Origin of the sequence: Halomonas sp. TP35 (assembly GCF_052375975.1) — a bacterium.
GTDB classification, from domain to species: domain Bacteria; phylum Pseudomonadota; class Gammaproteobacteria; order Pseudomonadales; family Halomonadaceae; genus Vreelandella; species Vreelandella citrativorans.
In genome coordinates this window covers 57,133-159,493 of the sequence record NZ_JBQSUZ010000008.1, presented here as the reverse complement: position 1 = coordinate 159,493, position 102,361 = coordinate 57,133, and the positions used below count along the sequence as shown (strand labels likewise).

Sequence of the window (102,361 nt, the reverse complement as noted above, 5' to 3'; positions counted from 1 at the left end):
AGCGTGCACCTTCATTTGGTTGAAAATGAAATGAGGACACGCCCTAAATACCTGCGACTTCTCACGACACCTATTTCTCATAAATACCGTCCGGCCAATGAGTCTTGTGCAAGCGTATGAAAAACACCGCCACCCGCGATAAGTTAATTGATACTGGTGCTGAGCTGATTACCCAACAAGGGTATAACGCAACGGGCATCAATGCCGTACTTAACGCCTGCGGCGTGCCCAAGGGGTCGTTTTACCATTACTTTTCCAGTAAGGAAGATTTTGGCCTGGCGGTGATTGAGCGGTTTGCCAACGACTATGATGCTAGTCTGGTCGCTCTGCTTGAAGATCCGATGACACCCCCTCTTTACCGCCTGAAGCGCTACTTTGCCGCCAGCCGCGCTTATATGAGCGAGCGCGACCATGCGGCCGGCTGCTTGATCGGCAATTTAGGACAGGAGATGGCGGGGCAGAGTGTTCGCTTTCGCGAGGCGCTTAATCACGCGTTCCTGCGTTGGGAAGCACGTTTTGCTCACTGCCTGCAGGCAGCCCAGGCCCAAGGGGCTCTCACTCAAGCACTGGACCCTCATCAGTTGGCAAGCTTTATTCTTTCCGGCTGGGAAGGGGCAATTTTGCGTGCCAAGACCCTGAAGTCGGATGCTCCCATGGAAGTGTTTGAAAAGCTGCTGTTCGAGCAGGTGCTGACGTCGCCAGTTGAATGAGCAACCCTTTAAGCCACCGGTTTATTCATATCGATTACTGAGCCAGGAGCCTGCCATGTTCCAAGGGTTTGAAAAGCATTTGCGTTACATAAAGGGTGTTGGTATTGCTTTTCGTATAGGAGGCCACGGTCCCGCGTTACTGCTGCTCCATGGCCACCCGCAAACCCATGTGATCTGGCATAAGGTGGCTGAAACGCTTGCCCAGCACTTCACCGTAATAGCCGCCGACCTGCGCGGCTACGGCGATAGCGGCAAACCCGACGATGACGCCGAGCATCTCAATTATTCAAAGCGCACCATGGCAGCTGATATGGCCGAGCTGATGAGTGATCTGGGGTTCGAGCGCTTCAAAGTGCTGGCGCATGATCGCGGTGCGCGGGTCGCCCACCGCTTGGGTGTTGACTACGCCTCACGCGTTGAGCGTATGGTGCTTCTCGATATTGCGCCGACCCTTGCCATGTACCGCGGCACCAACGAGGCCTTTGCGCGCAGCTATTGGCACTGGTTCTTTCTGATTCGCCCCCAGCCGCTGCCTGAAATGCTGATCAATAGCGCCCCGGCCCAGTACCTGAAAAGTGTGATGGGTGCGCGCAGTGCCGGGATGGCGCCGTTTACTCCGGAAGCGCTGAAGGAATACGAACGCTGCCTGGCACTGCCCGGCACCGCGACCGGCATTTGTGGCGACTACCGCGCCAGCGCCACGATCGACTTAGTCCACGATCAGGCCGATATCGACGCTGGTGTAAAACTTACCTGCCCGCTAAAAGTGATGTGGGGCGCTGAAGGCGCGATTGAAGCCTGCTTTGATGCACTAAGCGCATGGTGCAAGGTGGCGACTCAGGTGGAAGGCAAAGCGCTGCCCTGCGGCCACTATATTGCTGAAGAAATTCCAGAAATTGTTTTAAGAGAGGTTATGATATTTTTACTCAAATAAGTTACCAATGTTATATTAGGTGGTATTAAGTATATGGTGTTTGAAAGGCTTCCTTATTTTAAAAAACATCTTTAATTATTCTAAAAAATAATTAATAATAATTTTGCTAGAGGTGATTGGTATTAACAGCTTTTCACCCTGTGTGATTTTATTTGTCGTCACTAATAATAAATGAGGTCTCAGTGAGTTACTCTATATTGAAGAGCTATAACGATATTTCTGATTATATAAGTCAGGTTTCATTGATTGCAGATGAAAATAAAGAATCGTTTGGTTTTTTACCAAAAGCTACTTACGACCAAATGGCAGCAAAAAACCAACTATGGGTAGCAGTAAACGAGGAGGGTGAGCTTAAAGGATATCTTATGTTTGGCGGCACAATGCCTACCCTTAAAGTTTTTCAAATTTACGCATGTAATACCGTAAAGGGTCATGGGGTCGGAAAGAAGTTGATAGACTCTTTAAAGGAATATGGTAGTAAAGAGAATTATCATACTATTTCAGCTAAAGTTGCATCAGATTTATCGGCTAATTGTTTTTGGGATAGTGTTGGGTTTGTTATTCACAGACAAATTAACGGAAGTAAGGCAAAAAAAAGAATTATTAATATTAGAGGGTTTTCTCTAAAAGAAAACGATTTGTTTGGCGATGAGGCTAAAGAGGTTTTAACACCAGTTGTAAGCAGTCCTGTGTTGGCTAGGTCTATATATGCTTTGGATCTGAATTTGTTGTTCGATATTGTTCAGGCAAGAAAAGGGTTTGAAGATGTAGTTAAACTGATGAAGATTGGCTTTCAGGGGGCAGTTACTCTATGTGTTACGCCAGAGTTTAAAAATGAATTAAGGCGTCAATCGTTTAATTTTAAAGATGATGCTATTCTTAGGTTGGCAGAAGTATTTCCTGAGCTAAGAGTAGAGGAAGATGTGTCTGCTTTAATCGATTCGTTAAGAGATATGATATTTCCGTTCCGATCTTTAAAACGAAAAGGTTTTCATAATGACGAGTCAGATTTAAGGCATTTAGCCTACTGTATTTTTTTAAAGGTTGAAGGATTTGTTACTCGAGAAAAGGCACTTTTGAAAGCTTATGATAAAATTAAAGATGAATACGGTGTTGCAATTGTGTCTCCCTATGAGCTGACGATTGACGAAGAAGTTTTTAATAGCCCTTTAAATTCGGATTTTAGGTTTGAAGTGTCTAGTTGTAATTCTTGCGTTAGAAATTTTGTAAATAGTTTTTCTATTCCAGAAGGTGTGCTTAATATATTTTTTAAGGATATAAAGTTTGGGGAAAATGAAATTGTTTATGAAGCTAAACAAGATGGTTGCTTATTTGGAGTGTGCGTTTTTCAAAAGCCAGTAAAAAACTTAGGTATTGCGAATGCTTGCTTGTATATCGATGAGGGGGCTCCGCATGCTCTAGCTGCTATTGATCACTTTATTGAGAAGGCTCTAAGGTATAAAGCTGGATTTGCTTACCGATTAGATTTTTATATTGGCAAAGGTCAAGATGTAACAGAGCAGACATTACTCAAAAAAGGCTTTTTTAAGTCAGGTGAAAGGTTTGTTAAAGTAATTTTTGATTTTTTTGTAAAAAGTGAAAATTGGCCTTTCTTTGCTAAAGAATTCAAATCTCTTTGTGGTCTTTCATTTCCTAAAAGAATGCCTGCTAAGAAAGAGTTGTTAAATACAGGAGTTTGTTTTTCTGATAGTGAAGGGAATATTAATACATTGTCTTGGTTCGATTTTGAAACTATAATATCGCCAAGGTTTATACTGAATTCTACACGTGAGTGCACTCTTGTAGCTATTCGTGAAAATTATGCTAATGGCTTAATTGCAGGGTTAACTGATCAGTTGTCGCTTTTGCCTAGTTATGAGAAATTGCTTTTGTTAGAGAAGGCTTATTTTAGATCAAGTAATAAATCTACTTTTTTTCCTAGAGGTGGTATTGTAGCTTTTTATGTATCAGGTCAAAAAAGTGCACAAGAAATAATTGGTTTTGCACGTATCACATACTCAGCTTTAGTGACTGTTAATGAAGCTTTGTTAAAAGTCGATAGGCAAGGTGTTTTATCCCGTGAAGAATTGATCAGTATTGCTGATAGAAATGGTAGGCTTCATGTTTTTACCTTTGATAATTTTTTAGAGTTTGATCGCCGTGTACCATTTAAACGTGCTAAAAGCATTGGTTTGATTAGTAAGTCTAATTTAGTTTCTCCAGAAAGACTTGGTCCTAAAGGGCTAAGTGTTTTAGTTAAAGAGGCTTTTAATGAATGATGCAATAATTTCTATTAAGCCCAAGCACGTTGAAAATATTTTATCTGGTGAGAAGAAAGTGGAGCTTCGTACTAGAAAGATAAATTTACCTGTTGGGTCTAGGTTGTGGGTTTATACTACTCTTCCTGTTGGTAAGATTAATTTGCATGTAGAAATTTCATTTGTAGTTAGTCTTTCACCAAAAGAAATGTGGGATGAATACAAAGATCAAATATGTATCACAAAAAAAGAGTTTGATGATTATACACGAGGAAAATGCATTGTCTCTGCAATAGGGCTAAATAAAATTAATATATTGGATAGAGGTATTTGTTTGCAAAAGCTAAGGGAGTATGAGAAGGGGTTTCAGCCCCCGCAGTTTATCTCAATGTTATACCCTGAGAGAGCTTTGTATTCAGCTCTGTACAATTAGCTTTGTGAAAGCTGTTCTTTTAACGTTGCGAATGTTAATTGTTTAAGTTGTGAGTTTTTACTTTGAACGATTTATAGTTATTCGTTTTTATCCGGTTTATATAGTTAATAAAATTCGATACCTATTTATAACATTTCTAGCAGATGAAATCGTTGATTGGGTTTCTACACGAGACGAAGCGGGTCAAAAACTGGATAATGGGCGGCAATTCGCCGAGGGCTCTGTTTTCAACCGCCCAGGCACACTCATTGCTCTGGATGCCCGCTCATGGAAATCAAAGTCAACTATCTCGATAACCTCCGCCTGGAGGCCAAATTCGACGACTTCACCGTTATTTCAGACCAGCCGATTCGCTACAAGGGCGACGGCTCGGCGCCTGGCCCGTTTGACTACTTCCTGGCGTCATCTGCCATGTGCGCCGCCTACTTTGTGAAGGTGTACTGCAACGCGCGGGATATTCCCACCGAAAACATCCGCCTCTCGCAGAACAATATCGTTGATCCGGAAGACCGCTATAAGCAGATATTCAAGATACAGGTCGAGCTTCCCGAAGATATTTCCGAGAAGGATCGCCAGGGTATTCTGCGCTCGATTGATCGCTGCACGGTCAAGAAGGTTGTTCAAACCGGCCCTGAGTTTCAGATCGAAACCGTCGAGAATATCGATGAGGATTCCCAGGCGCTGTTGATGGGCGCCCCGCAAGGCAGCGAGCGCACCTATATCGAGGGAAAGGATTTACCCCTTGAAGATACCATCGCCAATATAAGCGCGCTGCTGGCTGATCTTGGCATGAAGATCGAGATCGCCTCTTGGCGTAATATCGTGCCTCATGTCTGGTCGCTGCATATTCGCGACGCGGCCTCGCCCATGTGCTTTACCAACGGCAAAGGTGCCACCAAAGAGAGCGCACTGTGCTCGGCGCTGGGCGAGTTTATTGAGCGCTTATCCTGCAACTTCTTCTACAACGATCAGTTCTTTGGTGAAGAGATCGCCAATAGCGAATTCGTACACTACCCCAATGAGAAGTGGTTCAAGCCAGGGCCTAACGATGAACTGCCCGCTGAAATTCTCGATGAGCACTGCTTGGCGATCTACAACCCGGAAGGCGAGCTTTGCGGCTCGAATCTGATTGATACCAACTCCGGCAATGAGGCGCGCGGCATTGTCTCGCTGCCCTTTGTTCGTCAGTCGGATGGCGAAACGATCTACTTCCCTTCCAACCTGATTGAAAACCTGTTCTTGAGCAACGGCATGAGCGCAGGCAACACGCTGGTGGAAGCTCAGGTGCAGTGCCTGTCGGAAATTTTCGAGCGGGCGGTCAAACGGGAAATTCTGGAGCAGGAAATGACCCTGCCAGATGTACCGCAAGATGTGCTGGCGAAGTACCCAAATATTGTCGAAGGCATTAAGGCGCTTGAGGCCCAGGGCTTCCCAGTGCTGGTAAAGGACGCCTCCATGGGCGGTCAGTTCCCGGTGATGTGTGTGACCTTGATGAACCCGCGCACCGGCGGTGTATTTGCCTCCTTCGGCGCCCACCCAAGCTTTGAAGTGGCGGTGGAGCGCAGCCTGACCGAGCTTTTACAGGGTCGCAGCTTTGAAGGCCTGAACGATCTGCCGCTGCCAACGTTCAACTCGCAGACCGTTTCCGAGCCCAACAACTTTGTTGAACACTTTATCGACTCCTTTGGTGTGGTTTCCTGGCGCTTCTTCAGTGCCAAGGCGGATTTCGAGTTCAGCGAGTGGGATTTCTCCGGCACCAACGAAGAAGAGGCCGAAACGCTATTTGGCATCTTCGAGGAGTTGGGGGCGGAGGTGTACATGGCGGTCCATGAGGATCTCGGTGCGCCGGTGTGTCGTATTCTGGTGCCGGGCTACTCTGAGGTGTATCCGATTGAAGACTTGATCTGGGATAACACCAACAAGGCACTCGATTACCGTGAGGATATCCTCAACCTGCACCAGCTAGAGGATGACCAGCTCACCGATTTGGTCGAGCGCCTCGAAGAGAGCCAGATGGATGATCACGCCGATATCACCACCCTGATCGGCATTGAGTTTGATGAAAACACGGTATGGGGCCAACTCACCATTCTGGAGCTTAAGCTTCTGATCTACTTGGCGCTTGGCCGTCATGAAGAAGCACTTGATTGTGTGCAGATGCTGCTGCAGTACAACGACAACACCGTTGAACGTGGTCTCTTCTACCAGGCGATGAACGCGACGCTGGAAATTGCCCTGGACGACGAGCTTGAAATCGACGACTACCTTCCTAACTTCCAGCGCATGTTTGGCGAAGAGACCATGGCGGCGGTTGTCGGCTCGGTGGAAGGCAGCGTGCGCTTTTACGGTCTGACGCCCACCAACATGCAGCTTGATGGTTTGGAGCGTCATCAACGTTTGATTGAAAGTTACAAGAAGCTTCACGCCGCGCGGGCGGCAAAAGCAGGCGCTTAATCGCCTCCCGTTTCACTTATTCAATGGAAATGCCATGACACCGATGGCATTCAGCACTCCCTTGATGGCCGCAGCGCTAACGTTCGTATGCACCTAAACAGCAAGCGGGAGAGCTACAGCACGTATTAAACGGGAGTGGTTTTAAAACGCTGTGGGGGTAGCTCACAGCGTTTTTGTAGCGTGCAATGAAGCGTCAAAGCGAGAGAAAAAACAGAATCAAAGGGGGCGAGAGCAGCGAAAGAATAAATCCGCTAACCACCGCGATGGGCACGCAGGCGACGCCGCCGTGCTGTTGAATCACAGGCAGGGTAAAGTCCATTGATGTGGCGCCGCCATAGCCAATGGCAAGGGCGGTGTGGCGGTGAATCACTAACGGAATCAAAATAAACGCCAGGAGTTCCCGGGAAAGGTCGTTAAAAAACGCCACGCCGCCCATTAGCGGCCCTAGCTGGTCGCCAATTAAAATGGCCGACAGTGAATACCAACCGAAGCCAGACGCCATGGCGAGTCCTTCATTCCAGCTAAGCGAGAGCAAGGGGGCGGCAGCCAATCCCGCCAGTAGCGAGCTAACGGCCAGCGTTACCGCAATAGCAAGCCCCAGCCGGTTGAGCAGAATTTGCTTAAGCGGCATGCCAGAGTTGCGTAGCTGACAGCCAATCAGTACTAACAACGCGTAAAGCACCCATTCAGCTAACAGCTCTGCGGCCGTAAAAAGCGTCTCGCCTAGCCTTGGGCCCAGCAGCAGGCCTGTTATAACGCCGACCGCCACTACGGCCAGCAAGAGTAACGAGCCTTGCATGGCGGCCAGCTTACTGGTCGGTGCGTTTTTAACCACAGGTGAATCCCCCGTTTGTAGTGCTACCCGGCGAGACAGCCACCATAAAGCGGCCAGGTTAAACGCCGTGGTAATGCTAAACAGCAGCAATGCATTACCCCCTAGCCGTGAAAGCTGGCTTGTTAGATTTTCAAGTCCTGCCAAGCCTACCCCCATGAAGAGCAAAATAAGATAAACCGAGCCGCTAACGGCACGGTTGATCAGTTGCTGGAGGTAAGGAGAGCGAATGCGTAATAAATAGCCCACTATCAGAGGCAGAAGAACAATCAATAATCCAGACAGCATGTAGGGTGTGGCGCCTTAAGGGTTGAATTGAGTAAGCCTGATGCGGGTTTGACGGCGACCCTCTTTTTGATACTCCGCCGAGACAATCAGGCCGGGCCAGTCTGGGTGAAAGTTGATTTCCAGATGGCGGTCAGGCTTTTCGATATCCGTCAAAATGACCTGCTGTACCTCAAACTCACCAGCGGGCACGTTGACCGTGTGCGTGCCTGGCGTAGCGTAGTACTGGAAGTGCTCATCGCGGCCGCGGTGGTCAACAAAATCGAGATCACACGGTGCGCTGCGCGTACACGTTTCATGGCCTGCCCGTCGAGAGAGATCAACCAGCGCGGCTTGACGATCAAGCGTCGCAATATCGTTATCGGTTAATCGATAGCTGTCGCCTACGCCAAGAAGCGAGTAGCTGCTGCTAAAAAGCAGTGAACGGACGGCGTCATCATCCGCTGAAAAGCGGCTGTACTCCTGGCCGCTGACAATAGCCAATGAAAAGCGCATATCGCTTAGCCAATGCTGGCCTTCCTGGCTGAGCGTATGGGTAATCGTTGCACTTGGCCAGTTGCGGGTTTCCAGCCGGTATTGCGCTTCAAACGGCGCTATTTTCGGTGCTATGTCCGGCGCTATGTCAGCAAACTTGCTGGCGGTTTCTTCACTCGCATTGGCCGGTAGAGAGCTGAGCGACAGACAGGCGGTGCCCAACAGTATACAAGCCGATACAGCATTTAAACGGGCGGGTCGCATCCTGATACTCCTTATGAGCAAGCGATCCTTGTTAGCAAGCGCTGTTTTCACATAAGCCCGATAAGCGGGGCTGTCTTGGGTTTAAAAGGCTGTTGGATTGACGAGTAAACAAAGGGTTCGTTCCAGCGGCTCTCTTTTTTACGAGGCCCGTTTTTACAAGGCCAGCTTTTACAAGATAAGTACCTCAAACCATATCAGCCAAGTGCTTCCATGGCTTGGCAAACAGTTTAAGCGCTTTGAGTGTGCATCTTAACATTTGATGCGCACGTGATGCTGGTGGTGTATCGCGATGAAAGAAGCGCCACCCGCTTCATGTAGACAGAGGCGCCCATGCTGGTTTTAACGGACTTAGTATCCTTGTGTGGGGTTAACCGTAGGCAGGTCTTCACCCGCTTCAAAGGCATGCAGGTAGGCAATGACCTGGTCAATCGCATCATTCACCGGAGTGGGCGCTGCCATGTGGGGCGTGACGACGACGCGGGGGTGCTGCCATAAGGAGCTTTTAGCGGGCAGCGGCTCTTCACAAAAAACATCTAACAACGCGCCGCGCAAGTGGCCTGACGTAGCGCTATCACCCAGCGCTTCAAGAAGCGCCTGTTCATCAATCAAGCTGCCTCGGCCTGGGTTGATCACGCTGGCGCCCTTGGGCAGTTTGGCGAGCCGTTCGGCGTTCAGAATACTCTGTGTGGCGGGGGTGTCGGGCAGGATAGTAACCACGCTTTGCACTTGGCCAAGAAGCTTGTCCAGTCCTTCATCACCATGTAGGCACTGTACACCTGTGATGGTTTTGGGTGAACGGCTCCAGCCCAGCACCGGAAATCCCGCTTGCTGCAAGGCGCTGGCAACATGCGCACCGATAGCGCCCAGGCCGAGCACACCTATTGGCCAATCAGCTTTGTCTGCCAAGCGTTGCGGCTGCCATTCAGCGTTGGCTTGCTGAACGGCGTAACGGTCCATACTGCGGTAAAAATGTAAGACGCCGTAAAGTACGTAGTCGGCCATTGGCTCGCTCATGCCCGCATCGCGCAACTTCACGATGGGAACATTGGCGGGCAGCCCTGGTGTGCCGAGTAAGTGATCTACTCCTGCGCCCAGGTTGATGATGCCTTTAAGCCGAGTCTGCTCTTTCAAGAGATACGCGGGGGCTTTCCATACCGCAAGATAGTCAGCATCTTGTCGTGCCTCTTCGGGAGCGTCGCTGGTCACGACCGTTGCGTTAGGAAGCGCTTCGGAAAGGGCGTCGCGCCATTGAGTGGCATCATCGGTGTGCACAACAATTTTCATTTCGGCTCCTGCGTGGTGAATGGGTGTCTCTCACTCTATTTATTTATCATGGGGAGGTTGTCTGCACGCTGCAAGCCGTAACATGCCACGGCGTTTGGCCTACATTGACCCACGCGTGGTTGAGAGCTACCTGGGTGGCCGTACATTGGAGCATTTTCGGCAATTGGTTGAGAATAAGCTTGAAAATTAACAGTTGATTGGCCTCAATGAGCGCGCCGTACTGAAGCTTTTACGTAGCCGGTTAAGAGAGCCGGCAACATGAGTTAAATAAAGGCTTTGACCCGCAACCACGGGGTGGTGCTAGTATCGGGCTAAGACGACATTGGCAAGCCTTCAATGGCGGTAGCCTGGTCGCCCTTGTGCCCCGTTGCTTGGCGTAAAAAACGCGCACCGGTTCTTGGTGATCTTTGATGGTGAGTTGCCCGATGACTCAGGTTTCCCTGCCCTTCACGCGTGAAGAGTATGCACAGCGCTTGTGGAAGGTGCGTGCTGAAATGGCCGGCCGCGGCATTGATGTATTGATCGTCAGTGATCCGTCGAATATGGCATGGCTGACCGGCTACGACGGCTGGTCATTCTACGTACACCAATGTGTACTGGTTGGCCTGGAAGGCGAGCCGGTATGGTTTGGGCGTCGTATGGACGCTAACGGCGCACTGCGCACCTGTTGGATTGACCCAGTCAATATTACTTATTACCCGGATTACTACGTTCAAAATCCGGATATGCACCCGATGGATTATCTGGCGCAGTCGATCTTGCCTGATCGCGGCTGGCATACCGGCGTAGTGGGTATGGAGATGGATAACTACTATTTCACCGCCAAAGCCTACCAGAGCCTGCTACGCGAGCTGCCCCACGCGCGCTTTATCGACGCCAATGCGCTGGTGAACTGGTGCCGGGCAATCAAGTCGCCTCAGGAAATCGCCTATATGCGCATTGCCGGCAAGATTGTTGAAGGCATGCACTCGCGCATTCTGGAAGTCATCGAGCCGGGGCTTCCCAAGAGCAAGCTGGTCTCGGAAATCTACCGGGTGGGGATAGAAGGCTTCTTCGATGAAAACGGGAAAGTGTATGGTGGCGATTACCCTGCCATTGTCCCCATGCTGCCAACCGGTAAAGATGCCGCTGCCCCGCATTTGACCTGGGACGATACGCCGTTTCGTGAAGGCGAGGGCACGTTCTTTGAGATTGCCGGGGTGTTCAAGCGCTATCACGCGCCCATGTCGCGTACCGTATTTCTGGGACGACCGCCGACCGACTTCATTCGTGCTGAATCGGCCCTTCTTGAAGGTATCGAAAACGGTTTGGAAGTTGCTAAGCCGGGAAATAGAACGGCGGATATTGCCATGGCGCTAGGTGCGGCGATGGATAAATACGGTTTTGACCGCGGTGGCGCACGCTGCGGTTACCCCATCGGTATTTCGTACCCGCCGGACTGGGGCGAACGCACCATGAGTCTGCGTCCCTCGGATGAGTCCATCCTGCAACCTGGTATGACCTTTCATTTTATGCCTGGACTTTGGGTGGACGATTGGGGGCTGGAAATTACCGAAAGTATCCTGATTACTGAAACAGGCTGCGAGACGCTGGCCAACTTCCCGCGGCAGTTATTTGTTAAATGATGATAAGTCGTTAAAGAATAAGCCGCTAAGTAACTGATTAAGGAGTCGTTATGACCCTGCGACCGAGCCCGATTTCCGCGACTGTCGACTTTGATGCTGACGGCGTGCAGCACGGTTTTTTAAAGCTGCCCATCTCCACCGATATCTCGGCTTGGGGGGCGGTAATGATCCCGATTACTGTGGTGAAAAATGGCGAAGGCCCCACGGCGCTATTAACCGGCGGCAACCATGGCGACGAATACGAAGGCATTACCTCGCTGCTCAAGCTAGCTAATGCGCTCACCGCAGAGGACGTCAGTGGGCGGGTAATTATCGTGCCGTGCATGAATACGCCCGCCGTTATGGCAGGCAAGCGGACATCGCCGATGGATAAGGGCAATCTTAACCGCAGCTTCCCCGGTGACCCCAACGGCAGCGTAACGCTGCAAATTGCCGACTACTTTACCCGCGTTTTGGTGCCCATGAGCGATGTGGTGCTGGACCTACACTCCGGTGGCCGCACGCTGGATATTCTGCCGTTCGGTGCTTCCCATGTGCTGGATGACAAAGCCCAGCAACAGGCCGCGCTGGAAGGCGCCAAAGCGTTTGGCGCGCCTTACGCCATGGTGATGTTTGAGCTGGATGCCGAAAAACTCTTCGATACTGCCTGCGAGCGCCAAGGCAAGGTGTTTGTGGCCACAGAGCTTGGCGGTGGTGGCACCTCCACGCCACAAAGTATGGCGATTACCGAGCGCGGCGTACGTAACTTTCTGATCCATTACGGCCTGCTAGAGGGTGAGGTGGATATGCCGCAAGGCGGCCAGGTCTATCTCGACATGCCTGACGCCAGCTGCTACGTACAGAGCCAGCACTCCGGCGTACTTGAGCTTTGCGTGGCGCTGGGCGATGCCGTGACCAAAGGGCAGGTGTTGGCTTACGTGTACGATATGACCCGTACCGGTAGCGAGCCGGTTGCTTACCGCGCCGAACGCGATGGCATTTTGATGGCCCGGCGCGCCCCGGCCCTGGTCAATATGGGGGACACCATTGCGGTGATTGCCGATGTTGTCGACCGCCTGGAGGCATAGCCCAAGGCATGATGAAACTCGACCGTTTTGATCTTAAAATTCTCGATATCCTCTCCCGTGATGGGCGGATCACCAAGTCCAAACTGGCCGAGGCGATTAACCTCTCGGTCAGCCCCTGCTGGGAGCGAGTCAAACGCCTGGAAAAAGCCGGGGTCATTCAGGGCTATACCGCGCGCATCAATGCCGATGTACTGGTGCCGCGCAACCCTGTGTGGGTGCAAATTGAGCTTAAAGCCCACAACGCCGAAAGCTTTGCGCGCTTTGAAGCTTTGGTCATGGATACGCCAGAGGTCACCGAATGTGTCGCTGTCGGCGGTGGGGTCGATTATCTGGTGAAGTTTGAAGCCTGCACGATTGATAGCTACCAGCGGCTCATGGATAAATGGCTGGTATCCGAAGCGGGCATTGAGCGTTACTTCACCTATATCGTGACCAAAACGGTTAAGCGTCAGCCAATGGGCATTGATGTTGACGACGTTCTTTAACGGCGTTTCTTGGTCCTCACGCGTTCCCTCCAAAAAAACACGCTGCTAAACGTCCATAGACAAAAAAAGTCGCACGATAAGCCCTGGTTTTCAAAAACACTTCGTGCGTCTTCTCCCTTACGCTAGGCACATCGAAAGGATCGACCAAAAGCCGGTCTTTTCAATCGTCAACGTGCAACGGTTTGTCGCCGGTTAATGGCTTCAACCAAGGGAGGTGCCCATGACCACACTATCGACCACGCTGGTGAAACGGCTAGAAGATCCGCGCCTGTTTCGCCAGTACGCTTATGTGAATGGCAAGTGGACGCATGGGGAAGGTGGCCGTGAAGAAGCGGTGTATGACCCGGCAACCAACGAAGCTATCGGGCATATTCCTCTGCTTGAAGCCGAGCAGATTACCGCGGCGGTGGATGCCGCTGAGTCGGCCTTTGTTCACTGGCGCGCACTGCGTGCCGACGAGCGCTGCGAGCGCCTGCTGGCTTGGTACGATTTGATTCAGGCCAACCGCGAAGACCTGGCGACCATCATGACGCTGGAGCAGGGCAAACCGCTGCCCGATGCACGGGGCGAAGTAGAGTACGGAGCAAGTTTCGTGCGCTGGTTTGCGGAAGAGGGTAAGCGCACTTACGGGGAAACGATTCCCAGCCATATCCCTAATGCCTCGCTGGGCACTATTAAAGAGCCTGTTGGCATTGCCGCGATGATTACGCCGTGGAATTTTCCGCTGGCAATGATTACCCGTAAAGCGGCGGCCGCGCTGGCTGCTGGCTGCCCGGTGATTGTGAAACCCGCCAATGAAACGCCTTTTTCAGCGCTGGCGCTGGCAGAATTAGCCGAGCGGGCAGGCATACCGGACGGTATCTTTAACGTGGTCTTGGGTGAGCCTGCCGAGGTTTCTAAGATACTGTGCAGCGAGCCACGCATCCGGGCGCTGTCATTTACCGGCTCCACCCGCGTTGGCCGCCTGTTAATGGAGCAAAGTGCTGGAACTGTTAAGCGCCTTTCACTGGAGCTGGGCGGTAATGCGCCGTTTATCGTCGGGCCGGATATGGACCCCAAAGAGGCGGCTTACGCGGCGGTGGACGCCAAGTTTCAAACGGCGGGGCAGGACTGTTTGGCGGCCAACCGGATTCTGGTGCACGAATCCATTCATGATGCCTTTGTTGAGCAGTTTACCGAGCGCATGGCGGCATTAACCGTCGGCAATGGTTTGCAGGGAGAGATCGATCTCGGCCCGCTGATTCACCGCCAGGCCGTAGAGAAGGCCGCCGCGATTGTTGATGATGCGATTTCTCGGGGCGCCACACTGGTGATGGGAGATCAGAGCCAAGCGCCAGGCGAAAACTTCTTTATGCCGGTGCTATTAACAGGCGTAACGCCTCAAATGAAAGTTTGGCGGGAAGAGAATTTTGCCCCGGTGGCCGGAATTACCGCTTATTCGAGCGACGAAGAGGTCATTGAGCTTGCCAATGATACCGAGTATGGCTTGGCGGCCTATGTATATACCCATGATATTCGCCGGATATGGAAGCTGATGCGTGGGCTGGAGTACGGCATGGTCAGTGTAAACTCCGTCAAGATGACCGGCCCGCCGGTGCCCTTTGGCGGCGTGAAGCAGTCTGGCCTTGGCCGTGAGGGCGGCGCCACCGGTATCGACGAATATCTCGAAACCAAGTATTACTGCTTAGGCGCGCTGGGTTCTGTATCAGGGAGCTAGAGTAGATAGTTTCGCAGTAGAGGCTAGTTAGGCACTAAGCGAACCGTCTTTTTCAGGGATGAAAAAGCCGAGCGCCCAGGGATGGGTTTACAGCGTGTTCGCGTGTGACTAACCAGCCGTGAAGCCCGCAATATTTCAAATTCCTTCCCGCTGATCGGGGAGGTTTATCGTACAGAGAGAACGTTATGAGCCAACATCAGGATCTGATCGAACGCGACCGCAAAGTCACTTTTCACGCCTCTACCCACCTGCGTGACTTCGCCCATGGCGATGCGCCGGGCCGTGTGATTACCGGCGGTAAAGGCATCAATATCGTGGATAAGGATGGCCGCGAATTTATCGACGGCTTTGCCGGGCTTTACTGCGTTAATATCGGTTATGGCCGCACGGAAATTGCCGAAGCCATTTACAAGCAGGCGATGGAGCTCTCTTACTACCACACCTATGTCGGCCACTCGAACGAGCCGCAGATCGCGCTTTCTGAGCGTATTCTGAAAATCGCTGGCATGAACATGTCCAAGGTCTACTACGGCATGTCGGGCAGTGACGCTAATGAAACCCAGCTGAAAATTGTGCGTTACTACAACAACGTACTCGGCCGCCCGCAGAAGAAAAAAGTCATCTCGCGTATGCGCGGCTACCATGGTTCGGGCATTGCTTCTGGTTCCTTGACCGGTCTTAAGGCGTTTCATGACCACTTTGACCTGCCGATTGATACCATTCGTCATACTGAAGCGCCGCACTACTACCTGCGTGCCGCCGAGCAGCACGGCATGACGGAGCTTGAGTTTTCCTCCTTCTGTGCCGACAAGCTGGAAGCGATGATTCTCGAAGAAGGCCCGGATACGGTGGCTGCGTTTATCGGCGAGCCGGTGTTGGGCACAGGCGGTATCGTACCGCCGCCCGAAGGTTACTGGGACGCGATTCAGGCGGTGTTGGCCAAGTACGATGTGCTGTTGATTGCCGATGAAGTGGTATGTGGCTTTGGACGTACCGGATCTGATTTTGGTAGCCACCACTACAACATGAAGCCGGACCTGGTCACGATTGCCAAAGGCCTGACCAGCGCCTATCAACCGCTTTCTGGTGTGATTGTGGGCGAAAAGGTATGGCAAGTGCTTGAGCAGGGTACGGGTGAGTTTGGCCCAATCGGCCACGGTTGGACTTACTCTGGCCACGCGCTGGGCTGTGCCGCCGGTATTGCCAACCTGGATATCATCGAGCGTGAAAACCTGGTGGGCAACGCGGCTGAAACCGGTGCCTACTTCCAGGCGCAGCTTAAGGCCACGTTTGAAGGTCATCCGCTCTTGGGGGATGTACGCGGTGTTGGCTTAATGGCTGCGCTGGAGTTCTCACCGGATGCCAAGCAGCGCTTGCACTTTGACCCGGCCCTCAAAGTGGGCCCGCGAGTGGCCGCAGCCGCCATGGAAGAGAACCTGATTGCTCGCGCCATGCCCCAAGGCGACATTTTAGGTTTTGCGCCTCCGCTGACCATTAACCGCGCAGAAGTTGATGACGTGATTGGCCGTGCCAAGCGCGCCATTGACCGGGTAACCGATGAACTTACCTGCTCAGGCGATTTAAAAGCGGGCCATCAGGAAGCTGCGTTCACGATTTAATGAAAAGACGCTGATCTTGTAACGCCGCTGCTCATTTATGCAGCGGCGTTTTTGTTTTTTGGTCGGGCAGCTATGCTACTAACTACAGTAACGGTGAACGGATACGTTAGGAGTGGCTATGCAACCGGTATTGGCTTTCGATGTATATGGCACGCTGATTGATACCCAAGGCGTTACGGCGGAACTCGAACGGCGACTTAACGATGCCGCCAACGCAGAAGAATTTGCCAAGCGCTGGCGGGAAAAACAGCTTGAGTACAGCTTTCGTCATGCCTTAATGGGCGCTTATGTGCCTTTTTCAGAATGCACGAGAGAAGCCCTGGTGTTTACTAGTCGTGCGCTGCAAGCAGGTCTTTCTGGCAATGACCACGACCACCTTATGGATGTATATGCAGAGCTCCCAGCCTTCCCGGATGTGGTGGATGCGCTTGATCAGTTACGTGATGCGGGCATTCGTTGCGTGGCGTTTTCCAATGGCACGACGGAGGCGGTAACACAGCTGCTGATACGTGCCGGCGTAGAAAGCCACATGGATGCGGTGATAAGCGTGGACAATATCAAGCGCTTTAAGCCAGACCCAGCGGTATATAGCTATCTTCGCTCACAGCTGGAAGCGCGCCCTGAGCATACCTGGTTAATTTCAAGCAACGCCTTTGATGTGATTGGTGCAACCCATGCCGGGCTGCGAAGTGCCTGGGTGCGGCGTCATTCCGATGCGCCCTTTGACCCCTGGGGCATTGAACCTGATATGACGGTGCCTGACCTGGAGGCCTTGGCCGAGCGTATTATTTGCCAGGTTGTTAACCGATAAGAACAAGCCGCATAATGACGTACGATTCATATATCAGGACGTGATCATGTCAGAGAAAATTTACTGTATTGCTGGCTTCAAACCCAAACCAGGCAAAGAGGAAGCGGTGTTCAAAGCGCTTCAGTCGCTGGAGCCAAACACACACCGGGAAGACGCCTGCATTCACTACACGGTGACCCGCCAGATCGATAACCCCTTCGCTCAAGGCACCAGTTATCCGATTGTATTCCATGAAATCTGGGCGAGCCGTGAAGAGTTTGAAGCACATTGTCAGCGTAAAGAGATCCAGGACTTCTTTGCCAAGCACGTTGAATCACCGGATGGCGATATCGAAGATGCCAACGTATGCGTGTATACCGATGAACCGTGGAATTTTGACGCCCCCAAGGTATAACCCCAGCGTGTAGAATGGGCCCACGACACCGATAAGCACGGAGCAAACATGACCGAAAAGAAAATGAACGTTGAAAGCTTTAACCTGGACCATACCAAGGTCAAAGCGCCTTATGTACGTCTTGCTGATATCAAGCAGGGCCAGAACGGCGACCAGATTCATAAATATGATCTGCGTATCTGCCAGCCGAACAAAGAGCACATGGAGATGCCTGCGCTGCATTCTCTTGAGCACTTGATGGCTGAACTATCGCGTAATCATACCGATAAAGTGGTCGATATCAGCCCGATGGGCTGCCAAACCGGCTTTTACATCGCGATGATCAATCACGATAACTACGACGACGTGTTAACCATCATTGAGCAAACCCTGAACGACGTTCTGGTGGCCACCGAAGTGCCTGCCTGTAACGAAATGCAGTGCGGCTGGGCCGCGAGCCACAGCCTGGAAGGCGCCCAGAAGCTCGCCCGTGACCTGCTTGCCAAGCGTGGCGAATGGACGGAAGTATTTGCATAAAACGGCCTTTTCAAACCGTTTTTAAGACCGTTCGTTTGACGCCGCTGCAGAGAAAACAAGAACGCCTTCTTCACGGAGGCGTTTTTTTTGAATATTTCTTATAACCGCGTATCAGCGGCCAGTTGTTCAATAGAGCGGGCGACATCCTGAGCGTCGTGGAGAATCTTGTTCACAATCGCATCAATTTCGCTAACCCTGGATTGCCCGGCTTTGCTTTGTTGAATGACCTGTTGCATGGCTTCGGTGGTGCGTTCGACAAGGTTACTGTTGTCTTTTAGCACCTGGGAAATTTGTGCCACGGCTTCGCTTGATCCTTTAGCCAGTTGGCGTACCTCGTTAGCAACCACGGCAAAGCCGCGTCCCTGTTCACCTGCGCGGGCGGCTTCAACCGCGGCGTTAAGAGAAAGCAGGTTGGTTTGGCTGGCTATCTTGGCAATAGAGGCCGTAATTGCATGAATACTTTGCGACTGTTTATGCAGCGCCTCTACAAGCTCTTGTGCCTGGACCAGCGTTTGAGCGGCTTGCTCTGAGCCTTTTACCATCTCATCCAGGTGGTCGAGGCTATCTTTGGCGGTACGTTCAATTTGTGACGTGCTGGTTTGGGCGGAGCCAATCGTTCCCGTTGTCGCATTGGCTTTGTCGACCAGTTGGGTGATATCTGCTGCGAATTTTACCACCTCGGTAACATTGCCATCTTCATCTTTAACAGGATTGTAGGTGGCTTCTAGCCAGATGCTTTGGCCATTTTTAGTGATGCGCTCAAAGCGGCCTTTGGTAAAGTCCCCTTGGGCCAAGCGCTCCCAAAAGTGAGGGTTTTTACGATAGAAGTCAGGTGGGCAAAACATACGGTGGTGTTGACCAATAATATCTTTTTGTTGATAACCCATCGCGGCTTCAAAGTTTTTATTGGCTTCGAGTACTTTCCCTTGAGGGGTAAACTCAATGACGGCCATTGAGTCATTGAGCGCCCTTAGCACGGCCTTTTGCCGTTGAGACTCCTGATGGCGCTGGGTAACATCATTCGCTACTTTCAGGATTTCTGTCACATGGCCGCGAAAATTTCGTATAGGCACATACGTCGCTTCTAACCAGACTTCTTCATCGTTCGCACGTACGCGACAAAAACGCCCCTGACGGCTATCTCCAGCAGCTAATGAGTGCCAAAACTGCTGATACTCAGCACTGCTGACTTCCTGATCATCGCAAAACATGCGGTGATGCTTACCCTTTATATCGTCTAGTTGATAGCCCATCGCCTCAAGAAATTGCGGGCTGGCATCCTTAATAACGCCCTGAGGCGTAAATCGAATACACGACGTATGGCGTTTTAAGGCGAGGTAGAGAGGGGCATTAAAAAAGCTTATACGCATTTTTTGCCTTCTATATTAGGAAACAGCTAAAAAAGAAGCAGCCAAAGAGGAAGGAGCAGAAGCGCTTTTAATTATAGTTGGCTTTTTGAAATATAGGACTGCGTAACGAAGATGACAAGTATCAGCGATAGAGAGGAGGTAGTGTAAAGCATAAAGACCTCAATTCTAGCGCTTAGGCTAGCCGTGCGAAGGGGAGCTTTAAAAGCGACGGGAGCTGCCCTTTGGACGTCAGCCAATAGCACGCGTGAATATTCGCTTTCTTAGCACTAAATGTTCTATAGTGGATTGCTTAAAGGTGGTTTAAGGTATTAAAAGCAGTAATCACCCGCGAAGGAGGCACAATGTCATTACGTATTAATGCGGTCGTTCCCGATTTTGAAGCACAAACTAGCCAAGGGCCTATCCAGTTCCACGAGTGGATTGGTGATAGCTGGGCTATTTTGTTTTCACACCCCAAGGACTTTACGCCGGTTTGCACCACGGAGTTTGGTGCTGTAGCCACGCTAAGTGCCGAGTGGAAAAAGCGCGACACTAAAGTGATTGGTGTGTCGGTTGATGGCGTTGAGGATCACAAACGCTGGGCCGACGATATCACCCGGTATAGCGGCAGCGACGTTGATTTTCCGATCATCGCCGATGAAGGCCTTAAAGTTTCCAAACTGTTTGATATGCTGCCCGAAGATGCCTATCTGCCGGATGGCCGTACGCCAGCCGACAGCGCCACGGTACGCTCGGTGTTTATCATTGGGCCGGATAAGCAGCTAAAGCTATCCATGACTTATCCCATGACGGTAGGACGTAATTTCGCTGAAATTCTACGTGCTCTGGATGCCCTGCAGGCAACCGTTAAGCATGGTGTGGCGACGCCCGCTGATTGGACAGTTGGCCAGGATGTTATTATTCCGCCAAGCGTTTCAGATGACGATGCCAAGCAAAAATTTGGTGAGTTTGACGCGGTGCTGCCTTACCTGCGTAAAACATCGCTAAAATAAGCGCGCAGTCATAGCGTTCTTACTAAAGCCCCAGGGTTATTAACGCCTTGGGGCTTTTTTAATGGCGCCTGATAACCCATTACGGTGTTTCTAACACACGTTATTTAACCGTCGTTGATACGCTTGGTCTGTTAGTTTAAGGCTTCGATTAGCCGCTGAGCTTCCGCGATGGTTTGCTAGCAATGGGCAGCAGGGTTCGTAACCAAAAGCGCCCTTGATGAAAGGGCGCAGATAGCGATTAAAGAAACGTATTCAAGCCGAATATTTAGGCGTGGATGTACTCAACCAGTGCTTGCGCAAAGGTATCGGTGTTGCCCGTGCCGCCTATATCGGGCGTGACCATGTCACGGCGGGTTTCTAACACCGTGCGAATGCCGTGACGGATAGTTTCGCCTTTGTCTGCCATGCCCAAATGATCAAGCATCTGCGCGGCAGCCAACAATAGAGCGCAGGGATTGGCGAGCTTTTTACCCGCAATGTCAGGGGCAGAGCCGTGTACTGCTTCAAAAATCGCCGCTCTTTCACCAATATTAGCGCCAGGTGCCAAGCCTAGCCCGCCCACCAAGCCTGCACACAGGTCTGAGAGAATATCGCCAAACAGGTTCGTGGTAACCACCACATCAAACTGATGCGGGTTCATCACCAGCTGCATGCAGGCGTTATCGACAATCATCTCTTGAAACTCAATGTCGGGATACTCGCTTGCGATCTCACGCGCCACATCCAAAAATAGCCCGGAGCTGGTCTTGATAATATTGGCTTTATGCACTGCGGTGACCTTTTTTCGACCACTGCTTTTGGCCAGCTCAAATGCATAACGCACAATACGCTCGGAGCCTTTACGGGTTACCTTGATCACCGAAATGCCGGTGTTGCCGTCGTCGATCATCTCTTGGCCATCAGACAAATACGCACCTTCGGTATTTTCGCGTACGGTGATCATGTCGATGTCTTCAAAGCGCGAGCGAGTGCCAGGAAAACTGATCGCCGGGCGTACGTTGGCATAAAGATCAAAGTGACGGCGTAGCTGTACGTTAATGGAGGAGAAGCCCTTGCCAATGGGAGTGGTCAGCGGGCCTTTTAAGGCAATGCCGTGTTTCTCTATAGCATCAAGCGATGCCTGCGGGATCAACGTTCCATGATTTTCCAGCGCTGACAGGCCTGCATCCACAAACTCGTATTCAAAGCCGCACTCAAGCGCATCGAGCACGCGCAGGGTGGCATCCATAATTTCAGGCCCAATGCCATCGCCTTTAATCACCGCAATTGAATGGCTCATGTGCTACTCCTCAGGAAGATGGGAACGCGTTGGCCGAAATGTTGACCAGGTTCAATGATGGCGCCTTATGCGCTTGATGCCCATGGTAAGCGATGGTGGCGCTGAAGCGCATCCTGCGCTGGCTATTTCAGTATACCACCAGGCCTCAAGTGCGCTGGGGTGCAGAAGAGGTAGGTTGCTGGTAAACTCTGCACCGGTTCTGCCGCTTAACCTTCAGTGGCAAGGTAACTTCGTAAAATATCTCGGCAAGGCATCTGCGCAATGAAACGCTCATTGGCAACATCTGTAGTACTTACCACTGGGTTGATGACTCCACCCTAGGTATTCCCTCTTTCGAAAACGCCATGGCGCGAAAGCGCTTCCACGGCGTTACGGCATTCTATTGCTGTTATTTGGCTACTGACGCTCTTGGCGTCTTCATCCTGCAGCCTGACTCATACAATCTGGTTTTGAATGACGTGACATCTGGCCCTGTGGGGCGGAGTTAGCGCGTCTTGTTTAATCAATAACGATGGACTCCCTGAATGGCACTTTTCAGCAAGCATGAGTGGTTTTCCAATATTAAAGGCGACACCCTTTCGGGCCTGGTCGTCGCGCTGGCGCTGATTCCCGAAGCGATCGCGTTCTCCATTATCGCAGGCGTCGACCCGAAAGTAGGTCTTTATGCCTCGTTCTGTATTGCGGTGATTATCGCCTTTACCGGTGGGCGGCCGGGGATGATCTCAGCGGCCACTGGTGCCATGGCGCTATTGATGGTCACGCTGGTGCGCGAGCATGGCCTTGAGTACTTGCTGGCAGCAACGCTTTTAACCGGGGTGTTTCAGATCATTGCAGGATATTTAAAACTGGCTGAGCTAATGCGCTTTGTGTCCCGCTCGGTCGTTACTGGCTTTGTGAATGCGCTAGCCATTTTGATCTTTATGGCCCAGTTACCTGAGTTAACCAATGTCACTTGGCATGTGTATGTCATGACCCTGGCCGGTTTAGGCATTATCTATTTATTCCCTTATCTGCCGGTGATCGGTAAAACGCTACCCTCGCCGCTGGTGTGCATCGTGGTGTTAACCATTGTGTATATGGTGAGCGGCATGGATATTCGCACGGTGGGTGATATGGGCGAGCTGCCTGATACGCTGCCGATTTTCCTGTGGCCGAATGTCCCGCTTAACCTTGAAACCTTGATGATTATTCTGCCTTACGCCTTGATGCTGTGTGTGGTGGGTCTACTGGAATCGATGATGACAGCGACCATTGTGGACGATTTGACCGACACGTCGAGTGATAAAAACCGCGAGTGCAAAGGCCAAGGCATTGCCAATATTGGTGCCGGGTTACTGGGCGGTATGGCGGGTTGTGCCATGATTGGTCAGTCGGTGATCAATATTAAATCCGGTGGCCGTACGCGGCTATCAACATTGATTGCGGGCGTTGTACTGCTGTTGTTGGTCGTTTTTCTAGCCGATTGGGTCTCACAAATTCCCATGGCCGCGCTGGTAGCCGTCATGATTATGGTGTCGATAGGCACCTTTAGCTGGGCGTCGATTCGGGATCTTAAAAAGCATCCTCTCAGCACCAATATTGTCATGTTGGCGACGGTCGCTGTGACCGTAAGTACCCATAACCTGGCGATCGGGGTTTTTGTTGGCGTGCTGCTGGCAGCGCTGTTTTTTGCCAATAAGGTTGGCAATATCATGTACATCGGCTCTACTGAGATAGAGACGGGCCGAGAGCGTGAGTATCAGGTCGTTGGGCAGGTCTTCTTCGCCTCTTCCGAGCGTTTTATGGCGGCGTTTGATTTCAAGGAGAGCCTAGACAAGGTGACGATCAATGTATCCAACGCGCACTTCTGGGATGTTACCGCTGTACAGGCACTTGATCGGGTCGTTATCAAGTTCCGCCGTGAAGGCACTGACGTCACGTTGGTTGGGATGAGCGAAGCCAGCGCCACGGTGGTTGACCGCTACGCGATGCACAACGATCAAAAGGCGGTCGAAAAACTGATGGATGGCCACTAAGCATCTAATAAAGGAGAGCAGCATGCCGGAACATGTAGTTGCCGCAATTGATGGTTCCCGGTTTTCACAAGCCGTTTGCGATTACGCTGCCTGGGCAAGCCTTGCGCTGGGCGCGCCGTTAACCTTTGTGCATGTGGCCGATAACCATTCAGAAGTGTCAGGCGAGCCGGATCTTTCGGGCCAGCTGTTTTTTGGCGCCCGCGAGCGCTTGCTGGAGGAGCTGCTGGGCCTTGATGAGAAGCGTGCCAAGGTCAACCGCGAACAGGGCAGGTTGATGCTGGAAGCAGCCCGGGCGCGCGCCGTTGAAGAGGGCGTTAGCGACGCAGTTACTCGCCAACTGAACGGTACTTTGGTGGAAACACTGGTCGGGCTTGAAAATGAAATGCGCCTGCTGGTGATGGGTAAGCGCGGCGAGACGGCTCATCAAGCCAGCGAGCATCTTGGCTCCAACCTTGAGCGGGTGGTGCGTGAAATGCATCGCCCTATTTTGATGGTGCCCGCTACGTTCAAGCAGCCTGAAAAAGTATTGATTGCGTATGATGGCAGCAAAACGGCTCGCAAAGGCGTGGAAATGCTGGCCCGTTCGCCACTGTTTGCAGGCAGCGAGTGCCATGTACTACTGGTGGATACGGACAATGCAGAGAATCGCCTGGAGCTTGGTTGGGCGCTAGGTATCCTGCGTGAAGCAGGCCACAAGGCAGAAGGCGCTATCCGCAACGGCAACGTAGATGATGCGCTGCAAACCTACGAGCAAGAGCACGCGATTGACCTCTTGGTCATGGGCGCTTACGGGCACTCGCGCATCCGCCACTTGTTGGTTGGCAGTACGACGACTGCGATGCTGCGTAGCAGCCGTATCCCCGTTCTTATTTTGCGCTAAGTCTCCTTCTTTTCTCTATGATAAGCCGCTTTGCTACGGGTTAGCAGAGCGGCTTTTTAACAATGACAAAGGGAAAAATTAAAATCTGCAAATGCTGAAATGAGCTTCTATGTTTATTTAAGAGTGTCTTGAACTATTCATCTCTTGAGTAGCGTAAGGAGCCTGACGTGAATCTACCCACGCTTGAACGAACATCACAGCCGTTTAATCCCACCTCTTCCTCTCATCGCTTTGCAGCCAGCCTAATGGCCCAGGCTGATATACAGTTCAACGGCGATCGCCCTTGGGATATGCAGCTTAAAGCGCCTGGTGTGATCGAAAATGCACTAGCGCGTGGCAATCTGGGCTTAGGTGAAAGCTATATGCAGGGGCACTGGGACTGCGAACAGTTGGACGTGTTTTTTACCCGCTTGCTGCGCGCGCAATTGCATCAACGTATTAAGCCCACGCAATTGATTTATCACGCGTTGCGTACTCGGTTGTTAAACCGACAAAGCGTAAAGCGGGCTTGGGAAGTAGGCGAGAAACACTACGATCTTGGCAATGAGTTTTATGCGGCCATGCTTGACCAGCGTATGACGTATACCTGCGGTTATTGGAAAGACGCGTGCACACTAGATGAAGCACAAGAGGCGAAGCTGGACTTAATCTGCCGAAAGCTGCAGTTAGCACCGGGTATGCGCGTACTTGATATCGGCTGTGGGTGGGGGAGCTTTATGGCTTATGCGGCCGAGCATTATGGCGTTGAGTGTGTCGGCCTGACCATCTCCAAAGAGCAGGCGGATTTTGGTAAACGATTGATCAAAAAAGGCTTGCCGGTAGAGTTCCGTTTACAGGATTACCGCGATGAAACTGAAAGATTTGATCGTATTGTTAGTATTGGCATGTTCGAACATGTGGGCCGTAAAAACTATCGCGCCTATATGGAAGTGGTCAGTCGCTGCCTAAAGGATGAAGGTCTTTTCTTGCTTCATACGATTGGCAAAAATCTTGGTACGACCGTGTCCGATCCATGGATCGATAAATACATTTTTCCGAATGGCGAGTTGCCTACCTTAAGCCATATTACCGATGCGGTTGAAACGCTTTTTGTGGTGGAAGATATACATAACTTTGGAGCTGACTACGATAAAACGCTGATGGCCTGGTATCACAATAGCGAAGCCAATTGGCCCCAGTTTAAAGGTCAGTTTAATCCAACGTTTTATCGTATGTGGCGCTACTACCTGTTGAGTTGTGCGGGAGCCTTTAGAGCACGTGAGATTCAGCTGTGGCAACTGGTATTCAGCAAACAGGGTGTAGCGGGAGGATACGCGAGGGTTAGCTAGCTGCCTCGCTCACGGTCAGGCAGCAATTTACCGGGCACCCAGCGTAGATAGAAGATCATTCCAAAAAGCTCTACCAGTGACTGAAAAATAATCACTACGACTGCGGGTTGCCATGCGCCAGGCAGAGCCAGGGCGATGGGCAGCATGACAAACGAGTTGCGTGTGCCAAAGCTAAAAGCCAGCGTGCGGGTGCTGGCGTTTGGCAAGCGGAACAACCGGCCCAGCGCACGACCCAGCCAGCCCGCAAACACCAGAAAACCCATGAAGATAAACACGACCTGAGCCATTACATGATACAGCCCGCCCAGGTGATTGACCTGTGACGCTGCAATAATAAAGACCACGAAGGCAAGTAATGGCACGGGCAGTATGCCCAGATGATAGATGGCGCGCTTGATGCGCCTATGCCGAGTAGCCGCAAATTCCGTTAGCCCGGCAAGCGCTAGAGGAAGCAGGATAAGGCCCGCAAAAGCAACGATTAGTGAGGTGGAGAGTGCCAGATGAAACCACTCTGATCCCAGAAAGAGCCAGAGATAAATAGGTAGAGCGACCATCTGCACCAATAACAGTAGCGGAGCGGCTGCAATAGCGCGGGGCGCATCACCCTTGCCCAAGTGGGTAAAACTGATAAACCAGTCGGTGCAGGGCACCAGCAGTACCAGCAATACGCCGACCAATACCGCGGGCGAGAGCGGCAGCCAAGCGACCACCAACCCCAGAAAGGCTGGAATGGCGATAAAGTTGCCCACTAGCAGCGCCGCCATAAAGCGGCCATCGGTAAGGCCGCGAACCACGCTAAGCAAAGGGATCTGGCTAAAGGTGGTGTACATCAGAAGGCCTAACAGCGGCCATAATAACTGCTCCAGCACATCGGCCAGCGCCGGTGACACAACCCCCAAGGCCAGCCCTAGGCCAATGCAGACCAGGTAAATCCAGCACTGGTGTTTTTCTATCTGCTCGCGCATTGGTTTTCTCGGAGTGGTTTTTCTTGAGTGGCTATTGGCGGCGAAGCGCCATGCGCTCGCCTGCCATGGCGGCCAATAGCCATAGCGGCAGGCTTACCAGCACGTATGAAATTCCCAGCCAGCCTTGCCCATGGTTAATGAAATGCAGCGTTTCCAGGCTAAACAGTGAAAAGGTCGTAAAGCCGCCGCAAAAACCTGCCACGAGCAGCGGGTGCCAGTAGGTCAGTTTGCCATGGGGTGCACGTAGCGCGGTGGCGGCTATCCAGCCGATCAAACCTGACCCCAGTACGTTGACGATCAGCGTGCCCCACGGGAAATAGCTACCCAAGGCAGCTTGGGAGACCAGCGATACGGCGTAGCGCAGTGCGCTGCCCAGGCCGCTACCAATCCCGACGGCAAGGTAGCATTTCCAAGTCCTCATACGCGGTACCCTGCCAGCGCCCAGCCCAACGCTGCCATACCAATGCCCAGCACCAGTGTGCCGCCCACGTTGAGTGCTGCACGACCCGATTGACCGCCTTGCCAAAGTTCAAGAGTTTGCAGGCTAAACGATGAGACCGTGGTATAGCCGCCGAGTAGGCCAGTTACGCTAAACAGCCAGAACGCCGTTGGTGTGTCAGGCAGGCCTTGGCTGCCCAGTAGCCAGCCTGCGGCCAGCGCGCCGGTCGCGTTAACGACGAGCGTGCCCCAGGGAAACGCCTTGCCCAGCCAGCGCGCTATCAGGTTGGAAAGAGCAAACCTGACCATTCCCCCGAGTGCGCCGCCCAGTGCGATAAGCAGTATGCTTGCGATGCCCGGACCCATGTTTTCTCCACCGGCTAACAAAAGGGGTCTCTGATAAGCGGCCAATTCTAACATGCGTTTTCAAGGCGCAGAAAAATGCCTTGCGTGGGTCGTCACGCAAGGCATGGGTATATTACTTATAGACCGTTAGGCCGACAGGATGCTGCCCTGGTGGTTTAGCGCTGCTCCCGCGTTTGTAGTGGAGACGCGGTTGATGCCCGAGATCAGAGCTTTCAAAGAAGCGCTGACCGTGTCGCTATCTTCGGCAACGGCGCAAATGCGCTGGCCATCAACGCTCAACTGTACAAAGGCAATGGCGTTGGCTTCGCTACCACCGCCCAGCGAGTGCTCACTGTAGTCGATAATCGTCACGTTAACACCGGAGTGCTTCTGCCAGGCATCGGTAAAGGCCGACATGGCACCGTTGCCGGAACCGGACAGGCGCAGGGTTTCGCTACCTTGCCATAAGGTCACTTCAAGTCCTTCATGCTGGCCCTTGGAAAGCTGATAGTCCGCCAGCGACAGTGGCGCTTCCTGGGTGAAGTTATCGAGCATCACTTGGCGGATCATCTCGCTTGAGAGTTCGCTGGCGCGCTCTTCGCTCTCTTTCTGCACATAGGGGGCCAAGGCCAGCATCATCCAGCGAGGCAGATTTATGCCATAGTCGCGCTCAAGCAAAAAGGCCATGCCGCCCTTGCCGGACTGGCTGTTGACTCGAATCACGGCCTGGTAGTCGCGGCCAATGTCGTGGGGATCAATCGGCAGGTAAGCCACTTGCCACGGTTCGTCGGGCTTCTGGTGCTTGAGGGATTTACGAATCGCATCCTGATGGCTACCAGAGAAGGCGGTGTACACCATTTCACCCACCCAAGGGTGGCGCGGGTGCATGGCAATGCCGGTGCACTCGTGAACGACCTGAATGATTTCATCCGGGTTGGAAAGATCAAGGTTAGGATCAATCCCTTGGCTGTAGAGGTTCATGGCCAGCGTGACGATGTCCATGTTGCCGGTACGCTCGCCATTACCCAGCAGCGTGCCTTCCACACGGTCGGCACCGGCAAGCAAGGCAAGTTCCGCAGAGGCTACCGCCCCGCCTCGGTCATTGTGGGTATGCACCGAGATAATCACGCTATCGCGACGACTGATGTGCTGGCAGAAGTATTCGATCTGGTCGGCGTGGTGGTGAGGGCCAGCTACTTCGACGGTCGTCGGCAGGTTGAGAATGCACTTGTTCTCAGGCGTTGGCTGCCAAACGTCCATAACCGCTTCACAAATCGCCAGCGAGAAATCGATTTCGGTGCTGGAAAAACTTTCTGGGGTGTACTCGAAACGCCAGGTAACGTCTGGATAGCGCTCGGCATACTGTTTGACCCAGGTGGCGCCCTGAACGGCAATATCAGTAATACCGTCGCGGTCCATCTCAAACACGCGCTCGCGCTGAATGGTCGAGGTCGAGTTATACAGGTGGATAATAGCGCGCTTGGCACCCACTAACGACTCAAAGGTTTTTTCAATCAAATGCTCGCGGCACTGCACCAGCACCGCGATGGTGACATCCTCAGGAATCTGATCTTCTTCAATTAACCAGCGCACAAAATCAAAGTCGGGTTGGCTGGCGGAAGGAAACCCCACCATGACTTCTTTAATGCCCACCTTGACGATCTGGTGCCAGAAGCGCTTTTTCTGCTCAACGGTCATCGGCTCTAGCAGCGCCTGGTTACCATCACGTAGGTCTTCACTTACCCAGATCGGCGCACGATCAAGGTCACGGTCAGGCCATTGGCGGTTAAATGCAGGTACGCGCGGTGCTGGGCGATATTTACGATGATCGAAAGCAGACATGGTGAGATTCCTAAGGGATTAATGACTTGGAAATTGGCCGCTTGTGGCGTAGGCCTTGGTGCATTAAAACACGCTCATCGGTGCAGACTCATGATGCAGAGTATGGCACGCAACCGTTAACTGCTTTTGGCAGTGTGGATAGTGTAACGGGTTTATAGCGCTAGGTTGTTGCTAAAAATGAATAAAAATGGCATTAATTGGCAGTATATTTTAATAAGTTGGAATTTATTAGCAGAGGCTGCTATTTATGTCGATGACACCATTGACGCTTGACCGTTTTGACCGCCAAATTTTGACTATTCTGCAGCAAGAAGGGCGGATCAGTAACCAGGAATTGGCTGATCGAATTGGCCTTTCGGCATCACCCTGTTTGCGCCGGGTGCGTGCGCTGGAAGAACACGGCTTGATTATGCAGTATCGCGCCGAGGTAGATGCTCGCCAGTTGGGCTACCAACTGATGGTGCTGCTGCATATTGCCATGGACCAGCATACCTCCGAGCGGTTTGAGAACTTTGAACGCCACATCCGAACAATTCCCAACGTGATCGAATGTCTGATCATTACCGGGCAGGCTGCCGACTTTCAGCTAAAGATTTTAGTCCAGGATATGGATGATTATCAGCATTTACTGCTGCACGTTATTAACCGTATTGAAGGTGTCACAGGGGCGCATACCAGCTTTGTGTTACGCCGGGTTTTCGAACATCGGCCGGTACCCACGGAGCGCTGAACAGGAAAGCGTGGTCAGTCACTGAGTCGCCGTTTACACTGTTTTTTTCCCATTTTTAGGAGAGTGCTCTATGACTATCGAACGTCACGATACCAAGGCCCGCATGAGTCGCGCCGTTATCCACCAAGGGATTGCTTATTTATGTGGCCAGGTCGCGGGGCCTGAGGCGCGTCATGGCGATATTAAGGCGCAGACAGAAAGCATGCTGGCGCGTGTCGATGCGCTGTTAAAAGAGATCGGCTCAAGCCGTGAGCAGCTATTAAGCGCCACGATTTATCTCAAGGATGGCAGCGATGTCGTCGCCATGAATGAGGTGTGGGATGCCTGGGTGCCCGAAGGCTACGCGCCAGCGCGTACCTGCGTATGTGCCCCGATGCCCGCCGACGAGTTAAAAGTAGAAATAACCGTGACCACCGCCGTATAGAACGAAAGCCTTTCTAGCTGGCTGGGCTATTCCAGCGGAAAGCGGGTATCGCGCAGGCTGTCCTTGATTTTTTTCAAGTGCGGTAAGAAGTCTTCGCCACGCCGTAGTGTGACGCCGGTGGCCAGGGCGTCAATCAAGGTAAGCTGAATCACCCTTGACGTCATGGGCATGTAGTGGTCGGTGTCTTCAGGGGTTGCCACGTTAAGCGTGGCGCTGCACTCGTTGGCAAGCGGTGACGCGGGGGCTGTAATGCCCAGCACAACGGCGCCAGCTTCGCGGGCTACACGGGCGATATCTACCAGCTCACGGGTTCGTCCGGTGTAGGAAATAATCACCACCACATCGCCCGTATGGCAGGACGCCGCTACCATGCGCTGCATCAATACATCGGCGTAGGCCATGACGGGTAGATTGAACCGAAAAAACTTATGTTGAGCATCCTGAGCGACGGCACCTGATGCGCCTAACCCAAAAAAGTGAATCTGCTTTGCCTGGGTCAGGTAGTCGACCATTCGTTCAATGGCCGTCATATCAATATCACGCTGGGCTTCATCCAGCGCGGCAATGGTGGCGCCAAAAATTTTCTGCGTGTATTGGGTCGCCGTATCTCCGGGCTCAACGGCTCGGGTAACGTAAGGTGTCCCACCCGCCAGGCTTTGGGCGAGTTTGATTTTAAAGTCGGGATACCCCTTGGCGCCAAAGTTGCGGCAAAACCGATTAACGGTCGGTTCGCTGACACTGGCGGCTTGGGCCAGGCTTGCGATGCTTAAGCTGGTAGCGGCTGTCGGATCGTCTAGAATCACGTTAGCAACTTTACGCTCGGAGCGGTTTAATTCTTCTAAGCGTTCGCGTAAGCGGTCAAGCAAGTCATGCGCCATTAAGCAGGCTCCAAAGCAGTGTGGGGCGGAGGTTGTGATGTCCAATCTTTACACCAGGCAACAAACACATTGGCTGGCAGTGGTCGAGCATAATAGTACCCTTGCGCTGCTTCGCAACCGATAGAGTGTAAATAGGCGGCTTGTTCGGCGGTCCCAACCCCTCTGCCACAATACCACAACCCACCGCGTGGGCTAATTGGGTAATCATAACGGCAAGTTGGCGGTCAACGGCGTTTTTATTAGGGGCTGCATAGCATCACTGTCATAGCCTTTATCAGCCATTAGCGCCGCGCCAGAAGGTAACTCGGCAATCAGTGCCGGAACCTCTACTCTGCGGGTTTGCTCTTATCCTGCCAATATCTCTGCAATGAAACGTCAACAGCCCCTAATGAATAAGTTTTAACGTAAACGAAGCAGTTTCATAAGCCAGCGCCGGTAGGGCGGCTGCAAAAGCCTGCTGGTAGCATGTTTCGTTTGATAAAACACACCACGTAAATGGCTAAAGCGCTCAAAACCGTGGCGCCCATGATAAGCCCCCATGCCACTTTCACCGATGCCGCCAAACGGTAAGGTGGGGACTGCGTGATGCAGCAATGTTTCATTAAAAACAAGCGCACCGGAACGAGTATGTTGCAGTAACCGCGTTTGAAGCGTTTTATCATTAGTAAACGTATATACCACTAGAGCGTGCGGACGTGCATTCATAAACCCAATCGCCGCCTCAATATTTTTAACACCGATAACGGGGAGCGCGCGGCCAAAAATCTCTTCGTGCATCACAGAAAGCGTTTGGGTGGGGTCGATAACCAGCGCAGGGGCATGGTTGCCGTGATCAATGACTCGGCAGCCGTGATCACGGGCTTCTGCCAGCAGGCCCTCTACGCGTGCGCGGTGCGCATCATTGATCGGGCTAGTCGCCTCTCTGCTATCAGGGCGCTGCTGGAAAATAGCACGGCTTAGTGCGCTAACCAGGGCCTCAAGATGACGGCTTTCTACAAGAACGTAGTCGGGTGCCAGACACGTTTGTCCACCGTTAAGCCCCTTGCCGAATATAATAGCCGTGGCCGCTTTATCCATGTCGGCATCACTCGCCACCAGCGCGGGAGATTTACCGCCTAGCTCCAGGGTGACTGGGGTAAGGTTTGCTGCCGCGGCACTTGCCACGTGGCGCCCAATGCTGGTCGAACCGGTAAACACCAGATGATCGAAGGGAAGCTTGCTAAATGCCTGAGCCGTCGATGCATCTCCTTGAATGACGACGAGTTCATCCTGGGTAAAATATTGGCAAGCCAGGCGAGCGAGCAAGGCGCTGGTGTGAGGAGTTAGCTCGCTGGGCTTTAGCATGACCACATTACCGGCAGCAAAGGCGTCAATAACGGGCAGTAGCGCAAGGCTCCACGGGTAGTTCCAGGGGGAAATAACCCCAATGATACCCAATGGCTGCGGGGCTATGCGTGCCCTTGCCGGTAACAGGCGCCAAGGCATACCTACGCGCCAGGGGCGCATCCAGTGCCAGAGGTGGCGGCGCGCATAGCGTACGGCCTGAAGCACGGCACTAATTTCCGCCAAGCGGATTTCTGTGTCGCTACGCTGGCCAAAATCCGTTTGAATAGCCCGCACAATCTCATGCTGATGGCGCTTGGTCATTTGCGCTAAACGTGCCAACCGTGTGCGCCGAACACCTAGCGTGGGAAAAGGCGTTTGATCAACAGCGTGTCGTTGGGCATTAAAGATACCTGTTAAATCGTGCTGCATAACCGCTCCTTATCTTCCGTACCTGGATGTGATTGGGCGCAATAGTGGCTTGGCGCTACGTTAACGCACTTGCCGTAAGGCTAAGACGGTAGTTAAGACGATAATACGGTAGTTAAGACGATAGTAAGGGTAACGCTGCGTTAATGATAAAGTAAGGCTGGATAACAGGGCGCCAACGCTTTGCTCTTGGGAGATATCATGTCTGCGTGCTCGTTAGAACTCTCTACTCTATCCGCCATGGAAGATATTGAGGCAAGCCAGTGGGATGCCTTGGTCGGCCACGATCAGCCTTTTCTGCGCCATGCATTTTTGCATGCGCTGGAGGCGAGTGGCTCGGTGAGTCGTGAGACAGGATGGGAGCCCTGCCATGCTTGCGTTTGGCAAGCAGGCCAACTGGTAGGCGCGCTTCCCATGTACCGTAAACATCACTCTTACGGTGAGTATGTGTTTGATTGGGGATGGGCGGAAGCGTTCGAGAGAGCCGGTGGCACCTATTATCCTAAAGCGCTCAGCGCTATCCCGTTTACTCCTGTGCCGGGGGTGCGCACGTTACTTGCTGGCCATCTAAATGCTGAGGCTATCCGTGCTCTGCTAGCGTCAGCCTGGCAAACGCTTTGTCATCAAGGGGCGCTCTCCAGCTGGCATTTATTGTTTGCCGATGAACATGATGTGACGGCCTGGCAGATGCAGTTTCCCCAATTAACCGTCCGCGAAGGGCTTCAATTTCAGTGGCAGGACGCAGGATTTGGTGACTTTGATGGTTTCCTGGCAAGCCTGACATCCAAACGGCGCAAAATGATCAAGCGTGAACGGCGCCTGGTGGCCGAACAAGGGCTAAATGTGGTGCGCCTGGAGGGCCAGGACATCACCCAGGCAACAATGACGCACTTCTATCGCTGTTATTCAATGACGTATCTGGAGCGCGGTCGCTCGCCCTATTTAAGTCATGCCTTTTTTGAACAGTTACGCCAGACCATGCCCGAAGCATTGATGCTGGTGCAGGCGCAGTTGAATGGCCAGCCGGTCGCGTCGGCGCTCTATTTTCGAGGTGAGCACACGCTGTATGGCCGCTACTGGGGAAGTGAAGTGGAGGCCGATTGTCTGCATTTTGAAGCCTGCTATTACCAAGGCATTGAGTACTGTTTGCAGAATGGGCTGACGCGCTTTGACCCAGGCACTCAGGGTGAGCATAAGTTAGTACGCGGTTTCGCCCCTCAACGCGTTCGTTCGCTGCACTATATGAACCATCCCGGCTTGGCGGCGGGTGTTGCCCAGTTTTGCCAGGCGGAGGGCGCTCAAGTGAGCGCGTATCGTGAGGCGGCTTTTCAAGCGCTGCCTTTTAAAGTGCCTGCGGCTCGCTGATGGTTCTGCATAGTGGCATAATGCGCGCCGTTACTGCCTTGGGAGATCGGTGATGCACAAATGGGTTGTGGTAGCGCTACTTGTCGTACTGGGTTTGCTCCAGTACACGCTTTGGTTAGGTAATGGCGGCTGGCGTGACCTGCAAATAGTCGAGCAGCGCGTTACTGTGCAGGAAGAGGCCAACTTGCCCATGCGCGAGCGCAACGCACGCTTAGCGGCCGAGGTCACCGATCTTAAAACCGGGCTGGACGCTATTGAAGAACGGGCCCGAAGTGATATGGGCATGGTGCGTAGCGATGAACAGTTTTTCTGGGTGCCGGGTGTCGCCATAACGACCGAGTTGATAGGTATTAACGCAGGCCTGGTGGTCCAACCACGACTAGACCGTGAGCAATCGCCACCATGAGTAATCGGCATAGTGAGTAAACGAGCAGTGAATATGTCAGGTAAGCGGCTGTGAAAAAAACGCTTTGGCTTATCGTGCCTGCCGCTGGGCAAGGGCGTCGCATGGGAGCCGATAAACCCAAACAGTACCTGATGTTAGGTGAGCACCCGATACTGGTGCACACTCTGGCACGGCTTTACGAGGCGTTTCCCAAGGCGTCGTTAGTGCTCTGCCTGGACAGCGATGATCAGTGGTTTCAGGCTGAATGGGTTCCTTTTGCGGCCTGGCAGCGCGTAACCGGCGGCATCGAGCGCATGGATAGCGTACTCAACGCGCTACATGCCATACCCGCACAGGATGACGATATTGTGATGGTGCACGATGTGGCTCGCCCGTGTATTACCACGGACGACCTGCACGCCCTGTATCAGGCGGTCACTCATCACACCGGCGGGGCGCTATTGGCGATGCCGGTGGCAGATACCATGAAACGGGCCAATGCCGAACAGCAAAGTACCTGTACAGAACCCCGGGAAGGACTTTGGCATGCGCTGACACCCCAGGGGTTTCATTACGGGCTATTGCGCCAGGCACTTGAGAGTGCCCGGCATCAAAAACGCATGGTGACCGATGAGGCGTCAGCGGTCGAGGCGCTGGGTAGGCAGCCACAACTGGTTAGCGGGCGGCGCGATAATTTAAAAGTGACGCATCCGGATGACCTTGCCCTCGCCGCCGCCATTTTGTCAGCACAATCAGATACGTTTACTCAGGAGGCTTAATGCGAATTGGTCATGGCTTTGATGTTCACCGGTTCGGCCCCGGCGACCACTTAATGATTGGTGGCGTTAAACTGCCGTTTTCACAAGGCTTTGTCGCACACTCCGATGGCGATGTGCTGCTTCATGCGGTAAGCGATGCGCTATTAGGTGCCTGCGCGCTGGGCGATATTGGCCATCACTTTCCCGATACAGACCCTGAATGGAAAGGCGCTGATAGTCGTATGCTGCTGCGCCATGTGATGAGCCTGGTTCGGGCGGAAGGTTATGAGATTGTAAACCTGGACGCGACCCTGATGGCTCAAGCGCCCAAAATGGCACCGCATATTGCGACAATGCGTCAAACCATTGCTGACACCTTGAATGTTTCCTTGGGCCAGGTAAACGTTAAGGCCACCACGACGGAACGGTTAGGGTTTGCCGGGCGCGGTGAAGGCATTGCTGCTGAAACGGTGGTTTTACTCGGCCGGCCTGAGGCGTTGAATGAGTAAGCTGCCTCAGTGGGCACGCTCTTTGGATGCTGCGTTTGGGCCGCCCAAGCCGGGGCATTATCGGGCCCAACCTGAGGATTTTTTGGTTGATGAGCAGCTGGACTTCACGCCCGAATCGCATGGTGAGCATCTTTGGCTGCGGATTGAAAAACGCAATCAGACCACGCTGGATGTGGTGAAAAGTGTCAGCCGATTATGCGGTGTGACCCCGCGAGATATTGGCTATTCAGGCATGAAGGACCGAATAGCCGTGACGCGCCAATGGTTAAGCATTCACTTGCCGGGGCGTGACGCGCCTGCTGACCTGGTGTCAGCACTGGGCGGATTGGGCATCACGGTGCTTGAAAGCGTGCGTCACCCACGCAAACTAAAACGTGGCGTTCATCGCACCAACGCGTTTACGTTACGATTGAGTGGCGACGCGATAACAGCGGATGATTTCGTTAATCGCTGGCAGGCACTTTGCCAGCTCGGGGCGCCCAACTATTTTGGCCCCCAGCGGTTCGGCCCTGAGGCGCGTAATTTACAGCGTGCCGAGGCACTACTCGCACGGGGGTGGCGCAAACGTGACGACCGTCAAGGAATGCTGCTCTCTACTGCGCGAAGCTTTCTATTTAATGAGCTACTAAGCGCTCGCTTGGCGGACGGCAACTGGCATCAGCCTATCCCAGGCGATACCGTGATGCTTGACGGCACCCAAAGCGTATTCGGCGTCGACGCGGTGGACGAGTCGTTGATAACGCGTGCCGCTGAGCTGGACGTGCATCCAACCGCGGCGCTTTGGGGCATTGGTGAAAACGCCGTTGATGAGGCAGGGCGCTACGAGGCGCAGTTAGCCCGTCAGCATCCTGAGTTGTGTAAAGGTTTGGAAGCAAGCGGTGTGAAACGCTCCCATAGAGCACTGCGTATGCGATTAACGGCGCCCCAGCTCACTTGGGAATCTGATGCCGTGCTACTCTCGTTTGCACTACCCCGAGGCAGTTTTGCTACCGCCGTTATCGGTGAGCTCATTCATCACCCGGATATGGCGTAAGCCGCCAGGTTACGCTTGATCAACAAGGAGGCATCAATGCGGCGACTGCTGCTCTCTAACGACGACGGTGTTTACGCCCCTGGGCTGAAAGCGTTACATGATGCGCTGGAGGCTCATGCCAAACTGCGTGTCGTTGCCCCGGACCGTGACCGTAGCGGGGCAAGTAACTCGCTGACATTATCGCGCCCGCTCTCATTAACCGCGCTGGAAAATGGCTTCTATAGCGTGGATGGTACGCCCGCTGACTGCGTTTACTTAGGCGTAAATGGCGTATGGGATGAGCGGCCTGATCTGGTTATTTCAGGGATTAACCACGGTGGCAATTTAGGCGATGACGTGCTCTATTCAGGCACGGTGGCCGCGGCCATGGAAGGACGCAACCTGGGCATGATCGCGATTGCCATGTCGCTATGCGGTGATCGTTACTTTGACACCGCGGCGAAAGTGGCATCCAGCCTGATTGGCGCCGCCGATCAACTCTCCTTGCCGCCCAGAACGCTGCTCAACGTTAACGTTCCAGATGTGCCGTGGGAAGCCATCAAAGGCGTTAAGGTAACCCGGCTTGGATATCGTGGCCCGGCTGAAAAACCGCTTGCGGTTGAAGACCCGCGTGGGCGAACGCGCTATTGGATTGCGCCTGTTGCTGCCAATGCGGATGACGGTGAAGATACCGATTTTGCAGCGATCGAGGCAGGTTATGTATCGATTACGCCGCTGCAAACCGACTTGACGCGCCACCCCGCGTGCCGTGACGTACAGGATTGGTTGGATGCCTTTGCCTGATATTTCGCCCATTGAGCGGCGCGGGCGGGGAATGACCTCTCAGCGTACCCGGGATCGCATGATTGATCGGTTGATCGAACAGGGAATTCGACACCCGGATGTGCTCGATGTGATGGCTGGCGAGCCCAGACATCTGTTTGTTGACGAGGCTTTGGCACATCGTGCCTATGAAGATACGGCGCTGCCTATCGGTTTTGGGCAGACGTTATCACAGCCGCTTACCGTGGCGCGGATGACGGAGCTGGTTGTGAAAGCCGAGCCACGCCGTGTATTGGAAGTGGGTACCGGTTCCGGGTATCAAACGCTGATTTTGTCGCGCTTAGTGAAGGAGCTTTACTCCATTGAGCGTATTTACGCCTTGCATGAGCGAGCGAGTGATCGCCTTTGGCGCTTGGGCGCAGAGGTAACGCTAACCGTTGCCGATGGCGGCGAGGGCTGGTCAACGGCGGCACCGTTCGATGTTATTTTATTGACGGCTTGTGCGCAGACACTGCCTGAAATATTGCTCGAGCAGCTAAGTCGCGATGGGGTATTGATTGCGCCGTTGGAAGCGCCTGATGGCAGCCAATGGCTTACCCAGATAAAGCGCATTGGGAATGCTTTTGAGAAGCGGCGGCTTGAACCCGTGCGTTTTGTACCTTTATTGCAAGGAGTAGTGGATTGAAGCGTAAATCCTTGGGGGTTTTTTTAAAAGGTGCCGGGATGGGGGCCGCGGATGCCATACCCGGAGTTTCCGGGGGCACGATTGCCTTTGTTACCGGTATTTATGAAGAGCTGATCAATACTATTAAGCAGTTTGGTCCTGACGCGTTGGTGGTTTGGCAGCGTGATGGATGGCGTGCCCTCGTTAAGCACTTGAACCTGGCCTTTTTGATCCCTTTGCTGGCCGGTGTCGGCATTAGCCTGGTCAGCGTGGCGCACTTGGCGTTATGGCTGATGGAAGCGCACCCTCTGCTGCTTGATGGCTTCTTTTTCGGGCTGGTTGCCGCCTCTGGAATGGTGGTCGCCCAAGCGGGAGACCGCTGGAAATTTTGGTATTTATTTCCGCTGTTGGCCGGTTTACTGTTAGCCAGAATGTTGCCGAGCTTAATGCCCTTGGTACTATTGCTCGGTAATGAAGCCACGATTGTGATGGTGGCGGGATGTATTGCTATTAGCGCCATGTTGTTGCCAGGCGTGTCGGGCAGTTTTTTGTTGCTCACTATGGGGCTCTACGGCACGATAATGGGGGCTATTCGCAGTTTCGACATCACTATTATTATGCTGTTTGGTATGGGATGTGTGATAGGTCTTGCGCTGTTTTCGCGCCTATTATCCTGGCTGTTAAGACGTCATCATGGCTTTACGATGCAATTGCTTTTAGGGTTTATTATTGGCTCGTTGCCGGTTCTGTGGCCATGGCGCGAGCTGTTGCGTTATCAGGTTGGCCCAAGCGGGCAAATGATACCCTTGGAGTATCGTTATTTGCTGCCCAGTGATTATGCAGCGTTGACCGGCGCTTCCGCGCAGATTATCGGCGTGGTGCTGCTGATGGTCGTTGGTATATTGCTGGTCATGCTACTGAACCGTCGGGCAGGGAAGTCGACCACGTTAGATTCAACTAATACGGCTCAGCGCTGAAAAGGAGTAGGGTTTGCATGCGTAAAGTCTTCATGATGTCAGCCTTGGTGTTGGCAGTTAGCGGGTGTGCCAATCAGCAGCACAATACCCCGCAAGTACGTGACTTGAGTGAAGCGAGTCGCGTGGTGGAAAACTCGCCTCAATATACCGTCAAACCAGGCGATACCCTTTATGGCATCGCTTGGCAGCATAATCTGGATTACCGCCAGCTAGCCACCATCAACAATATTGACGCGCCCTACCAAATTCACCCCGGACAGATGATTGCATTACGTGAAGGGGCTGGGGCTGGCAATAATTCCCAGCCCGCAAATCAGGCGCAAAACACGTCGAGTGAATCGCGCGGCGTTGTCGCAACCGGGCTCAACCCGCAGGCGACAGCAGTAGCAAGTAACGACCAGGAACTTGATTGGCTACTGCCTGACGAATCGGCGATTGAACGCGGACAGCGTTTAAACGCTGAGCGCCCTGAACAACAAGCCGTTGGAAGTGCTCAGCAGGTAGCGTCAACTAACAGTGCGCCGCAAGAATCTTCCTCTCAACCCGAGGTGGCTGCTACCGAGCCAAGGCCTGAACCTGAGCCTGAGCCAGAAGCAGTCCCAGCATCGGAGCCTGAGGAACAGGTGGTTGCTCAATCCGAAACACCTGTGGCTGCTCCAGTGGAACGTTCGGACCGCTCATCGCGCACGTTCACGCCCGCAGAGACGATCAACTGGCAATGGCCGACAGATGGACAAGTCACGGGTAACTTCGGAGAAGGTGATTCGATTACCGCCGGGATTGATATCGCCGGACAAAAGGGGCAACCTGTCAAAGCCGCAGGCCCAGGTATTGTCGTTTATGCGGGTAGTGGTGTACGTGGGTACGGTAATCTTATTCTTCTTAAACACAACGATCAGTTCCTAAGTGCCTATGCGCATAACGACGGCTTAAACGTTAGTGAAAATGACGTGGTTGAAGCAGGCGAAGTGATCGCCACCATGGGAAACAGTGATGCAGAAAGCGTTAGACTGCACTTTGAGGTGCGCCGTGATGGTCAGCCCGAGGATCCTATGGAGTTTTTACCCGCACGCTAACCAGTGGAGTACCAGATAAGCAAGTAGCGGCAAGGTTTTGTTGAGCCAGCCCCTTACGAGCTGGCTCGCATAAAAATAATAACACCAGTAACGCACACGTAAGCGTGGTTACCTTTACATGTTAAAAGGCGGGCAGGCGATACTACGGGGGTAAGGCCATGAGTATGCTGGAGAAGGATCTACAGGAGGTTGACCTGGATGCTGCCGAAGAAGCGTTGGAAAACGCTGACGACGATGTCGCAGCGGAAGAAGAAGCTTTTGAGAAAGCACTAGGACGCGAGGACCGGCAATCGACTCAAAGCCTGGATGCGACGCAAATTTACCTCAATGAAATAGGATTTTCGCCACTCTTAACGCCAGAAGAAGAGGTCTATTATGGCCGCCTGGCGCGAAAGGGGGATCCGCTTGGTCGTTCTCGAATGATCGAGTCTAACCTGCGGTTGGTGGTTAAAATTGCACGGCGCTATCTAAACCGTGGACTGACGCTGCTGGATCTCATTGAAGAGGGTAATTTAGGGCTTATTCGTGCCGTTGAAAAGTTTGACCCTGAGCGTGGGTTTCGCTTTTCAACCTATGCAACATGGTGGATTCGACAGACCATTGAGCGCGCGCTAATGAACCAAACGCGCACTATTCGTCTGCCGATACATGTGGTGAAAGAGCTTAATATTTATCTACGTGCCGCGCGTGAGCTGACGCAAAAGCTTGACCATGAAGCGACCGCTGAAGAGATTGCTGAGCATCTCGACAAACCGGTTGATACGGTCAAGAAAATGCTTGGCCTCAATGAGCGTGTCTCCTCGGTAGACTACCCCATGGGTGGTGAGAGTGATAAACCGCTGATTGATACCCTGGCCGATGACGACGTTCAAGGCCCAGAAGGTTGTCTGGTAGATGGTGATGTGCGTGAACACGTGGATCTTTGGCTTGATGAGCTAAGTGATAAACAGCGCGAAGTGGTCGTGCGTCGTTTTGGTTTGCGCGGCCATGAGGCGGCCACCCTGGAAGAGGTCGGCGCTGAAATTGGCCTGACCCGCGAGCGCGTACGACAGATTCAAGTCGAGGCATTAAAGAAGCTACGCCGTACACTTGAAAAGCAAGGCCTATCGCTAGAGGCGATTTTCGAAAGCTAGCCAAGACAGCGTGGCTACGTAGGCACGGCCTCAACGCACCGAGTTTATACTCGGTGCGTTGTTGTTAGAGGGGCTATTTTTGATGACTTATTATGTATAAGCGAGATACGCAATGCGCCCGCTAGCGGCCCATATTGATTTGGATGCTCTGCGTCACAACTATCAGTTGGCGTGCCGCTGCGCGCCACAAAGCCGCTCGGTGGCGGTTATCAAAGCGGATGCCTATGGTCACGGCGCTGTAGCGTGTGCTCACGCGCTAGAAAGCCACGTTCCGGCGTTTGCAGTGGCGTGTATCGAAGAAGCGATTGCGCTACGTAACAGCGGCATCAGCAAACCGATTGTGCTTTTAGAAGGAATCTTTAGCGCCGATGAGTTACCGCTGGTGGAGCGCTACGCACTGTGGACCGCCATTCATAGCGCATGGCAGGTAGATGCGCTGCTAGCATTTTCGCCAAGCCAACCCATTCCCGTTTGGTTAAAAGTCGATTCGGGTATGCATCGGCTGGGGTTTGGCCTGGAGGAGGCGGAAGCGGTCTGGCAGCGCCTGGTCAATGCGCCTCAGGTCACGGCGTTGCATTTGATGAGCCATTTCGCGACCGCTGATGCCAGTGACGGCCTCTATTTTAATCAGCAGCTGCTGAGTTTAAAGGCCCTGGCCAAGACGCTTGATGCGCCTTTGTGTTTAGCCAATTCACCGGCAACGCTTGCCTGGCCTGATGCCCATGGTGACTGGAACCGACCAGGCATAATGCTCTATGGCAGTAACCCATTGGAAGTGGCCAACCCAACCACGCAGCAATTACGTCCGGTAATGAGTCTGCGTTCGGAAATTATCGGTTTGCGAGAGATTAACGAAGGTGAACCCGTCGGCTACGGGGGGCGCTGGCGCGCCCCGCGCCGGTCACGTATTGCAGTGGTGGCCGCAGGTTACGGTGATGGTTATGACCGCCATGCGGTGGATGGTACGCCGGTACTGATCAATGGGCAGCGCTGTGCTATCGCCGGCAAAGTGTCGATGGATATGTTGACCGTTGATGTGACCGATATACAAGATGCTGCCATTGGCAGCGAGGTGGTGCTCTGGGGAGCGGCCAGCAATGGGGCAGTGCTAGCCGTCGATGAGGTTGCACGCTACTGTGATACGATCAGCTATACCCTGCTTACTGGGGTGTTGCCACGCGTACCCAGACGTTATCAAGAGTCTTCAGTTTAGGTGGTACGTATGTCGAAAAAAGAGTATCCAGCGTCGTTTGCTCACCCACGCTACTGGGGGACTTGGCTTGCCATCGGTGCGATGTATATCGCGGCTTGGCTGCCTTGGGGTATTAAGCTTTGGGTAGGCAAGGTCATCGGGCTATTGGCATGGCGCTTTGCCAAACGGCGGCGGGACATTACTGCCACCAACCTGGCGCTTTGTTTCCCGGAAAAGAGTGCCGATGAACAGCGAAAGCTGGTGAAAGATACCTTTATTGCTAACGGTATTGGCTTGGTGGAAACCGCTACTGGCTGGTGTCGGGAGGTAGAAGGATTTCGTCATCGAGTGGCGTACCATGGCCAGGAACACCTGGCGAATGCCAAAGCCCAAGGCAAGGGGGTGTTGGTCGTCGGGATTCACTTCTCAACGCTTGATTTGGGTGGCGCGCTGCACTCGCTGTTCTTTCCGGCGGATGTGGTATATCGCCCGCATAATAATCCCCTGTTCGAGCGCTTTATGACGCGTGCCCGTTCACGTATTTTCGGCCAGGCGATTGATCGACACGATCTGCGCGGCGTGGTGCGACGTATCAAGGCAGGGCATATTGTCTGGTATTCACCCGACCAGGACTTTGGGCCGGATGTCAGTGTATTTGCCCCCTTGTTTGGTCAGCAGGCGGCAACCATTCGGCTAACATCTAAAATCGCCCGTATGACAGGCGCGCCGGTGGTGCCGCTGATGTTTCATCGCAACCCGGATAACCGCACCTATACGATTGAGTGCCTGCCCGCATTTGAAAACCTTCCCAGTAACGATGAAGTTAACGACGCAACGCGGGTTAATCAGTTTATTGAGCGTGCCATTCGCAAGCATCCCGAGCAGTACCTGTGGCTGCATCGGCGCTTTAAAACGCGCCCTGAAGGGGATAAAGGTTTCTATTAGATACGGTTTTTTAGATACAAAGAAGCCGGCGCGATGCCGGCTTCTTTGTGGCTGTTGTTAGCGACTCAGGCGTTACTCCAGGTTACGTGAGTAGAAGATTTCCAGCATCTCTTTACGCAGGCGGCTTTCGATATCGCGGGCTTCTTCAAACGTAATATCGCGACGCGACGTGCCGAACAGGTAATTGTCGAGCTCGAAGTCTTTCAGCAGCATCTTGGTATGGAACATGTTGTCCTGATACACGTTCACGTCCATCATCTGATACGCCTGCTTGGTATCTTCCGCCAGGTAATCCTGGATCGAGGCGATCTCGTGATCGATGAACAGCTTTTTACCGTCGACGTCCCGGGTGAAGCCGCGCACACGATAATCCATGGTGACGATATCTGAATCAAAGCTGTGAATCAGATAGTTCAGCGCTTTCAGCGGGCTGATATGCCCACACGTTGATACGTCGATATCCAGGCGGAAAGTGCTGATGCCGTTGTCAGGATGCGATTCCGGGTAGCTATGTACGGTGACATGGCTCTTATCCAGGTGGGCAACCACGGTTTCAGGCAGCGGACCAGGGCCTGGTTCTGTGTTTTCAGGATTGGCTTCATCAAGCTCATGTTCAGCAATGAGAATGGTGACGCTCGCCCCGTGAGGTTCATAATCTTGACGGGCAATATTCAACACATGCGCACCGATAATATTGGTGACATCCTTCAAGATTTGCGTCAACCGTTCGGCGTTGTACAGCTCATCGATATAGTCGATATAAGCGGTACGCTGCTCTTCGGTCTTGGCATAGCAGATGTCGTAAATATTAAAGCTCAGCGAGCTGGTCAGGTTATTGAACCCGTGGAGTCGGAGATTATCTGTCATGTCCGAACCTCCCTATGGCTGATGAAGACACCCCGACGAGCCAGCGTCGGAACCAAGAAAAAACCTAATGCCATACGTGGAGCGCATGTTCTAAAAGCACTTGCAGGGCAGTAGGGGGGTAATACAAGGAGGCGTATTATGCCCGGCCGGGGCAGGGGATGCATCCGGGCAGGGCATTTTTTTTTCGCGGTGCTGCATCGTAGGCCGAAAGGGCGAGCGCCGTCGCTCTGCCTCAAGCCTCTACAATCTCAAAGGAGTGCGTAATTTCAACACCGCCTTTTACAAGCATAATGGACGCACTGCAGTACTTTTCAGCGGAAAGCTCTACGGCACGTGCAACTTGCTTTTCTTTTAGCGCTCGGCCTGTGACCACGAAGTGAACATGAATTTTGGTGAATACGGCAGGCACTTCATCGGCGCGCTCAGCATCCAATTCGGCAACACAGTCGGTCACATCGGCGCGGGCTTTATCGAGAATATTCAGGATATCAAACGCCGTGCAGCTACCCATGCCCATCAGCAGCATTTCCATGGGGCGAGGCCCAGTATTGCGGCCGCCGTGGTCGGGTGGGCCATCGATCACAACGCTGTGCCCGCTGCCCGACTCGGCGATAAATTGACGGCCATCCGTCCATTTTACCCTTGCTTTCACGTGGCTCTCCTTATCTTGGCGACGACAGGTAAGTCGCGCAGCATAACACTTCTTTGCCTGGGCGCACTGTTTGAATGCCTACTCTGGGCCTACTTATAACGGGTGGTATTTATTGGCTTAAAAATTGCTCCAGGGCGGCAAGACGTTCGGGCGTTCCTACATCAACCCAGTGTCCTGCGAAGTGTTCCCCAGACACCTGCTGTTCGTTCATCGCATTTTTTAATAGTGGCGCGAGCGCAAACGCCTCGGTGGGCTGGCCAGCCAACAGCCTGGGATGAATAATGCTGACACCGGCATAGGTATAGCGCTGTGCGCCTTGAGTGAGCACGCGCCCCTTATCCAGGGCAAAGTCGCCTTTTGGGTGGTGGTCAGGGTTATTCACCAGTATCAGGTGCGCCAGATCGCCCCTTTTTAGCTGAGTGTTGGCGGGCAGGTAGTCGCACCACACATCACCATTGACCAGCAGAAAGGGTTCCTCGCCCAGCAGCGGTAGCGCTTTTTGAATTCCTCCGCCCGTTTCAAGCGGCGTGGCCTCATGGCTCCACTGAATGTTGACACCGTAGGCCCGGCCATCGCCTATCGCTTGAATGATTTGCTCGGCGCGATAGCTGACATTAATAATGACGTCTTCAATACCTGCCCGCTGAAGCCGCTCCAGGTGATGAACGATCAGCGGCTTCCCCGCGACCGGGAGCAAAGGCTTGGGGCAGTGGTCGGTTAACGGACGCATCCGCTTGCCTAAGCCGGCCGCTAATATCATCGCTTTCATGGATGCTCTTCCGCTAGGCGCTGCAGAATGGCTGGGCGCAGCGTGAGCCTTACCCAGTTGGCAAAGGCGGCGTGTTCGGGCAGGCCATTCAGGCTATCTTCAAGGTGATCCAGGAAGTGGGGTAAGCGTGCCAGGTAGCCCTGTTTGTGGTCACGCAGCGTTAACCGACAAAAAATGCCCAACACTTTTAACGAGCGCTGAGCGGCCATGGCATGGCACTGGGTAATAAAGTCGGCCTCTGTTAGTACACTGGACAGGCGCCCATCGCTGCGGGCCTGGCGATAGAACAGGGTGGCCAGTTCGGCGAATTGGGTCGCACTAAAGCGCCAATAGCGGCCTCGCAGTAAGGAAATAACGTCGTAGCTAATCGGCCCTGCCACGGCGTCCTGAAAGTCGATCATATATAAGCGGTCATGGTTGATCATGATGTTCATGGCATCAAAATCACGGTGAACGCTAACCGTCGGTTGTTGAAGCGCCCGGTGAATAAGGTCTGTGCGCAGTGCCTCCCAGCTTGATGGGCAAGGTAGTGTCAGCCACTTATCCATGCACCACTCCGGGAACAGGTCGAGTTCACGAGCCAATAGCGCAGCATCATAGTCGGGAAGTGCGGTTGGGCTGGCCCTGTTTTGCAGCTCGGCAATCAGGGCCAGTGCTTTTTCATGATACTGAATCACCGCGGCGCTATCGGTAAACCGATTCTGCATCGGTGTACTGCCTAAATCGTCCAGCAGTAAAAAGCCGTCGTCTAAATTCGCGGCATAAATTTTGGGAACGGGTAAGCCCGCCGCGTACCAGCGGTTGCCAATAGCGACAAAAGGGGCTGAATCCTCTTGAGCAGGTGGTGCATCCATGACTATTTGGGTGTCGCCATTAGGTAGCGTTAGACGAAAATAGCCCCGAAAGCTGGCGTCGCCGCCCGCTGGTGAGAGGGTAATCAACGCCGGATTTAGGCTGTTTTGTTCTGCGGCCCATTGGGTGAGGGCATCAATCCGTAAAGAGGACATGCAAGCTCCTTGCTGGTCGGGCATCATGCGGGCTGTATAATACCTATTCTGGATGCCAAGGATAACGAACATGGGCAAGCGATTTTCGCGCATCATACCGGTTGCGCATACGCTGATGGGCAGTTTGCTCGCTAGCGCCTCGTTCTCGGTGGTGGCTCAGAATCAAGCGCTGCCCGCACAAGCGCTTGACTGGCAGGCCTGGGAAGGGGATGAAGCGTCACAACAGTTGTGCCGTGGCCGATACGTGATGCCTAGTTACCGGTTGCCTGTAGAACAGAACCCGGAAACGCTGTCAGTTGAAACCCGAGATGCGGATTACGCCGCCGATGGCGAGGCATTGCTGCGAGGCGATGTGGTATTGCGACGTGGTAATACGGAATTAGAAGCCGAACGCATTTATTTACCCGCAAGCCGTGAGCAGGTGGATGCTGAGGGTAATCTCGCCTTGCGTGATGGCCAAGCGTTGGTACGCGGAGACAGCGCCACCCTAATGCTCAATGAAGACCGCGCGAGTGTGCGTAACAGCCACTATGTGCTGTATGAAGAGCGTTTGCGTGGCCAGGCAAGTCAGCTTGAGCAAACAGGCGAGTCTCAGTATCGCTTGCGAGATGCCACCTTTACGACCTGTGAGCCCGGCGCCAATACCTGGGAGCTGGTGAGCAGTGATATACGCCTAAATCAGGAATCGGGGTTTGGTACCGCGACGAATGCCCGCTTAAAAGTAAAAGACGTGCCTGTTTTTTACTGGCCGTGGTTGCGCTTCCCTATCGACGATAAGCGTCACACGGGGCTGTTGTCCCCGGCTATCGGGTTTTCGTCAGATGGATTTAACTACGCACAGCCATTTTATTGGAATATCGCCCCTAATCACGACGCTACCATTACGCCGCGTTGGATGAGTGACCGTGGATTGCTACTCAACGGTGAATACCGCTACCTGTTTTCGGAAAGCGAGGGTACCGTTGAGGGGGGCTACTTAAGTAGTGACGACGGCGGTAATAGTGGTAGTGACCGCTTTGCTGGCGAAACCCGCTGGTATGTCGATGCGCGCCATGCGGGCCGAGTCAACAGCCGCAGCAATTATCGGTTGCGCTATGGCGCTTCCAGTGACGGCCGCTATTTCGACGACTTCGGTGACGAGTTTGGGAGCAGCGACCGCGTCAGCCTTGAACGGCTTGCCCAGATAGATTATCAGGGTGACCAGTGGTATCTCGATGCACGAGCGCAAGGCTTTCAGCGTCTTGAAGATCCGCTTAGCGATAATGATAAACCGTTCTACCGCTTGCCCAGTCTGACTGCGAATTCCAATTGGCAGCTAGGCAGCGGCTTCTTCAGCGAATGGCGCTCCAACGCGACCTATTTTTGGCGTGATGTGGATGAGCGGCTGGTGCCGGAGCGCGAGGCAGCAACCGGCACGCGCTTACACTTGACGCCGGCCGTCGGCTGGCGCGAAGAAAAGCCTTGGGGATATATCGAACCACGGGCTGAGCTTTGGTATACCGCCTACGAGTTGGATTACGGTGATCGTGAAACGGAGCGCAATACCTCACCAAGCCGTACCGTGCCGGTTACGTCGGTGGATGGCGGCTTGATGTTTGAGCGTGAACTGGAGCTTGGAAGCCGCGGCTACCGGCAAACGCTGGAGCCGCGGTTTAACTATGCCTATGTGCCCCGCAAGAACCAGACCCAGCTACCCGATTTTGATAGTCGTGAGCGGGCTTTCTCTTGGGATCAGCTGTGGTCACCTCACCGCTTTTCCGGTGGAGACCGGGTCGGCGATCTTAACCGTGTGTCGGTGGGTGTGCAGACGCGCTTTATAGAAGATGACAGTGGCCGTGATCGCCTAACGTTTGGTATCGGGCAAAGTATCTATTTTGCGGACCGTCGTATTGATAGTGACGGGGACCCGGATACCCTGCCTGCGCGGCCCGAAGAAGATGCTTACGTTAACCCGCAGCGTTACTATCAGGCCACGCGTGATCGTTCGCCTCTGGTAACCCGGTTGGACTGGCAGATCAATGATCGCTGGAGTACCGGCTACGAATGGCTTTACGATGATCATCGTGAAAAGACGGAACACACCCGCTTTGACTTGCGTTACCGGCACCCGGAAGGTCATGTGGTGAACCTGGGTTACCGTTGGGAGATCGAAGGCTTCGACCCTGATACGTTACCAGGCGATGACGGCTTTCGTGATTACAACCGCGAAGAGTGGGACCTGTCATTTGCCTGGAAAACCAGCCCAAGGGTTGATCTGATAGGCCGATATCTTCACGACCAAACCAATGATCGTGCGCTTGAAAAATTGGCAGGGGTGCAGTGGAACGACTGCTGCTACGGCGTGCAGCTTGTTTGGCGCGAGTGGGTGGATGACAACGACACCGCGCGTGTTGCAGATGACTTCAACGATCACGGGCTATTTTTACGCTTTGTATTCCGTGGCTTGGGCGGCGTTGGCCAAGAGGCTGACAGCTATTTTGAACGGACCATTCCCGGTTACCGTCCTACTCCCTTGTAACGACGTTCTTGAATGGCGACTGAAAGAGACTTTTTATGAAAACCAGAAATATGCTGCTAGCTCATGCAAAAACGATATCGGCCGCGAGCGTTATCGCGCTGTGCATGGGCGCAGGCACGCTTGCCGCTCCACTGGTAACGCAAGCACAGAGTTTTGAGTCCACCCAGCGCCAGCCGATCGATAGCATCGTTGCCGTGGTTAACGATGGCGTCATTATGCGCAGCGAACTCAACGATCGTGTTGCTCAGATAGAGCAGCAGGCGCAAGCTCAGGGGGGCACGCTCCCGCCAGGCTCTGCGCTTCAGGCGCAAGTGCTTGAACGGATGATTCTGGATGAAATCCAGCTACAGCTGGCGAATCGCAGCAATTTAAGCATCGATGATACCGAGCTGAATCGTCAACTGCGTACGATTGCTGAATCCAACAATATGACGTTGGATCAGTTCGCAAACGCGGTGGAAGCCGATGGCATGACGCTTGCTGAGGTGCGTGAAGACATTCGTCGTGAAATGTTGATGCGCCAAGTGCAGCAGCGCCAGGTTGGCCAGCGCGTATCGGTCAGCGACCGTGATGTTCAGCGCGTGCTTGATCAACAGGGCAATCAAAATAGCGATCAGGCGTTTGTCGAAGAGATCCGTGCGCGCCACGTACTGGTTGAGCTAACGCCAACGCGCAGTGAAGAGCAGGCGCGTGCCCGGGCTCAGGATGTGCGTCAGCGTTTACAGCAAGGCGCTGACTTTGCCTCCGTAGCACGTGAGTTTAGTGACGACAGCGGCAGTGCGCTTAATGGTGGCGAGCTGGGTTGGGTGCGCCCAGGTCAAACCGTACCGGCATTTGAGGAAGCCCTGCAGACGCTGAACGTCAACCAAATATCCGAGCCGGTGCGCTCACAGTTTGGCTATCACGTGATTGAAGTTGAAGAGCGTCGTCGTCAGAACGTGACCAATGAGAGCCGCCAGGAGCAAGTGCGTCAGGCCATTTTCCAACGCCGCGCCAATGAAGAGCTGCAAGTCTGGCAACAGGAAATTCGCGCGGAAGCCTTTGTGGATGTTCGTCTTTAAATGAGCCCGATCGCTGACCTTCCGCTGCTGATCACCACGGGAGAGCCTGCGGGTATTGGGCCTGAGCTGGTGCTTATGTTAGCCGCGCAGGGCCATCTGCCGGCGCAGGCAGTCGCCATTGGTGATGTGGATATGCTGCGCAAGCGGGCCGCTGCGCTAGGGCTTGATGTGGCATTGTTGGAAACAAGCCCCGGCCAAGTAGTGGCTGCCTGCGCGGGGCAATTACCCGTTTGGCCTGTAGCACTGAGTGAACCCGCAACGCCTGGCGTGCTTAACCCGGCCAATGCAGGGTATGTGCTCGCCACCCTTGAGCTGGCCGTGGCTGCCTGTCAGGCAGGCCAGGCCGCCGCTATTGTCACCGCACCGCTGCATAAGGGCGTCATCATTGAGGGCGGCTACTCAGGGTTCACAGGGCATACCGAGTGGCTGCGTGATGCCTGCGGTGTTGATGAGGTCGTCATGATGCTGGCAACCGACGCCGCGTTACACGCCAACGCGCCGGATTGGCAAGGAAGTGGTGATCTGCGTGTTGCATTGGTCACCACACACCTGCCGCTGCGCCAAGTCGCTGATGCGATTACCGTAGCGCGGGTAACCCGGATTAGCCGCTTGCTGGCCGATGACCTGGTACGCCAGTTTGGTATTGCGTCACCACGTATTGCCGTGTGCGGGCTAAATCCTCATGCGGGCGAAGATGGCCATTTGGGCCATGAAGAGCTGGAAACGATTATTCCCGCGCTTGAATCCCTGCGTGCACAAGGGCTGGATATACAAGGACCTTTACCTGCCGATACGCTGTTTACGCCTCGCCATTTGGCGGGTGTTGATGCCGTACTTGCGATGTACCATGACCAAGGCTTGGCCGTGCTTAAGTATGCTGGCTTTGGTCAAGCTGCTAATATCACGCTGGGCTTGCCACTAGTGCGCACGTCGGTTGATCACGGCACCGCGCTTGACCTAGCGGGTAAAGGCGTGGCTGACCCTGGTAGCTTGCGCGTTGCGCTATCGCTTGCTCGGCGTCTGGCCGAACAGCGCGCCCAAACGGCCCGCCAGGCGTAACGCCTCCACGATTGAAAAATACCTCCAAGGAATCCTGTTAGATGTCTCAAGTGCCCCAGCAGCACCGTGCTCGCAAACGCTTCGGTCAAAACTTTCTACGTGACCTGGGTATCATCTCGCGTATTGTGCGCTCGATTGGGCCGCGGGAAGGCGACCGTCTTGTTGAAATTGGGCCGGGCCAAGGCGCGCTGACCGCGCCACTGCTTGAGGCGGCAGGGAAGCTTGAGGTAATTGAGCTGGACCGCGATTTGATTCCTGGCCTACGCGTGCAGTTCTTCAACTACCCCGACTTTATTATCCATGAAGGCGATGTGCTGAAGTTTGACTTCGCGGCGCTGAAAGGCGATGGCCCGGCCTTGCGTGTCGTCGGCAACCTGCCCTATAACATTTCAACCCCTTTGATCGTGCATCTGCTCACGGCCGGTAACGCGATTGCCGACATGCACTTCATGCTCCAAAAAGAGGTCGTCGAGCGGCTGGCTGCCCAGCCAGGCGGTACGGATTGGGGGCGGCTTTCTGTGATGGCGCAGTACTACTGCCACGTCGACCAGCTGTTTATCGTACCGCCCGAGGCCTTTGTGCCCCGGCCTAAAGTCGACTCTGCCATTGTGCGCCTCACACCGCACGCAAGTTTGCCGCACGTAGCCGACGACCCGGCACTCCTGTTTGAGCTGGTAAAGCTAGCCTTTGGCCAACGCCGTAAAACCTTACGTAATAACTTTAAAGGACGCGTCAGTCCTGAAACGTTAGAAGCGCTGGGTATTGACCCCACGCGCCGCCCGCAAACGCTAACGGTTGCTGAGTATGTAACCATTGCTAACCGCGTGGCTGCTGATGAAAGGCCAGGTAGTGATGGGAGTGAAAACGGGTGAGTGGTTTAGCCATCGACGTCAGCGTAACGCCTGAATACTGTGCCGAAGAATCCAGCGATGCGGAATTACGCTACGTATTTAGCTATACCGTGACGGTACATAATCAAAGCCCGCATAGCGTACAGCTTATGGCACGTTACTGGAAAATCACCCAGGGCAGCGGCGATAGTCAGGAAGTGCGTGGCAAGGGTGTGGTCGGGCAACAGCCATTGATCGGCCCCGGTCAGCGCTTTCGCTATACCAGCCGGGCGATTTTGCAAACACCAGTGGGCGTGATGGAAGGTGGCTATACGTTGTTGAACACCTATACCCAACGTGCCTTTGAAGTGCCCGTAGCGCCTTTTCGCTTGGCCGTGCCGCGCCAGTTGCACTAAAACAGGCTCGTCCCTAATGAGCTATCCTCTAGGCGGAGGTTAAACGCTGCTCCAAGTGATCGCATAAGCGAAGAGCGAGTTGCACTAGAGTGAGCGTGGGGTTGGCGTGTCCGCTGCTTGGGAAGACACTGGAGCCCGCCACGTACATGTTGTCCTGGCCAAACAGGCGGCAATCGCTGTTAACGATGCCGTCTTCCGGGGTATGACTCATGCGTGTGCCTCCCATGTGGTGGCGGCCAGCCAGCTCGCCATCGGTCGGTAGCGTAACGGGTAAGGCTGCAAGCCAATCGGCCAATTGTACGCGGCCAACGTCCTCCTCAAGCAGGTACTCCCCCAATAGCAGCAAGCTCTCGCGAATAGTGTGCCGGTCAAGCGGCGACTGTTGCCAAACTAGCCTGCTTCGGGGAATGCCTAAGGCATCAGGTTCTTCGGTTAGCTCAATGCGATTTTCAAAGCGAGGTTCCTGCTCCCAGGAGGCTCTTAGCATCACCCCATGCAGGATGCGTCCTTGCGTTTGCCACTTACTGATCAGCTCGCCGAGTGAAGGCGCCTGCAGGCCAAGTTCATCAATCAATGCTTGGGTTGCTTCGGGGCTCATGCGGTGCAAGCGTAATCCGCAGTTCAATATTTCTCGCGCGGTGATTGACTGCTCATTAGGCGAGAGGAAAACGTTGTATTCCTTATCCAGTCCTAAGGCTTCTGGCTTAAACAGAAGCGCCTGCCCAACCGTTGCATGGGGATGCTCCATCCAGTAACGCCCCAGTGTCTCCGCATGTGGAATCAGTTGGCCATTGGTTTGTTGGTTGCACCATAGCAGCAAACGCGCGTTATCAATCCCTCCGCAGGCGAGGACAAAGTAGCGGGCGTGTACTGTGTGTGTCTCGCCTTGGTAGTTGGCAAATGTAGCACTGGTGATACGGCCATTTTCGGTTTCAAGTGCCACCAGGTTGGCGGTCAGACAACAGATCAGGTGGGGTGATGCTTCAAGCATCTCGGCATACTTATGTTGCACGCGTACCGGCGTTCCCAGTGAAAAATGAATACGGTTGAAGCCTGAGGAGACGACAGGCTCATCCGCAGGAATCGGGTCCAGGTTAAGCAGCTCGGTGGCTGCTCTAAGGTAAGGGGTTAGCGCTTCCTGGCCAATAGGCCATACGGTCTCGGGGGCAGCCGTTTTGCCCGTAAAGTCATAAGCATCAAGTGAGCGAGAAACGCCGCCCCAATGATTGGTGGAGCCGCCTAAATAGCGTAGCCGGCTCGTCTCGAGCGGAATATACGTATCGCCAACCACTTCGCCGCGGTAACTATCCTGAGAGCGTTCGCTAAATACTTCATCGCCGCCTTCGCAGAGTAAAACCTGATGGCCTTGCCGGGCTAGCGTCACGGCAATTGACATGCCTGCAGCGCCGCTGCCAATAATACACACATCCAGCGTATCATCCTGCTCGTTGAGCTCCTCAAAAGGCAGGTACATTAGCAATCACTCGCTCGCAGTAGCCAACCGTTAACCAATGTGGGTGAAACGTTCGTTGCGTTGGCCACAGGGAGCAAGGCGGTAACGGGGACGAGAACAAGGCTCATGCCCGTAAACGTTGCGATTTTTAATAGCCAGCGCCGTGTATAGGTGGGCGTCATATTGGTTGTGTTGTCCTTGGCTGTGGCAAGTGCTTTACTTTGCAGGATGTTATTAACGGTTGTAATTAACGATAGCTATTAAAAAGTATGGGCGCGTTGTTAAAAGCAAAAGCACCCCAACGGGTATGCTTGATTTATATTGGTCCATATTTTCCCAATTCACCAGAGCAATTTAGCGGCTACAGTGCTGTGAACATGCAGCACGTTTTTTTATTTCGACGCTCTTTGTTTTCATATAAGGCCCGCGCATGAGTACCTACGCGATTGGCGATTTGCATGGCTGTTACGCCGAGTTTATGACGCTACTTGAAGCCCTGGACTTTAATCCCTCGCACGATACTTTGTGGCTGGTGGGCGATGTGATCAACCGTGGTCCAGGCTCCCTTGAGTGTTTACGCGAAGCGCACGCACTGGGCGGCGCGGTACGCTGTGTGCTAGGCAACCACGACTTTCATCTGTTGGTGGTCGCGCGTGGCGGCGGCAGGCAAAAAAAGCACGACACTCTCAACGATATTCTTAATGCGCCAGATCGCGAGCAACTGCTGGATTGGCTGCAGTGCCAGCCGCTTGCAGTGCAGCAAGGCAATACCCTAATGACGCATGCCGGTTTGCTGCCTCAGTGGCGCATAGAGCAGGCTGTCGCTTATAGCCGTGAGGTCGAGCAAGCGCTGGCCAGCGAGCAGTCAGGGCATTTCTTGACCGAGCTTTTTGGTAATCAGCCTGATCGTTGGCGAGAGGACCTGGAGGGAATGGACCGGCTGCGCTTTATTGTTAACGCTATGGCACGTATGCGCTTTATTGACAGCCAAGGGCAGCTGGAGTTTGCTGCTAAAGAGGGCCTCGCTAGTGCCCCATCTGGCTTTGCGCCGTGGTTTCAGTATGCGCGTGACGATGATCCGCACCTCCTGTTTGGTCACTGGGCCGCGCTAGAAGGAAAAACTCGGGGCGCCAAGGTTCGGGTAGACGCGTTGGATACGGGCTGCGTGTGGGGTGGGGCGTTAACCGCGCTTAATATAGATACCGGTGAGCGAATTAGCGTACCCAGCCAGCAACGAGGAGAGCGGTAGTGGTGACGCATTCGAATGATCCGCGCATTGTCGGGCTGGACGTATACCGCGTGGGTGGCGCTGTTCGCGATGCACTGCTGGGCTGGCCAGTGTATGACAACGACTGGGTGGTGGTCGGCGCTACCCCAGCGGCTATGCGCCAGCGCGGCTTTAAGCCGGTGGGGCGAGATTTTCCGGTGTTTTTGCACCCTGATACAGCGGAGGAGTATGCGCTGGCGCGTACGGAGCGAAAAACCGGGCACGGATATTCCGGGTTTGAAGTGCATGCCAGCCCCGAGGTAACGTTGGAAGAGGACCTGCTGCGCCGCGACCTGACCGTCAATGCCATTGCTCAACGGGTCGATGGGCCGCTGATTGACCCCTTTGATGGCCAAGGGGATATCGAAAAACGCATACTGCGCCATATTTCCTGTGCGTTTGGTGAAGACCCGCTGCGGGTGCTGCGCACGGCACGTTTTTTAGCCCGCTATGCGTCGCTGGGATTCTCTATCGCCTCTGAAACCCTGGCATTGATGACCGAGGTTAGCCGCAGTGGTGAGCTTGAGCATTTGGCGGCTGAGCGGGTATGGGTAGAAACCGAAAAAGCCTTGGGTGAACCCAGCCCCGAAGCTTACTTCACGACATTGGCGCAGTGTGAAGCGCTGGCAATATGGTGGCCGTTCTCAGCAGAAAAACTGCAGGACGGCTTGGCCGCACTACAGTACGTGCCTGACGATAGCCCAACGCTGCTGGCGCACTGGCGCTATGCATTACTGGTGAGCGTGCTGGATGACGTGGGCCGCGAGGCATTGGCGGAAAAGCTACGTTTACCCAATGCGGTAACGCAGTTGGCGCGCCATGTCGCGTTGACGCTTTCGCTACTAAAAGAGCCCTTAGAGGCGGTAGCCGTGTTGCATTGGCTGGAGCGCCTGGATGGTTTTCGTAAGCCTGACCAGGTCGCCACACAGCTCACGTTAGTCAGTGTGGTTGAAAGTGTCGGTGTTGTTGAAAGTGGCGGTGTTATTGAAAGTGACTATGCCCAGCCGCTACAGGCTGCTTGGCTAGCGGCACGCAGCGTTAGCCCGCAGGGGCTAATCGCTCAAGGATTCAAGGGGGCTGGATTAGGCCAGGCACTACGTGAACAGCGTCAGCAAGCGGTTAGTGATGCGTTAAGCGGATGATTAGGTAAACAGAGGTGATTAGCGAGCCTGGGACTTACAAGGCGCAGACTCCGCATGCGATATCCAAGCGCTGCCCCAGGTGAAATCTACCGCCCAAAGCCGCTGATTCCCCAGCGAAAAATTATTCCAAAGTGCGGCGTAAGGCGTGTTACAAGCCGGATGCCGTTCGTTAGGTAGCAGCTCCGCCAAGGGCTGTAACACGAATGCGCTTTCGGTAATCTCTGCACGGGGCAGTGCAACACCTTCAACGACGCCACGCAGGCTACCCACCGTTAGCAGGTCGATATCCAGCGCTTTAGGGCTGTATTTGGCCAAGCCCTGCTTACGGCCATGAAGAATCTCCAAAGCCTTGGCCCATGCCTGTAATTCACCCGGCGACCAGTTACTTTCGAAGGCCACGACCAGGTTGTAAAAATTACGGGTATCGCTAAAACCAACCGGCTCGCTTTCAAAAACGCGCGAGACGTTTAAAGGCCCAAAGGTATCGAAAAGTGCATCGAGACACAGGCGGATATGACGCACAGGATCAATATTGCTGCCTAAACTGACGGTAACCAGGCTCATGAGATTATATCCTTGTGGCCTCCGGCAGCTCGCCACGTGTAATTTCAAGGCCTACACTCGCCGCTTGCGGTACCGCGCCGGGTTTACGCACCCGCAAGCGTAACCAGGTAATGGAAAACTCGCTGCGCAGGCAGTCAGCCAAGCGTTCCGCGAAGGTCTCCACCAGAGCGAATTGATGCGCGTCAGCGAATCGCTGGATACGCTGGCAGATAGCCGCATAGTCTAGCGTTAAGCTTAAATCGTCAGTGGCTGCAGCCGGGCGAATATCGGTCGCCAGGGTTAAGTCCAGGCTAAGCGACTGTTGAATGGTGCGCTCCCAATCGTAAACACCAATCACGGTGTCTACCTTGAGTGCTTCGATCAAAATGCGGTCCACAAGCTCTTCCTCGGCGACAACAAGCGGGCGATTGTACGTTAGGATGAAACGAAACGACAGTAGGACGGAAAAGGCGCCATGGCGTGGTTAGTGTTCGGCTATTTAAGCGGCAGTTGGCTGGCGGCGATTAGTGTTTGCCGGATAGCGGGAGTGGGCGATCCTCGTCGCTGTGGCTCCGGTAATCCCGGTTTTTCTAACGTGTTACGCCTTTATGGGCCGCGCCTGGCGGGCGCCACGCTTTTGCTGGATGCGTTAAAAGGCGTACCCGTAGTGCTTGCCAGTAAATTAATGGCGTTACCGGTCAGTTGGCAGGGGCTGATTGGGCTGGCGGTATTACTGGGGCATAGCTACCCGGTATGGTATGGCTTTCGTGGCGGAAAGGCCGTCGCCAGCGCGCTGGGCGTGCTGCTGGTGCTGACCCCGGGTGTTGCACTGGTGAGCGTGGGGGTGTGGACCTTGCTGGCGTGGCGCTTAAAAACCGCGGCAATGGCTTCCTTGTTAAGCGCGCTGGTGGCGCCGCTTGCCTGTATCTGGCTGGCGCCTGCTTATGTGGGCGTAGTGGGCGGTTTGAGCCTACTGGTGCTGCTGCGTCATGGGCTTAATATTCGCAGATTAAGACGCGGCGATGAGCCGCGCCTGGGGCGTCGCTAATTATTCGGCGTTGGGAGGCGCCAACTGATCAAGCGGCCAGCGCGGCGTAGCCTGCATAATGCCATCCTTGTCCTGTTCGCCAGCGGCCAGGCGCTGCGCGCCCACATACGCGATCATGGCGCCGTTATCCGTGCAAAACCGGCCGCGAGGATAGTAGGCCTTTGCCTGACGCTTTTGACACTCAAGCGCCAAGCGCTCACGCAACCGGTGATTGGCACTCACCCCGCCAGCCACTACCAGCCGTTTTAACCCCGTTTGGTCCAGCGCCCGTCGGCATTTGATGACCAGTGTATCGACCACGGCTTCTTCAAAGGCGCGGGCCACATCAGCGCGCGCCTGCTCGTCAAGCTCGCCAGCCGCTTCCAACTGACGTATAGCCGTTAAGGTATGCGTTTTTAACCCTGAGAAACTGAAATTAAGCCCCGGCCGGTCGGTCATCGGACGTGGAAAACGAAACCGTTTGGGGTCGCCCTGTTCGGCAAGCTTGGCCACCATAGGGCCGCCGGGATAAGCAAGGCCGAGCATTTTAGCGGCTTTATCAAACGCCTCACCGGCCGCATCATCAACGGATTCACCCAATAGCTGATAGCTTCCAAGTCCTTGGACTTCCACCAACTGGGTATGACCGCCAGATACCAGTAGGGCCACAAAAGGAAACGCTGGCGCATCGTCTTCCAGCATGGGAGCGAGTAGATGACCTTCCATGTGGTGCACGCCCAATACCGGAATGCCTAGTGCACGGGCCATACCGTGGGCCGTGCTGGCACCCACCATGAGTGCGCCTACCAACCCTGGGCCTGCGGTATAGGCAATACCCTCTAAATCGTCTCTTGTTAGCCTGGCATCACTTAACACCTGCTCAATCAAAGGGAGCAGCTTGCGCGTGTGGTCCCGTGAGGCAAGCTCGGGCACCACGCCGCCATACTCGGCGTGCATGGCAATTTGGCTATACAGCGCATCGGCCAGCAGGCCATCGCCCCCTGAGCGGGAGGTGTCATAAAGAGCAACGCCGGTTTCGTCGCAGGAAGTTTCGATGCCAAGCACACGCATAGGAAATCTCTACAGAGGGCTAACAGATTGCATAAGGACAGAATTTTAACATGTCTAACGCCCATAAAGGTGGCATTGATTACACAATGTCATGGGCGCCAGTTTGCAATCATTGCCAACCACGACTAAACTATCGTGCGCTGTAAAAACTGGGTCGTACGCTATGTTCTTCGCAATCATGCGGTGATGGTGTACGTACTTTCGAACTCAAGACTCCTTAAGGTAGGTGAGTGCTTAATGCCTTCTGTAAAAGTACGTGATAACGAGCCGTTTGACGTCGCCCTGCGTCGCTTCAAGCGTTCTTGCGAAAAAGCCGGTGTTCTTTCTGAAGTACGCCGCCGCGAGCACTATGAGAAGCCGACTGCTGAGCGTAAACGCAAAGCGGCAGCTGCCGTAAAACGCCACGCCAAGAAAGTGCAGCGTGAGCAAAAGCGTTTCGAACGGCTCTATTGATCCGTACCCGAGAGAGCCAGAGCGGTTAGCTGGTTGTCTCAAGAGGGATGCCAAGCGGCCGCCACTAGGTGGCCGTTTGTTTTTCAGTTTTCTACGCTGTTTAAGGTGATTGGGCAGTCCGCCAGATGACGTTAAGCAAGCGTTTAGCGCACATGCGCGAGGGTGCCGTTGTAAATGGCAGGCCAGATTCCCCAGCGTTTTATTGACGATTTGCTCAGCCGCGTTGACGTGGTGGAAGTGGTTGGTGAGCGTGTGCAGCTTAAAAAAGCTGGCCGGAACTACTCGGGTCTTTGCCCTTTTCATCAGGAAAAAACGCCTTCGTTCACGGTAAGTGCTGATAAACAGTTTTATCACTGCTTTGGCTGTGGCGTGCATGGGAATGCACTACGCTTCTTGATGGAATACGACAAATTGCCGTTTCCTGAAGCGGTGGAGCATTTGGCCGGGCGGCTGGGTCTTGACGTGCCGCGCGAAGGCGCTGACGACCCGCGTGCACACCAGCGTGAAAGAAAGCGCAAAGAGGGCGTTAACCTGCTTGAGCTTGCGGCAAGCTTTTATCGCGAGCGGCTTAAAATGCATGAGGGGCAAGGCGCCCAGCAATATCTGGAAAACCGGGGGCTTTCTGCTGAGGTGATCAGTGCCTACGGCATAGGTTACGCGCCTGGCGGTTGGGAAGCGCTCAAGCAGCACCTTGGTGAGCGGGAGATATCAGAACCTGTCCAGATTGAGTATGGCCTGTTGATTCATCGTGAAGATACGGGGCGTACTTACGATCGTTTTCGGGATCGGGTGATGTTTCCGATCCGAGATTTACGAGGACGGACGATTGCATTTGGTGGGCGAGTGATGGGCGACGAGCAGCCCAAATACCTCAACTCACCAGAAACCCCAGTGTTTCATAAAGGTCGCGAGCTTTATGGGCTTTATGAGGCGCGCCAGGCATCCAGCAAGCTTGAGCAGCTGGTGATGGTAGAAGGCTATATGGACGTTGTGGCGCTTGCGCAGTACGGCATCCATAACGCTGTGGCTACGCTGGGAACCGCGACGACCGAAGATCATCTAAGCCGCCTGTTTCGTTTGGTCAGCCGAGTGGTGTTCTGCTTTGACGGCGACCGCGCTGGCCGCCAGGCCGCCAGCCGAGCGCTGGAAACCGCGCTGCCGTTGATGATTGATGGCCGTGAGGCGCGTTTTCTATTTCTGCCAGAAGGCGATGACCCGGATACGCTGGTGCGCCGTGAAGGCACCGAGGCGTTTAAGGATCGTGTTACCTGTGCGATGCCGCTGTCGGAGTTTTTGTTTGAGCAGGCGGCCCAGGGCCGTGATTTAAACACGGTGGAGGGGCGCGAGCGATTTGCAAGCCAGGTGCTTGAAGCGTTGAACAAAGTGCCTGATGGCATGCTCAAATCGTTACTGCTTGAAGCGCTTGCCAAGCGTAGTGGCTTGGCACAACAGCAGCTGCAAGCGCTGTTGGATAAGCGCACAGCGGCACCCAAGGGGCAAGCGTATTGGGAAGCTGCTAGCGAGCAGTTTCATGGTGAGTCGCCTGGACTGGAAAATGATAGCCTAGTCAATCGAACGGGTCGTCAGGGGGAGGTGTCTCAAGTTCTGTCGGCTGTTAGCCGTATTGTGCAACTTTTGCTACATGAGCCGCGTTTGATAGTGGCATTGCCGGAATCTCTGTGCTGGTTGCCAGAGAGTGAAGAAACATCGCTATGCCGTGCCTTAATTGCATTGCTACGCGCTGGGCGCTATCGCAGTCCACAAGTGATTCTTGCGCACTTTCAAGGCACTCATGAAGGGCGGTTATTAAGTGAAGTTGCGAAAAAAGAAATATTGCTTCCAAAAGAGCATCGCGAAACAGAGCTTAAAGATAATGTTAATTACCTCAAAGCCATAAAAGAGCAACATGACCCTCAAAACGAGCTTGATGCACTGATGGAGCAGTTCTCTGCGTTAGTAAAAAAGCAGGAATCTGGCGAGAAATTAACTGTTCAAGAGAGGCAAAAGTTTATGCAGATGTTGGAAGCAAATAAGCGGTTATAAGTTTAAACGCTACATCTGTGGGTTGAATTTATTGACTTCAGCACCACATAAAGGGGTTAGTAGCCAAGTGCTGGCCTAACCGAACAACCTAACACACCTGAATGACCGCGCAAATACGTTTCGCTGGAAAAAATACAGCTATTTACGCTATACTGTTCGGCTTGTTGAGTTTAATCGATTCAGCGCTCCAGGTGTTTCATTCTTCTTCGTCGAGATAGGGTTTCTATGGCTGGAAATGCGCAGCAGCAGTCACGTCTGAAGGAGTTGATCGCGCGCGGCAAAGAGCAGGGTTACCTGACGTATGCCGAGGTCAACGACCATCTACCCGAGGATATCGCCGACCCGGATCAAGTGGAAGACATCATTGGCATGATCAACGACATGGGTATCCGTGTCGCTGAAGAAGCGCCTGATGAAGACACTTTGATGATGTCGGATCACTCCACGGACGAGTCCGCTGCGGAAGAGGCCGTTGCGGCACTCGCTGCCGTGGAAAGCGACGTGGGTCGCACCACCGACCCAGTACGCATGTACATGCGTGAAATGGGCACAGTAGAACTCTTGACCCGTGAAGGCGAAATCGAAATTGCCAAGCGGATCGAAGAGGGTACACGTGAAGTCATGTCGGCACTGGCCTACTTGCCAGGGGCTGTCGCCTCCATTCTGGATGCTTATGATGCTACTCAGGATGAAGAAGCGCCTGGCCGTCTGTCGGATCTTTTCTCAGGGTTTATCGACCCCGATGAAGGTATACCTGGCGTTGCCGAAGCGGATGTGCCTGAACCTGAGGTAGCCACCGACTTAAGCGACGAAGACGGCGACGGCGATGGCGAGGAGGATGACGAAGATTCCAACGCCAGCGAAGGCGGCCCGGACCCCGAAGAGGCGCGGGCGCGTTTTGAGCAAATTCGCGAGCAAAATGCGTTAGCTGGAGCGGCGCTTACCAAGCACGGTCGCGGCAGCGCCGAGTTGAAAGCTGAGCAGGCTCGTCTTGCCGAATTGTTCTCGCCGATCAAACTGGTGCCGAAACACTTTGAACGCCTGGTAGGTCAGGTACGTATTAGTGTTGAGCAAGTGCGTGCCCAGGAAAAAGCGGTCATGCAGCTTTGTGTTAAAAAAGCCAAGGTACCGCGCAAGACGTTTATCAAATCGTTCCCAGGTAGCGAATCTAACCCCAAGTGGTTGGATGCTTTCCAGGAAGCGCAGCCTAAATACGCTGACCGTCTTGAGCCGTTACGTTCTGATATCGCCCGTTCGCAGCGTAAAATTGCTTTCGAAGAAGACATGGTGCAGCTCACCGTGGCGGATTTGAAAGAGGTGAACCGCAAGCTGTCGATTGGTGAGGCGAAAGCGCGCCGCGCCAAGAAAGAGATGGTTGAGGCCAACCTGCGCCTGGTAATCTCGATTGCCAAGAAGTATACCAACCGAGGTCTGCAGTTCTTGGATTTGATCCAGGAAGGCAACATCGGCTTGATGAAGGCAGTGGATAAGTTCGAATACCGTCGGGGTTATAAGTTCTCTACTTATGCTACCTGGTGGATTCGTCAGGCGATTACCCGCTCGATTGCCGACCAGGCGCGGACTATCCGTATTCCGGTTCACATGATCGAGACGATCAATAAGCTTAACCGCGTGTCGCGCCAAATGCTGCAGGAAATGGGCCGCGAGCCGACCCCGGAAGAGCTGGGCGAACGTCTTGAAATGCCGGAAGACAAAGTACGTAAGGTGCTCAAAATTGCCAAAGAGCCTATCTCCATGGAGACGCCGATTGGTGATGATGATGACTCGCATCTGGGCGACTTTATCGAGGATGGCACGATGCTGCTGCCCATCGATATGGCCACCGGCGAAGGCTTGATTGAAGCGACGCGTAACGTACTGGGTGGTCTCACTGCACGTGAAGCCAAGGTACTGCGCATGCGGTTCGGTATTGATATGAATACCGACCACACGCTTGAAGAAGTGGGCAAGCAGTTTGACGTAACCCGTGAACGGATTCGTCAGATTGAGGCCAAGGCGCTGCGCAAGCTTCGCCACCCTAGCCGCTCTGAGCCGCTACGCTCGTTCCTGGACGAGTAAGCCAGCCTAAGTTAGTACTCAGGCGCTAGTGTCTAGCGTAAAAAAGCCCGCCGTTTAAAACGGCGGGCTTTTTGCTATCTAGTGTCAAGCGCTCCACGAATCCTGATGCCTTTAAGCCTTTGTTATAGCGTGTAATGAGTAGCGGAACCAGGACCAACAGGCAGGCCCAGCAAAAACACCCACACAAAAAACAGTAAGCTCCAGCCGATCAACATGAATAACGTATAGGGCAACATTAAAGCGACCAGTGTGCCAATGCCCATATCGTTGCGATAACGGGTCGCGACAGCCAGTATCAGCCCAAAATAGCTCATCATCGGAGTGATCAGGTTGGTGACAGAGTCACCGATCCGGTAGGCCGCCTGAATCACCTCTGGCGCGTATCCCATCAGCATCAGCATGGGAACGAAAATCGGAGCGGTCACCGCCCATTGCGCCGATGCGCTGCCCAGCGACAGGTTGACGAACGCACACAGTAAAATAAACAGCGCAAACAGGCCCGGGCCACGTAGCCCAAGAGACTCCAGCAGATCAGCACCCGCCACGGCCGTCACGGTACCAAAATTGCTCCAGTTAAACAGCGCCACAAACTGAGCGGCAAAGAAGACCAGCACGATATACAGTCCAAGGCTGCTCATGCTTTTGGCCATGGCATTTACCACATCACGATCATTGTGCATCGTGCCTGCCAGACGCCCATAGATGAAGCCCAGTAGTGAGAAGGAGGCCGCAACAATGACCACAATGCCGTTCAGGAAGGGCGAGCCGCTGATTAGCCCTGTTTCTGGATTACGCAAAATGCCATTTTCAGGTACCACGGTCATGGCAATTAAGCCAATAAGCACCAGCGTGGCTAACCCCGTGCCTTTTAGCGCACGCTTCTCCCCTGCGGAAAGCCCTTGCATGGACTGCTGGCCAATGTCGCTATCGGCATCAGCGGCATCGTATTTGCCAAGCTTCGGCTCCACGATACGTTCGGTAACCAGGCCGCCGATCAAGGTCACAAAGAAGGTGCTGACAAACATGAAGAACCAGTTTGCTTCAGCGCCTACCACATAAGCCGGGTCCAGTAGGCGAGCGGCCTCTTGGGTAATACCAGAAAGTAACGGGTCGACGGTTCCAATGAGCAGGTTGGCGCTGTAGCCGCCGGAAACACCGCAGAAAGCCGCAGCGAGACCCGCCAAAGGGTGGCGCCCAAGCGAATGGAAGATCATGGCGGCCAGAGGAATAAGTACAACGTAGCCAAGTTCGGACGCCATGTTGGACATAATGCCCGCAAACACAATAGCGTAGGTAACGATGCGGGGTGAGCGGTTAAGTACCAACGCTCTCATACTGGCAGAAAGTAGCCCTGAGTGTTCGGCTACGCCAACGCCCAGCATGGCAACCAGTACAGTGCCTAAAGGCGCAAAGCCTGTGAAGTTTGTCACCATCTCGGTGACCAGTCGGCGTAAGCCTTCGGCATTAAGGAGTGAATTAACCGCAATCCATTCGCCCTCGTTAGCGGGGCGTGGGTCGGCAACCGACACGCCTAAGGCATCGGCAATACCGCTGGCTATCACCACAAGGACACATAAAATGGCAAATAGCGTGACCGGGTGAGGGAGCAAGTTGCCAAGCCACTCAACGCTATCGAGAAAGCGGGTAAACGCGCCACGCTTTAGGTTTTTTTCATGGTTTTTAGGGGTTGTCATAAGTTTTATGTCGTTAGAGTGAAAGTTTGTAGCAAAAAAAGCCCATTGGGGATAAAAGATGACCCTACGTTGAAGTGTATAAGGGCGCAAACGGCTTTACGTATAGCGGGATTTAAAAAATGAAATGCCGCAAGCGCAGGAGGGGCTATGGCAAGCGAAAGGTCGGCCCTGCCGCTAAATCGATGGCGTGTTCGGCAGTACCCGCGACATATTAGCCACCAGATAATCGACCAATTGACGAATCTTGGGGGACAAGTGGCGGTGGCGGGGGTAAACCGCCCAGACCGCCGTATCATGATGCTGAAAGGGCTCCAGTACGGCGATGAGTTCGCCACTTGCAAGGTAAGGTGCTACGTAATAGTCGGGCAGTTGGGCAAGGCCCAGTCCCTTAAGCGCGGCATCCAGCAGGGCGGGGCCGGAGTTACCAGTCCAGCAGCTTTCTACGCGTACTTCGCGGCGTTGGCCGTTGGTATCAAACAACCAATTAGGCCGTGAACCTACCAGACAACGATGTTGACCAAGTTCCGCCAGCGTGTGAGGAGGCGGTGTCTGGCGAAAGTAATCCTGGGAGCCGACAACATATTCTCGCCGGTCGCACAGGCGCCTAGCGATTAGGCTTGAATCCTTTAATACGCCCATGCGAATGGCGATATCAAAGCCTTCCTCAATGAGTTCAACGGGTCGGTTGGTAAAATGCATGTACACTTCAAGGTCAGGATGTAGGCATTGAAAGTCATTAACCAGCGGCGCGATATAACGCTCGCCAAAGGTAGTAGCTGATGTCAGCTTAAGCAGGCCCCGAGGCTTGGCCTGCAGTTCGCTAAGCGCCTGTTCGGCATCTTTCAATCCATCAAACAGGTGCTGACAATGCTCCATATACAGAGCGCCTGCATCCGTTAAGCGTATTTGCCGCGTTGTGCGGTAGAGAAGCTGAATGCCGAGCTGGTTTTCAAGTTGGCTCACCAAACGGCTAATATGCGAGGTTGATACTTTTAGATGGTTTGCGGCCGCAGAAAATGTGCCCAGTCTGACCACTTCAATAAAGGCTTCGACACGATCCCAGCGCTGCATAGAGGCTCTTCCGTTGTGGGTGATTGTTGCTCAGTGGCAATAATGTTATGAGTATATCCCGCTTTTTCTAGTACCTCTAGCTACCTTACACTGTCGCTATTGAAGCAATACGTTATCTGTTCTGGCGACTTACTGCGCCACTGTCTTAAGGAGTGACACTATGAAATCACGTGCTGCCGTTGCGTTAGAGGCGGGTAAACCGCTTGAGCTGGTTGAAATTGATGTGGAAGGCCCGAAAGCGGGCGAAGTGTTGGTAAAAATGGCGGCTACTAGCGTTTGTCATACCGATGCTTATACGTTGTCGGGGGCTGACCCGGAAGGACTCTTCCCTTCAGTGCTGGGTCATGAAGGCGCCGGTGTCGTTCAGGAAGTGGGTGAAGGGGTGACCAGCCTCAAGCCTGGCGACCATGTTATTCCGCTATATACTGCTGAGTGTGGCAAGTGCAAATTCTGTCTGTCAGGTAAAACCAACCTGTGCGGCAGCGTGCGTGCCACCCAGGGTAAAGGCGTCATGCCCGACGGTACCTCGCGCTTCTCGCTGGATGGCAAGATGCTGCACCACTACATGGGAACGTCCACGTTCAGCGAGTACACCGTACTTCCTGAAGTTTCGTTAGCGGTCGTTTCAAAAGAAGCCCCGATGGATAAAATCTGCTTGCTGGGCTGTGGGGTGACTACCGGTATTGGCGCGGTACTCAACACTGCCAAAGTAGAGCCAGGCGCTACCGTCGCAGTATTTGGTTTGGGTGCGATTGGTCTGGCGGTGATTCAGGGCGCGGTCATGGCGAAAGCGGGTCGAATTATCGCCATTGATGTTAATGCGGATAAGTTTGAGCTGGCCAAGCAGTTTGGCGCGACTGACTGTGTAAACCCCAAGGATTACAGCGACTCCATTCAGCAGGTTATTGTTGATTTGACCGATGGTGGCGTGGACTATTCATTTGAGTGTATCGGTAACGTCAATGTGATGCGCTCAGCGCTTGAGTGCTGCCACAAAGGCTGGGGCGAATCGATCGTGATTGGCGTCGCTGGTGCGGGGGAGGAGATTTCCACACGTCCGTTCCAACTGGTGACCGGGCGCGTTTGGAAAGGCTCCGCGTTTGGTGGTGTTAAAGGCCGCAGTGAACTGCCAGGCTACGTTGAGCGTTACATGAACGGTGAAATCAATATTGATGATTTCATTACTCACGATATGCCGTTTGAGAAAATCAACGAAGCGTTTGAACTGCTGCATGCGGGCAAGAGCATCCGCACCGTTCTGCATTACTAAGTCTGTATTACCCGGTCTGTATTGCTGGTTATGCATTCACGTTTGAATGACCGAGTGCTATCGCCAATCGACCATTGCTAATTTACTGATAAAGCGCGGCAGGCAGCACTGCCGCGCTTCTCTTTTCTCAAGGAGCCTGCCCCATGAGCATGAGTGAAACCCTGGAACTGGTGTCTGCCAATCGCAGTTTTGGTGGCTGGCACAAACGCTACCGCCATTACTCACGGGCGCTGGATTGCGATATGGAATTTGCGGTGTACCTACCGCCTCAAGCCGAAAGCGAGCGTGTACCGCTTTTATGGTGGTTGTCCGGGCTTACCTGCAACGATGAAAACTTCATGCAGAAGGCAGGTGCCCAGCGGATAGCGGCAGAGCTTGGGATTGCCATTGTTTGTCCGGATACCAGCCCGCGTGGCACGGACCTACCAGGCGAGCACGATAGTTATGACCTTGGCTCGGGGGCCGGCTTTTATGTCAACGCGACCCAAGCGCCGTGGAAGCCACACTATCGAATGTACGACTATATCGTTGAAGAGTTGCCTTCCGTTGTACGCCAGCACTTCCCGGTAAACGGGCGTGAGTCGATTAGCGGTCACTCGATGGGCGGCCATGGGGCATTAATTTTAGCGTTGCGCCATCCAGGTCGTTTTAGTTCGGTGTCCGCATTCTCGCCAATTGTGAACCCGATGAACTGCCCTTGGGGTCAAAAGGCGTTTACCAGCTATTTGGGTGAGGATCAGTCAACCTGGCGTCAGTACGATGCCTGTGAACTGGTCGCTAATGGTGCCTCTCGTCAACGGCTGTTTATTGACCAGGGCGAGGCGGACCAGTTTTTAGAAGAGCAGCTCAAGCCCGAGCGGCTTGAAGCCGTATGTGAAGCGCATGATCACCCGCTGACACTGCGTCGTCAGCCGGGTTACGACCATAGTTACTTCTTTATTGCCTCGTTCATTGAGGAGCATCTACGTTATCATGCGGAACATCTTATGAAATCTTAAGGATAACGATGCTTAAACGTACGCTGAGCCGCTTTCTTCGTCAGCTATGGCGTCTTGTGTGGCGCGGCGTGCTGGTTTTTGTGCTTCTTTCTGTGGCACTGGTCATCCTGTTTCGTTTTGTGCCCTTGCCAGGCTCCATGATCATGGTGGAGCGCAAAATACAGAGCTGGGTAAACAGCGAGCCTATACGCATTCAGCATCAGTGGCGAAGCTGGGACAATTTATCCAGCAACGCCAAGTTGGCGGTGATTGCTGCTGAAGATCAGCGCTTCCCTCTACATCGTGGCTTTGACCTTGTTGAGTTACGTCGTGCTTGGGAGACCAGTCGTGATGGTGGCCGTTTGCGCGGCGCCAGCACGCTGAGTCAGCAAACAGCCAAAAATATTTTTTTGTGGAGTGGGCGCAGCTGGACGCGCAAAGCGTTAGAGGCCTGGTTCACGCTGTTGATTGAAATTTTCTGGAGCAAACAGCGTATTCTTGAGGTGTATCTGAATATCGCTGAATGGGATAGCGGCGTGTTTGGCCTGGAAGCCGCCGCGCAACACTATTTCGGCGCCTCCGGCGGAGCGATGACGGAGCGCCAGGCAAGCCTGCTCGCGGCAATCCTTCCCAGCCCACGTACCCGCAGCGCCTCTCGACCTGACGCCCAAGTGGAAAGGCGTAGCCAATGGGTACGCCAGCAGATGCATAACTTGGGCGGAGTAGGGTACTTGGAACGGCTATAGAAGGCTGTTCGCAGCGATTAAAGAGCTAAAGCCATCTTCTTCCCTTGATGCTCTTCTTTACATAAATAAAAGTTCGCTAATATTGTTCAAAATACTAGCGGCATATTTTTATATAAGTGATTGAATATAAGCATTTTTAATATTTCTGTGCGCATGTTGTTATTATCATCACTTCATTTTGTTACGTTCTCTTACTTAAAAAATTGAACCTGTGCTGAATCCTTGCGTCACACCTACCACATTCATACCGCGTCAATGAGGTTTCTTACTATGCAACGTATAACTGCTCTATTCTCTGCTGCCCTGCTCGCCACTGGCTTAATGGCATCTACTGCCAACGCCCAGCAAGCACAGGACCCGGCTCAGGATCCCATGGCTACTCAGCAAGCAGCACCCGCCCAGGATTTTTCTGACCAGCAGCTACAGCAGTTCGCCGATGCTTCTCAAGAAATCGCCGTGATCTCGCAAGAGTACACACAGCGTCTGCAGGAAGCAGGAGATGAGTCAGCCCAACAGGAAGTTCGCGCCGAAGCTAACGATCGTATGATCGAAGTAGTTGAAGACAGTGGCTTGGATGTCGATACCTTCAATGCTATCGGTCAGTCTATCCAGCAAGATCCGGAAATGATGCAGCGTGTTCAAGAGATGGCAAGCCAGTCCTAAGCCATCACTAGCTGATACACCATCAAAGCCCGACACCTTGGTGTCGGGCTTTTTTTGCGTCCAGGGTTTACGGTAGTGATGAACCGAGCCAAACTCGGCTTATCTATTAGACACGTCTTGGGAGATCACATGGACGTAGAACTACTTGAAATACGCCAGTTTATGGGCCAGTTTCCTCCTTTTGATGGTCTCTCGGATGAGCTGCTTGATGCGATTGCCGAGCGCGTTGAGGTCAGCTATTTCAAAACGGGCAGCGATATCCTGGAGTTAAATGACACCGTTAGTGAGCTGTGCTTTATAAGAAGTGGCGCTGTTGAGGTGTATCGCCGCCAGGGCGAGCTTTATAACCGGTTGGGCGAAGGGGATATTTTTGGCCACTTTAGCTTATTGCGAAATCACAAAGTACGCTTTCCTGCTCAGGCGATTGAAGACACACTGATCTATTTTATTCCCAACGATGTCTTTCAGCGCTTATGTGAAGAGGATGATGACTTTGCTGACTTTGTAGAGCTTGAACGGCCCCGGCTTGAAACGGTTGCCGAGCAACAAAAAAAGTCGAACGATATGATGGTCACGCGTATTCGTAAACTGGTGACCCGTTATCCCGTGATGGTGGCATCCACCACCAGTCTTCAACAGGCCGCCCAGCAAATTAATGATTCTCAGGCATCGGCGGCCATAGTGATTACCCAATGTACTGGCAGCCCGCGCTACAGTTTTCAAGACAGCGAGGGTGTCAAATGGAAAATGGTGGGTATTTTTACTGATAGTGACTTTAGAACCCGGGTCGTGGCAGAGGGGCTTTCACCGCAAACCGCGATTGGCGATGTCGCGTCTTCTCATTTGATTACCATACAGTCGGATGCGTCGATATATGAGGCCATGCTGACCATGCTGCGCAACAATGTCCATCACTTGCCGGTGCTGTATCGGCAGCGGCCTGTTGGCGTGGTGCACCTTTCCGATATTATTCGCTATGAAACGCATAGCGGACTCTATCTGGTCAGCAATATTTTTAATCAGTCCAGCACACAAGGGCTTGCCAAACTGGCACCCGATGTTCGAGCGTCCTTTGTCCGAATGGTTCAGGAGGGCGCTAACTCGCAAATGGTGGGCAGCGCGCTTTCAACGGTGGGGCGTAGCTTCTTCCGGCGCTTGCTGGAACTGGCCGAAGCTGAGCTGGGGCCACCGCCGGTGCCTTACTGTTTTATGGTTAATGGCTCAATGGCACGCAATGAACAAAGCATTGTGACTGACCAGGATAATGCGCTCATTTTGTCTGATGACTTTATCCCTGGAGAGCATGACGCCTATTTTTATGCGCTGGCCAAGTTTGTTAGCGATGGGCTGGATGCCTGTGGTTACACCTACTGCAAAGGCGATATCATGGCCACCAATCAAGAGTGGCGTCAGCCGCTGGGCGTTTGGAAAAGCTATTTTGAAGATTGGATTTCCAATCCGACGCCTAAAAAGCTGCTGCAGAGTTCGATCTTCTTTGACCTTGATAGCATCTATGGCGAAGAACATTTTGTTGAAACGCTACAGGATCTAATTGCTCGTAGAGCCGCTGAGTCGCCGTTGTTTTTAGCGGCAATGGCGCGTAACGCGTTGAACCGCACGCCGCCGCTTGGCTTCTTTCGTACCTTTGTCATGGAAAAGGATGGCAAACATAACAATTCAATTAACCTGAAACGACGTGGCACAGCACCGATGGTTGATCTGATCCGCATCCATGCGCTGGCGTGTGGCTCCAAAGCGCAAAACTCGTTTCAGCGACTAAAGGATATCAGTGATACACAGTTATTAGCTCCGGGGGTCAGCGATAAGCTGAGTTATGCGTTTGAGTTTTTATGTATGTCGCGGTTGCGCCACCAGATGATCGATATTCAGGAAGACCGAGAGCCAGATAACAATATTGAGCCTGAAAATGTAGAGGACAGCGAACGGCATACGTTGAAAGATGCTTTCCATGTGCTTAGCAATGCTCAGAAGTTTTTAAAGTTCCGTTATCCGGTGCCCGCTCAACGGCAGAGGCAGTAACATGCTAGGCATTCGCCCGCGTCACCGCATCATCCAGCCCGACTGGACTGACTATATGGCACAGCGTGAGCACCATGCAAAAGACCCTGCTATCCAGCGGTTTTTTGCCACACCACTGCCTTCTGGTGATATCCCCATTGCTGACGTACCGATGGTTGCGCTGGATCTGGAAACCACCGGTTTGGATGAGCGGCGCCATGCCATTGTCAGTATAGGCGTTGTGCCGTTTACGCTTGATCGTATCAAGCTCGCGGAGCGCCGTTATTGGGTCGTCAAGCCCACCCGAACGCTGTCTGGATCCTCGATAGCTTTTCATCATATTACCCATTCCGAGGTGGCAGATGCCCCGGATTTGGATGTGGTGCTGGATGAGCTGTTGGACTCGCTCGCGGGCCATTTGGTCGTGGTGCACTTTCGTAATATTGAGCGGCCCTTCCTGGATACGGCGATTAAAGCACGGCGTGGCGAGGGGGTGATGTTCCCGATGATCGATACGATGTCGCTTGAGGCAAGGATACATCGACAAACGTTATGGGCACGTTTTCGCCGCTGGTTGGGACGCCCCCCGGTTTCAATACGTTTAAACGCTAGCCGCGCCCGCTATGGTTTACCTGCCTACCAGGGGCATCATGCGCTGGTCGATGCATTGGCCACGGCAGAGCTTCTCCAGGCGCAAATCGCCACCCATTATCAGCCAGATACGCCTTTAAAAAATATCTGGTGCTAGTACGGCACCCATAAAAAACGGGCAGCCCTTGGGCTGCCCGTTTTGGTCATGCGTACCGATTAATTACACTGCTTTTGGTTCGCTCATCAAACCTTTGACGATTGCGTAGCACGCCACCAATAGAATAATGGTGAACGGGAAACCGGTGGAAACGGCCATGGTTTGTAGCGCCGTAAGGCCGCCGCCCAGCAGCAGCGCAATGGCAATGGCGCCTTCAATGATCGCCCAGAACACGCGTTGCGGTGTGGGGGCATCCACTTTGCCGCCGGCGGTGATGGAGTCAATCACAAGCGAGCCTGAGTCGGAGGAGGTGACAAAGAAGATGATGACCAGCAAAATCGCCACGAAAGAGGTGATTTGTGCCAGTGGCAATTGCTCCAGCATCAGGAACAGCTGAAGGTCGACGCCCGCATCGCGCACGGTGCTAATACCCTGGCTTACATATTGATCAATGGCGGTGCCGCCAAAGGTCGTCATCCAAAGTACCGATACTACTGAGGGGATAATAAGTACGGAAATCAAAAACTCTCGAACCGTACGGCCACGTGATACGCGGGCGATAAACATGCCGACGTAAGGAGACCAGGAGATCCACCATGCCCAGTAGAAGGCTGTCCAGCCTTGGCTGAAGTTAGCATCTTCACGGCCGAACGGGTTTGAAAGCGCGGTGAAGTGAGTCGCATAGCTCCACAGGTTTTCAAAGAAGCCCGTCGCGATGAACAGAGTCGGGCCTACCGCAATCACAAAGAACAGTAGCAACGCCGCCATGGCGATGTTGATCTTGGAGAGCAGTTGCACGCCCTTGTCAACACCAGCAACAATGGATGCAATCGCCACCAGGGTAATGCCGACGATCAATAGAATCATCGTGACATCGCTTTCAGGCGCGCCAAACAAATACGAAAGCCCCGCTGCCGCCTGGCTGGCACCTAGGCCTAGTGACGTCGCCAAACCAAACAGCGATGCAAACACCGCCAGAATATCGATCACATGGCCTGGCCAGCCCCAAACGCGCTCACCCAAAATGGGGTAAAACACCGAGCGCATTGAAAGCGGCAAGCCTTTATTGAACGAGAACAGGGCCAGAGAAAGTGCCACGATGGCGTAAATCGCCCAAGGGTGCAGGCCCCAGTGGTAAATGGTGGCTGCCATGGCAAGCGATGTGGCTGCTGCAGCGTTGCCTTCGGCGCCACCCAGCGGTGCCCAATTACTGCCATCAAAGGCGGTGCCGAAGTGGGTGAGTGGCTCATTTACGCCAAAGAACATCAAGCCAATGCCCATGCCAGCGGCAAACAGCATAGAGAACCAGCCCATATAGGTGTAATCCGGTTTGGCGTCGACGCCACCAAGGCGGATTTTACCCAACGGGGAGAAAATCAAACCAACACATAAAATAACGAATATGTTGGCAGCCGTGATAAAAAACCAGGACAGGTTGCCGGTTAGGAAGTTGAAAATGGAATCGTATACCGGCGCAATGGTGTCTTGCAGCGCCAGCGTCAAGACCACGAATAGCAGTACAATAATCGCTGAAATGCTAAACACCTTGCCGTGCAGGTCAAGGTCAAAGCCCATTTTATTGGTCGTAATGTTGTCCTGACCAACAACGTAGTCGGTATCGATCAGATTTGCCGCCCCATCGGGAGCGGGTATGCCTTCAGGGGATTTTGGCTCCTCAGGGGAGCTATTGGGCTCTTGTTTATCCACGAGTACCTCTCCGTTTTAATTAGAAAACACGCGTAGTGTCGTTTTGCTTAACTATATATTAACAAGCATTGTATTGCTGTTTTATTGGAACTGTTTTGTAAGTGCAAACAAAGGTGCCGACCCCAGTATCAACTGACGTCGGCACAGTGATGGATAGCGATTAGCTATTTAGCCATTGCTCAACCACATTCTGGTTTTCTTCTACCCATTTCTTGGCGTTTTCGTAGGGGTCGCTTCCGTCTTCCTGATTCATCAGCATTACTTCACCCATTTGCTCTGGGGTCCATTCGAATGCATTGAGAATCGCGTAGGCTTCTGGCATTTCATCGGCAAAACCGTTACGTACAACGGTATGAATTTGCTCAGCGCCTCCAAACACGTTTTCTGGATCTTCCAGGTATTTAAGGTCCCAGCGTGCAAACATCCAGTGGGGCGTCCAGCTGGTGATCACGATATCTTCTTCATTATTAATGGCGTTACTAAGCGCTGCCACCATCGTGGCGTCGCTGCCACTGCGCAGGCGAAGATCAAGGTCATAGGTATCGACAACTTGCTCCGTCAAGCCCATCAGGCCTGCACCAGGGTCTATACCGATGATCTCACTGTTAAAGAGGTCTGCGTTGCTATTAAGGTCGGCAATCGAGTCAACGTCTGTGTAAGACGGTACGACGAGCCCCAGTTTGGTGCCGTCCAGGTTGGGGCCCAGGTCTTCGACGTGGTCACCAATGCGCTCCATGTACTCAGCGTGCGTTGTTGGCAGCCATGCGGCAACAATCGCATCGGCGTCACCGGTTGAAAGCGCCTGGAACATGGCCGCTGCGGAAAGCGAAGTCATGTCTACTTCGTAGCCAGCCTGCTCCAACACCGCAGCAACGACGTTAGTGGAGGCTACTTCTGACGACCATTCAACATACGCAAGATTGATGGTGCCTTGATCCTGCGCCTGAGCGGCACTGCCTACGACTAACCCAGTACCTGCAATCAATGCGGCAGAGGCCAGACGGATACGACGATTTAGCATACGTGTTTTCATTCACTTGCTCCCTTTTGTATTGTTTGCCTTAACATAACATCATGTTAGGCAATTCAGCATGGTCGTGAAAATAAAGCTCATCAAGTCAAAGGGGTTAACACCCCGTCAAGCTACTTCTCATCTTCTCGTTGTTGCTAGGTAGCTTAGTCAGCCTACTTAGAAGAGGCCTTGCGTAACGACTGAGTTAAACGGTCCAGCAGCATGGCCAGAATAACAACGGCAATACCTGCTTCAAAGCCGTCGCCTGGGCGCAGGCGCTGTATAGCACGCCATACTTCGCTGCCTAACCCATCCGCACCTATCATCGCGGCAATAACCACCATGGAAAGCGCTAGCATGATCGTTTGGTTAATGCCCGCCATCAAGGTAGGTAACGAGAGCGGTAGCTGCACTTTAAATAGCTTTTGGCTTCGAGTAGCACCGTAAGCATCTGCGGCTTCTATTAGCTCTGTTGGTACCTGACGAATGCCGAGCGTCGTAAAGCGAATGGCGGGCGGCATGGAAAAGATAACCGTGGCAAAAATAGCGGACACAGAACCAATACCGAAAAAGGGAATGGCTGGTATCAGATAGACGAACGCAGGCATGGTCTGCATAAAATCCAGCAGCGGCATGAACAAGCGGTAAAGGCGTTCCGATAAGGCCGCGGTGATGCCGATAGGCAGTGCAATGACAACGGCAACGACGGTTGCGATCACCACCAGCGTTAACGTCTCGATCATGGGTTCCCAAAGGCCCATATTCCAGATTAATGCCAAGCCAAGGACCGCCCCCAGTGCCAAGCGCGGGCCCGCAAGCCTCCAGCAAAGCAGGGCAATAATGGCCAGCAGTGCCCACTCCGGTAGCCACATCAGCCCATCATTCAGGCTGTTAATCCCGGTTTGGGTAAAGCGTGAAATGCCGCGAGTAACCACAGAGTATTCGCTGGTTAGCCAAGTGAGGCCACCTTCGATCCAACTGCCTAGCGGGATACGGGGAATGTCCATTACGGTTCTCCTGCTCGTGCCAATTCATCCAGTACCGCGCCTTTCACCACAACACCCAGTAGGCGTTGCTGTTCATCTACCACGGCAATAGGAAAGCTCTTTTCACTAAACATGGCGAACAGGTTCTGCAACGGCTCGTCGGGGGACACTTTGCGGAAGTCCTGAGTCAGGTAGTCGGCGATTTTTTCGGCGCCTTCCTTGATAGCCGTACTCGCGGACTCGGCTTCCAGTAGCCCGAGCAGACGGCGGTCACGGTCAGTTACGTAGATAGAGTCAATTGCGTGGTCCCGCATGCGGTGAAGAGCCGTGCGCGGGCCATCACTGTCACGCGCGGTGCTACGCAGTGGGCGCATGGCGCTCTCGGCCGTTAGAATACGCGAGCGGTCGACCCCTTCGATAAAACGACGCACATAATCATCAGCGGGTTGGGTCAGAATTTCTTCAGGGGTTCCAATTTGAACTACTTCGCCATCTTTAAGCAGCACGATTCGGTCACCGATATTCAGCGCTTCATCCAAATCGTGGGTAATGAAGACGGTGGTCTTTTGCATTTTTGTTTGGAGCTGCAAAAGTTCCTGTTGCATGTCCTTACGAATCAAGGGATCAAGCGCTGAAAATGCTTCATCCATTAACAGTACGCTGGCATCGTTAGCCAGTGCGCGGGCCAAACCAACGCGCTGTTGCATTCCCCCTGAAAGCTGGTGGGGATACGCGTTCTCCCAGCCTTCCAGGCCCACCTGTTTAAGGGCGGTATGGGCGATTTTATGACGCTCGGCTTTATCAATACCGCGTATTTCCAAGCCAAACTCTGCGTTTTTTTGCACCGTGCGATGCGGAAACAGCGCAAAATTTTGGAAGACCATCGAGAAATGGCGGCGTCGGCATTCCAGCAGCGCTTTTTCACTCAGGGTGGGGATGTTTTCATCATCAATGATGATCTCACCTTCCGTTGTGTCAATCAGGCGATTAAGACAGCGGATCAGTGTCGATTTGCCTGAGCCCGAAAGGCCCATGATGACGAGGAGCTCACCTTCATAAACATCGAAGGATATATTGGAAAGGCCGAGCGTCTGGCCTGTTTGCTCTAGGATTTCTGGACGCTTAAGACCCTGGTCGCGTAGCTCTAATGCTTTTCGAGGTTGTTTACCAAAGACCTTACTTAAGCCTCGGACTCTAATTTTAACAGGACGTTGCTCATCCATAGGCGATGCCTTTTATGTGTATGAGGCGCTTTGTATGGTTGCTCTTTCTGATTTGCCGCCATCTATATAAAGCAGCCACACAAAGCATTCATAATGAAAAAAACAGTATATGGTCGTGTATTATTAAAAAATATTATACATAAATGAGCTGGTTGTGTCACAACGCCTCTTTAAGCGCGGTCCAGAAATGCCACATGTGTCATTTTGCGTCCACGTTTGGTTGATTATCAATAATGTTTTTTTGTTTTTAAAGTGTTGATATTAAGTGTTATTTTTTATAAATCATTGAGTTGGCTTGAAGTGTGCTTGGTTTGGAGTAGTGATTCAGGATGTTTTTTGCAGGTTTCAAGGAGATGAATTTTATGAACAAGCACGCGGATGTAAAAGCGAAGCGCCCACGTCTACTTTCTTTGTGCATGATCGCAACTGCTGCCAGTGTCCTCTTGCTTGCTGGCTGCGGTGACAATGAAGAAGAATTGCCGCCTGCCCAACAGCCTGAAACCATGGAGCAAAGTGCAGCACCTGACGTTGAGCAGGATGCCACCATGACCCAAGAGCCCTCCACGATGGATCAAACCGCAGATCCAGCTGATCCTGCAGACATGGGCTCAGCAGATAACGGTGAAGCAATTGTCCCGCAAGAGTCAATACAGCCTGAAGATGAGGCGCGCACCCAGGATGTTGAAGAAGAGCCCGGTTTTGGTGAAGGTACAGACCCCATGCCAGGTGCCGATGAAGAAAATGATGATGAGTTAACTAACGGCTAATACCTACGTATCGTTCCCTACGATGATAAGCCGCTTCAGCTGTTCGTTCCCTGCGGCTGCTCCACACGGTTTATCATCTTTACCCTCGCGCCTGCGAGGGTTTTTTTTGCGCTGAAGTATAATGCTACTAAGGGTCGCTAGCCGTGTACCCGCGCTATCGCAGCCAGACGCTTGCATCGTAGAAGCGCCTGGCTATGTCGATAAAACACGCATCAAGGCACTGTTGTTGGCCTTTTCATACAGAGTCCTGTTGGTCTAGTCCCGTTGAACCAGTCCTATTGCTCTACTCTTCGCTATCTTCAAGACGGCGATAGAGTGTGCGTCGAGCGATACCCAAAAGCTCCGCTGTTCGGCGTTTGTTGCCTCCAGTCGCTTCGAGCACTTTTCGAATATAGCGCTTTTCCACTTCCTCCAGGCTAGGCCATCGAGTAGGCGAGGGCGTCGGTAACTGTGTACCAGGCAGTACTTCTCCGCTTAACGTCGGGGTGATCTCGGCACTAGCTTCCGTATGCGAATTTTCGCGCAACCGTTCAGGTAAGTCCTGGTGCTGCAAAAGACCCTCTTCACTGAGCGTTACCGCTCGCATAATGGCATTTTCCAATTCGCGGACGTTACCTGGGTAAGTGTAATTCAGCAGGCTGTTGAGTGCCTCGGGCTCAATTTGCTCAATCTGTTTGTTTTGCGCTTCCGAATGTTTATCAATCAACGCAAAAATCAGATGTTCAATATCACTGCCCCGTTCACGCAGGGGGGGAATGCGCAGTGAAAAGGTTTCCAGACGATAAAACAAGTCGCTACGAAAACTCTCCTGCTCAATCTCTTTATCCAGATTGCGGTGGGTCGCCGCGATGATGCGCACATCCACAGTTTCTTCGCGCTCGCCGCCGACCGGGCGCACGGTTTTTTCCTGAAGCGCCCGAAGCAGCTTGGCCTGGAGGTTGATCGGCATTTCGCCTATCTCATCTAAAAACAGGCTGCCACCTTGAGCGGTATGAAAAAGTCCTTTGCGCGCTTCATTGGCCCCAGTAAAGGCGCCTTTCACATGGCCGAAAAACTCACTTTCCATCAGGTCAGCAGGTATGCTGGCACAGTTGACGGGTATAAAGGGGGCCTCATGGCGAGGGCTTTCCTGATGAATGGCGCGCGCCAAAAGCTCCTTGCCGGTACCGCTTTCCCCCAAAATAAGAATGGGTGCATTACTTTTAGCCAACCGCGATGCGTCATGAAACAGCGACTGCATAACATTACTTTTGCCCACAATGCCATGAAAGTGGCTGAGCTCTGTATCGTGTGAAAGCGACAGACGCTGGCGCTCCAGCACCCGAAAGACCGCCTCACGGATAGCGTCAAGGTCAAGTGGCTTGGTCAGGAAGTCGTTGGCGCCAAGCTTGAGCGCTTCAACTGCCTGATCGATAGTGCCAAAAGCGGTAATAACGATGATCCCCAATTCGCTGCCACTTTGACGAATTTGCTGCAGCAACTGAATGCCCGTCATCCCCGGCAGGCGTACATCGGTAATCATCATGGCCACAGGGGTATGGCTTAGTAGGGCAATGGCCTCTTCAGCACTGGGCACGCCAAGCGTTTGATAGCCCGCATCGTTCAACTCTTCTTCTAAAAGCTCTCGGATAGCGGGGTCATCTTCCACTACCAGCAAAGGTAAAGGATGTTCCTGATGGGTCACAAATGTTGTCCTCAAGCGGATGCGGTTTCACTAAGTGGAAGTGTGATTTCAAATCCAGCGCCACCAAGAGCGCTGTCAAACACACCAATCGTACCGCCGTGGTCATTAATAATACGGTGCACCATGGAGAGCCCCAAGCCACTGCCTTGACCCACCGGTTTGGTAGTGAAAAATGGGTCAAAAACGTGCTGATGGTTGCTAGCAGGGATGCCAGGGCCGTTGTCTTCTACATAGAGCGTTAATTCATGCTTATGCGTACGTACTCGTACGCGAATATGGCTTACGTTAGGTGCTTGCGCTGCATTACGCAGTAGATTGGTAAGCACCTGAACGATTTGCTGTTCGTTTGCCAGTAAATGAGGCGTGGGCGAGGGAAGATGGGTATCCAACCGGATATTTCGCGGTTCAAGCTCCTCTTCTACTAAATCGCTGGCAGTTTGAATTAACCGGTCTAGCGCCAGCTCGCCTTTTTCGACATTATGCTGTCGGCCTAATTCCATCAGTTGACGAACTATTTCGACAATTCGCTCAACTTCGCCGCGAATGCGTACAAGTTTCGCCCGTTCCTCATCGCCAATGACATTTCGGCGAGCTAGCCGCTGGGCCTGGCCGTTAATAACCGTAAGGGGGGCGCCAATTTCGTGGGCGACGCCGGCCGCGAGAACACCCAGTTCTGCCAGTTTTTTGGATTTACGCAGGCGCTTTTCAAGCTCAATTTCACGCTGTTGACGCTCTTCAATATCGTGATCTTTTTCAGCCATGGCGTCGAGCATGCCATTTAAGCCTGAAGCAAGCCGACGATACTCATCCGGGCCGTCTATCGTCGCACGCTGGCTACGATCACCGTCTTCCACCAGCAGCATAACGTGCAATAAACGATTAAGCGGACGTTCGATATAGCGCCTAAACCCCCACCAAATGCTAAAGACGATGCCAGCCGCGCCAATGACAAACACCAGAACCGCCACAATGCTTATAAACCCGGTGTAATTTTCGATGCCGGTATTTAAGCGGTTAACCTGAAGCACACCATGAACGGTACCATCCTGGGTGCGTAGTGGGATGATGGCCGAGTAATAGGTCCAGCCATCATGCTGGCGATAATTACTGTAAAGGTCATCACGCTCAATCACCTGGCGGATCTCTTCGGGAGAGAAAAGGTCTTTGCCTAAGCCCAGCCCGTAAACTTCGCGCCCCTGAAGGTCAAAGACGTAAGCGCCATAAATTCGATGGAACGAAAATGCCGATTGCAGCGCTTCTTCTAGCGGTGTTGGGCTGTCTCGGGAAACTGCACCACTCAGCGAGGTGCTAAGCGCCCGAGTAATGATCTCGACTTCCGTTTGCAATTTGGAGCGAACATTGTCTTCCAGTGATTTTATGGCCACTAAGCTGAACACCACCAATACAACAAACAGCGGTACGATGACGGTGATGATAATTAAATTACGAAGTCGCATGCTGCTTCCATGGTGGCATTAAGCGTTTCATCAGTGAAAAGCATTATCAGTAGAAACGGCGGTTGATGAATAGAGTTATGAAAATAGGGCCATCAAAGAATCGCCAGCTTAAGGCAATTCAGCAGGCAGTAGCCGATAAAGGCTGCCTTGGCGCTCATCGGTTAGCAAGTAAATGGCACCGTCTGGGCCTTGGCGCACATCACGAATACGGCCAATATGACCATCAAGAATACGCTCACTTTCAGTAACTTCATCGCCATTAAGCGTGAGGCGTAGCAGCTGTTCGCTGCTTAAGCCACCTGCGAGCAGGTTGCCTTCCCAAGCGTTGAACGTGCTTCCTCTGACTTCGGCTAAGCCGGATGGTGCAAAACGCCCTTCAAAGTCATAATTCGGGTCTTCCATGCCTGGCAGCGACTTTTCGCCCATGGGTTGCTGAGTAGCGTAATCGTTGCCGAGCGTAACCTCAGGCCAACCGTAGTTAGCACCGGCCTTGATGTGATTCAGCTCATCACCCGTGAGCGGGCCATGTTCCGATACCCACGGCTCACCGTTTTTCAATACGGTCATGCCTTGAATATTACGATTACCCAGCGAGTAAATCTCATCTCGGGTGCTGGCATCATTCACAAACGGGTTGTCTTCCGGCACACCGCCTGTTTCGGTCAAGCGCAGCGTAGAGCCTGCGTGGTCATCGCGCGCCTGCGCTCTGGAAGGCTCTGAACCCCGGTCGCCAACGCTCATAAGCAGCGTACCATCGTTTAACCAGGCCAAGCGTGAGCCGTAATGGCGACCAGGAGCCGAGGCACGATCCTGCTCAAACAAATGCTCTACATCGCCTAATTGGTCATCTTGCCAGTAAACACGCGAAAGCGCTGTACGGCTGTTATTAGCGTCGGGTTTACTCCAGGTAACGTAAATCCAGTCGTGTTCGCCGCTGCCGTCTGCAAAACCCGGGTGTAGTACCACGTCAAGCAGGCCTCCCTGGCCATAATGATTGACCGTTGGCATGCCCTCAAGCGCCTGATATTCACCGCTGCGCGGATCCACCAGATTTAGTCGCCCGTTGCGCTCGCTCACCAGGAAGCGGCCATCCGGAAGAAATGCCACCGCCCAAGGGTGTTCAAACCCCGAGGCTACCCGCTCAATGGCAACGGCTAGGTGCTCGGTTTCGATAGATTCATGGACAACGTCAGCGTGCGCCGTACCCAATGCACTTGTTAGCAGCAGTCCGCCCAAAACGGTTGATAGCCATGAATTAACCGGCCAGGCGTTTTGTTCCACATGCATAGCGCATTCTCCTGTAGTGATGAGCCCAAGGGGAACCTCAGCGGGGCGAACCTTGCAATAAGGCTTTCATCAGTCTAGCAGGGACTTTTCCTATTGGGCTCATTCCCCACCAAGAGAAGGCATTAGGAGTGCTAACAGTATCGGTAGGTAGATCAGTGCTAACAGGGTCGAGCAAAATACCAGGCTGGCCACATAGGCTGGCTCACGCCGGGCACGCTGGGCAAACAAATAGTTAAACACCGCCACGGGCATGCACATTTGTAAAACGAGAATGCCTTGCGCCAGCGGCGGAAGCCCTACCCAGCCTGCGATGAACCAGGCCGCCACCGCCGCCAACGGTATGCGTACAAGGCTAAACCCTAACCCGGAACGCAGGCTTTTTACCTGAATGCTCGCCAAGGAAACACCCAAGGTGATCAGCATCAACGGTACGGTAAAACCGGACATAAGGCCCACGGTGTTGCCAAGCCAAGGCGGCAGTGAGGTATTGGTTAGTAGTAGCACCATGGAAATTAAAATGGCATATACCGTCGGGGTCTTAACGAGCGTTTTTAGCGGGTTGCCCTGGCTGTTGAGAACAGAGCCCAGGGTGAACTGGAACAGCGAGACCGTCACCATCACCGTGATGCCATAAGCAAAACCAGCGCTACCAAATGCATAAAGAACCACCGGTAGCCCCATGTTGCCGGTATTGGGGTACATCATGGGAGACAGCAGAACGCGCCAGTCACGGCGCAGCAGTTTGGCAACAGCAAAGGTCGCTAGCCCCATGGTGATGATCACCAGCGCAGTCGCCAGCATGGTGCGACCAAAGGTGTCGGCATCTATGTCGGCACCCGCAAGCGAGGCCAACACCAGCGAGGGCGTACCGATGTTGAAAACTAGTCGAGTAACAAAATCGACAGGATAAGGGTGTCCTAGCCGAATCCACAAAAAACCTAACCCCGCACCGGCCAGTACGGGGGCCATAACAGCAAACAGTTCGGCAAGCATTAACGGTCCTTGGCAATCGCGGGTTGCCTATTGTCGTTAATGAGCCTGCTAATAGGCAAGGCGAATACGCAAAATTCGTTAAGCGTTTACTGCTGAGCGCTGCCACTGCACGGGAACGTGCTGGCGCAAAAAATCAAGCAATGCGTTGGTTCGCCGGGGTTGGTGGCCGTAAGCGTAGAGCAAGTTAATGGGTAACGGCGTAGGTTCCCAGCCTACCAGGCAAGGGACCAGCTCGCCAGGGTGATGTTCTTCACGCCGTTTAACTAACCAGTGGGGCAGTAGACCTATTCCTTGGTGACCAGCAATGGCGTCGATATGCAGCGCGGTCAAATCGACGCGCAGGCGCGAGCGTGGCGGGTCGAAAAGATAATCACCGTGCTTGTCGTGATGAAGCGTTAGCCCGTTGGATGCCGTGTTGAGCAAGTTGATCCAGGCGTACTGGGGTAACTCATCAGGATGGGTTGGCGACCCGTTTTCGGCCAGGTAGCGTGGGCTGGCATATAACCCGCGGGTTAAATGGCCCAGACACTCCTGGTTAAGCCCGCATTCATTGGTAAAGCCCAACCATACATGCACGCTATTGCTGTGCATTTTTGTGGGCGGCGTTTCGCGGGTTCGAAGCTCTAGCTCTACTTTTGGGTAACTGTTTAAAAAAGCATTGACCACAGGGGCCATCCAGCTTCGCGCCAAGGCCCCATGGATTTCCAGAGTGACTTTGCCACTGATTTCTTCGCGCAGCTCGGCCAAGGCTTCCTGGCTGTGGCTTGCCATTGAGAGCAATTCAGTACAGTAAGTATGAAATAGCAGGCCAGCCTCGGTAGGAATTAAACGATTGGCCTGGCGCCGCAGTAATGGCTGATTAAGCCGCGCTTCCAACTGGCTGATACGACGACTCAGTGTTGATTTTGCTAACCCCAGCTTTTGCGCACTGCGTGTCACGCTACCTGTCGCCATTACATCCGCGAAAGCAGCCAGTTCGTCAAAGTCATACATGGTCGCGCCACAGGTCAATTAAGAAGCGTCTATTGTGCCACTTTAAAGGTGGAATGAAAATAATTGGCATTTATGTTTCGTATTACCGAACACGCCGTACCGCCCCTTGAAGAAACTTTATAGGTAACATGTTAATGACAATGCTTATCATTTTTGTTTATGTTTTGACAAGGGAAGCACATGCCAAGCTCATTTCGTCTAACGTTACTTACAACAGCGGTTACCTCGCTGGCAACAAGCTCCGCGCTGGCCCAGCAGCCTGAGACATTAAGCAATATGGTGGTGACCGCTTCGGGCTTCGAACAGCAGATAAAGGACGCTCCCGCTTCCATTAGCGTATTATCTCGCGAGCAGCTGGAGCGAGGCCATTACCAAAATATTACGGACGCGCTGCGCGATGTTCCGGGGGTAACGGTAACCGGAGGCGGAGGGGGGGATGGCGGGCACGACATTTCCATTCGCGGTATGCCTGCCCAGTACACGCTGGTTTTGGTAGATGGTCGTCCGCAGAATTCTCGAGAAACGCGTCCGAACGGTAGCGCTGGTTTCGAACAGGATTGGCTGCCGCCCCTACAAGCCATTGAACGTATTGAAATCGTGCGTGGGCCCATGTCGACTCTATATGGATCAGACGCTATTGGTGGGGTCATCAACGTGATCACTCGCAAGGTAGCCCAGCAGTGGCATGGCAACCTTCAGATCGATACCGTGCTGCAGGAAAGCAGCTCTTCTGGCGATAGCCGTCAAGGTAACTTCTACCTAAGTGGGCCGCTGGTGGGCGATACCCTAGGGCTTCAACTCTATGGTCAAGCCTCCCAGCGTGATGAAGACAACATCATCAATGGCTATGAGGATAAAAGCCTGCAGAGCCTGACCGCGCGTTTAAGTTTGGCGGCCAGCGACAACCACGACGTTACCGCCGAGGCGGGTATTACGCCAAGCGTTGATGGGGCGTTCTGCGCCTTCTGAAGGTTGCCGTGGCGGCTGCTCTGACAGCCTCAACAAATTTACCAATCGGCATATGGCGGTGACCCATAGCGGTCGTTTTGATTGGGGTACCAGCGAAACGTTCGTTCAGCGCGAAAATAGCCGCAACGACTCGCGGGATATCGAAATTACCAACACGACAGCCAAGGCCAGTGGCGTCATTCCGCTTGGCACGCACATGGTGACGGTGGGGGCCAGCTACGAGGAGGAGAAGCTGGAGGATGGCACTACCAACCAGATTTCCGACCTTACCACGCTTGATCAACGCCAGTGGGCTGTGTTTGTTGAAGACGAATGGATGTTGACCGATAGCTGGTCGCTAACAGGCGGTATACGCCTTGATGAGTCGGATAAATACAGCAGTCATATAAGCCCACGACTTTACAGTGTCTGGAACATGACGCCGGACTGGACACTGAAAGGGGGCGTGTCTACCGGGTATCGCTCGCCCAATATCCGCGAGACGGCGCCCGGCTGGGGGCAGGTCAGCCGCGGGGGCAACGTATATGGCAATCCGAATTTAAAACCGGAAACCTCGCTCAACAAAGAGCTGGCGCTTTATTATGGAAATGAAAATGGATTTAATGGAAGCTTGACGGTTTTCCATAACGACTTTGACGACAAGATCACCCGCATTGCATGCCCTGTTTCAATTTGTGATGCAGGCGCCAACGACTTTGGCAGTGACCCGACGTACCGCATTAACGTTGATGAAGCGATAACGCGTGGGGTGGAAATCAGCATGGCCGCACCGCTTAACGAATCGCTTGATTTAACCGGAAGCTACACGTTCACCGACTCCGAACAGAAGAGTGGTGAGTACGCCGGTAGCCCGCTGACGCAACTGCCCCGCCATCAAATTTCAGCATCGCTTGATTGGCAGGTGTCTGCTCGGTTAAGCCAGTGGACCAGAGCAACCTACCGGGGTAAGGAGAGCCAGCCGGTCACCGGGCCTTCCTCAAGCTCCACTATCGCGCCTTCTTACACCTTTGTAGATACAGGTCTTGGCTATCAACTGAATGCCAATACGCAGCTTAATGCCGGTATCTATAACCTGCTGGATGAAACGATTACTTACGATGAGTATGGCTATGTGGAAGATGGCCGTCGGGTATGGTTAGGCTTGAGCGTGGATTTTTAATTCTTCTAAAGCACATTAACCAAGCGGCCATTTTTAAGTGGTCGCTTTTTTTATAGCGGTTATATAAGAGAGCGCTATAAAAAAAGCCCCGGCAAAGCCGAGGCGTAAAGAGAGCATTGAAACAGCAAGCAGAGCCGTTCAAGTAGGAGGCGATTAGAACTCGTAGGTGGCTGAGACCCAGAAATTACGGCCATCCAGGGCGACGCCGTCGGTGGAACGACCTGTCTGAGTATAGTGATAGGCGATATAGGTATCCCCTTCATACTCGTAGGTATCGTGACCTGAGAAATCCTTGTCGAACAGATTGTAAATGGCGCCCGTTAGACGAATGTTATCGGAGAACAAATAAGAGCTTTTCAGATTGAACAGTGTGTAGCCGTTCAGATTATTACCTAATTGGTCAACAAGTGCGGCGGACGAGCCGGTTACATTGCCGCTAAAACGCTCCCGTGAGGAGTAGTACTCTCCTTCAAGGGTGGTGCTCCAGCGATCATTAATTGCCCAGTTAAGATCAGTGGTCAACTTATGCTTGGGTGCATTGGTAAGCGGTTGACCTTCATTCTCACCGGAAGTGATTTCGGTGTCAGTGTAGGTATAGCCACCGCTGATCGCCCAGGCCGGGGCTATTTGGTAGCTGCTGCTTAGCTCAATACCACGGGTTTCCGCACGATCAATATTGATTGATTGGTCAAAGCTGGTTTGCTGAGTGAAGTTCCCTACACTTAAGCAGTTAGCGGCATTGGCGTAAGGCTGATTGCCATTATCGTCAATATACTGGCAGTTGGGCAGGCTGTCGCCATCAGCGATACGGTCGCGAAACTGGGTATAAAAGACAGTTGCCCCGGCAGAGAAGCCGCTAAGGTTGTCGTAGATCGCACCCACTTCATAGTTGGTACTTTTCTCGGGCCCGAGGTCTGGCGAGCCGAGGCTGATTGATTGACCTTGATTGGTAAAGCCATTAACGCCATCGTGTAACTGGTTCAGCGTGGGCGTTTTGTACCCTTGGCTAATACCCCCTTTAAGGGTTAACTGGTCAGTGGTATTCCACACTAAGTAACCGCGCGGGCTAAAGTGACCACCGAACGCATCATGGTTTTCATAGCGACCGCCCAGGGTTAGCGCTAAGTCATCGGTTAGCAGCCACTCATCTTCGGCAAAAAATGACCAGCTTGACTGAGAAAATTTCTCGTTGCCTGCAGTGCCTTCTTTAAGCTCGGCATCAATATACTGAACGCCTACGGTCACCATGTGGTCATCCAGCGGTGCAATGAATTTGCTGTCGACCACAGTGTCACGATTTTCCAGAAGGCGTGGTTCGCCTCCTTGAGCTATATAGCCATAGTCAGGTGCGTTTCCGGCAGGCAGCGTACGCCCAAGTGTCTCCGTAAAATTATGCGTAACGCTACTCTCAAGGGTGCCTGCGGCGTAGTGGCCGGTATGCCCTACGGCAATTTGGTCGCGGTTAAAGCGCAGCTCATCTGAGTAGCCGAAAAACTTACCCGGTTGGGGTGTGGAACAGTCATCACGCTTTAAGCCATCCAGGCTGCCCAAGCGACAATCTGAGTTGTCGTACACCTGGCGGGAGCGTTCGGCATCCAGCCAAAATTCGTTGGTATCATCGGGCGTTAGGTTTAAGCGCCCGCCAATTGAGTAGATGCGCGCTTCGGAAGGACGTGGGTCACGCCCCACACTGTTTTCTACCATGCGCTCAGAGCTATCGCGGTCAAACAAGCGCCCACGCAACTGCAGGCCGAGTGTATCTTCAACCAGCGGGCCTGAGGTGTAGAGATTAATTGCTGAGTTGTTGCCCGCATCACGATCTTGCTGAAAGGTGTTCTCAAGCGTTACTGAGCCTGCCCATTCAGTACTAACGCGACGAGTAATTATATTGATAACCCCGCCCATGGCGTCCGACCCGTAAAGAGTGGACATTGGGCCACGGATAACTTCAATACGCTCAATCGCTGAAAGGGGCGGCATAAAGCTGGTTGAGGTCTCACCAAAGCCATTCGGCGTTACATCGCCTGAGGCATTTTGGCGGCGTCCATCAATCAGGATGAGCGTATAAGCACTTGGCATGCCACGTATGGAGATGTTGTAACCGCCTGTTTTGCCGGTGCCGGAGCGAATATCGACGCCTGGTATATCCTTGATTGCCTCGGCAATGTTGGAAAACTGATTCTGTTCCAACTCTTCCCGCGTTACCACAGAGATACTCGCAGGGGCACTATTTAGCGTTTGCTCATACCCGGAAGCGGTCACCACCATGTTATTAAGCTGGGTATTTTCCTGAGCATTGGCCGCGCCAGCGGTAAGCCCAAGAGCAACAGCGCTGGCTAAAGCATTCCGAGTAAAGCGTGGCATAGCGATTCCCTTGGTTAATGATTCGGTAATGATATTTATTATCAAATGAGGGTGGAATTCTAAAAAGAAAAGTTCCCATGCGCGAGTCAATGTCATGGAACAATACGTTGCTAAAATCGAAACACAGGGAGGCCCGGTTTAGGGGCAGGGGGATTACACAAGCGGTTTTCTTTGTGTTGCGTAAAATGGAACGCTGGGTTCTATTTAATATAGATGCAAATGTTTTTGAGAATCGTTACTATTCGAACGAATGGTCTAAGAATAGAGGTTCACTATGCTGCGTTCGGTACTGCGTCTTGGCTTGGCCGGTGTGCTATTGAGTAGCTTGATTACCAATGCACAAGCCCGAGAGCTGGATACTGCTTTTGGAGAAATTGAAGTGCCTGATGCGCCGCAGCGTGTAGTAACGCTTTATGAAGGCGCGTTAGACGCATCGTTGGCCGCTGGTGTCACCCCGATAGGCGCCATTGCTTCGCGTGGCAGCAACGATGTCGCTGCTTATATTGGTGAACACACCGATGTAAGCACGCTGGAAATGGTCGGTGTTACCCGTGAACTCAATATCGAAGCTGTGCTTCGTTTACAACCGGACCTGATCCTTGCAGCCCCTCAGCTTGCTGAAGAGCAGTACCAGTTACTGTCACGTATTGCCCCCACGATCGTGCCCAAAACAAGCGGTTTTTCTCGCGACAGCTGGAAAGCAGAAACGCAGCTGTTTGGCCAGGCGCTGGGTAAAAAAGCAGAAATTAACGAGGCGCTTGAAAATGTGGAGCAGCGTGCCGCAGAGCTTAACGAACGTTTGAGTGATGCCAATGTCGGCGGCACCGCTTACCTGGTGCGGTGGATGCCTGCTGGCCCCATGGTCATGTCCTCTGAGCTGTTTTCAACCGGCGTACTTGCTTCGACAGGGCTGATAGTGGAAGACGAAGGCCTGGTCAGTGAGGGCAGTGCCCATAGCGATGTATTAAGCCTTGAAAACCTCTCATTGATTGACAGCGACTGGCTATTTCTTGCCACACTAAATGAAGATGGCCAGCAAGCGTTGGATGCTGCCGAACAGAGTAATGCCTTCACCCGTTTGAATGTTGTGCAACAAGAACACGTTGTGCCTGTGAATGGCCAGGTATGGAGCAGCGCCTCAGGGCCGCTGGCTGCCCAGGCCATCCTGAATGATATCGAACAATCGCTCTTGCCTTAAGCGTCCTTTCTATCAAGGTACGCCTGTGAAGGAACGAACATGACAGTAAGTTCGCTAACGCAGCGCTTTGAACAACGAACGCTGCTGTTAAGCCTGCTCACCGCCCTAGTGGCGGTGAGCGTCGTTAGTTTGTTGGTGGGGGCTGGTAGCGTTTCGCCATTACAAGCGCTCTCTATGCTGTTGGGTAGCGAAGACAGTGACGCGCATTTTGTGGTATGGGAGCTGCGCGCACCACGCACCTTGATTGGCATTGTGGTGGGGATGGCACTGGGGGTTTCAGGTGCGCTCTTGCAAGCCGTTGCGCGTAACCCGCTAGCGGAACCGGGGTTGCTGGGCGTCAGTGCGGGAGCGGCGTTTGCTGTTGCGTTGGCGCTAGTGCTGGGTTCAAGTGCGGCAACCCTGCGTATTTCCGTTGCGCAGTTGGGTGCATTGATAGGCTGCCTCTGCGTATTGGGCGTAGCGCGTTGGCGCGGCGTGGGTAATGACCCAGTGCGCCTGGTGCTGGCCGGTGCTGCTTTCTCGGCGTTGCTGGGGGCGATGACCGCGCTACTGCTGCTGTTTGACCAGCGCTCTGCTGACGAAGTGCGCTTCTGGGTGATTGGCAGTTTGGCGGGCCGTCGTCTGGAAGATCTAATAGCCGTATTGCCTTCTATCGCCTTTTGCACGCTTTTGGTTGTGTTGATTGCGCGCCCTTTATCCGCATTAGCGCTCGGGGAGCGGATGGCATCGGGGCTAGGGCATCGTCCCCAACTGATTCGTGCATTGGTCGTACTTTGCGTAGCGCTTTTAGTCGGGGCCGCAACGGCCATTGCCGGGCCTATTATTTTTGTCGGGCTGGTAGTGCCTTTTGTTGCTCGCGCGTTTGCCGGGCCGGATATCCGACGCACCCTATGGTTTTGTTTACCGATTGGCCCGTTAATCGTCGTCTCGGCCGATATTATTTCCCGCTTGGTGGTCGCTCCCTCTGAACTACCGCTGGGTGTTCTTACGGCATTGTGCGGAGCGCCTGTGCTTATTGCTGTTGTACGCGCCCGCCGTTTACCCATGTTATGAGTTTGTTATGACGCCTCGCTGGTTAAAAGCTGAATTCAAAAAACAGGGCGCCACGGCTGTGGTTGCGAGAACACCCGGTATGGGCATGGCGCATTATGAAAAAGAGCCGGTAGAGCCGCCAGCGGGATACTGGCGCTGGGGCGAGCACCGAGGCGATGGCTACAGTATTCTGCTTGAGCAGCGAGCCGTTTGGGTTAACAGTGGGTTGGCGGTTGTACTGTTGCTTGCCTGCATTGCCTACCTTAGCCTTGGCACCGTCACCCTGGACCCGCGTGATGTAGTACAAGCGCTGGCTGGGCAGGGCGATATGATGACCGGTTTTATGGTGCAGGAGTTACGCTTGCCACGGCTTGTGGCCGCCTGTTTGACCGGAGGCGCCTTTGCGCTGGCGGGTATTTTGATGCAAACGCTGGCACGTAATCGCTTGGCCACGCCCGGTATTATTGGTATTGATAACGGTGCCACTGCCTTTGCGGTGGCCTCCGTTGTGGGGATGAGCGTATCACTGGCGCCTTCCGCGATGGCCTTGACCGGCGCCGCCACGGCTGCCGTGATTACCTTTGGGCTTGCTGCTGGCAGCGGCACGCAAGGGTACCGGTTTATCGTTGCGGGGATTGGGGTAGGAGCCATCTTTGGGGCCATCACGCAACTGATGTTGGCGCGCGTGGCTATCGATACAGCCAATGCTGCTTATCCCTGGACTGTCGGTTCCCTCAATGCCCGTTCCGGCGGCTCAGTCCAACTGCTGGGAATTGGCTTAGCGCTGGGCTTTGTTGCTGCGCTGGTGCTGGCACGCTCACTCACAGTGTTACGGTTTTCCGACGCTACGGCCAGCGGTTTGGGCATCAACACCACCGTGCGCCGTATCCAAATATTACTGCTATCGGTTGCTTTAACGGCCTTGGCCGTTGCGGTGGCGGGGCCCGTAGGCATGGTGGGGCTAATCGGCCCTGAAATTGCCCGTGCACTTTCCACTCCGCGCCATGTGCCGGTAGTCGCGGCTACGCTGGCAGGTGCGCTCGTGATGGTGTTAGCGGACCTTGCGGGACGAACGCTACTGTCCCCAATCGAACTGCCGGTTGGTATTGTCACCGCCATCATCGGCGGCCCTTGGCTTTTATGGATTTTGATGCGCCCGAAACGGAGTCACGCATGAACGATTTTCGAACCCCGCCCACACTAGCCACTCACGCATTAAGCATGGGTTATGGCACGCGGCGGGTGATCGATGGCCTGGAGGTGACACTGCCCAGTGCCAAAGTGACAGCTATTGTAGGGCCTAACGGATGTGGTAAATCGACACTACTTGCGGGCCTGGCGCGTTTGCATAAGCCCGATGAAGGTAGCGTGTTGCTCAACGGTGAAGATATTCAACGCTTACCGTCTCGCCAACTCGCCACGCAGTTGGCGCTGCTGCCCCAGGAAGCTATCGCCCCAGAGGGGCTAACGGTAACGGAACTGATTCGCTTTGGGCGTCAGCCGCATCAGGGTTGGTTGCGGCAATGGTCAGCCGAAGACCAGCGGGTGGTACAACACGCGCTTTTAGCGGCAGGGCTTGAGGATTTAGCGGATCGCCCCATTGACGCGCTTTCGGGTGGGCAACGCCAGCGTGCGTGGATCGCTATGACCATCGCTCAGCAAACGCCGCTTTTACTGCTGGATGAGCCGACTTCCGCGCTTGATTTAGGCCACCAGATCGAAGTGTTTGAACTGGTGCGCCACTTGGCTGGGCATGGTCGCACTGTGGTGATGGTACTGCATGATTTAGCCAGCGCTTGCCGCTACGCGGACCACTTGATCGCCATGTGTGATGGGAAAATTGTTGATCAGGGCGCGCCTGCGAATGTGGTCACGCCAGAGCTGGTGCGCAAGCTGTATCAGGTCGACTGCACGTTACTTTCCGACCCGGCGACCGGTAGCCCGTTACTGGCGAATGTGCGCCGGGCTACCGAGCCCGCTTAAAAAGATTATTCGCTAAAGGCTTAACGGTTAATCAGCAAGGCATTCAGCGTAATGGGCACGTTATCGTCAATCTGTTGATAGCCAAGCATGGATAGCAGGGTACGGACCGTGGTGTTTGCCATTAACGCCTTGCCATCCAGCGTCATTGGCTCTGCGTGAGTCACCCTCACTTGATTCAAGCCTTCGCGGGTAAAGCGCAAGGGCACCGACTCCTCCCGGTTCACCATTTCGTTTTGTACGCGAAAGGTAATGGTCTCGACCAGCGACTCATTAATATCCAATGCATCCAGCCGCTCCGGAGACATCTGCCCAACCAGCGTGACCAGGGTGGTATTCGACAGCAGCGCGACCCACGGCGGTAGATCATTAAAGCGCGAAAGCAGATCGGTCTGGCTCAATTTGAGTGGCAGGCGCAGCGTGCCATCGGGCGAAATATCACCTTCTAAATTACGCACCTGATGATGATGCGTTTGAGGCGTCGCCCCGTTGAGCTGGGTAATCGCGGCCTCTACATGCGACTCACCAGGATCGAGCTGCCAATCGGCCTGAACAGGCGCCGTTAGCAGCAACGGGAAAAGAGCAATCAAAGCTTTCAAGGCGCGTCTCCGCATAAAGAACTCCACTTCAAGACCCGCAATCCCGAAAAAAGTGCCATTCCCGCACGAAGATACGTGCGTAGGGGTAGCCTCGCCCCGCCACATTCGCTATTATATGCACGCTTTTCGGGCCTATAGCTCAGTTGGTCAGAGCAGGGGACTCATAATCCCTTGGTCGTAGGTTCAAGTCCTACTGGGCCCACCATTTCTAATTTTTGCTTGCTTCTGGCAAGTGATTTTAAGTCCCATAGCTCAAAATCAATCTTCCTTCCCATATGTCTCTCCGCGTCCTTTGAAAGTTACCCATCTTTGCGATGTGCTTCGCTGTTAGTTCGAAAGTAGCCGGCTGTTTTGCGTTGACGATCAACAATAGTTGAAACATGTGTGAGCACGACTCAGGTAGCCTGCTAGACCTAAAGGAAGGTTCCAGATAGCTAATCTGGCACCTTCCCAAAGCGTTTTCTTGCTAGCAGGCGAATAAGTAAGCCTCGCCAACTTATTTCACTGCTAGTCAATTTTGAAAAGAAGTGCGAAAGAGCACAAGACTCCTTAGGAAAGACGGCGGCGAGTCTGCAAATGGCGTTGTGGCTAAGAAAACTTGACATCGTGTGATTGTTGTAGTTGTGAATAATAATCCGTATCATTCGCCTTCCTCTGTTTGCTTACTATAAAAACACGGGCTCCTCTTCCCCTCCGTTCTGCCTGTCAGTGAGGTCTGTTTAACATGCGTCGTTCGCCTTTTTCCGCTACACCGTTGTCTGTCGCTATTCGCCGTGCATTGGCTGTGTCGTTAGGGGGTACGTTGTGTGTTGTGCCTTTTGCTGCACTGGCGCAGGAAGAGGCCGTGAACATGGGGACCACCGTAGTGACGGCGACCGCACTGAAGGTGGATACGCCAGATGTAGAAACGCCTCGCGCTATTTCAACTGTTAGTGCGGAGGAGCTTGAGGGTCGAGGCGTCAATAAGTATGACGAGACCTTCCAGTACCGCTCCGGTGTTGTGTCTCAGCCTTACGGTAATGACAACAATGCCGACTGGTTTTTCCTGCGTGGGTTTAGTGCGGAAGGCGCTACTTACCAGGATGGTTTAAGGCTCTTCCGCACAGGAGGCTATTTCTGGTGGATGAGTGAGCCCTTTGGCTTTGAACGTGTTGATCTTTTGAAAGGGCCTGCGTCAATTCTCTATGGCGAGGCGCCCCCTGGCGGTATGATCAACGGGATTAGTAAACGGCCTACCCGTGAACCGCAAGGAACGCTGCAGGTTGAAGCCGGTAACCATGATCATCGCCAGGTAGGGGTGGATGTGTCTGGCCCGGTGGGGCAGCGCGATGACGTGCGCTATCGCCTAGTGGGTCTCTATCGCGATGGCGAGGGCGAGCTCAACGGGAGTGAAAAAGAGCGCTATTACTTTGCGCCTAGCCTGGCGGTCGATGTTAGCGATGATACCACCGTCACCTTTCTTGCTAGCGTTCAGAAAGACCAAGGCGTGCCTACCACTGGGTTTTTTCCGGCACTGGGTACCCTTGAAGACTCTCCGTTTGGGAAAATTGACCCAGCGACCAATTTTGGTCAACCGGATTATGATCGGTTAGATCAGCGCCAGATTGCGATTGGCTATGAGTTGGAGCACCAGATAAACGATACCTGGGAGTTCCAGCAGAATGCCCGCTATACCCATTTGGATTTGGAACTGCGTAACGTTTACCCCAATTCGTATGTGACACCGCCACGCAGTATTTCCCGTGGGATTATTGACCGGGACGGCCAGTACGATGCGTTTAATATTGATAACCGACTCATCGCGCGTACTTATACTGAGAACACAGAGAATACGTTATTGGTCGGCGCGGGTTATCAAGAGCTGAATTTAAATTACACCAACCGTGACAGCTTCCGCACCTTGGGCGATGGCTCTAGCTTCTTTACAAATATCGATACGGTGGATCTATATAACCCCGATTACTCGGCGTTTACGGCGCCTGATACTGGCGACCCAACCGAGCATAATGTCGATCGCCGCCAGGTGGGGCTCTATGTTCAAAATCAACTGCGCATAGCAGACCAATGGGTTCTGCTTGCCGGGGCGCGCTACGATAATGTCGATAGCAGCGACGATTTTAGCGATACCACGGGCAGCTCCAGCGAAGGGTACGATGACGAACACCTCTCTGTTACGGCCGGTGCGATGTACCTGGGCGAAAACGGAGTTTCCCCCTATGTGAGCTATAGCGAGTCGTTCACCCCGGTGGCGGGTATTGGTCCAGACGGCGCTAGTTACGAGCCATTAGAGGGCCGCCAGTTTGAGGCTGGGGTTAAAATTGCCCCGCTGGAAGTCGATGGTTACCTCACGATTGCCGCCTTTGATGTTGAAGAAAATAACACCCTGATCTCGACCAGTGCGCCTGTTCAGGAGCAGGTAGGTAAGCGCCGCTCGCAGGGGGTAGAGATCGAAGGCGTGGGCTATTTAACAGATGAGCTAAAACTGATTGCGGCCTATACCTATACCGATGCCCGCTATGATGTGAGCGATGCACTGCAGGATGAGCGCGTTCCTTTGGTGCCAAGGCACATGGCGTCGGCGTGGTTGGATTACGATATGAGCCGCACCCTGGCTGGGCTTTCGGTAGGGGCTGGAGTGCGTTATATAGGGGAAACAGTACCCAGCGCGGATAGCACTATTGAGCAGAATGTCCCTTCTACAACGCTCTATGATGCCATGGCGAGCTATCGCATTAACGACAGCTGGACTGCCCAAGTCAACGTCAACAACCTTACTGACGAAGAGTATGTCAGTGGGTGTGACTTTTACTGCTATTACGGTGCCTCACGCAGCGTGGTGGGTAGCCTGAAATATAGCTGGTAGGTTGCTGCTGGCGAGTGGTTAACGTCAGTTGCTGAGTCATTCAGCAACTAACGTGTTGGTACATTTGTTAAAGCATGGAGGCGCCTACTTGCACCAGCCCAAACATGCCGACGCCTGCTGCCACCGGCCAACCCAGTGAACGCACGCGCAGCCATACCAGTAGGGTAACCAGTAGTCCAATCGCGGTTGCGGTCCAGGAAATCGTACTTGGGTTAACCGGTACAATAGAAACGCCCAGCACCGCTGCAATCATTAGCGGCCCTAAAATACCCAGCCACTGAGGCATGTTGTTGATACCGCTATCACTGCCTAAACGGCGCTGCATCCACAGAAAAGGGACGACGCGTATGAGTAGCGTACCCAATGCCGAGGCAATAACCGCTAACCAAAGTCCTGTACTCATAACGCACCTTTGCTGGATTCAAGCTTGACCATATAGAAGCAGAGCGCGCCGCAAGCAGCCGCAAGCGGGATGGCGACGTTGGCCCAGCCATATAGCGTAAAAAAGAGTGCGGATAATATGGCCCCGCTGAGTGCGAGCGACCAGCGTTTGTCGGTAAATCGCGGTGCTACCATGGTTAAAAACAGCGCGGGCAGGGCGAAAGGCATAATCTCACCCAGCAGAGGCCAGCGAGCGGTGAACGCCTCTCCTGCCGTCGCCCCTACGATAGTCCCTATTATCCAGGCGCCCCAAGCGAGGAGCGATGCTCCCAAAAACCAGCCGAAGCGCTCCGGTTTATCCAAGTGAGGAAGCCGCGTTAAGGCTAAAGCAAACACCTGATCAGTAAGGCCGTGCATAAGCCAGGGCCAGTGACGGCTCTGAGGCAATAATGCGGCCAAGTTAGGGCCATAAACCACATGGCGTACGTTGATCAATAGCGTCATGGCGACAACCAGCCAAAGCGGCGAACCCGCCGCGATCATACCAACAAAGAGAAACTGCGAAGCTCCGGCGTAGATCAACAGTGAAATAGCGGCGGCCTCCCATGTGGTGAATCCCGCTTGTGTCGCCACCAGGCCGAAGGAGAGTGAGACCGGTATATAGCCGCCCAGTAGCGGAATGGCTTCTCGCGCGCCTTTTAGCGCTGAGTGAGTTAATACTTGGCTCATGGTGTATCACCTTTTTCACCATAGGTGATGGTCAGAACCATGGTGGCTTCTGCCGCATGGGTACGATAAATGTGCGGCTGGTCGGCAGGGAAGGTCAGGGTTTCACCGGGGGTAAGCTGCGTGGTGTTACCTTCCGGCCCAGCTTCCAGCCAGCCGCTAATAAGGGTAAGTGATTCTTGGGTGCCTGGCGTATGCGCTTCAGCCAGGCGCAGCGTGTTGGGTGTGCAGCGCATCCAGTAGGCATCCACTTGGGGGGAGTCTTTGCCTTGGTCAATGAGGCGTACCTGCACGCCGTTTTCGCCTAGCGGAACGGTAATCGGCGCTACCAGAGTGCCAAAGGGAATGTTGAGCTGAACGGCCAGCCGCCAGATGGTATCCAGCGTTGGGTTGCCGTTGCCTTGTTCAAGCCGACACAAATTGGATTTAGCCATACCGGCGGCGTTCGCCAACTGAGAAAGCGAAAGGCCTTGTTGCTGACGCAGCGACTGTAAATGCTGGCCCAACGTATTAAGTGAAAGCTTATCCATGAAGAGTGTCTCGTTGTTCTTTATATAGAACGTTCTATATAAAGAACACTTGTTTGTCAACCTGAGCGTTATAAAGCGCTTCGCCGCTTGAGCGAGTGGTGGGTGATGCTAACCGCAAGAAGCCAAATACCAAAACGGCCCGTTTTGAAGTCATGATCCAAAACGGGCCGTTCGTATTTATTGGCCTTCTCTTAACAGCGGGAGCGTGGCTGTTAAGAGAAGGCTGAACGCTCTAAATTTAGGCGCTGGTCTTTGCCTCTTTAGCTCGGCAAGCAGCCGCGGTAAACAGTACGTCGGTTGAGGAGTTAAGCGCCGTCTCTGTGGAGTCCTGCACCACGCTGATCACAAAGCCAATCGCAACCGCCTGCATAGCCACTTCGGTAGGGATGCCAAACAGGTTAGCGGCCATCGGGATCAACATTAGCGAGCCGCCCGCCACGCCTGAAACACCGCAAGCCGCCAGTGCGGATACGATGCATAGCAGTAGCGCGGTGGGGAAATCGACGTTGATGCCTAAGGTATGTGTCGTGGCCAGCGTAATGACAGTGATAGTGATGGCCGCGCCACACATGTTGATGGTGGCACCCAGCGGAATAGAGATGGAGTAGGTGTCGGGGTCTAGCTTCAGGCGGCGGCAAAGCTCAAGGTTAATCGGAATGTTGGCAGCAGAGCTACGCGTGAAGAAGGCGGTGATCGCGCTGCCACGCAGGCAGGCAAAGACCAGTGGGTAAGGGTTTTGACGAGTGGCGATGTACACCAGCAGTGGGTTGCTCACCAGCGCGACAAACAGCATGCAGCCCACAATAACGGTTAATAGCTGAGCATAATTAAGCAGCGCTTCGATACCTGACTCGGCCAGCGTACCGGCCACCAGGCCAAAGATACCCAATGGAGCAATGCGAATAACCAGCGCCACAATCCGTGAAACGGCGTCAGAAAGATCGCTAAGGGCAAGGCGGGTGGTTTCGCTGGCTTGGCGCAGCATTAAACCCAAACCGACGGCCCAGGCAAGAATAGCAATAAAATTACCTTCCATCAGCGCAGTAACAGGGTTAGCGACCGCATTCAGCAGTAGGTTTTGCAGTATCTGAAAAATATTTCCGGGCGGGTTACCACTTACCTGTTCTGCGTTAAGAGACAACTCAGTGGGAAACAAAAAGCTCGCGGCTACCGCAATCAGTGCCGCTATCAGCGTACCGACGATATACAGCACCAGCACCGAACGAATATGCGTAGGTTGCCCCTGCCTATGCGCGGAAATAGCGGCTGCCACCAGAACAAAAACTAAAATAGGCGCAACGGCTTGAAGGGCGGCAATGAACAGCTGACCCAGTAGCGCTACATCACCGGCAATCGCGGGTGCAAAGATTGCGAGCAGCGTACCTGCCACGATGCCAATTAAAATCTGCGGGATAAGGCCCAGCTGTAAAAGCGGGCGGAAGAAGCCAGTGGCGGTTGCAATCATCGCGCGTCACTCTGGTAGTCGAATAGGAATGGGCATACGTAGACGCCTCCGGAAAGGGGCAGCATTCTATCACCTGCCGCTATCCTGCGGGCTTTTCGCGAGTAAGTTTCTTCGAGTGGGGTATTAAGGAGAGTAATCACTGCGCTTGGCAACACTGGTATTGCTTTGTATGTCAGCCCAGTAAGTGCAAAAAGCTGGGAGGAGGATGTGCTGAGAGACGATGTTTTAATGAACGGAGATACGCAGAGGGTAAGACTGACCGATTAAACGAATACTACCCTTGCCGCCGAATAAAAGAGGCAAGGGTAGTGCTGAAAAGCAGTACCTTGATAAGTAAATAATTAGGCAGCGACTATTGCCTGACGAGGTGTCTTGCTAGAAACCGCAGCAACGGCATTGGCTATCATGGCATAGCCTTTGTCAGTTAGCTCAATCACGTCGGGGGAGGAACCCCATTTCAAAAGCATTTCGTCTAGCTGACGCTCTGCTGTTTCAAACTGGCTACAGTGGCAGAGCAGCTTAGCGATGGTGTAATCGCATTCTGGGGTGTCGAACATTTCATCCTTGATTTCTTGAATAGCAAGTTGAAGACCTGCTTGGGAAATCTCTGCTAGATGGATATGTTGCATGCCACTACTCCTTGTGAATGCTGAGTTTATTTGTACGTAAATTGTACTCTTCAAGAGTAATATAGGTTTTCTTCAGAAGCAAACCCCTAAAGGAATTATTGCCTCTTCTCGATCTTATGCTTTCGCCCAATAAAAAATCCGCTACGATGAGTAGAGGGATTTCGCTGCTTTCCCCTATCGCTATTACAGAGGTAACGTAGCGATCAATGTGACTACGCAGCCCGATAAAAAAGCCAGTGAAGCAAGTTTTATCATTTCTGCTTCTTGGTTTTTAATGCATATATATATGTTATGTAAGGTATTTTTCAAGGTTGTCACGACTGAATGGTTTTGCTCCATTGAAAGATGTTGGCGTATCATCTTGACTCTTTGAGCGTTGCAGTTAGTAACCCCTGATCCCCGCTAATCCAAAGCCCGTACCCTTGGGCCATTTCACTACATTTTTAAAGTATCGTTCCTGAAAGACCGCTTCAGGTTTCAGCATAGACCACGACAGGTAAAAAACGACTTAATAAAAGCTATACAAAAAGTTAATTTTTTTGCCATCAATATGTCACCAAGGCAAAGCCTGTGTTGATGGGTGACGCTTGAAAATCAGATGTTTTTTCCAGATTTGCGACTGACAGCACACAGCGATAGACATTTTTGGCAATAACCAAGGTGCCTGCTGTTTCAGGCTATACGACTAACGTTGTTAGACTTTGGTTGTAATT

At 53.3% G+C, this 102,361-nt stretch carries 91 protein-coding genes, 1 tRNA gene and 1 pseudogene; 56 read left to right on the top strand and 37 right to left on the bottom strand.

Translation table 11 applies throughout. From position 1 onward, the window contains the following. The first annotated feature begins 116 nt into the window (after positions 1-116). From ACT3RU_RS11585 to ACT3RU_RS11565, 5 genes are all read left to right on the top strand, one after another. Positions 117-710, top strand: coding sequence for a TetR/AcrR family transcriptional regulator (locus tag ACT3RU_RS11585; protein WP_192528699.1), 594 nt, complete (start codon positions 117-119; stop codon positions 708-710). 55 nt (positions 711-765) lie between these two features. Further along, the gene (locus tag ACT3RU_RS11580) at positions 766-1,644 is read left to right on the top strand and encodes an alpha/beta fold hydrolase (RefSeq protein ID WP_192528700.1); all 879 of its coding nucleotides are present in this window, start codon (positions 766-768) and stop codon (positions 1,642-1,644) included. Between the two features lie 182 nt (positions 1,645-1,826). Then, positions 1,827-3,923, top strand: a complete 2,097-nt coding sequence (locus tag ACT3RU_RS11575) for a GNAT family N-acetyltransferase (RefSeq protein ID WP_441677146.1) — start codon at positions 1,827-1,829, stop codon at positions 3,921-3,923. Then, positions 3,916-4,335 carry an ASCH domain-containing protein gene (locus ACT3RU_RS11570; protein ID WP_192527384.1) on the top strand — a complete coding sequence of 140 codons (420 nt, stop codon included), beginning with the start codon at positions 3,916-3,918 and terminating at the stop codon, positions 4,333-4,335. Before ACT3RU_RS11575 ends, ACT3RU_RS11570 begins: the two co-directional genes overlap by 8 nt. 267 nt (positions 4,336-4,602) lie before the next feature. Beyond that, positions 4,603-6,789 carry an OsmC domain/YcaO domain-containing protein gene (locus tag ACT3RU_RS11565; protein ID WP_192527385.1) on the top strand — a complete coding sequence of 729 codons (2,187 nt, stop codon included), beginning with the start codon at positions 4,603-4,605 and terminating at the stop codon, positions 6,787-6,789. Between the two features lie 193 nt (positions 6,790-6,982). Here the strand turns inward: ACT3RU_RS11565 and ACT3RU_RS11560 are convergent, their stop codons facing one another. From ACT3RU_RS11560 to ACT3RU_RS11550, 3 genes are all read right to left on the bottom strand, one after another. Beyond that, positions 6,983-7,909, bottom strand: coding sequence for a LysO family transporter (locus ACT3RU_RS11560; RefSeq protein WP_192527386.1), 927 nt, complete (start codon positions 7,907-7,909; stop codon positions 6,983-6,985). A 15-nt stretch (positions 7,910-7,924) separates the two neighbouring features. After that, on the bottom strand, positions 7,925-8,644 hold the full coding sequence (locus ACT3RU_RS11555; protein ID WP_087111965.1) for a hypothetical protein: 720 nt from the start codon (positions 8,642-8,644) through the stop codon (positions 7,925-7,927). A gap of 348 nt (positions 8,645-8,992) precedes the next feature. Beyond that, the gene (locus ACT3RU_RS11550) at positions 8,993-9,928 is read right to left on the bottom strand and encodes a 2-hydroxyacid dehydrogenase (protein WP_192527387.1); all 936 of its coding nucleotides are present in this window, start codon (positions 9,926-9,928) and stop codon (positions 8,993-8,995) included. Positions 9,929-10,353: 425 nt separating this feature from the next. Between ACT3RU_RS11550 and doeA the strand changes: the two genes are divergently transcribed. The 8 genes from doeA (at position 10,354) to ACT3RU_RS11510 (ending at position 18,162) form a co-directional block, all read left to right on the top strand. Then, on the top strand, positions 10,354-11,553 hold the full coding sequence (doeA, locus tag ACT3RU_RS11545; RefSeq protein WP_087111969.1) for an ectoine hydrolase DoeA: 1,200 nt from the start codon (positions 10,354-10,356) through the stop codon (positions 11,551-11,553). A 50-nt stretch (positions 11,554-11,603) separates the two neighbouring features. Next, positions 11,604-12,620, top strand: coding sequence for a N(2)-acetyl-L-2,4-diaminobutanoate deacetylase DoeB (gene doeB / locus ACT3RU_RS11540; protein ID WP_087111972.1), 1,017 nt, complete (start codon positions 11,604-11,606; stop codon positions 12,618-12,620). Positions 12,621-12,628: 8 nt separating this feature from the next. After that, positions 12,629-13,105, top strand: coding sequence for an Lrp/AsnC family transcriptional regulator (locus tag ACT3RU_RS11535; protein WP_192527388.1), 477 nt, complete (start codon positions 12,629-12,631; stop codon positions 13,103-13,105). Between the two features lie 220 nt (positions 13,106-13,325). Continuing rightward, positions 13,326-14,822, top strand: coding sequence for an NAD-dependent succinate-semialdehyde dehydrogenase (locus ACT3RU_RS11530; RefSeq protein ID WP_192527389.1), 1,497 nt, complete (start codon positions 13,326-13,328; stop codon positions 14,820-14,822). A 185-nt stretch (positions 14,823-15,007) separates the two neighbouring features. After that, on the top strand, positions 15,008-16,441 hold the full coding sequence (locus tag ACT3RU_RS11525; protein ID WP_192527390.1) for an aspartate aminotransferase family protein: 1,434 nt from the start codon (positions 15,008-15,010) through the stop codon (positions 16,439-16,441). A gap of 118 nt (positions 16,442-16,559) precedes the next feature. Beyond that, positions 16,560-17,252 (top strand): haloacid dehalogenase type II, encoded by a 693-nt coding sequence (locus tag ACT3RU_RS11520; protein ID WP_192527391.1) that lies wholly within the window; start codon positions 16,560-16,562, stop codon positions 17,250-17,252. A gap of 46 nt (positions 17,253-17,298) precedes the next feature. Further along, positions 17,299-17,646: a putative quinol monooxygenase gene (locus tag ACT3RU_RS11515; protein ID WP_087111984.1), complete on the top strand. Its 348-nt coding sequence runs from the start codon at positions 17,299-17,301 to the stop codon at positions 17,644-17,646. A gap of 48 nt (positions 17,647-17,694) precedes the next feature. Next, positions 17,695-18,162: an S-ribosylhomocysteine lyase gene (locus tag ACT3RU_RS11510; protein ID WP_087111986.1), complete on the top strand. Its 468-nt coding sequence runs from the start codon at positions 17,695-17,697 to the stop codon at positions 18,160-18,162. A 98-nt stretch (positions 18,163-18,260) separates the two neighbouring features. Here the strand turns inward: ACT3RU_RS11510 and ACT3RU_RS11505 are convergent, their stop codons facing one another. Next, the gene (locus ACT3RU_RS11505; RefSeq protein WP_192527392.1) at positions 18,261-19,532 is read right to left on the bottom strand and encodes a methyl-accepting chemotaxis protein; all 1,272 of its coding nucleotides are present in this window, start codon (positions 19,530-19,532) and stop codon (positions 18,261-18,263) included. A 341-nt stretch (positions 19,533-19,873) separates the two neighbouring features. On the opposite strand from ACT3RU_RS11505, the gene ACT3RU_RS11500 reads away from it, so the two are divergent. Continuing rightward, complete coding sequence (locus tag ACT3RU_RS11500; RefSeq protein WP_483392693.1) at positions 19,874-20,524, top strand: peroxiredoxin; 651 nt, start codon at positions 19,874-19,876, stop codon at positions 20,522-20,524. Positions 20,525-20,789: 265 nt separating this feature from the next. On the opposite strand, the gene ACT3RU_RS11495 is transcribed toward ACT3RU_RS11500, so the two are convergent. Continuing rightward, positions 20,790-21,803, bottom strand: a complete 1,014-nt coding sequence (locus ACT3RU_RS11495; protein WP_192527394.1) for an isocitrate dehydrogenase — start codon at positions 21,801-21,803, stop codon at positions 20,790-20,792. Between the two features lie 524 nt (positions 21,804-22,327). On the opposite strand from ACT3RU_RS11495, the gene ACT3RU_RS11490 reads away from it, so the two are divergent. From ACT3RU_RS11490 to cfa, 3 genes are all read left to right on the top strand, one after another. Further along, the gene (locus ACT3RU_RS11490; RefSeq protein ID WP_192527395.1) at positions 22,328-23,818 is read left to right on the top strand and encodes a SulP family inorganic anion transporter; all 1,491 of its coding nucleotides are present in this window, start codon (positions 22,328-22,330) and stop codon (positions 23,816-23,818) included. Positions 23,819-23,840: 22 nt separating this feature from the next. Further along, positions 23,841-24,698: a universal stress protein gene (locus ACT3RU_RS11485; protein WP_192527396.1), complete on the top strand. Its 858-nt coding sequence runs from the start codon at positions 23,841-23,843 to the stop codon at positions 24,696-24,698. Positions 24,699-24,865: 167 nt separating this feature from the next. Beyond that, positions 24,866-26,026, top strand: a complete 1,161-nt coding sequence (gene cfa / locus ACT3RU_RS11480; protein ID WP_192527397.1) for a cyclopropane fatty acyl phospholipid synthase — start codon at positions 24,866-24,868, stop codon at positions 26,024-26,026. On the opposite strand, the gene ACT3RU_RS11475 is transcribed toward cfa, so the two are convergent. The 4 genes from ACT3RU_RS11475 to ACT3RU_RS11460 all read right to left on the bottom strand — a co-directional run bounded on the left by ACT3RU_RS11475 (position 26,023) and on the right by ACT3RU_RS11460 (position 29,616). Then, positions 26,023-26,991, bottom strand: a complete 969-nt coding sequence (locus ACT3RU_RS11475) for an arsenic resistance protein (RefSeq protein WP_192527398.1) — start codon at positions 26,989-26,991, stop codon at positions 26,023-26,025. The genes cfa and ACT3RU_RS11475 overlap by 4 nt on opposite strands. 31 nt (positions 26,992-27,022) lie before the next feature. Continuing rightward, positions 27,023-27,412, bottom strand: a complete 390-nt coding sequence (locus tag ACT3RU_RS11470; protein ID WP_192527399.1) for a fluoride efflux transporter FluC — start codon at positions 27,410-27,412, stop codon at positions 27,023-27,025. Continuing rightward, entirely contained in the window at positions 27,409-27,795 is a 387-nt protein-coding gene (gene crcB / locus ACT3RU_RS11465; RefSeq protein ID WP_192527400.1) for a fluoride efflux transporter CrcB, read from the bottom strand. The genes ACT3RU_RS11470 and crcB overlap by 4 nt, the downstream gene beginning before the upstream one ends. A 126-nt stretch (positions 27,796-27,921) precedes the next feature. After that, positions 27,922-29,616 carry a 2-isopropylmalate synthase gene (locus ACT3RU_RS11460; protein WP_192527401.1) on the bottom strand — a complete coding sequence of 565 codons (1,695 nt, stop codon included), beginning with the start codon at positions 29,614-29,616 and terminating at the stop codon, positions 27,922-27,924. 247 nt (positions 29,617-29,863) lie between these two features. On the opposite strand from ACT3RU_RS11460, the gene ACT3RU_RS11455 reads away from it, so the two are divergent. Together ACT3RU_RS11455 and ACT3RU_RS11450 are read left to right on the top strand one after the other, a co-directional pair. Continuing rightward, positions 29,864-30,346: an Lrp/AsnC family transcriptional regulator gene (locus tag ACT3RU_RS11455; protein ID WP_087112009.1), complete on the top strand. Its 483-nt coding sequence runs from the start codon at positions 29,864-29,866 to the stop codon at positions 30,344-30,346. 70 nt (positions 30,347-30,416) lie between these two features. After that, positions 30,417-30,770 carry a RidA family protein gene (locus tag ACT3RU_RS11450; RefSeq protein ID WP_087112011.1) on the top strand — a complete coding sequence of 118 codons (354 nt, stop codon included), beginning with the start codon at positions 30,417-30,419 and terminating at the stop codon, positions 30,768-30,770. A 26-nt stretch (positions 30,771-30,796) separates the two neighbouring features. Here ACT3RU_RS11450 and ACT3RU_RS11445 read toward each other — a convergent pair whose 3' ends face one another. Both ACT3RU_RS11445 and ACT3RU_RS11440 read right to left on the bottom strand, forming a co-directional pair. Beyond that, on the bottom strand, positions 30,797-31,648 hold the full coding sequence (locus tag ACT3RU_RS11445) for a MurR/RpiR family transcriptional regulator (protein ID WP_087112013.1): 852 nt from the start codon (positions 31,646-31,648) through the stop codon (positions 30,797-30,799). Positions 31,649-32,047: 399 nt separating this feature from the next. Further along, entirely contained in the window at positions 32,048-33,403 is a 1,356-nt protein-coding gene (locus ACT3RU_RS11440) for an aldehyde dehydrogenase family protein (protein WP_192527402.1), read from the bottom strand. A gap of 198 nt (positions 33,404-33,601) precedes the next feature. Here ACT3RU_RS11440 and ACT3RU_RS11435 point away from each other — a divergent pair, with 198 nt between their 5' ends. The 12 genes from ACT3RU_RS11435 (at position 33,602) to lpxL (ending at position 44,199) form a co-directional block, all read left to right on the top strand. Next, a complete protein-coding gene (locus ACT3RU_RS11435) occupies positions 33,602-34,765 on the top strand; it encodes a GNAT family N-acetyltransferase (RefSeq protein WP_192527403.1) in 1,164 nt (387 codons plus the stop codon). A gap of 52 nt (positions 34,766-34,817) precedes the next feature. Then, positions 34,818-35,171 carry a cell division protein FtsB gene (gene ftsB / locus ACT3RU_RS11430; protein WP_192527404.1) on the top strand — a complete coding sequence of 118 codons (354 nt, stop codon included), beginning with the start codon at positions 34,818-34,820 and terminating at the stop codon, positions 35,169-35,171. Between the two features lie 50 nt (positions 35,172-35,221). Beyond that, positions 35,222-35,929 carry a 2-C-methyl-D-erythritol 4-phosphate cytidylyltransferase gene (ispD, locus tag ACT3RU_RS11425; RefSeq protein WP_192527405.1) on the top strand — a complete coding sequence of 236 codons (708 nt, stop codon included), beginning with the start codon at positions 35,222-35,224 and terminating at the stop codon, positions 35,927-35,929. Further along, positions 35,929-36,417, top strand: a complete 489-nt coding sequence (ispF, locus tag ACT3RU_RS11420) for a 2-C-methyl-D-erythritol 2,4-cyclodiphosphate synthase (RefSeq protein ID WP_192527406.1) — start codon at positions 35,929-35,931, stop codon at positions 36,415-36,417. The genes ispD and ispF overlap by 1 nt, the downstream gene beginning before the upstream one ends. Continuing rightward, positions 36,410-37,450 carry a tRNA pseudouridine(13) synthase TruD gene (truD, locus tag ACT3RU_RS11415; RefSeq protein WP_192527407.1) on the top strand — a complete coding sequence of 347 codons (1,041 nt, stop codon included), beginning with the start codon at positions 36,410-36,412 and terminating at the stop codon, positions 37,448-37,450. Before ispF ends, truD begins: the two co-directional genes overlap by 8 nt. A gap of 36 nt (positions 37,451-37,486) precedes the next feature. Beyond that, on the top strand, positions 37,487-38,233 hold the full coding sequence (surE, locus tag ACT3RU_RS11410; RefSeq protein WP_192527408.1) for a 5'/3'-nucleotidase SurE: 747 nt from the start codon (positions 37,487-37,489) through the stop codon (positions 38,231-38,233). Then, entirely contained in the window at positions 38,220-38,897 is a 678-nt protein-coding gene (locus ACT3RU_RS11405) for a protein-L-isoaspartate(D-aspartate) O-methyltransferase (RefSeq protein ID WP_087112029.1), read from the top strand. Before surE ends, ACT3RU_RS11405 begins: the two co-directional genes overlap by 14 nt. After that, on the top strand, positions 38,894-39,853 hold the full coding sequence (locus tag ACT3RU_RS11400) for a DUF368 domain-containing protein (protein ID WP_087112031.1): 960 nt from the start codon (positions 38,894-38,896) through the stop codon (positions 39,851-39,853). The genes ACT3RU_RS11405 and ACT3RU_RS11400 overlap by 4 nt, the downstream gene beginning before the upstream one ends. Positions 39,854-39,870: 17 nt before the next feature. Beyond that, entirely contained in the window at positions 39,871-40,929 is a 1,059-nt protein-coding gene (locus tag ACT3RU_RS11395) for a peptidoglycan DD-metalloendopeptidase family protein (protein WP_192527409.1), read from the top strand. 158 nt (positions 40,930-41,087) lie between these two features. Next, complete coding sequence (gene rpoS, locus ACT3RU_RS11390) at positions 41,088-42,062, top strand: RNA polymerase sigma factor RpoS (RefSeq protein WP_087112035.1); 975 nt, start codon at positions 41,088-41,090, stop codon at positions 42,060-42,062. Positions 42,063-42,174: 112 nt separating this feature from the next. Then, positions 42,175-43,275, top strand: coding sequence for an alanine racemase (gene alr / locus ACT3RU_RS11385; RefSeq protein ID WP_087112037.1), 1,101 nt, complete (start codon positions 42,175-42,177; stop codon positions 43,273-43,275). Positions 43,276-43,284: 9 nt separating this feature from the next. After that, a complete protein-coding gene (lpxL, locus tag ACT3RU_RS11380; RefSeq protein WP_192527410.1) occupies positions 43,285-44,199 on the top strand; it encodes an LpxL/LpxP family Kdo(2)-lipid IV(A) lauroyl/palmitoleoyl acyltransferase in 915 nt (304 codons plus the stop codon). 72 nt (positions 44,200-44,271) lie between these two features. Here lpxL and speD read toward each other — a convergent pair whose 3' ends face one another. The 4 genes from speD to ACT3RU_RS11360 form a co-directional block, all read right to left on the bottom strand. Further along, positions 44,272-45,066, bottom strand: a complete 795-nt coding sequence (gene speD / locus ACT3RU_RS11375) for an adenosylmethionine decarboxylase (RefSeq protein WP_192527411.1) — start codon at positions 45,064-45,066, stop codon at positions 44,272-44,274. Positions 45,067-45,298: 232 nt separating this feature from the next. Then, the gene (locus tag ACT3RU_RS11370; protein WP_087112043.1) at positions 45,299-45,718 is read right to left on the bottom strand and encodes an OsmC family protein; all 420 of its coding nucleotides are present in this window, start codon (positions 45,716-45,718) and stop codon (positions 45,299-45,301) included. 109 nt (positions 45,719-45,827) lie between these two features. Then, positions 45,828-46,487, bottom strand: coding sequence for an N-acetylmuramate alpha-1-phosphate uridylyltransferase MurU (gene murU, locus ACT3RU_RS11365; RefSeq protein ID WP_192527412.1), 660 nt, complete (start codon positions 46,485-46,487; stop codon positions 45,828-45,830). Next, positions 46,484-47,494 carry an aminoglycoside phosphotransferase family protein gene (locus ACT3RU_RS11360; RefSeq protein ID WP_192527413.1) on the bottom strand — a complete coding sequence of 337 codons (1,011 nt, stop codon included), beginning with the start codon at positions 47,492-47,494 and terminating at the stop codon, positions 46,484-46,486. Before ACT3RU_RS11360 ends, murU begins: the two co-directional genes overlap by 4 nt. A gap of 70 nt (positions 47,495-47,564) precedes the next feature. Between ACT3RU_RS11360 and ACT3RU_RS11355 the strand changes: the two genes are divergently transcribed. The 5 genes from ACT3RU_RS11355 to apaG are packed head-to-tail and all read left to right on the top strand — an operon-like array spanning position 47,565 to position 53,378. Next, positions 47,565-50,012: an LPS-assembly protein LptD gene (locus tag ACT3RU_RS11355; protein ID WP_192527414.1), complete on the top strand. Its 2,448-nt coding sequence runs from the start codon at positions 47,565-47,567 to the stop codon at positions 50,010-50,012. Between the two features lie 35 nt (positions 50,013-50,047). After that, positions 50,048-51,073, top strand: a complete 1,026-nt coding sequence (locus ACT3RU_RS11350) for a peptidylprolyl isomerase (protein WP_483392692.1) — start codon at positions 50,048-50,050, stop codon at positions 51,071-51,073. After that, positions 51,074-52,132, top strand: a complete 1,059-nt coding sequence (gene pdxA, locus ACT3RU_RS11345) for a 4-hydroxythreonine-4-phosphate dehydrogenase PdxA (protein ID WP_483392691.1) — start codon at positions 51,074-51,076, stop codon at positions 52,130-52,132. It begins immediately after the preceding gene. A gap of 41 nt (positions 52,133-52,173) precedes the next feature. Next, complete coding sequence (gene rsmA, locus ACT3RU_RS11340) at positions 52,174-53,004, top strand: 16S rRNA (adenine(1518)-N(6)/adenine(1519)-N(6))-dimethyltransferase RsmA (RefSeq protein WP_192527416.1); 831 nt, start codon at positions 52,174-52,176, stop codon at positions 53,002-53,004. Beyond that, positions 53,001-53,378 carry a Co2+/Mg2+ efflux facilitator ApaG/CorD gene (apaG, locus tag ACT3RU_RS11335; protein WP_087112057.1) on the top strand — a complete coding sequence of 126 codons (378 nt, stop codon included), beginning with the start codon at positions 53,001-53,003 and terminating at the stop codon, positions 53,376-53,378. Before rsmA ends, apaG begins: the two co-directional genes overlap by 4 nt. Before the next feature lie 28 nt (positions 53,379-53,406). Here the strand turns inward: apaG and ACT3RU_RS11330 are convergent, their stop codons facing one another. Beyond that, complete coding sequence (locus ACT3RU_RS11330; RefSeq protein WP_192527417.1) at positions 53,407-54,852, bottom strand: FAD-dependent oxidoreductase; 1,446 nt, start codon at positions 54,850-54,852, stop codon at positions 53,407-53,409. Positions 54,853-55,261: 409 nt separating this feature from the next. On the opposite strand from ACT3RU_RS11330, the gene ACT3RU_RS11325 reads away from it, so the two are divergent. Together ACT3RU_RS11325 and ACT3RU_RS11320 are read left to right on the top strand one after the other, a co-directional pair. After that, positions 55,262-56,080: a symmetrical bis(5'-nucleosyl)-tetraphosphatase gene (locus ACT3RU_RS11325; protein ID WP_483392690.1), complete on the top strand. Its 819-nt coding sequence runs from the start codon at positions 55,262-55,264 to the stop codon at positions 56,078-56,080. Then, entirely contained in the window at positions 56,080-57,240 is a 1,161-nt protein-coding gene (locus tag ACT3RU_RS11320; RefSeq protein ID WP_483392689.1) for a tRNA nucleotidyltransferase/poly(A) polymerase-related protein, read from the top strand. Before ACT3RU_RS11325 ends, ACT3RU_RS11320 begins: the two co-directional genes overlap by 1 nt. 18 nt (positions 57,241-57,258) lie before the next feature. On the opposite strand, the gene folK is transcribed toward ACT3RU_RS11320, so the two are convergent. Together folK and folB are read right to left on the bottom strand one after the other, a co-directional pair. Next, positions 57,259-57,804 (bottom strand): 2-amino-4-hydroxy-6-hydroxymethyldihydropteridine diphosphokinase, encoded by a 546-nt coding sequence (folK, locus tag ACT3RU_RS11315; RefSeq protein WP_087105337.1) that lies wholly within the window; start codon positions 57,802-57,804, stop codon positions 57,259-57,261. Between the two features lie 4 nt (positions 57,805-57,808). Beyond that, positions 57,809-58,180: a dihydroneopterin aldolase gene (folB, locus tag ACT3RU_RS11310; protein WP_483392688.1), complete on the bottom strand. Its 372-nt coding sequence runs from the start codon at positions 58,178-58,180 to the stop codon at positions 57,809-57,811. 78 nt (positions 58,181-58,258) lie between these two features. Here folB and plsY point away from each other — a divergent pair, with 78 nt between their 5' ends. Continuing rightward, positions 58,259-58,831 (top strand): glycerol-3-phosphate 1-O-acyltransferase PlsY, encoded by a 573-nt coding sequence (gene plsY, locus ACT3RU_RS11305; protein WP_444638993.1) that lies wholly within the window; start codon positions 58,259-58,261, stop codon positions 58,829-58,831. On the opposite strand, the gene tsaD is transcribed toward plsY, so the two are convergent. Continuing rightward, entirely contained in the window at positions 58,832-59,881 is a 1,050-nt protein-coding gene (gene tsaD / locus ACT3RU_RS11300) for a tRNA (adenosine(37)-N6)-threonylcarbamoyltransferase complex transferase subunit TsaD (protein WP_483392687.1), read from the bottom strand. 237 nt (positions 59,882-60,118) lie between these two features. Here tsaD and rpsU point away from each other — a divergent pair, with 237 nt between their 5' ends. The 3 genes from rpsU to rpoD all read left to right on the top strand — a co-directional run bounded on the left by rpsU (position 60,119) and on the right by rpoD (position 64,456). After that, positions 60,119-60,334: a 30S ribosomal protein S21 gene (gene rpsU / locus ACT3RU_RS11295; RefSeq protein WP_008956349.1), complete on the top strand. Its 216-nt coding sequence runs from the start codon at positions 60,119-60,121 to the stop codon at positions 60,332-60,334. Positions 60,335-60,508: 174 nt separating this feature from the next. Beyond that, positions 60,509-62,377 (top strand): DNA primase, encoded by a 1,869-nt coding sequence (dnaG, locus tag ACT3RU_RS11290; protein WP_483392686.1) that lies wholly within the window; start codon positions 60,509-60,511, stop codon positions 62,375-62,377. A gap of 225 nt (positions 62,378-62,602) precedes the next feature. Continuing rightward, on the top strand, positions 62,603-64,456 hold the full coding sequence (rpoD, locus tag ACT3RU_RS11285; protein WP_087105332.1) for an RNA polymerase sigma factor RpoD: 1,854 nt from the start codon (positions 62,603-62,605) through the stop codon (positions 64,454-64,456). Between the two features lie 122 nt (positions 64,457-64,578). Here the strand turns inward: rpoD and ACT3RU_RS11280 are convergent, their stop codons facing one another. After that, positions 64,579-66,150: an AbgT family transporter gene (locus ACT3RU_RS11280; protein ID WP_483392685.1), complete on the bottom strand. Its 1,572-nt coding sequence runs from the start codon at positions 66,148-66,150 to the stop codon at positions 64,579-64,581. 174 nt (positions 66,151-66,324) lie between these two features. Further along, the gene (locus ACT3RU_RS11275) at positions 66,325-67,221 is read right to left on the bottom strand and encodes a LysR family transcriptional regulator (protein WP_483392684.1); all 897 of its coding nucleotides are present in this window, start codon (positions 67,219-67,221) and stop codon (positions 66,325-66,327) included. 160 nt (positions 67,222-67,381) lie between these two features. Here ACT3RU_RS11275 and ACT3RU_RS11270 point away from each other — a divergent pair, with 160 nt between their 5' ends. The 6 genes from ACT3RU_RS11270 to ACT3RU_RS11245 all read left to right on the top strand — a co-directional run bounded on the left by ACT3RU_RS11270 (position 67,382) and on the right by ACT3RU_RS11245 (position 73,644). After that, the gene (locus ACT3RU_RS11270) at positions 67,382-68,491 is read left to right on the top strand and encodes an S-(hydroxymethyl)glutathione dehydrogenase/class III alcohol dehydrogenase (RefSeq protein WP_483392683.1); all 1,110 of its coding nucleotides are present in this window, start codon (positions 67,382-67,384) and stop codon (positions 68,489-68,491) included. Positions 68,492-68,634: 143 nt separating this feature from the next. Beyond that, positions 68,635-69,489, top strand: coding sequence for an S-formylglutathione hydrolase (fghA, locus tag ACT3RU_RS11265; RefSeq protein WP_087105329.1), 855 nt, complete (start codon positions 68,635-68,637; stop codon positions 69,487-69,489). A gap of 8 nt (positions 69,490-69,497) precedes the next feature. After that, positions 69,498-70,214 (top strand): monofunctional biosynthetic peptidoglycan transglycosylase, encoded by a 717-nt coding sequence (gene mtgA / locus ACT3RU_RS11260; protein WP_193057011.1) that lies wholly within the window; start codon positions 69,498-69,500, stop codon positions 70,212-70,214. Positions 70,215-70,484: 270 nt separating this feature from the next. After that, positions 70,485-70,877 (top strand): DUF4168 domain-containing protein, encoded by a 393-nt coding sequence (locus ACT3RU_RS11255; RefSeq protein WP_087105327.1) that lies wholly within the window; start codon positions 70,485-70,487, stop codon positions 70,875-70,877. 129 nt (positions 70,878-71,006) lie between these two features. Continuing rightward, on the top strand, positions 71,007-72,917 hold the full coding sequence (locus ACT3RU_RS11250; protein ID WP_483392682.1) for a DUF294 nucleotidyltransferase-like domain-containing protein: 1,911 nt from the start codon (positions 71,007-71,009) through the stop codon (positions 72,915-72,917). A 1-nt stretch (position 72,918) separates the two neighbouring features. Then, positions 72,919-73,644: a 3'-5' exonuclease gene (locus tag ACT3RU_RS11245; protein WP_483392681.1), complete on the top strand. Its 726-nt coding sequence runs from the start codon at positions 72,919-72,921 to the stop codon at positions 73,642-73,644. A 63-nt stretch (positions 73,645-73,707) separates the two neighbouring features. Here ACT3RU_RS11245 and ACT3RU_RS11240 read toward each other — a convergent pair whose 3' ends face one another. From ACT3RU_RS11240 to ACT3RU_RS11225, 4 genes are all read right to left on the bottom strand, one after another. Beyond that, on the bottom strand, positions 73,708-75,351 hold the full coding sequence (locus tag ACT3RU_RS11240; protein ID WP_192527427.1) for a BCCT family transporter: 1,644 nt from the start codon (positions 75,349-75,351) through the stop codon (positions 73,708-73,710). Positions 75,352-75,511: 160 nt separating this feature from the next. Then, on the bottom strand, positions 75,512-76,384 hold the full coding sequence (locus ACT3RU_RS11235; protein WP_483392680.1) for a glycine betaine ABC transporter substrate-binding protein: 873 nt from the start codon (positions 76,382-76,384) through the stop codon (positions 75,512-75,514). A gap of 152 nt (positions 76,385-76,536) precedes the next feature. Next, complete coding sequence (locus tag ACT3RU_RS11230; protein WP_087105322.1) at positions 76,537-77,370, bottom strand: ABC transporter permease; 834 nt, start codon at positions 77,368-77,370, stop codon at positions 76,537-76,539. Continuing rightward, positions 77,370-78,572: a quaternary amine ABC transporter ATP-binding protein gene (locus tag ACT3RU_RS11225; RefSeq protein WP_483392679.1), complete on the bottom strand. Its 1,203-nt coding sequence runs from the start codon at positions 78,570-78,572 to the stop codon at positions 77,370-77,372. Before ACT3RU_RS11225 ends, ACT3RU_RS11230 begins: the two co-directional genes overlap by 1 nt. 362 nt (positions 78,573-78,934) lie before the next feature. On the opposite strand from ACT3RU_RS11225, the gene ACT3RU_RS11220 reads away from it, so the two are divergent. Next, positions 78,935-79,339, top strand: coding sequence for a hypothetical protein (locus ACT3RU_RS11220; RefSeq protein ID WP_192527428.1), 405 nt, complete (start codon positions 78,935-78,937; stop codon positions 79,337-79,339). 283 nt (positions 79,340-79,622) lie between these two features. Here ACT3RU_RS11220 and ACT3RU_RS11215 read toward each other — a convergent pair whose 3' ends face one another. The 5 genes from ACT3RU_RS11215 to ACT3RU_RS11195 form a co-directional block, all read right to left on the bottom strand. Next, positions 79,623-81,023: a sigma-54-dependent transcriptional regulator gene (locus ACT3RU_RS11215; RefSeq protein ID WP_087105320.1), complete on the bottom strand. Its 1,401-nt coding sequence runs from the start codon at positions 81,021-81,023 to the stop codon at positions 79,623-79,625. An 11-nt stretch (positions 81,024-81,034) separates the two neighbouring features. Continuing rightward, positions 81,035-82,480, bottom strand: a complete 1,446-nt coding sequence (locus ACT3RU_RS11210) for a sensor histidine kinase (RefSeq protein WP_087105319.1) — start codon at positions 82,478-82,480, stop codon at positions 81,035-81,037. A gap of 108 nt (positions 82,481-82,588) precedes the next feature. Next, complete coding sequence (locus ACT3RU_RS11205) at positions 82,589-83,767, bottom strand: PQQ-dependent sugar dehydrogenase (protein WP_192527430.1); 1,179 nt, start codon at positions 83,765-83,767, stop codon at positions 82,589-82,591. A 99-nt stretch (positions 83,768-83,866) separates the two neighbouring features. Next, entirely contained in the window at positions 83,867-84,760 is an 894-nt protein-coding gene (locus tag ACT3RU_RS11200; protein WP_087105317.1) for an AEC family transporter, read from the bottom strand. 78 nt (positions 84,761-84,838) lie between these two features. Then, a complete protein-coding gene (locus tag ACT3RU_RS11195) occupies positions 84,839-85,753 on the bottom strand; it encodes a LysR family transcriptional regulator (RefSeq protein ID WP_192527431.1) in 915 nt (304 codons plus the stop codon). Positions 85,754-85,933: 180 nt separating this feature from the next. On the opposite strand from ACT3RU_RS11195, the pseudogene ACT3RU_RS11190 reads away from it, so the two are divergent. Then, positions 85,934-87,881, top strand: a pseudogene (locus tag ACT3RU_RS11190) (ligand-gated channel protein). Between the two features lie 153 nt (positions 87,882-88,034). On the opposite strand, the gene ACT3RU_RS11185 reads toward ACT3RU_RS11190, so the two are convergent. After that, positions 88,035-90,245, bottom strand: coding sequence for a TonB-dependent receptor domain-containing protein (locus ACT3RU_RS11185; RefSeq protein WP_192527432.1), 2,211 nt, complete (start codon positions 90,243-90,245; stop codon positions 88,035-88,037). Positions 90,246-90,519: 274 nt separating this feature from the next. Here ACT3RU_RS11185 and ACT3RU_RS11180 point away from each other — a divergent pair, with 274 nt between their 5' ends. Genes ACT3RU_RS11180 through ACT3RU_RS11165 form a run of 4 tightly spaced genes read left to right on the top strand, consistent with a single transcriptional unit; the run spans position 90,520 to position 94,458 of the window. Further along, positions 90,520-91,443 (top strand): ABC transporter substrate-binding protein, encoded by a 924-nt coding sequence (locus tag ACT3RU_RS11180; RefSeq protein WP_192527433.1) that lies wholly within the window; start codon positions 90,520-90,522, stop codon positions 91,441-91,443. Positions 91,444-91,482: 39 nt separating this feature from the next. Then, the gene (locus ACT3RU_RS11175) at positions 91,483-92,496 is read left to right on the top strand and encodes a FecCD family ABC transporter permease (protein WP_192527434.1); all 1,014 of its coding nucleotides are present in this window, start codon (positions 91,483-91,485) and stop codon (positions 92,494-92,496) included. A gap of 7 nt (positions 92,497-92,503) precedes the next feature. Beyond that, on the top strand, positions 92,504-93,652 hold the full coding sequence (locus ACT3RU_RS11170; RefSeq protein ID WP_192527435.1) for a FecCD family ABC transporter permease: 1,149 nt from the start codon (positions 92,504-92,506) through the stop codon (positions 93,650-93,652). Further along, positions 93,649-94,458 (top strand): ABC transporter ATP-binding protein, encoded by an 810-nt coding sequence (locus tag ACT3RU_RS11165; RefSeq protein ID WP_192527436.1) that lies wholly within the window; start codon positions 93,649-93,651, stop codon positions 94,456-94,458. The genes ACT3RU_RS11170 and ACT3RU_RS11165 overlap by 4 nt, the downstream gene beginning before the upstream one ends. 20 nt (positions 94,459-94,478) lie before the next feature. Here ACT3RU_RS11165 and ACT3RU_RS11160 read toward each other — a convergent pair whose 3' ends face one another. Next, a complete protein-coding gene (locus ACT3RU_RS11160; RefSeq protein ID WP_225733793.1) occupies positions 94,479-95,054 on the bottom strand; it encodes a hypothetical protein in 576 nt (191 codons plus the stop codon). A gap of 128 nt (positions 95,055-95,182) precedes the next feature. Between ACT3RU_RS11160 and ACT3RU_RS11155 the strand changes: the two genes are divergently transcribed. Both ACT3RU_RS11155 and ACT3RU_RS11150 read left to right on the top strand, forming a co-directional pair. Further along, positions 95,183-95,259 (top strand) — tRNA-Ile (locus ACT3RU_RS11155). Between the two features lie 519 nt (positions 95,260-95,778). Then, positions 95,779-97,917, top strand: a complete 2,139-nt coding sequence (locus ACT3RU_RS11150) for a TonB-dependent siderophore receptor (RefSeq protein WP_192527438.1) — start codon at positions 95,779-95,781, stop codon at positions 97,915-97,917. A 67-nt stretch (positions 97,918-97,984) separates the two neighbouring features. Here the strand turns inward: ACT3RU_RS11150 and ACT3RU_RS11145 are convergent, their stop codons facing one another. From ACT3RU_RS11145 to ACT3RU_RS11125, 5 genes are all read right to left on the bottom strand, one after another. Then, the gene (locus tag ACT3RU_RS11145; RefSeq protein WP_192527439.1) at positions 97,985-98,320 is read right to left on the bottom strand and encodes an AzlD domain-containing protein; all 336 of its coding nucleotides are present in this window, start codon (positions 98,318-98,320) and stop codon (positions 97,985-97,987) included. Continuing rightward, positions 98,317-99,027 carry an AzlC family ABC transporter permease gene (locus ACT3RU_RS11140; RefSeq protein WP_192527440.1) on the bottom strand — a complete coding sequence of 237 codons (711 nt, stop codon included), beginning with the start codon at positions 99,025-99,027 and terminating at the stop codon, positions 98,317-98,319. Before ACT3RU_RS11140 ends, ACT3RU_RS11145 begins: the two co-directional genes overlap by 4 nt. Next, a complete protein-coding gene (locus ACT3RU_RS11135) occupies positions 99,024-99,554 on the bottom strand; it encodes a helix-turn-helix domain-containing protein (protein ID WP_087109809.1) in 531 nt (176 codons plus the stop codon). Before ACT3RU_RS11135 ends, ACT3RU_RS11140 begins: the two co-directional genes overlap by 4 nt. Positions 99,555-99,792: 238 nt before the next feature. Beyond that, positions 99,793-101,019 carry a serine/threonine transporter SstT gene (gene sstT / locus ACT3RU_RS11130; RefSeq protein ID WP_087109807.1) on the bottom strand — a complete coding sequence of 409 codons (1,227 nt, stop codon included), beginning with the start codon at positions 101,017-101,019 and terminating at the stop codon, positions 99,793-99,795. A gap of 341 nt (positions 101,020-101,360) precedes the next feature. Then, complete coding sequence (locus tag ACT3RU_RS11125) at positions 101,361-101,648, bottom strand: hypothetical protein (RefSeq protein WP_192527441.1); 288 nt, start codon at positions 101,646-101,648, stop codon at positions 101,361-101,363. Between the last annotated feature and the right edge of the window lie 713 nt (positions 101,649-102,361).

What these genes read in the sequence shown, in the direction of transcription:
- ACT3RU_RS11585 (WP_192528699.1), top strand. Translation starts at nt 117, where the DNA reads ATGAAAAACACCGCCACCCGCGATAAGTTAATTGATACTGGTGCTGAG.
- ACT3RU_RS11580 (WP_192528700.1), top strand. Translation starts at nt 766, where the DNA reads ATGTTCCAAGGGTTTGAAAAGCATTTGCGTTACATAAAGGGTGTTGGT.
- ACT3RU_RS11570 (WP_192527384.1), top strand. Translation starts at nt 3,916, where the DNA reads ATGAATGATGCAATAATTTCTATTAAGCCCAAGCACGTTGAAAATATT.
- ACT3RU_RS11565 (WP_192527385.1), top strand. Translation starts at nt 4,603, where the DNA reads ATGGAAATCAAAGTCAACTATCTCGATAACCTCCGCCTGGAGGCCAAA.
- ACT3RU_RS11560 (WP_192527386.1), bottom strand. Translation starts at nt 7,909, where the DNA reads ATGCTGTCTGGATTATTGATTGTTCTTCTGCCTCTGATAGTGGGCTAT.
- ACT3RU_RS11555 (WP_087111965.1), bottom strand. Translation starts at nt 8,644, where the DNA reads ATGCGACCCGCCCGTTTAAATGCTGTATCGGCTTGTATACTGTTGGGC.
- ACT3RU_RS11550 (WP_192527387.1), bottom strand. Translation starts at nt 9,928, where the DNA reads ATGAAAATTGTTGTGCACACCGATGATGCCACTCAATGGCGCGACGCC.
- doeA (WP_087111969.1), top strand. Translation starts at nt 10,354, where the DNA reads ATGACTCAGGTTTCCCTGCCCTTCACGCGTGAAGAGTATGCACAGCGC.
- doeB (WP_087111972.1), top strand. Translation starts at nt 11,604, where the DNA reads ATGACCCTGCGACCGAGCCCGATTTCCGCGACTGTCGACTTTGATGCT.
- ACT3RU_RS11535 (WP_192527388.1), top strand. Translation starts at nt 12,629, where the DNA reads ATGATGAAACTCGACCGTTTTGATCTTAAAATTCTCGATATCCTCTCC.
- ACT3RU_RS11530 (WP_192527389.1), top strand. Translation starts at nt 13,326, where the DNA reads ATGACCACACTATCGACCACGCTGGTGAAACGGCTAGAAGATCCGCGC.
- ACT3RU_RS11525 (WP_192527390.1), top strand. Translation starts at nt 15,008, where the DNA reads ATGAGCCAACATCAGGATCTGATCGAACGCGACCGCAAAGTCACTTTT.
- ACT3RU_RS11520 (WP_192527391.1), top strand. Translation starts at nt 16,560, where the DNA reads ATGCAACCGGTATTGGCTTTCGATGTATATGGCACGCTGATTGATACC.
- ACT3RU_RS11515 (WP_087111984.1), top strand. Translation starts at nt 17,299, where the DNA reads ATGTCAGAGAAAATTTACTGTATTGCTGGCTTCAAACCCAAACCAGGC.
- ACT3RU_RS11510 (WP_087111986.1), top strand. Translation starts at nt 17,695, where the DNA reads ATGACCGAAAAGAAAATGAACGTTGAAAGCTTTAACCTGGACCATACC.
- ACT3RU_RS11505 (WP_192527392.1), bottom strand. Translation starts at nt 19,532, where the DNA reads ATGCGTATAAGCTTTTTTAATGCCCCTCTCTACCTCGCCTTAAAACGC.
- ACT3RU_RS11500 (WP_483392693.1), top strand. Translation starts at nt 19,874, where the DNA reads ATGTCATTACGTATTAATGCGGTCGTTCCCGATTTTGAAGCACAAACT.
- ACT3RU_RS11495 (WP_192527394.1), bottom strand. Translation starts at nt 21,803, where the DNA reads ATGAGCCATTCAATTGCGGTGATTAAAGGCGATGGCATTGGGCCTGAA.
- ACT3RU_RS11490 (WP_192527395.1), top strand. Translation starts at nt 22,328, where the DNA reads ATGGCACTTTTCAGCAAGCATGAGTGGTTTTCCAATATTAAAGGCGAC.
- ACT3RU_RS11485 (WP_192527396.1), top strand. Translation starts at nt 23,841, where the DNA reads ATGCCGGAACATGTAGTTGCCGCAATTGATGGTTCCCGGTTTTCACAA.
- ACT3RU_RS11475 (WP_192527398.1), bottom strand. Translation starts at nt 26,991, where the DNA reads ATGCGCGAGCAGATAGAAAAACACCAGTGCTGGATTTACCTGGTCTGC.
- ACT3RU_RS11470 (WP_192527399.1), bottom strand. Translation starts at nt 27,412, where the DNA reads ATGAGGACTTGGAAATGCTACCTTGCCGTCGGGATTGGTAGCGGCCTG.
- crcB (WP_192527400.1), bottom strand. Translation starts at nt 27,795, where the DNA reads ATGGGTCCGGGCATCGCAAGCATACTGCTTATCGCACTGGGCGGCGCA.
- ACT3RU_RS11460 (WP_192527401.1), bottom strand. Translation starts at nt 29,616, where the DNA reads ATGTCTGCTTTCGATCATCGTAAATATCGCCCAGCACCGCGCGTACCT.
- ACT3RU_RS11455 (WP_087112009.1), top strand. Translation starts at nt 29,864, where the DNA reads ATGTCGATGACACCATTGACGCTTGACCGTTTTGACCGCCAAATTTTG.
- ACT3RU_RS11450 (WP_087112011.1), top strand. Translation starts at nt 30,417, where the DNA reads ATGACTATCGAACGTCACGATACCAAGGCCCGCATGAGTCGCGCCGTT.
- ACT3RU_RS11445 (WP_087112013.1), bottom strand. Translation starts at nt 31,648, where the DNA reads ATGGCGCATGACTTGCTTGACCGCTTACGCGAACGCTTAGAAGAATTA.
- ACT3RU_RS11440 (WP_192527402.1), bottom strand. Translation starts at nt 33,403, where the DNA reads ATGCAGCACGATTTAACAGGTATCTTTAATGCCCAACGACACGCTGTT.
- ACT3RU_RS11435 (WP_192527403.1), top strand. Translation starts at nt 33,602, where the DNA reads ATGTCTGCGTGCTCGTTAGAACTCTCTACTCTATCCGCCATGGAAGAT.
- ftsB (WP_192527404.1), top strand. Translation starts at nt 34,818, where the DNA reads ATGCACAAATGGGTTGTGGTAGCGCTACTTGTCGTACTGGGTTTGCTC.
- ispF (WP_192527406.1), top strand. Translation starts at nt 35,929, where the DNA reads ATGCGAATTGGTCATGGCTTTGATGTTCACCGGTTCGGCCCCGGCGAC.
- truD (WP_192527407.1), top strand. Translation starts at nt 36,410, where the DNA reads ATGAGTAAGCTGCCTCAGTGGGCACGCTCTTTGGATGCTGCGTTTGGG.
- surE (WP_192527408.1), top strand. Translation starts at nt 37,487, where the DNA reads ATGCGGCGACTGCTGCTCTCTAACGACGACGGTGTTTACGCCCCTGGG.
- ACT3RU_RS11405 (WP_087112029.1), top strand. Translation starts at nt 38,220, where the DNA reads ATGCCTTTGCCTGATATTTCGCCCATTGAGCGGCGCGGGCGGGGAATG.
- ACT3RU_RS11395 (WP_192527409.1), top strand. Translation starts at nt 39,871, where the DNA reads ATGCGTAAAGTCTTCATGATGTCAGCCTTGGTGTTGGCAGTTAGCGGG.
- rpoS (WP_087112035.1), top strand. Translation starts at nt 41,088, where the DNA reads ATGAGTATGCTGGAGAAGGATCTACAGGAGGTTGACCTGGATGCTGCC.
- alr (WP_087112037.1), top strand. Translation starts at nt 42,175, where the DNA reads ATGCGCCCGCTAGCGGCCCATATTGATTTGGATGCTCTGCGTCACAAC.
- lpxL (WP_192527410.1), top strand. Translation starts at nt 43,285, where the DNA reads ATGTCGAAAAAAGAGTATCCAGCGTCGTTTGCTCACCCACGCTACTGG.
- speD (WP_192527411.1), bottom strand. Translation starts at nt 45,066, where the DNA reads ATGACAGATAATCTCCGACTCCACGGGTTCAATAACCTGACCAGCTCG.
- murU (WP_192527412.1), bottom strand. Translation starts at nt 46,487, where the DNA reads ATGAAAGCGATGATATTAGCGGCCGGCTTAGGCAAGCGGATGCGTCCG.
- ACT3RU_RS11360 (WP_192527413.1), bottom strand. Translation starts at nt 47,494, where the DNA reads ATGTCCTCTTTACGGATTGATGCCCTCACCCAATGGGCCGCAGAACAA.
- ACT3RU_RS11355 (WP_192527414.1), top strand. Translation starts at nt 47,565, where the DNA reads ATGGGCAAGCGATTTTCGCGCATCATACCGGTTGCGCATACGCTGATG.
- ACT3RU_RS11350 (WP_483392692.1), top strand. Translation starts at nt 50,048, where the DNA reads ATGAAAACCAGAAATATGCTGCTAGCTCATGCAAAAACGATATCGGCC.
- pdxA (WP_483392691.1), top strand. Translation starts at nt 51,074, where the DNA reads ATGAGCCCGATCGCTGACCTTCCGCTGCTGATCACCACGGGAGAGCCT.
- rsmA (WP_192527416.1), top strand. Translation starts at nt 52,174, where the DNA reads ATGTCTCAAGTGCCCCAGCAGCACCGTGCTCGCAAACGCTTCGGTCAA.
- ACT3RU_RS11330 (WP_192527417.1), bottom strand. Translation starts at nt 54,852, where the DNA reads ATGTACCTGCCTTTTGAGGAGCTCAACGAGCAGGATGATACGCTGGAT.
- ACT3RU_RS11325 (WP_483392690.1), top strand. Translation starts at nt 55,262, where the DNA reads ATGAGTACCTACGCGATTGGCGATTTGCATGGCTGTTACGCCGAGTTT.
- folK (WP_087105337.1), bottom strand. Translation starts at nt 57,804, where the DNA reads ATGAGCCTGGTTACCGTCAGTTTAGGCAGCAATATTGATCCTGTGCGT.
- plsY (WP_444638993.1), top strand. Translation starts at nt 58,259, where the DNA reads ATGGCGTGGTTAGTGTTCGGCTATTTAAGCGGCAGTTGGCTGGCGGCG.
- tsaD (WP_483392687.1), bottom strand. Translation starts at nt 59,881, where the DNA reads ATGCGTGTGCTTGGCATCGAAACTTCCTGCGACGAAACCGGCGTTGCT.
- rpsU (WP_008956349.1), top strand. Translation starts at nt 60,119, where the DNA reads ATGCCTTCTGTAAAAGTACGTGATAACGAGCCGTTTGACGTCGCCCTG.
- dnaG (WP_483392686.1), top strand. Translation starts at nt 60,509, where the DNA reads ATGGCAGGCCAGATTCCCCAGCGTTTTATTGACGATTTGCTCAGCCGC.
- rpoD (WP_087105332.1), top strand. Translation starts at nt 62,603, where the DNA reads ATGGCTGGAAATGCGCAGCAGCAGTCACGTCTGAAGGAGTTGATCGCG.
- ACT3RU_RS11280 (WP_483392685.1), bottom strand. Translation starts at nt 66,150, where the DNA reads ATGACAACCCCTAAAAACCATGAAAAAAACCTAAAGCGTGGCGCGTTT.
- ACT3RU_RS11275 (WP_483392684.1), bottom strand. Translation starts at nt 67,221, where the DNA reads ATGCAGCGCTGGGATCGTGTCGAAGCCTTTATTGAAGTGGTCAGACTG.
- ACT3RU_RS11270 (WP_483392683.1), top strand. Translation starts at nt 67,382, where the DNA reads ATGAAATCACGTGCTGCCGTTGCGTTAGAGGCGGGTAAACCGCTTGAG.
- fghA (WP_087105329.1), top strand. Translation starts at nt 68,635, where the DNA reads ATGAGCATGAGTGAAACCCTGGAACTGGTGTCTGCCAATCGCAGTTTT.
- mtgA (WP_193057011.1), top strand. Translation starts at nt 69,498, where the DNA reads ATGCTTAAACGTACGCTGAGCCGCTTTCTTCGTCAGCTATGGCGTCTT.
- ACT3RU_RS11255 (WP_087105327.1), top strand. Translation starts at nt 70,485, where the DNA reads ATGCAACGTATAACTGCTCTATTCTCTGCTGCCCTGCTCGCCACTGGC.
- ACT3RU_RS11250 (WP_483392682.1), top strand. Translation starts at nt 71,007, where the DNA reads ATGGACGTAGAACTACTTGAAATACGCCAGTTTATGGGCCAGTTTCCT.
- ACT3RU_RS11245 (WP_483392681.1), top strand. Translation starts at nt 72,919, where the DNA reads ATGCTAGGCATTCGCCCGCGTCACCGCATCATCCAGCCCGACTGGACT.
- ACT3RU_RS11235 (WP_483392680.1), bottom strand. Translation starts at nt 76,384, where the DNA reads ATGAAAACACGTATGCTAAATCGTCGTATCCGTCTGGCCTCTGCCGCA.
- ACT3RU_RS11230 (WP_087105322.1), bottom strand. Translation starts at nt 77,370, where the DNA reads ATGGACATTCCCCGTATCCCGCTAGGCAGTTGGATCGAAGGTGGCCTC.
- ACT3RU_RS11225 (WP_483392679.1), bottom strand. Translation starts at nt 78,572, where the DNA reads ATGGATGAGCAACGTCCTGTTAAAATTAGAGTCCGAGGCTTAAGTAAG.
- ACT3RU_RS11220 (WP_192527428.1), top strand. Translation starts at nt 78,935, where the DNA reads ATGAACAAGCACGCGGATGTAAAAGCGAAGCGCCCACGTCTACTTTCT.
- ACT3RU_RS11210 (WP_087105319.1), bottom strand. Translation starts at nt 82,480, where the DNA reads ATGCGACTTCGTAATTTAATTATCATCACCGTCATCGTACCGCTGTTT.
- ACT3RU_RS11205 (WP_192527430.1), bottom strand. Translation starts at nt 83,767, where the DNA reads ATGCATGTGGAACAAAACGCCTGGCCGGTTAATTCATGGCTATCAACC.
- ACT3RU_RS11200 (WP_087105317.1), bottom strand. Translation starts at nt 84,760, where the DNA reads ATGCTTGCCGAACTGTTTGCTGTTATGGCCCCCGTACTGGCCGGTGCG.
- ACT3RU_RS11195 (WP_192527431.1), bottom strand. Translation starts at nt 85,753, where the DNA reads ATGTATGACTTTGACGAACTGGCTGCTTTCGCGGATGTAATGGCGACA.
- ACT3RU_RS11185 (WP_192527432.1), bottom strand. Translation starts at nt 90,245, where the DNA reads ATGCCACGCTTTACTCGGAATGCTTTAGCCAGCGCTGTTGCTCTTGGG.
- ACT3RU_RS11180 (WP_192527433.1), top strand. Translation starts at nt 90,520, where the DNA reads ATGCTGCGTTCGGTACTGCGTCTTGGCTTGGCCGGTGTGCTATTGAGT.
- ACT3RU_RS11175 (WP_192527434.1), top strand. Translation starts at nt 91,483, where the DNA reads ATGACAGTAAGTTCGCTAACGCAGCGCTTTGAACAACGAACGCTGCTG.
- ACT3RU_RS11170 (WP_192527435.1), top strand. Translation starts at nt 92,504, where the DNA reads ATGACGCCTCGCTGGTTAAAAGCTGAATTCAAAAAACAGGGCGCCACG.
- ACT3RU_RS11165 (WP_192527436.1), top strand. Translation starts at nt 93,649, where the DNA reads ATGAACGATTTTCGAACCCCGCCCACACTAGCCACTCACGCATTAAGC.
- ACT3RU_RS11150 (WP_192527438.1), top strand. Translation starts at nt 95,779, where the DNA reads ATGCGTCGTTCGCCTTTTTCCGCTACACCGTTGTCTGTCGCTATTCGC.
- ACT3RU_RS11145 (WP_192527439.1), bottom strand. Translation starts at nt 98,320, where the DNA reads ATGAGTACAGGACTTTGGTTAGCGGTTATTGCCTCGGCATTGGGTACG.
- ACT3RU_RS11140 (WP_192527440.1), bottom strand. Translation starts at nt 99,027, where the DNA reads ATGAGCCAAGTATTAACTCACTCAGCGCTAAAAGGCGCGCGAGAAGCC.
- ACT3RU_RS11135 (WP_087109809.1), bottom strand. Translation starts at nt 99,554, where the DNA reads ATGGATAAGCTTTCACTTAATACGTTGGGCCAGCATTTACAGTCGCTG.
- sstT (WP_087109807.1), bottom strand. Translation starts at nt 101,019, where the DNA reads ATGATTGCAACCGCCACTGGCTTCTTCCGCCCGCTTTTACAGCTGGGC.
- ACT3RU_RS11125 (WP_192527441.1), bottom strand. Translation starts at nt 101,648, where the DNA reads ATGCAACATATCCATCTAGCAGAGATTTCCCAAGCAGGTCTTCAACTT.